Raw genomic sequence first — 113,127 nt, 5'->3', positions numbered from 1 at the left:
CAAGCTCGAGGCCGAAGCGGTGGTCCGCTGCCTGGACACGCTGACGGACACACAGCAGGAATCCGTCCGGCTCGCCTATTACGGCGGGCTCACCTACCGGGAAGTCGCCGAGAAGCTCAACGCGGCCGTTCCCACCATTAAGTCCCGCATCCGCGACGGACTGATCCGACTGAAGACCTGTTTGGGGGTGAGTTGAGATGAATGACATGAATCCTCAGAACAGCGGCCGCACGCCCGGCAGCTTTTCCGCCGACATCGCCAGCGACCTCAGCTCCGGCCGCGCCGTCGACCTCGCCGAGGTTTACGCGCTGCACGCCCTCGACGACGCCGAACGCACCGCCGTCGACCGCTACCTCACGGAGGCCCCGCCGGCGGAACGCGCCGAGTTCGAGGAGCGTGTCCGGCAGGCCCGAGAGACGCTGACGATGAGCTTTAGCGCGGAGGAGGAGCCGCCGGCCGGCCTGTTCGACCGCATTGTCGCGGCCCTGCCGGCGCAGGCCGCCGAGCCGGGTGCCGAGGCACGGCCTGGCCCTGCCGCTCCCCCGGTGGTGGCCCGTCCGGTCCGCGAACACCCGGGGCTTCCGGTCACCGACGAACTCAGCGCCGCCCGCCAGCGCCGTGACGAACGGCGCCGGCCCCAGGGCATGCGCAACTGGCTGATCGGCGTCGCCGCTGCTGCCGCCATCGCGGTAGGCGGAGTCGGGGTGGGCGCGTATGTCGCCAACCAGAACGACCCGCTGAACCAGGTGCTTCAGGCCAGCGACGTGCGCAAGGCGACGATCGACGTGATCGGCGGCGGCACGGCCTCGCTCACGCTCTCGTCCTCGAAGGACGCCGCGGTAGTAAAGATGAACGGCGTTCCCGCTCCACCGACGGGCAAGGTCTACCAGATGTGGCTGATCCCGAAGGACGGCTCGGCTCCGGTCTCCAAGGGCCTGATGGACGCGGAGGCGCTGTCAAAGCCTGCTGTCGTCACGGGCATCGGCTCCGCCGCGGCCCTGGGCATCACGGTGGAGCCGGCGGGCGGCTCTAAGACGCCCACCATGCCGACCGTGGCCTCCGCGCCGCTGGGCGCTTAGTAGCTGACGCTTAGTATCTGACAACGACAAAGCCGCGCAGGACCCGATTGCCCGGGGCCTGCGCGGCTTTTGTTGTGCCGCCCGCTAAATGACCAGCGAGAGCAGCATCACGAAGGCAAAGCCCACCACGGAGATCAGCGTCTCCATCACGGACCAGGTCTTGAACGTCTGTCCGACGCTGAGGCCGAAGAGTTCCTTCACCAGCCAGAAGCCGGCGTCGTTGACGTGGGAGAGGAAGAGCGAGCCGGCGCCGATCGCAAGGGCCAGCAGGGCGGCGTGGGTCGGGGAAAGCGAACTGGCCAGCGGTGCCACGATGCCCGCCGCGGTCACGGTGGCCACGGTCGCGGAGCCGGTGGCGAGGCGCAGCGCCACGGCCACGAGGAAGCCGAGGACCAGCACGGACATGTTGGCGCCCTCGGCCCATTTCTTGACGGCGTCGCCGACGCCGGCGCCGATCAAGGTCTGCTTGAAGCCGCCGCCGGCGCCCACGATCAGCAGGATCGCGGCAATCGGGCCGAGACTCGCGCCGATCTTGGTGGTGATCTTGTTGCCGGTGAAGCCGACGGCGTAGCCGAAGGTGCCGATGGCGAGCAGGACCGCCAGGGTCATCGCAACGAGCGGCTGACCCACGAAATCGAAGAAGACCCGGATCCACGGCGCCGAGGCGGCGTCGGGCCAGATGATGTCCACGACGGCCTTGAGCAGCATGAGGACCACCGGGAAGATGATGGTCATCAGCGTGACCGGGAAGCTGGGCTGGCGCTTGACGCCTTCGAGATCGGCGCCGTGCTCGGTGTCGATGCCGCCCGCGACGGCGGGGGCGCCCACCGGCACCCATTTGGCGGCGAGCCGGGAAAACAACGGCCCGCAGATGATGACGGTGGGGACGGCGACCAGGAGTCCGAGCGCGAGCGTGGTGCCCAGCTCGGCCTTGACGGCGCTGATCGCGATCAGCGGACCCGGGTGCGGCGGCACGAGGCCGTGCAGCACCGACAATCCGGCCAGCGCCGGGATGGCGATGCGCATCAGCGGCATTTTGGAGCGCTGCGTGACCAGGACAATCACCGGCAGCAGCAGCACGAGGCCGATTTCGAAGAACATCGGCAGGCCGATGATCACCGCGACAAGCGTGATGGACCAGACCACCCGGTTACCGCCCGCCTTGGCGAGCAGCGTGTCCACCACGCGGTTGGCTCCCCCGGAGTCCGCCAGGAGCTTGCCCAGCATGGCGCCGAGGGCGATCAGCAGGCCGACCTCCTTCAAGACGCCGCCCACGCCGTCCTCGAAGTTGCTGATGATCTTGGGCAGTTCCACGCCCGAGGCCAGTCCGACAAAGGCCGAGCCCAGCACAAGCGCGAGGAAGGGGTGGAGCTTAAACTTGGCGATCAGCACCACGATCAGTGCGATGCCGAGGCCGGCGACCACCAGGAGCTGGGTGTCGTGGCCGGTCCAGGCCTCGAGGGCAGCGGGAAGCTGCATTGCTGTAAGAGAATTCAAAACGTTTTCCTAGCTGGAATAAGGGGGTGGTGACCGGCGCGCGGTTAGCGCGCGGCGGCGTCGGCGCCGTTGAGGTGGAGCCGGTCGATGATTTCCTGGGCTTCGTCCGCGGGGGTTGCCCCTACGGAGAGGGTGATGAAGTTTTCGTCCTCGGTGGGGGCTTCCAGCGCGTCGAACTGGGATTCCAGCAGCGCCGGTGGCATGAAGTGGCCGTGCCGGGAGGCGAGGCGGTCCGAGATCCGGTCCTTACTGCCTTCAAGGAAGACAAAAACCACGCCTTCCCCGCGCAGGACGTCGCGGTACCGCTTCTTCAGGGCCGAGCAGGTTACGACGCCGGGGGTCCCGGCGGCGGTGTGCTCCCGGATCCAGGCGGCGATAGTGTCCAGCCAGGGCCAGCGGTCTTCGTCCGTCAGCGGCTGGCCGGCGTGCATCTTGGCCACGTTGGACGCCGGATGCAGGTCGTCGCCTTCCGCGAGGTCCCAACCCAGCCGCCCGGCCAGCAGGCCGGCCACGGTGGATTTGCCCGAGCCTGAGACGCCCATGATGACCAGGACGGGGTGCTGCGCAGTCTTCGCCATTAAAGTCTGCCTTCCATCAATAAATATGATTTAAACAATGGCAAGCATATGGCAGCGGTCACGCTCGGGCAACACTAGAAGCCGGCGATGGTTCCCGGGCCGTTGACCGCGACGACGTGGAACGCCTCGGCGCTCCGGCCCGGAGCGAGGCCGCCGCGTTCCCCGGTGGCGAGCATGAGGCCGCGGACGGTGCGTTCCATGGCGTCAACGTCGGGGTGCTGGCTGGCGTGGATGTGGATGGCCGCCAGCTTTTCCTCGACGTTCCCGGTGACATCCACAAAGTGGTTCTCCCGCTCCTCCGGTCCGGCGAAGAGCCACAGCCAGGGCAGCTTGTAGGCCTCCAGCCCGGCCGCGGCCAGTTCCGGGTACGCGAAGGGGTTCTCCAGCGCCGGGTACACAGCCCTGGTCACCGCCTCCCCCACCGCCAGGTGGTCCGGGTGGCTCTTCTGGATCCGGTTCCAGTTCCGTTCCGGATGCATGGCGAGCACGACGTCGGGACGGAGCCGGCGGATCAGGCGCACCACCTCGCGGATGACCTCGTGCGAGGGCTCAAGGTAGCCGTCCAGCTGGTGGAGGTAGTGGATATCCCTCACGCCGACGAGCGCGGCGGCGCGCTGCTGTTCCTCCGTCCGCAGCCGGACGATTTCGTCGCGCTTCGCCGGGTCGAAGCCGCCGGCGTCCCCGTCCGTCATGATGCAGTAGCTGACCTGGACTCCGGCGGCGGTCCACGCGGCGATGGTGCCGGCGGCGCCGAAGTCGATGTCGTCCGGGTGGGCGGTGAAACAAAGCACCCGCTCGATCCGGGTGTGGTTCAGATCGAACGGGCTCTGTGCCGCGGGGGCGTTGGTGCTCAATGGTCAGCCTTTGCGCTTCTTGATTTCTTCGGTGGCCTGCGGCAGCACCTGGAAGAGGTCGCCGACGATGCCGAAGTCGGCGATCTCGAAGACCGGGGATTCGGCGTCCTTGTTCACCGCCACGATCACCTTGGCGGTCTGCATGCCGGCCTTCTGCTGGATGGCGCCGGAAATGCCGGCAGAGATGTAGAGCTGCGGGGAGACGGTCTTGCCGGTCTGGCCGATCTGCGCGTCGTGGCCGATCCAGCCGGCGTCCGTGGCGGCGCGGGACGCGCCGATGGCCGCGCCCAGGGCGTCGGCGAGGTCCTCAAGCGGTCCGAAGTTTCCGTCCACTCCCCGGCCGCCGGCCACGACGATCCGGGCCTCGGAGAGGTCGGGGCGGCCGCTGGCGGCCTTCTCGGTCCGGGCGGTCACCCGGGCCGCGCCGGCTATGGCGTCCGCCGGCAGGTCGACCGTGACAGGCTGCGGGGCGGTGGCCGTGGCGGCCGGCTCCGGGGCGACGCTGTTGGCCTTGACGGTCAGCACGGCCACCGGGGTGGTGGCCCTGGCCGTGGTGGTGTACGAGCCGGCGAGCACCGACTTGTGCGCGGTCCCGTCCGGGTCGACCGCGACGACGTCGGTGATCACACCGGCGCCGAGTTTGATCCCCAGCCGCGCCGCGACCTCCTTGCCCTCGGCCGAGTTCTCGGCCAGCACCACGGTGGCCCCGGAGGTTCCGGCCACGGCCGCGAGGAACGCCGCCTTGGGGCCGACGAGGTAGTCGTTGAGGTCGGCTGCCGCGGGGACGTAGAGTTCCCCCGCTCCGTAGGCTGCCAGCTCGGCGGCGACGTCGTCGTGCAGTTCGCCGTTGAACGCCACCGCGGCCTCACCCAGCGAGCGCGCGATGGTGAGCAGCTCCAGGCTGGACTTCTTCAGCGCCTGGCCCGGGGTATCGATGAATACAAGTACTTTTGCCATGTCTGGATTTCCCCTTAGAGCAGCTTCTGGGCGGCCAGGAACTCGACCAGCCTGAGGCCGGCGTCGCCTTCGTCGGTGATGATGGTGCCGGCCGTCCGCGGCGGGCGCGCTTCGGCGGTCTCGACGGCGGTCCAGGAGCCCGCGAGCCCCACCTGGCCGGGTTCAACGCCGATGTCCGCCAGCGTCAGGGTGGCGATGGTCTTCTTCTTCGCCGCCATGATGCCCTTGAAATTCGGGTAGCGGGGGTCGTTGATCTGGTCCGTGACCGAAACGAGGGCCGGCAGGGTGGCCTCGACGGTGTCCGCGTGCGAGTCACCGTCGCGGCGGGCCGTGAGCTTGCCGCCGTCGAGTTCCAGCGAGGATGCGAAGGTCACCTGCGGCAGGCCGAGGCGCTCGGCGAGCTGGGCCGGGACCAGCGAGGTCTCGCCGTCGGTGGACGCCATGCCGGTCAAGATGAGATCCGCCGGCGCGTCGGCGCCGAGGTGCCGGATCGCCGCGGCCAGCGCCAGCGAGGTGGCTGCCGCGTCCGAGCCGGCGAGCGCATCGTCGCTGAGGTGGACGCCTTCGGTGGCGCCGATCTGCAGCGACTTCTTGACGGCATTGACGGCGCCGGCCGGGCCCATGCTCAGGGCGATGACCTTGTTGCCGGCCGCTTCGCCACCGCGGGCCTCGATCAGCTGCAGCGCGGCTTCCAGGGCGTATTCGTCGAGCTCCGACAGGATGCTTTCGGACCGGTCCGTGGTGTTGTCCCCGCCGCCAAGGTGGCGGTCGAACTGCGCGTCCGGTACGTGCTTGACCAGCACGATGATCTTCAAAGTCTCTTCCACTGTGTTTACAGCAGCCTTCCATGCGGGTGGGCAGCCAGCCGGGTGGGGACGTGGCCAGGGAGCGCCCGGGGTGCCGGGTTGCTCCTAGCTAACCATATAGCGCGGGCCTGGCGGGGCCTCGGTTAACGCCTGTGTCAGGGCGCCCCGGAAAGGGGCAATAGTGGTCGTTAGCGTGCCGGAAAAGGGAGCCGGGAAAAGCAGCGCCGGCCGGCACCCCAAGGTGCCGGCCGGCGTCACGGGCCGGGCGTTGCGGCTCCGGGACCCTCTCGTCGTACTGCTGTTCGCTACTGGTGCTGGCTACTGGTCGGCGGCCGCACCAAGGGTCACATCGAGCTGCTGTTCCTGGCCGCCCCGGAGGACGGTGACCTTGACCGTCGCGCCGGCGGCCTGCTCGCGCACGGCGGCTGTCAGCTGGTTCGGATCGCTGATGGTCCGGTCCTGGAACTTCGTGATGACGTCGCCCACCTTGATGCCGGCCTTGTCGGCGGCCGAGCCCGGTTCGACCGTGGCCACGTCGGCGCCGACCGAGAAGCCGGAGGACGAGGTGCCGGCCGCCTTGGACTTCACGCTCACTCCAAGCTGGCCGTGGGTGGCCTTGCCGGTGCTGATGATCTCCTGGGCCACGCGCTTAGCGTGGTTGATCGGGATGCTGAAGCCGACGCCGATGTTGCCGCTGCTCGTGCTGCCACTGGCGTCCCCGCCGGCGGAGGCGATGGCCACGTTGACGCCGATGATTTCACCCTTGCTGTTCACCAGCGCGCCGCCGGAGTTACCCGGGTTGATGGCCGCGTCGGTCTGGATGACGTTGATCGAGATGCTGCCCTGATCGGCAGTGCTCGGCGCCTGGCCGCCACCGGGAGGGGCGAACTGGAAGCCTTGGTCGCCGCCCTGGGAATTGTCGGCGCCGCCCTTGGGGGCGGCCGAGGAGGCCACGCTGATGGTGCGGTTGAGTGTGGAGACGATGCCGTCCGTGACGGTTCCGGTCAGGCCCAGCGGGGAGCCGATCGCGACGGCGGTGTCACCGACGTTGAGTTTGTCCGAGTCGCCAAGGGTTGCCGGAACCAGCCCGGCCGGCTTGTCGATCTTGATCACGGCGAGGTCCGAGAGCGGGTCGGTGCCGACGATCTTCGCGCTGAAGACTTTGCCGTCGCTCGTGCGGACCTCCACGGCGGCGTTGGCGGTCTTGCCGTCCAGCGTGACGACGTGGGTGTTGGTGAGGACGTGGCCATCGCCGTCGAGGATGATGCCGGACCCCGTGCCTCCGTCGCTTCCGCTCGAGGCCTTGATGGTCACGACGCTGGGCGAGGCCTTCATCGCTGCGGCGGTGATCGCGTTGACGTCGTCCTTGTTGTTCACGATCACGGTGCCGGACTGGCTGGTGCTGCCCGTGGAAGACAGGGGCCGGTTCCCGATCAGGGCGTTGCTGCCGGCCACGACTCCGCCGCCCACCAGACCGGCGGCCAGGATGCTGGCAATGAGGGTGGGAACGCCGAAGGCGGCCTTGCGCTTCGGCGCGTTGGCCGGGTGGTTAAACGCATTGTTGTGGGGAGCCTGTCCGGCAGGCGGCTGGTTGCCGTAGGCGCCATAGGGGCTGGCTCCCTGGCCGTAGGGCGCGGGCTGTTCGTGCGAGGGCGCGCCAAACTGCTGCGTCTCGGGACCCGAGTGCTGGGCATAGGCCGGGGGACGCTCCGGATACACCGGGCGCGGGGAGCCATCCGCCGGTTGGTCAAGCCTCATGGTCGGGTTTTCCCGGGCTGAGTCCTCCGCCGCTGTGCTGTGCGAAGCCCCGGCAGCGGCCTCCCCCGGCTCAAGCGGCTCCCCGTTCGGGGTCGATGGATCCGGTGACGCGCCCTGCATTGGGTTCTCAGTCATGGGACTTCCTTTCATCCTCGTCTGCAGTCAATTATGGCGGTCCAGACTGGAACATAAGCGAACATTTGCTGGGAGGTTCCTGAATGCCGACGTGCGCCGGGGCGGGGCTGGGTCCTCCCGTCCCGCCAGCTTCAGCGCGTTTCGCTGGTGGCATATTCCCGGCGGTGGACGGCCTTTGGGGTGCACCATAGAATCAAATGGAATTGCCACAGCGACCTGCGGCTTTACACCTGCGTGGGGGCGCTGCTGCGTTCTGAGACGACCGGCTCGGCTCGATCCGGTCACAGAAGTGCTGAAGGGTTGCACATGCGGTCAATGATGAAACGATTCCTCGCCGTTCTCGGCGTGGCCGGACTGCTGGCGCTCCCCGCCGCTCCTGCCCTCGCCGAAGATCCGGTGACCATTCCTTCCGGGCAGAACATCGTCGACAGCGGCAACGTGCTCGGCAGCCGCAAGGGCGAGGTCCAGGACGCGATCCAGAAGCTCCTGAAGGACCACAAGTACAACCTTTACGTGGTCACCGTAAAGACCTTCGAGAACCCGGCCGACCCCAAGTCATGGTCACAGGCCGTGGCCACCAAGAAGGGCATGGGCCGGGCCGACGTCATCCTGGCCATGTCCGACGACGGCAAGTACTACTTCTCGCCCAACTCGGCCAGCGCCATCTACTCGAAGACCAGCACCATCAGCCAGAACGCGATCGTCGCGAACCTGGCCGGCGGAAAGCGCGACTTTGCGCAGGCCGCGATTGACACCGCCGCGGCAGTCGGTGACGCCGCCGGCGGCGGCAGCGGCTCGGTCCCCTCTGCGGGCGCCGGGAACGGCGTCCTGGTCGGCGTCGGCGTCGTGGCGGCCGGCGGCGTGGGAACCTATCTTTACCTGCGCAACCGACGGAAAAAGACCGCCGCGGCAGGCGGCACCTCTTATGGCCCGCAGGGCGCCGAACTCGACCCCCTCGCCGGATTGAGCGTCGAGGAGTTGCGCCGCAAGAGCGGTTCGCTGCTGATCGAAGCGGACGACGCCATCAAGTCCAGCGAACAGGAGCTTGGCTTCGCCCAGGCGCAGTACGGTGACGCCGCCGTCGGCAACTTCACGAAAGCACTGCAGGACGCCAAGGCCCACATGAGCGAGTCGTTCAAGCTGCAGCAGCAGCTTGACGACCACATTCCGGACACCGAAGAGCAGCAGCGGACCTGGCTGGGCGAAATCATCCGCCGCTCCGAGGCCGCACTGTCCTCCCTCCAGGAGCAGAAGGCGGACTTCGATTCCCTGCGGGAGCTTGAGAAGAACGCCCCGCAGGCGCTGGCGGCCGTCGGCACCGGCGCAAAGGACGCGGAGGCCAAGATTGCCGCCGCTGAGCAGTCGCTGGGCGAGCTCCGGGCAAAATATGCGGAGAGCGCCCTGACGCAGGTCGCGGACAACATCAGCCAGGCCAAGGAACGTCTGGCATTTGTGCAAAACGCCTCCGCCACGGCCCAGGACAAGCTCAGCGCCGGCGAAGGCAGCCTTGCCGCCGTCGCGGTCCGGGCCGCCGAGGAGAGCCTGCACCAGACTAACGTGCTGCTTGGGGCCATCGCCAAGGTGGCGGCCAATCTGGACGAGGCCCGCAGCGGACTCGAGTCTGCCGTCGTGGACACGTCGCAGGACCTCGCCCAGGCGCGGGCCATGATCCAGTCCGGCGCCCACCCGGAACTGGCCGGACCGGTCGCCGGGGTGGAGGCCGCACTGGCCCAGGTCAAAGCCGAAATCCAGGCCGGCAAGATCGACCCCATCGCCACGCTGGAGCGCGTGGAGAACGCCCACCAGTCCCTCGACACGGCCCTGACCGGCATCCGGGACCAGCAGGAGCAGGCCCGCCGGGCGCAGGCCTCGCTGCAGCAGAGCATCATGTCCGCCCAGGCGCAGATCAGCGCGACCTCCGACTACATCACGGCACGCCGCGGCGGGGTGGGCACCGAGGCGCGCACCCGGCTCGCCGAGGCGCAGCGCAACCTCGACTACGCCCTGTCCATCTCCCGCACCGACCCGGTCACCGCCCTGCAGTACGCGCAGCAGGCTCATTCCCTCGCCGCCCAGGCCGCACAGCTGGCGCAAGCCGATGTGGACCAGTTCGGCGGCTACGCGAACCAGGGCTACGGCCGCGGCGGGATGTTCGGCGGCGGCGGAGGAGGCGGCCTCGGCGGCGCCATCCTCGGTGGCATCCTGATCAACTCCATCCTGCACGGCGGCGGTGGCGGCGGTTGGGGCGGAGGCGGCGGAGGCTGGGGCGGCGGCGACTCCGGCGGCGGTTGGGGCGGCGGCGACTTTGGCGGCGGCGGCGATTTCGGCGGCGGGGACTCAGGGAGTTTTTAGCCGGCCGGTCACAGACTAGGCGCCGGCGGACTCGATCCGGCCGGCGGGTAGAAGCGGTACATTCACTGTTCACCGAATTCAGTGGCCACCACTGGATAGGACGAAAGGTAACACCATGGTTAAGCAGTCCATTTTCGGCCGCATGGCGCAGCTGGCGAAGGCGAACATCAACTCCTTGCTGGACCAGGCCGAGGACCCGCAGAAGATGCTGGACCAGATGGTCCGCGACTACACGAACAACATCGCCGAGGCCGAATCAGCGGTCGCGCAGACCATCGGCAACCTGCGCATGCTCCAGGACGACTACAACGAGGACATCAAGAACGCGCAGGACTGGGGCAACAAGGCACTGGCCGCCTCGCGCAAGGCCGACGAGTACCGTGCCAAGGGCGACATTGTGGATGCCGAGAAGTTCGACAACCTGGCCAAGGTGGCCCTGCAGCGCCAGATGTCGTCGGAGAACGAGGCGAAGTCGGCCGAGCCGAGCATCGCTTCCCAGACCGACGTCGTGGACAAGCTCAAGCACGGCCTGGACCAGATGAAGGGCAAGCTCAACGAGCTCACCAGCAAGCGCAACGAGTTGGTGGCCCGGTCCAAGACGGCGGCCGCGCAGACCCAGGTGCACGATGCCCTCAAGAGCATTGACATCATGGATCCGACCTCCGAGGTGGGCCGCTTCGAGGAAAAGATCCGCCGCGAGGAGGCCAAGGTCCGCGGCCAGCAGGAACTCGCCGCCTCCAGCCTGGACGCCCAGTTCAACTCCCTGGAGGACCTCGGCGAGCAGACCGAGATCGAGGCCCGCCTGGCAGCGCTGAAGTCCGGCGGCGCCGCCCCGGCCCTCGGCGCCGGCAACGGCGCGGCCGCCCGCTCCACCGTTGAGGAAGCCGACTTCGACAAGCTCTAACCCTTGAGGCGGGGCCGGGCACCTGCGGGTGCCCGGCCTTTGCTGTGTCGGGGGGCCGCCAATCCAGTAGCGTGGAGCCATGTCTTCGACCCTTGTCTGGCTCCGCGATGACCTCCGCCTCGACGACAACCCCGCCCTTGCGGAAGCTGCGGCGTCCGGTGACCCGCTGACCGTTGTCTATGTGCTCGACGAAGCTTCGCCGGGCGTGCGGCCCCTCGGCGGCGCCGCGAAGTGGTGGCTGCACCACTCGCTCGAGTCGCTCGCCGCCGACCTTGAGGCGGCAGGGTCGCGCCTGCTCCTCCGCCGCGGCCCGGCGGAGGAGGTCATCCGGGGGCTGGCCGAGGAAACCGGCGCCACCCGGCTGCTCTGGAACCGCCGCTACGGCGGCCCGGAACGCACCATCGATGCCGGCCTCAAGGACTGGGCGGCGGGGCGGGAGATCAACGCCACGAGCTTCCAGGCCAGCCTGATGTTCGAGCCGTGGACGGTGCGGACCGGTTCCGGCGGCCCGTACAAGGTCTTCACCCCCTTCTGGAAGGCCTGCCTCGACGCACCGGAGCCCCGACTGCCGCTGGACGCGCCGCAGCGGCTCCCCGAGCCGGCCAAGACCGAGGCCGGTGAACTGCCGGGGAGCGACGCTCTGGAAAGCTGGCACCTGCTCCCCCACAGCCCGGACTGGAGCGCCGGGCTCGCCGCGGAATGGACGCCGGGCGAGGCGGGCGCGCACAGCAGGCTGGAAGACTTCCTCGACGGGCCCGCGGTCGAGTACGGCACCGGCAGGGACGTCCCCGGCGTCGAAGGCACCAGCAGGCTCTCCCCGCACCTGCGTTTCGGCGAGATCAGCCCGTTCCGGGTCTGGCATGCGCTGCGGGAACGTTACCCGCGCGGCGCACCGGCCGACGTCGGGATCTTCCGCTCCGAACTCGGCTGGCGGGAATTCTGCTGGCAACTGCTCTACGAGAACCCGCAGCTGGCCACCCGCAACTACCGCCCCGAGTTTGACCGCTTCGCCTGGCAGACGCCGTCGGACGCCGAACTGCAGGCGTGGCAGCAGGGCCGCACGGGCTACCCACTGGTGGACGCCGGCATGCGCCAGCTGTGGCAGACCGGCTGGATGCACAACCGTGTCCGGATGGCAGCGGCCTCGTTCCTGGTCAAGAACCTGCTGGCCGACTGGCGGCTCGGGGAGGCGTGGTTCTGGGACACCCTGGTGGACGCCGACGCCGCGAGCAACCCGGCAAACTGGCAGTGGGTGGCCGGTTCCGGAGCCGACGCCTCCCCCTACTTCCGCATCTTCAACCCGGTTACCCAGAGCAAGAAGTTCGACGCTGCCGGGCGCTACCTGCGGGCCTTTATTCCGGAGCTTGCCGGCCTCGACGACAAGGCGGTACATGAACCGTGGAAGGCCGACGGCGGCGCGGCCGGCTACCCGGGCCCGATCGTGGGTCTGCCCGAGTCGCGGGCTCGGGCCCTGGACACCTACCAGCGGCTCAAGGACGCCTAGGAAACAACAAAGGCCCGGATCCTGGGATCCGGGCCTTTGCTATTACTGCCATTGGTTGCGGGGGCAGGATTTGAACCTGCGACCTCTGGGTTATGAGCCCAGCGAGCTACCGAACTGCTCCACCCCGCGTCGCTTGATCAACACTACCGCACTTTGGCCGCCGCCCCGACCACGGGCCCGGACCGCTCGCCTCATGGATCACGAGACGCTGCGCAGAGGAAAGAGTCAGTCTGAGGACTTAAAGCAAGAAGTCCGGAACACTTTCCAGTGTTCCGGACTTCTTCTCAGTTGCGGGGACAGGATTTGAACCTGTGACCTCTGGGTTATGAGCCCAGCGAGCTACCGAACTGCTCCACCCCGCGTCGCATGATCAACTTTACCTGCCGGTGAACGGCAGGCCAAATCGGGGCGGCGTGATGTGCGTCCCATCCGTCACTCGGCCCCTGCCCGGAGGCCCGCACGGGACCCGCAAGCTGCCGGTTCGCCCGTCCAAGCCAAGGCGAAAGGCCGGATCCCCCGCTCGAACGGAACGGGGAATCCGGCCTTCGGCCTTCCTACAAACGCCTGCCGGGCCGCCGGCGCCTACTTACTCGGCGAGGGCGACGGCGAGGGCGTGGACGACGGCGACGCGCTGCCGCTCGGCGACGGAGTGGCCGACGGTGACGGCGACGGCGTCGTCGTGGTGATCTTGGCCTCTGCGTCGATCGCCCGCTGCAGGGCCGCGGAGAGCTTCTTCTGCTGCTCGCCGTAGGCCGCGAAGTCACCCTTGGCCAGGGCCGCCTGGCCGGCCTGGATCGCGCCGTTGGCCTCTTCGAGGGCCGCTTTCAGTTCCGCCTTGGCGTCCGTCGTACCGCCGGCGGCCGGGGGCGTTGCTCCCGGGGCCGGGGTAGCCGGAGTTTGGCCGTTGTTGGCGGCGTCGCCGGCGGTGGCGCCGGAGCGGCCGCCGAACAGCTGGTTCAGTGCCTCGTCAAGGGTCGGCGCGAAGCCGATCTTGTCACCGAATGCGACCAGGACCCGTTGCAGCGTCGGGTAGGAGGTCTCGCCGGTCGACTTCAGGTACACCGGCTGCACGTAGAGCAGGCCCCCGCCCACCGGCAGCGTCAGCAGGTTGCCGTTGAGCACCGCCGATGCGCCCTGTCGCAGCAGGTTCAGGGCCTGCGACACGGTGGGATCGGAGTTGAACTTGTTCTGCGCCTGGCCGGGCCCGGGGACGTTGGCTTCCGGCGGAATCTGCAGCAGCCGCAACTGCCCGTAGCTCGCCGCCTTTACGCCCTTCTGGTTGCCGGCATCCGAGTCCGCGGCCAGGAAGCCGTAAAGCACGTTGCGCGCATTGCCATTGACTACCTGCGGGATGAATGACGACGTCAGCTGGAAGGCAGGCTTGTCCTGGTCGGGCATCTGCAGCGACATGTAGAACGGCGGCTGTTTGACCCCTTCTTCCTTGACGGTCGGGTCGTTCGGGACGCTCCAGGCATCATTGTTGGTGAAGAAGCTGTCCGGGTTCGTTACGTGGTACCGGCCCAGGAGTTCGCGCTGGACCTTGAACAGGTCCTCCGGGTAGCGGACGTGGCTCATCAGGGCGCCGGACATCTCCGAGTACGGCTTCAGGGAGGTCGGGAACACCTTCTGCCAGGCTTTCAGGACCGGATCCTGGTCGTCCCAGGCGTAGAGCGTGACGGAACCGTCGTAGGCGTCCACGGTGGCCTTCACCGAGTTTCGGATGTAGTTGACGGAGTTGCTCGGCAGCGCGGCGGTGCGGCCGGCCGAGGTCTGCGAGTCCCGCGTGGCGTCCGAGAGCTGCTCCTGCTGCGAGTACGGGAAGTACGGGCTCGTGGTGTAGCCGTCCACAATCCACTTCACCCTGCCGTCGACGACGGCGGGATAGGCGTTTCCGTCGACCGTCAGGTAGGGCGCGACCTTCTCCACCCGGTCCTTCGGGCTCCGGTCGTAAAGGATCTGTGACTCGGCGTTGACGCCGTCGGACAGCAGCAGGTCCGAGGACTGGAACTTGATCGAGTAGAGGATCTTGTTGAAGAAGCTGCCCACGTTCGGACCGCCGTTGCCGGTGAAGGTGTACTGCGTTCCGGCGTCGCCTTCCTTGGCCGCCGGGCGGTCCTGCTCGCGGTGCGCGGCACCGGCCGGAGCGCCGACGATCGAGTAGTCCGGCGAATTCTCGCCGAAGTAGATCCGCGGCTGGTAGCTGGTGTCGGTCCCCAGCACGCCCGTGGACGGGATGCCCGACTGCAGGAACTCGGGCTTGCCGTCCGCGGTGAACTTGTTGCCCTTGGCCGCGACCACGCCGTACCCGTGGGTGTAGACCACGTGCTTGTTGAGCCAGGACTGCTGATTGGTGGCCAGGCCGCCCGGGTTCAGCTCGCGCACCGCGATGACGGTGTCCTGGATCTTGCCGTTCACCTCGTAGCGGTCCACGTTCAGGGTGCTCGGGAACTGGTAGTACGGCCGGTACTGCTCCAGTTGGGAGAACGCGTCCGAGATCAGGTTCGGGTCCAGCAGGCGGATGTTGGCGGTGGTCTGGGCGTCCGGGGCCAGGGCGCCGGTGGTGGCCTTGGTGGTGGCCTCGTAGCGTTTCTCCTGGATCTTATCCAGGCCGTAGGCGGCGCGGGTCATGGTGATGTTGCGCTTGATGTACTCATTCTCCAGGGTCTGCTCCGAGGGGCGGACCTGGAACTGCTGGATCACCCAGGGGTAGACGCCGCCGGCCAGGATCGAGGTGATCACGAGCATGGCGGTGCCGATCACCGGCAAGCGCCACTTGCCGATCACTGCGGCGACGATGAAGAGGACGGCCACGAGTGCGGCGGCGACGGCGAGGATGGCCTTGGTGGGGATGACCGCGTTCACGTCGGTGTACAGCGCACCGGCCCAGCGGCCGCCGTTGTTCAGCACGGCGGAGTAGCGGTCAAGCCAGAAGTTGACGCCAAGCAGCAGCAGGAACGCCGCGCCCGCGACCGCGAGGTGGATCTGGGCGGCGCGGCTGGTGAAAACGCCGCGCTCCATCAGGCGGATGCTGCCGTAAAGGTAGTGCGTGAGGATGCCGGCGACTCCGGCCACGACGGCGACGCTGATCAGGAAACCGGTAACGAAGCCCAGGAAAGGCAGGGTCATGAGGTAGAAACTGATGTCCAGGTTGAACTGCGGATCGTTCTGGCCGAAGGGCTCCTGGTTGAGGAAGAGCATCACCTTTTGCCATTGGCTGGCGGCCGCGCTGCCGGCGAAGAGGCCGAACAGCACCGGCAGGCCGATCATGACCACGCGGCGGATCGGTTCAAGCTGGGCCTGGTAGCGGTTGAGGTTGTCGCGGACGTCCGAGTCGGGTGCGTAGACCGGCCGGGCGATATAGGCGATCCGGATCGCGAAGAACACGGCGGCGAACATCACGGCGAAGCCGGCCAGGAAGATGGCGATCCGTGCGATGTTCTCGGTCAGGAAGACTTCAAAAAAGCCCAACTGCTGGTACCAGAGGACGTCCGTCCAGACATTGGCGAAGAAAATGAAGCCCACGACGATCAGGGCGACAACAATCAGTGTCGGCGTCAGTGCGCCTCGCCGTTGCTGTGGCCTTCCGGGTGGGACGGTGCTGGGACGGGACAAACTCGGTACCTCATAGCTGGTCGTCAGTGCTGCTGGTTTTTTAGTTGTCTAAGTGCATCGTGTTGCTGCAGTCTAGCGACTGCCGGCGCCGGCCCGGCAGGGCGGCAGCGGCCGTCATTAGTGCCACGAGTGGCGCCAGAGCTTAGTTCCGGGGTCAGTCTAGTTGCTGGTGCAGACCGGAAGCCCCGATGTGTCGCCGCCGGCAGCGGCGAGCTCGACGGCGCGGCGCGCGTCGGCCAGGTTCTCCACCTTGACGACCTGGAGGCCTGCCGGGATGTGGCCCACGACGTCGTCGCAGTTGGCCGCCGGGGCCAGGAACATCGTGGCGCCGCCGGACCTGGCCCCGACCATCTTCTGGCTGATCCCGCCGATGGCCCCCACGGCGCCGTCGGGCGTAATGGTGCCGGTGCCTGCAACATGCTTGCCGCCGGTCAGGTCACCGGGGGTCACAGTGTCCACGATGCCGAGGGCGAACATCATGCCGGCGCTGGGGCCTCCGACCTTGTCCAGCGAGATCTTGACGTTGAACGGGAACTTGAACTTGTACTGCAGCACGACGCCGAGGAGGTAGCGGCCGGTCTGGGACTTGCTCGGGGTGACCGTCAGCGGCAGTTGGCTGCCATTGCGCTCGACGACGACCGTCACCGGTTTGCCGTTCCCCGCTGCGAGCTGCGCCTGGACAACGCTGAGCGCGGTGATCGGCTTGCCGTCGATCGAGACCAGCACGTCGCCTTCCTGGATCTTGCCCTTCGACGCCGAGTCGTCCGGAATCCCGGCAACCTGCAGCTTCTGCTCGAACGGGATACTGAGTTCCTTGAGCGCCGCGGCGACGGCATTCTCCTGCGAGGTCGTCATGGCGACCGCGCTTTCCTGCTGCGACTGTTCCTTGGTGACGCCCTTGGGGAAGATCAGTTCCTCCGGATAGACCGCCTTTGCGGCGTTCAGCCACGCGCTCAGGGCTTCGAAGACCGTGACCGGCCCGTTGGGGCCGCCGTCGACGTAGACGGTGGTGAGGTCCAGGTTGCCCTTGGCCGGGAAAGTCTCGTGTCCCGCCACGGTGATGACCGGCTTGCCGTTGTCCGTGCCGAGCGTATTGAACGTAGGGCCGGGCGATTCGATCACATAGGGAACGGGCAGGCTCATGGCGGCGAGGCCGAGGGCCATCGCCAACAGGCCGGAGACGAGCATGGTGGAGGAGCGGTTGTCCGCTCCCCCGCCGTTGGCACCGCGGGTCCTCCGTCCCGGGGCACGGCCTCCGCTGCCTGCGGCGCCGCGTCTGGCGGCGAAACGGGACCACAGGCTGGGTTTGCCGCCGGCGCTGCGGGTACCGCTGCCGCCGTCGCGGGGCGCGGGTTCGGCCGGCAGCTGCCCGCCCTGGTTAAACGTCAATGAAGGACCTCTCCATGCCGGCGCCTTGGCCCTTGCGGGGCCCGGATCAGGGCGCTGCGGCTGCGGCCGAAACCGGCTCCGCAGCCTTCAAATATTCCAGCCTCTAACACTACGCGCTCGGGCACCGCAGGGGCTCTTTGCCGACAGCGAACGTGGCCGGGTTTCGGGAGACAGCCGCTCACACGGAGGGGTAGCGTGAAGATGAGCACCAGTCACACCGACGATCGGCGGGATCATGACCTCTAACCCACTCAATCCGTCCAACGGGGACGACGAACCCAAGGATCCGCTGGCAGAAATGCTGCAGAACCTGATGGGCGGCAAAGGCATGGGGGACATCGATCCGGCAGAGCTCGCCAAGGCCGCCGGGCTGCCCGACGACCCCAATCTGCTGGCCCAGATGTTTTCGCAGGTCCAGGCCATGATGAGCGCGTCCTCCGACGGTCCGGTGAACTGGCAGCTGGCGCACGAGAACGCCCGCCGGGTGGCCGCCAGCGGCTCCGACCCGTCAGTGACCGCCGCGCAGTCCCGCGAAGTCGACGAGGCCCTCCGGCTCGCCGAGCTCTGGCTGGACCAGGTCACCGAGCTTCCCGCCACCGGGCTGATCGGCCGCGCCTGGTCCCGCGCCGAATGGGTCGAGGAAACCCTGGGGACGTGGAAGCGGCTGACGGAGCCCGTCGCGAACAGCATCGCCAACGCGCTCTCCTCCGCCATGACCGAGCAGATGCCCGAGGAAATGAAGTCCATGATGGGCGGCGCCTCCTCGATGCTGCAGAACATGGGCGGGGCCATTTTCGGCATGCAGCTGGGCCAGGCGATCGGCGCGCTCTCCGCCGAGGTGGTCAGCTCCACCGACATCGGTGTCCCGCTGGCCGACCTGGAAATGGCGCTGCTGCCGGCCAATGTGGCGAAGTTCGGCGAGGGCCTCGGCCTGCCGGAAAACGACATCCGCCTCTTCCTCGCGGTCCGCGAAGCCGCCCACGCCCGGCTCTTTGTGCAGGTCCCGTGGCTGCGCGGGCACCTGCTCGGCGCGATCGAGGCCTACGCCCGCGGCATCCACATCGACACCTCCAAGATCGAGGAACTCGCCCGCGAGCTGGACCCCAGCAACCCGGAGGGCATCCAGGAAGCACTCTCGCAGGGTGTCTTCATGCCGCAGCGCACGCCCGCCCAGGACCAGGCCCTCGAGAAGCTTGAGACGGCGCTGGCCCTGGTGGAGGGCTGGGTGGATGAACTCACGGCCGCCGCAACGGAGAAACTGCTGCCCTCGGCCGCGGCGCTGCGCGAAACCGTCCGGCGCCGACGCGCGACCGGCGGCCCCGCGGAGCACGCGTTCTCCTCGCTGGTCGGTCTTGAGCTGCGGCCCCGCCGGCTGCGCGAGGCCGCCACGCTGTGGGCCCAGCTGAAGGAAGAACGCGGCGTGGAAGGCCGGGACGCCATCTGGCAGCACCCCGACCTCTTGCCCACGGCCGGAGACCTGGACGATCCGAAGGGCTTCAGCGAACGCCGCAAGCTGGCCGAGGCCAGTGACACCGAGGTTGACGACGCGCTGCAGAAGCTGCTGAGCGGCGGGTTCGACACGGCTGAACCAGGGGCGGAGCAGGGCGAAGACCATACCGGCGAAACCGGGGACGATTCCAGCGGTGAGCCCGGAGCCGGGGACGACACCGGCAGCCCCAAGGCCTGACTGGCTATTTCGGCGTGCGGCACCGGAAAGCCCCGGCCGGAACCTCGGTTCCGGCCGGGGCTTTCCCGTGCCCGGGGTCGTCAGCGGACGGCGGTCCCGGCGTCTTCGACATCGGCGCTGTCGACGTCGTCCCGGTCGGCCGGCAGGCCGCGGGCGGTGGCAAAGGACACGCCCTCCAGGAACGCCTTGGCGCGTTCGGTTTCCGGGTAGGCGGCCAGCAGCCGCCAGAACGCGGCGTTGTGGGCGGCCACCAGGAGGTGCGCCAGCTCGTGCAGCAGGACATAGTCAATGACCCACTGCGGCATCGGCTGCAGCTTGTGGGAGAGCCTGATGGTTCCCTCCGATGGCGTGGCCGAACCCCAGCGTGAGTTCTGGTTGGTCACCCAGCGGACCGACGTCGGGACCGCCCGGCCGCCGAGGTATTTGGCGGAAAGGTCGGCCGCATGGGCCGCCAGCTCCGCGTCGCTGCCCGCCCGGCGCTTGCCGGCGGCCTTGGGGCCGCGGCTGCCCTGCAGGCGGAGCTTCTCCAGCATCCGGTGCACCCATTCGCGCTCCTGGGCGCCGCTGAAATGCGCCGGGATGGCGACCACCGCGGTGCCGTTCTCCCAGAATGCGGCCACCGTGCGGCGCCGCCGGGCCGAGCGGCGCACCTCCACGGGAGCGCCGTCGGCGGTGGTCACCGGGGTGACGCTGGTGTTGGCGGCGCCGGCCATCAGAGGCTGGAGCTTTCGACCAGGACGGCCAGAACGGCTTCGCCGTACTTTTCCAGCTTCGACGCGCCGACCCCCGGCAGCGTGGCGAGCTGTTCGAGGGACTCCGGCCGCGCCTCGGCGATCGCGGTCAGGGTCGCGTCGGTGAAGACCACGAAGGCGGGGACGTCTGCCTCCAGCGCGGTCTCCTTCCGCCACTGCCGCAGCGCGTCGAAAGTCTGTTCCTCGTAGCTCGGCGGGCACTGGCTGCACCGGCCCACCTTGCGTTCGGCACCGGAAGAGAGCATGCTCCCGCAGACCCGGCACGACGCCGGCACCGCCGCCTTGCGCCGCGGCGCGGCCCCCTTGCCGCGGACGGAGGAGCTCGCGACCGAGTCGGGCCGCAGCCCGTCCAGGAACCGCGAAGGTTTCCGGTTGGCGCGGCCGCCCGGTGTCCTGGCCGTGGACCAGGACAGGTGCAGGTGCTCCTTGGCGCGGGTGATGCCGACGTAGAGCAGCCGGCGCTCCTCGTCCACGGCTTCGGGAGTGTCCGCGAAGGAGATCGGCATCAGGCCTTCGCTCAATCCGACCAGGAACACGGCTTCCCACTCCAGCCCCTTCGCGGCGTGCAGCGAGGCCAGGGTCACGCCCTGGACGGTGGGAGCGTGTTGCGCCAGCGAGCGCTCCTGCAGTTCATTCACGAAGTCGGCAAGGCTGAACTGCGCTCCCCTGCTGACCACCAGTTCGTCGGCGAGTGCCACGAGTGCTGCCAGCGACTCCCACCGTTCCCGGAGGGCGCCGCCGCTGTGCGGGGCCGCGTCCGTGTAGCCCAGGGAGGACACGATGTCGCGGACCAACTGACCCAGGGGCTCCGGCGTCGCGGTCTCGGCGACGGCGCGGGTGGCGGCCCGCAGCTGCAGGATCGCGTCGCGGACTTCCTTGCGGGCGAAGAACCGTTCGCCGCCGCGGAGCTGGTAGCCGATGCCGGCCGAGGCGAGTGCCTGTTCGTAGGCCTCCGACTGGCCGTTGGTGCGGAACAACACCGCGATCTGGCTCGCGGGCGTCCCGGCGTCGAGCAGTTCGCGGATCTTCACGGCGACGGTGGCAGCCTCGGCCTCGTCGTCGGAACATTCGGTGAACTGCGGCACGGGGCCGGCCGGCCGCTGGGCCACGAGTTGCAGCGGCGTGGCCCAGGCCGCGTCCGCCACGGGACCGCCGCTGCGCCGGCCGGCGAGCAGGTCGTTGGCCAGCTTCACCACCTGCGGCGTGGAACGGTAGTCCCGGATCAGCTTGACCACCGTGGCGTTGGGGTACTGCGCCTTGAAGCCGAGCAGGTGCTTCGGCGAGGCGCCCGTGAAGGAGTAGATGGTCTGGCTGGCGTCGCCGACGACGCAGAGGTCGTCACGGCCGCCGAGCCACAGCTCGAGGAGCCGCTGCTGCAGCGGCGAAACGTCCTGGTATTCGTCCACCACGAAGTGCCGGTACTGTTCGCGGACGGTGGCGGCGACCTTGGGGTCCTCCTGCAGGATCCCCACGGTGATCAGCAGCACGTCCTCGAAGTCGATCACGTTCCGGTCCGTCTTGACGTCCTCATAGGACTGGAACACGCGGGCGACGGCGGTCAGGTCGAAACCGCCGGGGGTGCCACGGCCCTGGGCCTTTTCCAGGTAGTTGGCCGGGGTGAGCATGGACACCTTGGCCCACTCGATTTCGGAGGCGAGATCGCGGATGGAGGCCCGGTCGGTGCTGAGCCGCAGCCGGCGGGCAGCCTCCGCGATCATCTGGGCCTTGTGGTCCAGCAGGTTGGGCAGCGCGCCGCCGACGGCCTGGGGCCAGAAAAACTGGAGCTGGCGCAGCGCCGCGGCATGGAAGGTGCGGGCCTGCACGCTGCCGACGCCGAGGTCGCGGAGCCGGCTGCGCATTTCGGCGGCGGCCCGCGAGGTGAAGGTGACGGCCAGCAGCCGCTGCGGGCTGTACACGCCGGAGTGCACACCGTAGGCGATGCGGTGCGTAATGGCGCGGGTCTTGCCGGTGCCGGCGCCTGCGAGCACGCACATGGGCCCGTTCAGGGTGCTGGCCACCTCGCGCTGTTCGGCGTCGAGGCCGCCAAGGATCCGCTCCTCGAGGGAACGGCCGTCCGGCACCGGAGCTTCAGCGGCGGGTGAGCCGTCGTGGGACTGTCCGGCCGGAAAGGCGCTGGACTGGAAGATATCTGTGTTCACTTCTGCTGCTCAGTCGTTGGAGTGTGTGCGGTGGATGCCGCGGCGTGTGGAACCCGCCGCACGGGGGTGCCTCCGGACGGTGTCACGAGGACGTCAGGCACTGTCCGGGCGATCCTGGATGACGCCCCCGTACCAGTGTTCAATCAGGGCCCGCGCGATCGAGAGCCGGCTGGAAATGATGATTTCGCCGCTCAGCACCGCTTCCTGCAGCTCGGCGCGGCTGAACCAGCGCGCCCGGGTGACCTCGACGCCGTCGGGCGTGGCCTCCGTGTCCGCCGTCGTCGCGGTGAAGCCGAGCATGAGCGAAGCCGGAAAGGGCCAGGACTGGGAACCGAGGTACTGCGATGCGGTGACCCGCACCCCCACCTCTTCGCCAATTTCCCGGACCACTGCCTGCTCGAGGGACTCACCGGGCTCGACGAACCCGGCCAGGGTCGAGTAGTTCCGGGAGTCGAGCGGGCCGCCGCCGCCCAGCAGCAGCCGGTCGTCCGGACCGACGACCGTGACGATGATGGCCGGATCGGTGCGCGGGTAATGCTCGGAATTGTCCGAGGGGCAGCGCCGGACCCAGCCGCCGGCCTCCGGGACCGTGGCGGCGCCGCACCGCGGGCAGTGCGTATGGGTGGCGTGCCAGTTGGCAATGGCGCTGGCCTCAATGAACAGGGCGGTATCGGTGGGGTCCAGCTGGGCGGCCACCTCGCGGAAGCCGGCCCACTGCGCACCCGCCGGGATGCCCTCGACGTGCGGCTCGAACGGCTCGGCACGGACCTCGAACTGTTCCGGAAGGACGAACAGCACGTACTGCGTTCCCTCGGCCGCACGCGCTCCGGGCAGTGCGGTGCCGAGGTAAATCACCTGTTCCGGGGCGTACGCGGTTCCCTTGAGCCGCCCGGCGAGGCCGGCCGCGTCCAGGAAGACGAGCCCCTCGCCGCTGACCAGCGCCTGGCGCCGGGACAGGACCATCGCCTGCACGCCACCGGAACGCAGCAGCTCCTCCAGCATGCCCGGCTTCAGCCTGGCCGCGGAGCCGCGGTCAATCATCGCGGGCCGGACCGGAAGAACGGTGTCCCGCAGCTGGTTGGCCGGGGGGCTGTCGCCCGCGGCCCGGGCCACCGCAGCTCCCCCCGCCGGTGCGGCCCCGGCAGCGGGCACCGATCCAGGATCAACCTGTCCGGTAATTTGCCCGGTAATTTGCCCATCGATTTCTGCATTACCGGACTCCGGTGACTCCGCAAGACTCATGTACCCACCGTACCGACCCCCGCCGACAATTGACATTTTCGCCGGCCCTCCGGGGCCCGCCTCCCGGCCGATTGCGGGAGCGGTTGCCCAAGCAGCCGCCGTTAGGCGCTATTTCGGGCCGATCTTTCAGACTCGCCGTGATGCAGCGCCGTCTTAGGGCCGGCTCAATCTACCGTGGAAGCGTGAGAAGAAAACCAATCGAACTGGCAGCTGTAGCGACTGCGGCTGTCCCCGGCCTGACCCCGACCGCCGTGAGCTCCGCGCCCGACGATCCGGCAGACTTCGATTCCGCTCTTCTCCTGGACTCCGAAGGCAAACGCTGGCGTGTCCGCTCGCCACGCCATGCCGAGGCCAGTGCGCGGCTCGAAACAGAGTTCCTGGTGCTGCGCGCGTTCACTCCCGGCATCCGCGCCGAGCTCCCCTTCCTGATGCCGACCGTGGCCGGCACCGTCCGGCAAGGCACGCTCAGCACCTTCGTCTACTCCCACCTATCCGGCACCACGCGCTCGGTGGAGGAGCTCAGCACCGGCTCCGCCGCGCTGACCCGGGAACTCGGCGCCGCTCTCGCGGCCATCCACGACCTCCCGCACTCTCTGGTCAGCAACGCCGACCTGCCCAGTTACACGCCGAACGAGTTCCGCCAGCGGCGGCTCAACGAGCTGGATCAGGCCGCCACCACGGGAATGATCCCGCCCCTGCTGCTGCGCCGCTGGGAGCACGCGCTGGAGGACGTGTCGCTCTGGCGTTTCAACCCCAGCGTGGTGCACGGCGACCTGCACGAGGACAACCTCCTGGTCGACGGCGACCGGGTCACCGCCGTGACCGGCTGGACCGACCTGCGGATCGGCGACCCGGCCGACGACATGGCGTGGCTGGTCGCGTCCAACGACCAGGACTTTGTGGACGCCGTCCTTGCGCACTACACGTCCAGCCGCCGGGACGCCCCCGACGCCCATCTGCTGCGCCGCGCCGCGTTGTCCGCCGAGTTCGCCTTGGCGCAATACCTGGTCAAGGGCCTTGCGGCGGCCGACCAGGACATGATCCGCGAGGCCGAGTCGATGCTCGCGGTGCTGGCCGAGGACGTCGCGGAACATGGCGGCCAGCCGATCAGCGTCGAGCCGCTGCCGCAGCCGGCCGTGACCGTGCAGCCGATCAGCCCGGATGCCCCCGGCTCAACGCCCGGACAGGATCCGCAGCACGTCAGCGATATGGCGACCGCTGTCCACGTCACGCCGATCCCCCGCGATGAGCTTCCGGGCGCGGCGCAGGACGACGCCGGGACGCAGGCGGCCACTGACGGCGATCCGGAAGACAGCACTCGCGACGCCGGTGCCACCGCCGCTGACGGCGATCCGGAGGACAGCACGCCCGTCGACAGCCCGGCAGCCGCCGACGGCGATCCGGAGGACGGGAAACCCGTTGCCGACGTTCCGGCCCCGCCAAAGCCGTCCGCTGCGGACGACACCTCCACCACGGCGCTCACCGTGGTACCGGCGAGCGAGCGTCGCTAAGGCCAGCTAGCCTGATTTCCTTCCGAGGGCCGCCGCGACGATTTCCTCCAGCCGTTCCGCGGAGCCGAGATCGTGCGGGCGGACCACCTGGTTGTCTGCCACGTAGTAGAACGCTGCCCGGACGTCCTCAAGCGGGACGCCCTTGAGCCGGGACCACGCCAGGCGGTAGACGGCGAGCTGCACGGACTTGGTCTTGAGCTGGCCGGCCGAGGGCCGGCGTCCGGTCTTCCAGTCGACGAGGTCCCAGCCGCCGTCGGCGTCGCGGAAGACTGCGTCGATGCGCCCGCGGACCACGACGTCGCCGATCCGGGTTTCGACCGGCACCTCGACGTGTGCGGGCGCCCGGTGGGCCCACTCCGACTGGCGGAAGGTCTCCACCATGGCGTCCAGGCCGTAGGCCTCGTCAATGTGGTCGTCCGAGCCGGCGGCCTCGCCGAGGTCCAGCATCCCGGAGGTGCCGAAGTATTCTTCGACCCAGGCGTGGAAGGCCGTTCCCTTGCGGGCCGACATCCCGGGTTCGCGCGGGACGGGCCGCCGCAGCCGGGCCACCACGGAGGCCGCATCCTCGTCCAGGTCCACCAGGGTGGAGGCGGAAATATGGCCCGGCAGGTGCACCTCCTGGACGGCTGACCGCCGGGAACGCCGGTCCAACAGGGTGGCCGCTTCCTGCGCCCACCCGGCCGCCGGCCCGCGCAGTCTGCGCGCCCCGGCCGCCGAAGCTGCGGGCGGAGTTCCCGGCCCGGCGGGAGCCGGCAGCGAGCCGGCGCCGGGCTGTTCCAATTGCTCCAGGACCCGCGCCGCGGCAGCCTCCATGGCGGCCCGGCGGCCCGGTACGAGCCGCAACCGGGCTCCGGTGTGCGGGTGGACTGGTCCTTCCAGGGGATCGTAGGGCCACAGGGCCAGCTCCAGCTCGGAGGTCAGCGGGCTTTCCTCCGGCAGGGCCTCCTCGGCGACGGAATGCGGATGGATCTCGGCCGCGCCGGCCCCACTGAGCCCTTCGAGTTCGGCCAGGAACGGGGACATCTCGGCCAGGCCCGCCCGGGAGCCCACCCAGGCTGCGCTTGAGACCCAAAGCACATGCTTGGCGCGGGTGTAGGCAACATAGGCCAGGCGCCGTTCCTCGGCTTCGCCGTGGGCCTGGACCGCGGACTTGAACTCCTTCTCGGCGTCGAGCCAGCCTTTCTGGTCCGGCTGATCCAGGTCCCACTGCGGCAGGTCGGCGCGGTCCCCGCGGAGCGGCCACGGCAGCGCGGCGGACCCGCTGCTCCAGCGCGAATCCCGGCTGGACGGGAACGCCCCGGCGTTGAGGCCGGGAACGAACACGACGTCCCATTCCAGCCCCTTGGAGGCGTGGACAGTCAGCAGCTGGACGGCCTCGTGGTTGACGTCCGGCGCGGCGGCGTCGAGGCCGTTCTCCTCGGCGGCGGCCGCTTCCAGCCAGGCCAGGAAGGCGAGCACGTCGACCCGCTGCGAGGTGTGCAGGAACCCGGCGGCAGCATCCTGGAAGGCGTCCAGGTTGCGCCGCGCCTGATGGATGCTGATGCCGGGCCGGGCCGCAACTTCGATGTCCAGGAGCATGGCACGTTCCACTTCGCCCAGCAGGGTGCTGAGGTCATCGCCCATGAAGCTGCGCAGTTGACGGAGCTCGGCGGAGAGCCGCTGCAGCCGCTCCAGCGCGTCCGGGCTCAGCCGGCGGCCGTGGGCGGACGTCCAGTCGGGACGGGGCAGCCAGTCCAGCGCCTCGATCAGGCTCGCGGCGTCGGTGAGGTCGCCCTCGATGACGGTTTCGGCGCTGTCGCCGTCGGTATCGGTGTCGGTGTCGCTGTCGGTGTCGCTGCCGGGGCGTCCGCGGCGCCGCGCCAGGAAGCTCGACCAGTCGCGGAACGCCATCAGGTCCGCAGGCCCGATCCGCCAGCGCGCGCCGGCCAGCAGCCGCATCAGCGAGTCGGAGCGGCCCGGATCGGCCAGCACCCGCAGGGTCGCCACGAGGTCGACGATTTCGGGGGTGTCCAGCAGCCCGCCGAGGCCCACGATTTCGTAGGGGATGCCGCGCAGCTCGAATTCGCGGCGGATGCACTCCATCTGGGCCCGGCGGCGGCACAGTACGGCCATCGCCGGCGGCTCGGGCTCCTCCGCCTTGCCGGCGTCGAAGTCGGTCCGCCGGAATTTCAGCACGTCGGCGGCGATGGCCGCCGCTTCGTCCTCGTCCGTGCCGAAGCGGCCCATCAACACGCGGCCCTGGACCGCGGCGGGGCTGGGCTGCAGCGGCGGGACCTCCACGGTGTCGGCGCTGTCCCGGGCACCGGCCGCGCTGGCATGGGCCGCAGCCTTGCTGAGCGGGGCCGAAATGACGTTGGCGGCCTCGAGAATGTTCCGGCCGTTGCGCCACGCGGTGGTGAGGTACGACGTCGGCGCGACGGCGAACCGTGGCGGGCCGCCGCCGGCGTCGCCGGAATCATGCGCACTTCCGCCGTCGTCAACCCGGACGGGGAATTCGCGGACGAAGTGGAAGAGCTGGCCCGCGGACGCGCCGCGGAAGCCGTAGATGGACTGGTTCGGGTCTCCCACCGCGGTGACGGCGTGCCCGTCACCGAACAGGCGGGAGAAGAGGACAAGCTGGGCGTGGGAGGTGTCCTGGAATTCGTCCAGCAGCACCACCTTGTAGCGCTGGCGTTCCGTTTGCGCGGCCACCGGGATCTCGTTGGCCACCCGGGCCGCGAGGGCCACAAGGTCACCGAAGTCCAGTGCGCCGCGGGCCCGTTTGGCCTCCGCATAGCGGCCCACCATGTCCGCAACGCTGGCGCGGGTCCGGAGCAAAGCGCTGAGGTCCCCCGCGGCCTGGCTGGGATTCTTCTTGGCCGTGGCGACATACGGCAGCGCCTCGAACTCGGCCACCCGGTCCAGCAGCCAGCCCCGGACTTGCGCGGGGTCCTGCAGGTGCTCCGCGCATTCCCCGGCAAGCTGGATGACCGCCTTGACCAGGGTGGACTTGGCGGAACGGAAATGCTGGTAGTCGCCGTCGAAGGCTTCCACCACCTCGCTCGCGAGCTGGAAGGACTGGGCACCGCCGAGGAGCACAACGTCCCGTTCGACGCCGAGCCGGAGCCCGTAATCCGAGACGATGCCGCTCGCGTAAGAGTGGTAGGTGGAGACCTTGGGTTCCAGCGCGTCGGTGCTCAGCAGCCCGGCCGGAAACACCTTGTGCTCCGGATCGGCCGCGGCGATCCGCGCCAAGGCGGCCAGCTTGGCCCGGATCCGGGTGGCGAGCTCGCCGGCAGCCTTGCGGGTGAACGTCACGCCGAGTACTTCCTCCGGCCTGACCCAGCCGTTTGCGACGAGCCACACCACACGGTCCGCCATGGTGGCGGTCTTGCCGGAGCCGGCCCCGGCGATGACAAGCCGGGGCGCCAGCGGCGAGGAGATGATCCGTGACTGTTCGGCGGTGGGGCTGTTCTTCTCCCCCAGCATCGCGGACAGCTCTTCCGGGCTGAACCGCGGTTCAGGCAGGGGCTTCGGCCGTGTGTCCGCCGGCGCGGCGGTCTCCGGCCCGGCCGCCGTCGTCGCCTCGATACTCATTCGGTGACCTGCTTTCCGCGTGCGCACAGCGGGCAGACTTCGGGAAGCCTGCAGCCGTGGCCGCCGTGCCCGCCCTTGGCGGGGTCGTGGCGGGCTTCAAACGTGCTGCCGGACATGACGCGGGCGGCCTCGCCGACCATCTCCAGAGCCCAGTTCGCTTCCGGATCCAGCGCCGGCTGGCTCTGCACCCCGGGGCTTTTGGTGCTGGTGCCGAGCTGGGCCAGCACCGCGCCGCCGGGTCGCGGCGGCGGACCGTCGTCCGGGCCGGTAAACCCGCCGGCCAGGACCGCCGCCTGGTAGGCGCCCAACTGGGGATGGCGTTCCAGCTCGGCCTTGCCGGGCTGGCGCTTGCCGGTCTTGAGGTCCACGATGACCAGCCGCCCTTCGGCGTCGATCTCCAGCCTGTCGACCTGGCCGCGGAGCACGGCGGGCCGCGCGGGCCAGGACTCTTCACCGCCGGCAACGGCTGCGGGCTCCAGATCGGGAAGCTTCACCTCGAAGTCCTGCTCTACGCCGAGCAGGCTCCGGCCCTCGCTCCGCATGACCAGCACGTACTGGGCGAGCTTGCGGACCATGGTTTCGGCCCGCTGGAAGTCGAGCTTGCCCTCCCAGTTGTCCTTCATCCCGAGCGCGGGCCAGCGTTTCACCAGCTCGGCCACGTACTCGCCGCCCGAGGCGTCCGGGAGGTCCTGGGCAATGGCATGGACCAGGGTTCCGAGGCTGCGGGCGAAATCCGTTGCGGCCTCTCCGCCGGCTGCCTGGACGAACCAGTCGAGGGGCGACTTCTGCACGGTCTCGACCTTGGAGGGCGAAACGAAGACGGTACTGCCGGGCGGCACCACGGGGTCCGTCGACGACAGCGGAGCCAGCCCCCACCAGCTGTCCGGGTGGGCGCCGGGCACCGCCGGCTGCGCGGCTGCGAGGGCGCCCAGCACGGCGGTGGCTTCGGCCGCCTCGGCGGGGGCGCCGTCGAGCTGGGCGTACTGGCGCAGTTCCGCGACGAGCGCGCGCAGGGTCAGCGGCCGCTCCACGGGCGTGAAGCCGCGCCGGTCCTGGTCCGGGTGCAGGGGCGAAACGTAGTCCAGGAAGGATGAGGGCTGTTCGTCCTCGGAGGAAACCGCCGTGCAGATCAGCACTTCGCGGGCCCGTGAAACGGCGGTGGAGAAGCTCCGCAGCTCGTCATAGCGGATCTCGCGGAGACGGCTCAGCGGATCGAGCTGCAGGGCGTACTCGACACCGTGTTCGACGGCGTCGGCGAAAAGTGTGCTGCCGAGCAGTTCACCGCGGAGCCGGGTGTTGGGCCACACGCCTTCCTGGAGGCCGGGCACAATGACGACCGGCCATTCACGTCCCGCGGCGCTGGCCGGGGTCATGAGTTCCACCGCGTCCTCGAGCTGTGCCCGGGCCGCCAGCGTGTCCATAGGCAGTTCCTGGCTGAGCAGGTACTCAAGGAACTGCTCCGGACCTGAGCCCGGGAGCTGGTCCACGTACCGCTCGGCGGTGTGGAACAGGGCCATCATGGCGTCCAGGTCGCGGTCCGCGCGGGCGCCCGCCGCCCCGCCGGCCAAGGCTGCCTCGGTCCAGCGGCCGGCCAGTCCGGTGGAATGCCAGAGCGCCCAGAGCACGGTCTCGGCGTTGCCGCCCGGTGCCTCGGCGGCGTCCCGGCCGGCGCGGATCATCCGGGCAACGCGGCGGGCGGAATGCCCCTCGATGCCGAGCGTGGCAAGGGCGCCGGGGTCCAGGAGTGCTTCCACGAGCAGCGCGTCGCTGGTGCGGCCGCCGCCGCCCAGGAGTTCCTCACGCCGCAGTGACTGGCGGAGCCGGCGCAGCTCGATCGACGTTGCCCCGCCGATCCTTGAGGTGAGCAGCGAGACGGCGGCTTCCGGGGTAAGGACGTCAGGGTCCAGCGCCACCGCGTAGGCGTCCAGCAGCGGCCGCACGGCCACCTCGTCCCGGACCGCGGACTCGGCCACCGGGATCCGGACCGGGATGCCTTGGCCGGCCAGGTGGCGCTGCAGCTGGCTGAGCTGGCCGCCGTTGCGCACGATCACCGCGATGTCTCCCAGCTCCCGGCCGTCATTCAGCTGGGCTTCCAGGATCCGCTGCGCCACATAGCGCAGTTCGTGGACCGGGGACGGCAGCAGGTGCGCCTCAACGACGCCGTCGCCCTGTCCGCTGGGCTTCGGGTGTTCCAGCCGGCGCGCCACAGTCCCGCCGGAGCGCAGCGAGATCCGTTCGGCGACGCCCTGCCAGGCCTGCGCGACGGCCGGGGTATGGCGGTGTGCGGTCCAGAGCGGCCGCTCCAGGACGGTGCCGCCGGCCGGGGCGAGCAGCCGGGGCAGCTCGGCCACCAGGTCCGGCCGCGCCCCGCGGAATCCCTGCACCACGGTGTCCGGGGAAGAGGTGACGAGCGTGTCCTTGCCTGCGGCGATGTCCGCGAGCAGTTCGAACACGGCCGGGTTCGCCTCCTGGATATCGTCCACGAGGATCAGCTGGAGCCGGTCCCGCTCCGCGGCCAGGAATTCCGGGGCGTCCTGGAAAATCTGGCGTGCCGCCGTGATGATCCCGGCCGGGTCAAAGGATTCGGGCATTCGCAGGTCAAGGACGTCGCGGTACTCGGCATAGAGGGCGGCCGCGGCGGTCCAGTCCGGCCGGCCGCAGCGCTGCGCGAGGGCCGCCAGGTCCTGCGCGGTGCGCCCGGATTCGATGATCCGGTCAAAGAGCTGGCGCACTTCCTGCCGGAAGCCGCGGGTCTGCAGGGCGGCGGCCAGGTCCTCTGGCCAGGGCAGTTCCAGCCCGGGCTCGGCATGGCCTTCGAGGAGTTCCTTGATGATCAGGTCCTGTTCGGGCCCGGAGAGGAGCTTCGGCGCACGCGGCAGCGGCAGGATGCCCTCCGCCTTGGCACGCCGGATCAGGTCGAAGGCGTACGACGCCCAGGTGCGGGCCGGCGTCGTGCTCAGGCTGCGGTCCAGGCGCGCGGTGAACCGGTCGCGCAGCGCATCGGCGGCCAGCCGGCCGGGGGCCAAGATCAGCATCCGTTCCGGGTCCAGGCCGTCGCGCTGGGCCCTGCGGACGGCGGCCTCGACCAGGACCGTGGACTTGCCGGTGCCCGGCGCGCCGGGCACCAGGACGGGTCCGGAGCCGTGCGCGACGTCGACGGCGTCCCGCTGGTCCGGGGACAGTACCGGGACGGCGCTGTGCTGCGTCCGGGGCGGCAGCAGCCGGAGGCCCGTCTGGCCGGGCACGGCTTTTTTGGGGTCGGTCTTGGTGGGGGCGGCTTTGTTGGGGGCGGCTTTGTTGGGGGCGGTCCGGCTGGGGCTACTCACACAGACATTTCATCATTGGGGACAGACAATTTATGCAGCTCCCGTTCGAGGCGCTCGGCGATGGCGTCGATCTGCTCGAAGTCCGGCTCGGACGGCGCCCACCGGGCCGCCATCAGGTCGACCCGCCAGCGGCCCTCGCCGGTGCGCTCGTATTCCTGGTAGCTGCCCAGCAGCGGTGTCCCTTCGGCGAGGTAGAAGGCCAGGGCTTCCCGCTCGTGGCCGGGCGGGGCGTCTCCGTTGGCTTTGAGGATCCGCCACCAGGGAACGGCGCTGCCGTGGTGGCTCATTACGGAGCCGACCTGGCGGGGGCCGCCCGCGCCCAGGAGTTCGGCGACGTCCCCGTAGGCGACGGCGGTGCCCGCCGGAACCATCGCTGCGAGCTCCAGTACCGCCTCCACATACTCCGTCCGCATGGACCAAGGTTACCGGTGCCGGCTGCCGCCGGTCCCGGCACGGCACCGCAAGGCACTGCACGGCGGTGCAAAAAACTGTCAGCGGCAACAGGTAGCGTTGAAGCATGAGCACCTGGCACACCCTCCCCCGCGCAGCCTTCGACCTGGAAACCACCGGGCGGAATTCCCGCGCTGCGAGGATCGTGACGGCATCGGTGACCGTGGTGGACGCCGACGGCTCGGTCATCAAGGAGCACGAGTGGCTGGCCGATCCCGGGGTGGAGATCCCCACCGAGGCGAGCGACATCCACGGCGTCACCACCGAGCAGGCCCGCCGTGACGGCCGGCCTGCGGCCGAGGTGACCCGGGAGCTGGCGGCCGTGCTGCAGGAGCTGTTCGACACCGGCGTACCGGTCATTGCCTTCAACGCCAGCTATGACTTCACCGTGCTCGCCGCCGAGTCGGCCCGCTACGGCGTGCCCCAGCTGAGCCGCTTTCCCGTGCTGGACCCGTTCATCATGAACAAGCAGGTGGACCGGTACCGCAAGGGCAAGCGCACCCTGACCGCGCTGTGCGAGGAGTACGGCGTCAGCCTCGACAATGCGCACACCTCCGCGGCCGATGCGCTGGCCACGCTGCGGATGCTGGATGCCATGGCCGGGAAGTTTCCCAAGCTCCGGATGCCGGCCAGCCACCTGCACCAGCTCCAGGTCGAGTGGGCGTCGGCCCAGGCCGCGGATTTCCAGAGCTACCTGCGCAAGACCAAGCCCGCGGCCGTGATTGAGGGCGACTGGCCGGTTCTGCCGCCGGAAGATGCCAGCCGGGGCGACTTCTAGCCCTGAGCGCGGGCCACCGGCACGGGACCGGCACGGGACCGGCAAGCTACTGGGACTGAGATCACAGCGGCGGTTGCCCCTGCCGGCGGCTCCTGGCGCCCTCAGGGATTTGGCCGCGGGACGGCTGCCGGTTTCCTCCCGCGCCCATCGACCTTCAGGACGAAATTATCTGCACCCGATGGCACTTTGTGACGAACTAAATGCGCAAGTGGATGGCCTTTGGCGCCGCTGACATAATTTAGTTCAGAACAGGGCGTGTGTTATGTCGCGCCCAGACCCCAACCGCCAAGGGATAAATGATCACAGTTACCGACCTTCGCAAGGTCTACCGGCAGGGCAAAAAGGAAGTGGTAGCGCTCGACGGCGTCACGCTCTCCGTGCCGAAGGGCTCGATCCACGGCATCATCGGACACTCCGGCGCCGGCAAGTCGACGCTGGTGCGCTGCCTGACCCTGCTGGACCGCCCCACCGCCGGGTCCGTCAGCATCGACGGCACCGAGCTGAGCTCCGTGCGGGATTCGGAGATCCGTGCTGCGCGGCGGCGCATCGGCATGGTTTTCCAGCACGCGAACCTGATGGACTCCCGGACCGCGGCCGGCAACGTGGCGCACCCGCTGGAACTCGTCAAGACCCCCAAGGACAAGATCCGGACCCGGGTTGCCGAGCTCCTCAAGCTCGTGGGGCTCGAAGGCTTCGAGAACGCCTACCCGTCCCAGCTCTCCGGCGGCCAGCGCCAGCGCGTAGGGATCGCGCGGGCCCTCGCTTCGGACCCCGAGGTGCTGCTCTGCGACGAGCCCACCTCGGCCCTGGACCCTGCCACCACTGAGGAAATCCTGGACCTGATCCAGGACCTGACCCGGCGGCTGCAGCTGACCGTGCTGATCATCACGCACGAGATGAACGTCGTGAAGCGGGTCTGCGACTCGGTGTCCCTGCTCTCCCGGGGCCGCATCATCGAACACGGCGCCCTGCAGGACGTGGCCGGCGAGCTGGACAGCAAGCTGGCCCGGGCCCTGCTTCCGCTGCCGCCGTCGGAGCCCCTGCACGGCGCGCTGCAGCGCGGGCCGGTCCTGGAGATCCTCTTCTCCGGCGAGAGCGCCAAAGAACCCGTCCTGACCGGCGTCGCCCGGCACTTCGACATGGACCTTAACGTCCTCGCCGGCAGCGTCGAGACCCTCGGCGGCCAGCAGTTCGGGCACCTCCGGGTGCAGCTCGCCGAAAACGCCGATTTCGACGCCGTCCTCCACTACCTGCACGAGCGGGGCATCAGCGCCAAGCGCGTCGCCGCCGATGCTGCTCCGGCGGAAGAAGGAGCCAACTAATGAACGACATCTTCAGCAACCCCGTACTCGCCAGGGCCCTCCCCGAGGCAATCGTGGAGACCCTGCAGATGGTCGGCATCTCGGCCTTCTTCACCGTGCTGATCGGCCTGCCGCTGGGCGTCTTCCTGCACGTCACGGCCCCCGGCGGACTGCGCCCGATGCCCGTCACCAACCGGATCCTCAGCGACGTGATCGTCAACATCACCCGGTCTATCCCGTTCGCCATCCTGATGGTGGCGCTCATCCCGCTGGCCCGCGCCCTGACCGGGACGAGCCTTGGCCCGATTGCAGCGTCGGTGTCGCTGTCCATCGGTACCATCCCCTTCTTCGCCCGGCTCGTCGAATCCTGCCTGCGCGATGTGCACCACGGCAAGATCGACGCCGCCCAGGTGATGGGGTCCACCAACATGCAGGTCATCAGCAAGGTGATGCTGCGCGAATCCCTGCCAGCCCTCGTCGCGGCCGCCACCACCACGGTGGTGACCCTCGTGGGCTACTCCGCGATGGCCGGCCTCGTCGGCGGCGGCGGCCTCGGCAAGCTGGCCTACAACTACGGCTTCCAGCGCTTCGACGTCACGGTCATGATCGTCACCATCGTCCTGATCGTCGTCCTCGTCCAGGTCATCCAACTCGTGGGCGAGCGGATTTCCCGCGGCCTCGACCACCGCTGACCCGACAAACAACCACCCCAGCCTTGCAGCGGGTAGCCGCCCTCTGCATCTGCGCGGACCACGGCACCGCCGTCGTGTTTTCCGCCTATTTCGAAAGGAACGCATCCGATGCGTAAGTCACTCACCCTCTTGGCCACCGGCATTGTCACTGCCCTGGCGCTGACGGCTTGCGGTGGTTCTTCCACCCCCAGCGCCCAGGTCACGACCCTGGATCCGGCTAAGCCCGCCACCCTCAAGGTCGGCGCCAGCCCGGTCCCGCACGCCAAGATCCTCGAATTCATCAACCAGGAGCTCGCCCCCAAGGCCGGCCTCAAACTGGAGATCAAGGAGATCGAGGACTACCAGACGCCGAACACCGCGCTGAGCGACGGCTCCCTGGACGCCAACTTCTACCAGCACCTGCCCTGGTTCGAGGACCAGGTCAAGACCAAGGGCTACAAGTTCGGCCACGGCGCCGGCGTGCACATCGAGCCCTACGCCGCGTTCTCGGAAAAGGTCAAGGACATCAAGGACATCCAGGACGGAGCCAAGGTCGCCATCACGAACGACCCGTCCAACCAGGTCCGGGCCCTCAAGGTCCTCCAGGTCGCCGGTCTGGTCAAGGACATCAAGGACGACACCTCGGTACTGACGCTCAGCGACGAACAGAATCCCAAGAAGCTGAAGTTCTCCGAGAACCAGCCGGAACTGCTGATCAACGACCTCAAGGACCCCTCGGTGGATCTGGCCCTGATCAACGGCAACTTCATCCTCAAGGCCGGGCTGAGCACCAAGAACGCCCTCGCGGTGGAATCCGTGGACAACAACCCCTACGCCAACTTCCTGGCCTGGCGTGAGGACTCCAAGGACGACGTGCGCATCAAGAAGCTTGATGAGCTGCTGCACTCCCCCGAGGTCAAGGCCTTCATCGAGAAGGAATGGCCCAACGGCGACGTGACCCCGGCCTTCTAGGCCCGGACCAGCGTTAACAACTTTCGGCACCCGCTGCGGCGGGTGCCGAAAGTGTTTAAAAGGGCGACGACGGCGACGGCCGCCGCCGGCTCGCTGGGCCTGCGCCCTGCTCCTAGGCTCGCGCCGCCGCGGCGGCCCGGGCGGCAGCCGGCAGGGCCTCGAAGATCCGGTTCATCGCGGCGTCGTCGTGCGCGGCGGAGAGGAACCAGGCCTCGAACACCGACGGCGGCAGGTACACCCCGGAGTCCAGCATCGAGTGGAAGAACGGCGCGTAGCGGAAGACCTCCTGGCCCTGCGCGTCGTCGTAGTTATGGACGCCGCGGGCCGAGGTGCCGAAGGCCACCGAGAACAGGTTCCCGGCGCGCTGGATGGAGTGGTCCACCCCTGCCGCGTCGAGCGCCGAAGACAGGGCGCCGGAGAGTTCCAGCGAGCGGGCGTCGACGAACGAGTAGACCTCGGGTGTCGCGTGGGTGAGGGTGGCGACGCCGGCAGCCATCGCCACCGGGTTCCCCGAGAGGGTCCCGGCCTGGTAGACCGGGCCCACCGGGGCGAGGTAGTCCATGACCTCGGCGCGGCCGCCGAGGGCCGCCGTCGGCATGCCCCCGCCGATGACCTTGCCGAAGGTCAGCAGGTCCGGGGCCCAGGGCTCGGCGGCGTCGGCCGCCCCGCCGGTGAGTCCCCAGTAGCCGGAGTAGCCGGTGCGGAACCCGGTGAGGACCTCGTCGAGGATCAGCAGGGCGCCGTGTTCGCGGGTGATCCGGGCCAGGCCGGCGTTGAAGCCCTCGCCCGGGGTGACCACGCCCATGTTGGCCGGCGCGGCCTCGGTGATGACGGCCGCGATGCTGTCGCCGTGTTTGGCGAAGGCGGCTTCGACCGCGGCGAGGTCGTTGTAGGGCAGCACGAGGGTTTCGGCGGCCGTGGCGGCGGTGACGCCTGCCGAGCCGGGCAGCGCGAGTGTGGCGAGCCCGGAACCGGCGGCGGCGAGGAGGCCGTCGAGGTGGCCGTGGTAGCAGCCGGCGAACTTGATCACGAGGTTCCGGCCGGTGTAGCCGCGGGCCAGCCGGATCGCGGTCATGGTCGCCTCGGTGCCGGTGGAGACCATCCGGACGCGCTCGGCCGCCGGGACGCGTTCCTGGACGATTGCGGCAAGGTTGGCCTCGTCCGGGGTCGAGGCGCCGAAGGACAGCCCGCGGTCGACGGCGGCGTGCACGGCCGCGAGGACAGCCGGGTGGGCGTGGCCCAGCAGCGCCGGCCCCCAGGAGCAGACGAGGTCCACGTACTCGGCGCCGTCGGCGTCGGTGAGGTAGGGGCCCGTGGCGGAGACCATAAAGCGGGGTGTGCCGCCCACCGAGCCGAAGGCCCGGACCGGCGAGTTCACGCCGCCCGGCATCAGGCGGCGGGCGCGGTCGAAGAGTTCCTCGTTGCGAGGGTGGCTGGAAGTCATGGTTCCTATTCTCTCAGTGGTTCTCACAGGTCGCTCTCACAGGGCCCGGTCACTGGCAGGCACCCCGCCGGCCAGCTGGGCGGCCACACGCGGCGCCACTTCGGTGCCGAACAGCTCGATGGAGCGCATCATGGCGGTATGCGGGAGCGTGCCGTTGCTGTATTTGAGGTCGAAGCGGTCCACGCCCAGGTTCCGCTTGAGCAGGGCGATCTTCGCGGCCACCGTGTCCGGCGAGCCGACGTAGAGCGCACCCTCGGGGCTGCACAGGTGGTCGAATTCGTCGCGGCTGCCCGGACCCCAGCCGCGTTCGGCGCCGAGCTGGTTGCGCTGGCCCAGCCAGTGCGGGAAGAACTCCTCCCGCGCGTCCTCATCCGTGGCCGCCACGTGGCCGGGCGAATGCGTGGCCACCTGCTGCATCGGGTGGCCGTATTTGGCCATGGCCTCGCGGTAGAGCCCGGCCAGCGGACCGAAGGACCGTGGCTGGCCGCCGATGATGGCGAAGATGATCGGGTAGCCGTATTCGGCGCAGCGCAGCACCGATTCCGGGGTGCCGCCGACGCCGATCCAGGCCGGCAGCAGGTGGTGTTCGAGCGGCGGGTAGACGCTGAGCCCGTTGATGGCCCGGCGCGTCCGGCCCTCCCATTTGATCGGTTTCTGGGCCCGGACCTTGTCGAAGAGCTCAAGCTTCTCCTCGAACAGGACCTCGTAGTCGGCCAGGTCCAGTCCGAACAGCGGGAAGGACTCCACGAAGGAACCGCGGCCCAGCATGACCTCGGCCCGGCCGTTGGAGATGGCGTCCACGGTGGCGAAACGCTGGAATACCCGGATCGGGTCATCGGAGCTGAGAACGGTGACGGCGGAGCCGAGCCGGATCTTCTTGGTCCGGGCCGCGGCGGCGGCGAGGAAGACCTCGGGCGCGGAGACGGCGAAGTCGCGGCGGTGGTGCTCCCCCACCCCGAAGGCGTGCAGGCCCACCTGGTCCGCGAGTTCGGCCTGTTCCAGCAGTTGCCGCAGCACCTGGGCGTGCGGGACCGGGTGCCCGTCCGGGAACACCCCGACGTCGCCGAAGGTGTTCAAGCCGAGCAGGATCTTGTCCGGGCCGACCGGCGCGGTCGGGTTGGCTCCCGATGCCGGGTCCGGCGCTTCCGCGGGGCTCATCGGGTCTCCTTCAGCCAGCCGGCGAGTTCGCTGGCCCAGTAGGTCAGGACCATGTTGGCCCCGGCCCGTTTGATGCCGAGCACGGATTCGGTGATCGCGGCGCGGCGGTCGATCCAGCCGTTCGCGGCGGCGGCCTCGATCATCGAGTATTCACCGGAGATCTGGTAGGCGGCCACGGGCACCGGGCTCATCGCGGCGACGTCGGCCAGGATGTCGAGGTAGCTCATGGCTGGTTTCACCATCACCATGTCGGCGCCCTCCTCGAGGTCCAGTTCCACTTCGAGGATCGCTTCGCGGCGGTTGGCGGCGTCCATCTGGTAAGTGCGCCGGTCCCCGGTGAGCTGCGAGTCGACGGCTTCGCGGAACGGGCCGTAGAAGGCGGAGGCGTACTTGGCGGCGTAGGCCACGACGGCGGTGTTGGCGTGTCCGGCCTCCTCCAAGGCCTGCCGGATCACGGCGATCTGGCCGTCCATCATGCCTGAGGGGCCGAGCACGTGCGCGCCGGCCTCGGCCTGCGCCACGGCCATCTGCCCGTAGATCTCCAGGGTCGCGTCGTTGTCGACGTAGCCTTGCGCGTCCAGGACGCCGCAGTGGCCGTGGTCGGTGAATTCGTCGAGGCAGACGTCGCTCATGACGACCAGTTCGTCGCCGACCTCGGCCTTCACATCCCGGATGGCCTTGTTCAGCACGCCCTCGGGGTCCAGCGAGGCGGTGCCGCGGGCGTCCCGTTCGGCCGGAATGCCGAAGAGCATGATGCCGCCCACGCCCAGCTGCACGGCCTCGGCGGCGGCGCGCTTGAGCGAGTCGGTCGTGTGCTGCTGCACGCCGGGCATCGAGGCGATCGGGTTCGGCTCGGAGAGGCCCTCGCGGATGAAGGCCGGGAGGATGAGTTCGGCAGCCGAGAGGCGGTGTTCGGCCGTCAGCCGCCGCATCGCGGGGGTGGTGCGGAGCCGGCGGGGGCGGTGGGTCGGGAAGCTCATGTCTGGTCCTTCACAGTCTGCTCGGGGTCGGGATGGGGAGTGGGGGTTGCCGGATCCAGGGCCCGGATAACGGCGGCGACGAGTCCGGAGGCGGTGGGCTCCTCGGCAACGGCGGCGACCGGGAGTCCGAGGGCCAGGGCCTCGGCCGCCGTCGAGCGTCCGATCGCGACGAGCTGGCAGCCGCCCAGCGGCGACAGCCCGGTGTGGACGCGGCGGGCGGCGCTCGGTGAGGCCGCGACGACGGCGTGCAGCGTTCCGGCGTCGATCGCGGCTTTCGCGTCGGCCACGGTCAGGACCGCGGCGTCGTGCCCCTGGGGGTCGGGGGCGGCGGCCAGGCTGCGTCGCGGGTCCGCGGGGAAATCGACGGTCTGGTAGGCGGTGACGGCCTGGACCGAGGCGCCGCGGGCCTCCAGCCCCCGGCGGAGCCGCGGGTCGGCGATGTCGGCCTGCGGCAGCAGGACGCTGCCGTGGCCGCGGGGCCAGATGTCGAGCAATCCCGCGCCGGACTGCTGGCCGGCGGGCGCGAGGTCCACTGCGATGTCCAGGCCTTCAAGCATGCGGCGGGTGGCCGGGCCGACGGCGGCCACCTGCAGGCTGCCCGGAAGCCACGCGCTGAGGGCCGCACCGCGTTCGGCCGCCTTGGCTTCCAGGACCTGGACCGTGGTCACGCTGCTGACCACCAGCCATGAGTAGGCGCCGGCGCCGAGCGCGTCGAAGGCCACGTCCAGCGAGTGCTGGTCGGCGGCGCGCTCGAAGTCGATGAGCGGCAGCAGCAGCGGCTCGGCGCCGGTCTCGCGGAGCGCGGAGACCAAGGCACCGGCACGGTCCGGGTTGCGGGTGACCAGGACCCGGGCGCCCTCGAGCACCCGGGGCCCGGCGCCCCCGTCCGGCCGGCGGCTGGCGCTGCGGCGTCCCATCAGGTGAGAATCCGTCCGGCTCAGGAAGCGGCCAGGTCGGCGATGTCGGCAGCACCGGCCGCCAGCAGCGCCTCGGCCAGTTCGATTCCCAGCAGGGTGGCGCCGACCTCGGTCAGCCCGTCGGTGGCCTTCTTGTCCCGGACCGTCGCGGTGCCGTCCACGGCACAGACAACGGCCTCGAGGTGCAGCATGCTGCCCTTGCGGTAGGCGTAGGCGCCCACCGGCGCGGCGCAGCCGGCCTCCAGCCGGGCCAGCAGCGCGCGTTCGGCGGTGACGGCCAGCCGGGTGTCCGGGTCGTCCAGGGCTGCGAGGGCCTGGGCGAGCACGCCCTGGGAGCCCTCGGTGGACCCGGCCTTGCGCGGCGCGTCGGAGCTGCGGCATTCGATCGCGAGCGAACCCTGGCCGGCGGCCGGGAGCATCACCTCGGTGTCGAGGTATTCGCTGACCGCGTCCAGCCGGCCGATCCGGTGCAGGCCGGCAGCGGCGAGCACGACGGCGTCGAGGTCGCCGGACTTGCCTTCGACGACGGCGCCTGTTTTGTTGCCCGGCAGGCCCGGCACGCGGCCCAGGCGGGTGTCCACGTTGCCGCGGATGTCCCGGATGTCGAGGTCCGGCCGTGCGGCGCGCAACTGTGCGGCCCGGCGCGGGGAGCCGGTACCGACGGTGGCGCCGGCCGGCAGCTGGGCCAGCGTGAGCCCGTCCCGGGCGCAGAGCACGTCCCGGACGTCCACGCGCTTGGGCGTCGCCGCGAGGGTCAGGCCCAGGGCAGCGCCGGTGGGCAGGTCCTTGAGCGAATGGACCGCGACGTCGCACGCGTCCCGCAGCAGGGCGTCGCGCAGCGCCGCCACGAACACGCCGGTGCCACCCATCTGGGACAGCGGGCCGGTCAGGACGTCGCCGTCGGTGCGGATGTGGACGAGTTCCACCGGAAACCCTCCGACGGCGGCCAGCTGGTCCGCAGTCTGCTGGGTCTGGGTGAGGGCAAGTTTGCTGGCCCGGGTGCCGATCCGTACGGTCACGGCGTGGCCTGGCCTGCTGCCGGGACCGCCTCATCCGCAGCCGCGGATGCTCCTGCCGGGTAGGGATCATGCCCTGTCCCGACGGTGGTGTCCGCGCCCGCGATGGTGGGCTTTTCGCCGCGGAAGTTGGCGCAGCAGCCGGGGCGGCAGACGTCGTACCAGGGGCCGAGCTTGGTCAGGTGCGGCCGGTCGGCGATGTTGTTTGCCGCCGTCCGCTCGCTGATCAGGTCCACGATCCCGGCAACGAATTTGCGGTGCGTCCCGGGCGTCGGAACGCGGGTGGCCGCGAGGCCCAGCTTGCCGCAGGTTTCCAAGGCCTCGGTGTCGAGGTCCCAGACGACTTCCATGTGGTCGCTGACGAAGCCCAGCGGCACGATCACGACGCCCTTGACGCCCTGGCCGGCGAGCTCCTCGATGGCGTCGTTGATGTCGGGTTCGAGCCACGGCACGTGCGGGGCCCCGGACCGGGACTGGTACACGAGGGACCAGGGGGCGGTCAGGCCGGTTTCGGCTTCGACCCGGCGGATGACCTCGGTGCCGGTGGCCAGGTGCTGGGCCACATAGGCGGAGTCCTGTTCGAAGTGGCGCGGCTCGCCCTCGGAGCGGCCGGCGGCTTCGGCGTCGCGGGTCGGAATCGAATGGGTCGCGAAGAGGATGTGCACCGGCGCGTCAGGGGTGCCGGCCGCGGCCAGCTTGGCGCGGACGTCGGCGAGGCCGGCGGCGGTGCCCTCGACGAAAGGCTCCACGAAGCCCGGGTGGTCGAAGTACTGGCGCACCTTGTCCACCTCGAGCTTGCCGTCCAGCCCGGTCTCGGTGAGCGCCATGCCGATGTCTTCACGGTACTGCCGGCAGCTGGAGTAGCAGGAGTAGGCGCTGGTGGTGATCATCAGGACCTTGCGGTGCCCGGCGTCGTAGATCTCCTGCAGGGTCTGCGGGATGTAGGGATCCCAGTTGCGGTTGCCCCAGAAGACCGGCAGGCCGATGCCCCGGGTGGCGAGCTCCTTCTCCATGGCGGCCTTGAGCTCGCGGTTCTGCTGGTTGATCGGGCTGATGCCGCCGTTGGCGCGGTAGTGGTGCGAGACCTCTTCGAGCCGTTCGTCCGGGATGCCGCGGCCGCGGGTGACGTTGCGCAGGAACGGGATGACGTCTTCCTGGCCTTCGGGACCGCCGAAGGAGGCCAGCAGCACGGCGTCGTAGTCCTTGGGGGCCATCCGGCCGGCCTCGGTGACGGGGTTCACGGCGGTGGCCGTGGGATCCTGCGGATCGAGCGGGCTCATGCGAGGACCTCGGCAATCTCGACGGCGCTGACGCGGCGGCCGGTGTAGAACGGGACTTCTTCGCGAACATGGTGGCGGGCCTCGGTGGAGCGCAGGTGGCGCATCAGGTCCACGAGGTCCACCAGCTCCGGGGCTTCGAGGCCCAGGATCCACTCCCAGTCGCCCAGGGCGAAGGAGGAAACGGTGTTGGAGATGACCTGCGGGAAGTCCCGGCCCAGCAGGCCGTGGTCCCGCAGCATCGCGCCGCGCTCGGCGTCCGGGAGCAGGTACCACTCGTAGGAGCGCACGAAGGGGTAGACGCAGAGCCATTCGGCCGGTTCCACGCCGCGGGAGAAGGCCGGCGTGTGGTTCTTGGCGAACTCGGCCTCGCGGTGGACGCCCATCGCGGACCAGGCGATCTCAGTCCCCGTGAAGAGCTTGCTACGCCGGATGTCGCGCACGGCGCGCTGCAGCGCTTCGGCCCGGGGGCCGTGCAGCCAGATCATGATGTCGGCGTCGGCCCGCATCGCGGACACGTCGTAGCTGCCGCGGTGGACGACGCCGTCCTCGGCCAGCCGTTCGATGAGTGCGTCGAAGTCCTCGGCCGCGTCGCCGCTGCGCAGGACATCGGCGGAGCGCTTGAAAACCGTCCAGAGCGTGAAGAACTGCTCGGTCGATTCCTCGGCTGCTGTTCCGGTTTTAGTGACAGATTCGGCAGAAGTGTGGCTCATGGATACCAGTCTGCCCCCTCCCCCGAGCTAAGTCGAAATAGAGCACTTCTACAACGCGTAGAAGTGCTCAATTTCACAGCCGGGTGGTTCGGACGTCCCTTAGATCTTGCGCATCCGTAGGGCCACGACGCCTGCTCCCAGCGACACCGCGAGCAGGCAGATCCCCCAGCCGACCAGGGCGGAGGGGGACGGTTCAACGGAGGAGGCAGCCTGCATCTTGTCGCCGGACCGGGGCGCGGCGGTGGGAGCCTGCTTGGCAGCGGACATCGTGGTGGCGGACCTGGGCGGGCCGCTCGGCGTTGCCGCCGGCGTACCAGCCGCAACACCGGGAGCGGCACCCGCGGGAGTGTCGTTCGCGGGCGTCTGGACCGGGGCCGGGGCCTGCTGGGTTCCGGAGGGCTGGCCGGCTGCCGGCTGCGGGGCTGCGGGCACCGGTGGCGGAACCGAGGTTCCCGGCGCCGTGGCCCGCTCGGAGGCCTGCCGGGAAGCCCGCTGCTCCGGCGTCTCGGTCGGATCCGGTGCGGTCGACGTCGGCGGGGCCGTGCTTTCGGTGGGGTCCGGGCTGCCGGAGTCTGAGGTCGGCGAGGGCGACGGCGTCGGGGATTCCACCAGGCCGCCGATCAGGTCGTCGATGCCGACGGAAATCGAGGCTGACGGGCCGTCCGGGCTGGGCGTCGGGGTGGCAGCCTGGGTGGCAGGAACCCCTGCGGTGAGAGCCAGTACCGCTCCGAGTGCTGCCACTGCCGTGCCGCGTCGGAGTCCCCCATGGTGACCGGCCGGCGTTTCTGGAACTTCGGACCTGTGCATAACCATGGTCATCGACCCTAGCCGGAGAACGCCGGCGTGGAAAATTTGCCCAAACGCCTACTTTCCGGCTACCGGGCACCGTGCCGGGGCCGCCCATCCGGCGCCGGGGCAGGCTTCAGGGAAGCAGGGCGGCCACCTGTTTGGGGGTGTCGGCGACGATGGCGGCGAGGCCGTTTCCGGACAGCCAGCCCCCGACGACGGCGAGGCCACCTTCCGCCGCGCAAAGTTGCCGAACCTGCTCGACCCGCCGCTTGTGGCCGAGTGCGGCGAAGGGCAGCGCGCCGGACCATCGCACCACGTCCCAGCCGACGACGTCGGTCCGGGCCAGCGGGACGGCGAGCAGCGCGGCGGCGTCCTGCAGCGCGGCGTCGAACAACTCCTCGTCGCTCCGGGGCTCCGGGGCCGCCGCGGCGTCCGGCACGTTCGCGCCGCGTCCGTAGGAGAGCCGGAGGACGTGCCGGCCGGGCGCCGTCCGTTCGGCCAGCCAGGCCCACTTGGCGGTCGCGTGGGTGAGGGCCTTCGCGCGGATGCCGGGGCTTTGCGGGGCCACGAGCACTCCGGTGCCGCGCGGTGCGGCGTCGAGGGCGGGACTGTCCAGCACCAGCGTCACGAGCCGCACGTCGGGTCCCGCGTCCGGACGGAGGGCCGCCAATGCCGGCAGCGTGCCGGCGAGCAGCGAGACCGCCGCCGGGCCCTCAACCGCCACGATTAGCCGCCCGGCGTCGAAGGTGGCCTGGCCCGCGGTGGCCCGCCAGCCGCCCGGGATGCGCTGCACCGCGCCTACCCGGGTGCCGCTGAGCAGGGCCACGTCCAGCCCGCGCAGCTCGGTGAGGAGGGCAGCGACGAGGGTGTGCATCCCGCCGCGGAGGCCGGCCACGGCGGAGCCCGCCTTCTGCAGCCCAGGCTGCTGGGCACCGGGCGCGGGAGCGCTGGACCCCGGCGCGCCCGGCCGGGGTCCAGCCCCCCGGCGCTGCGCGGCCACGGCGGCGGCGAGGGAGCCGTGCGTGCGGATTCCGGCGCGCAATCCGGGCGCCACCATGTCCACGTCAAGCAGGGCCGGGTCGGCCGAGTGCACGCCGCCGACCACCGGCGCCACCAGCCGCTCCAGCACGCGTCGGCCCATCCGGGCGCGGACCAGGGCCGCCACGCTTGTGGCCTCGGCAGCGGTCCCCATGGAAGCCGGCAGCAGTGCGTCGAGCGAGGCGCGCAGGGATCCGAGCAGGCCAAGGGAACGCCGGACTTCGGGGTCCCAGGGGTTGGCGGGAATGCCCAGCACCCCGGTCTTCGGCAATTCCCGCGGCCCCTCCGGCAGTTGGACCCAGGCGCCGCCGGGGTTGGGCGGAACGATCTGCGCGCCGAGGCCGAGCTCTTCGGCCAGGCCGGCCACCGCGGCGGACCGGGTGGCGAAGGATTCGGCGCCGCTGTCCAGGGTCAGGCCGGCCACCACATGGCTGCCCACGCAGCCGCCCCAGTCGCCCGATGCTTCCAGCACCGTGGTCCGGACGCCAGCCCGCGCCAGCTCCCGGGCGGCGAGCAGGCCGGAGATGCCGCCGCCCACCACCACGGCCGTCGGCGCGGGAGCAGCAGAGGTGTTGGAGCCGGGGTTGGTGTCAGTGGCGGCGTCGGTGGCCATCGGGGTTACTCCGGGGCGATCGAGTGGATCAGTTCGACCACGCGGGTCAGCACCGCCGCGTCCGTCTCCGGAGGCACGCCGTGGCCCAGGTTCAGGACGTGGCCCGGGGCCGAGGCGCCGGCTTTGATGACGTCGCGGACATGGGCCTCGAGGATTTCCCATGGTGCGGAGAGCAGTGCCGGGTCGATGTTTCCCTGCAGCGGCACGGTCCCGCCGAGCCGGCGGTTGGCCTCGTCCAGCGGCAGCCGGTAGTCGACGCCGACGACGTCCACGCCGACGTCGCGCATTGCCACCAGCAGCTCCGAGGTGCCGGTGCCGAAGTGGATCAGGGGTGCTCCGAGGTGCCGGACGTGATCCAGGGCGCGGGCGGACGCCGGAGCCACGAACCGCGTGTAGTCGGCCAGGCCCAGGGAGCCGGCCCAGGAGTCGAAGAGCTGCCCGGCGGAGGCACCGGCCTCCAGCTGCGCGCGCAGGAACATCCCGGAGGCGTCGGCCGCCCAGTTGGCCAGCGCCGTCCAGGTCTCCGGATCCGCGTGCATCATGGTGCGCGGGCCGAGGTGGTCGCGGGACGGCTTGCCCTCCACCATGTACGCGGCCAGGGTGAAGGGGGCGCCGGCGAAACCGATCAGCGGGGTGCTGCCGAGTTCGGCCACGGTGAGCCGCACGGCCTCGCGGATCGGCTCCAGGGCCTCCCAGCTCAGCTGGGGCAGCGCGGCAACGTCCGCGGCGGTGCGCACGGGCTTGTCCAGCACCGGGCCGACGCCGGGGACGATGTCGACGCCGACGCCGGCCAGCTTGAGCGGGATGACGATATCGGAGAAGAAGATCGCCGCGTCGACGTCGTGCCGGCGCACGGGCTGGAGGGTGATCTCGGAGGCGAGCTCGGGGCGCAGGCAGGAATCCAGCATGGCCACGCCTTCCCGTACCTTGAGGTACTCGGGCAGGGACCGGCCGGCCTGGCGCATGAACCAGACGGGGCGCCGGGAGGGCTTGCCGCCGCGGTAGGCGGTGATCAGCGGCGAGTCGGCGGTACGGCCGTCCATCAGGGGGTGGCCGGCGTCGAGACTGTTGTGTGCCGTGCCGGAGTCTGCCGTGTCGGAGTGTGCCGTGCCGGAGTTTGCCGTGCCGTCGATTGCAGTGCCGTTCGTGGCCGCAGCGCTAAGAGTCATGCCTTTGATTGTGCCGAAAATCGGCTCCAAAAGATAACGACAACCTGTCACGGCAGCCGCTGCGGGCGCCGCCGTGGCGGGAATCACAACCCCGGGTGGGCAGTCCCACGCCCGGTAGTTGTTCTACACGGACGCGAAAAAGCTATGATTGTCGTGCTGTGGTTCTTTTCTCATTGGTGGCTACACACGCCGACATCGATCTGGAGACCGTTGCTCAACTGAGCACCGGCGCTTCCGGGCTTGCCACATCCGCCCTCGCCGGATCGCCGGCCGTGGCGGGTGCCGTTGTCCTTGCCACCTGCAACCGCTTCGAAATCTACGGCGAAGCGCCGCACCCGGACGACGTCGAGGCGGCCCGCGCCGCGCTGGTCTCCGAGATTAGCGGTGCCAGCGGACTCAACGAACAGCTCGTCTCCCGGTCCTTTAATACCCGCACCGGCCCGGACGTCAGCCGCCACCTGTTCGCGGTCAGTTCCGGACTGGATTCCGCCGTCGTCGGGGAACGGGAGATCGCAGGCCAGGTCCGGCGCGCCCTGATCACCGCGCAGCACGAAGGCACCGCGAGCTCCGGTCTCGTGCGGCTGTTCCAGGCCGCTTCCAAGACCGCCAAGGACGTCGGTGCGCAGACGGCCCTCGGCTCGCGCGGACTGTCGATCGTCTCCGTCGCTCTGGACCTCGCGACCGACCTCTCCGAGAACCCCGACTGGTCCACCAAGAAGGCCGTCGTCTTCGGCACCGGCGCCTACGCGGGCGCAACCATGTCCCTGCTCCGCGAACGCGGCTGCACCGACATCTCCGTCTTCTCCTCCTCCGGCCGCGCCGCCGGCTTCGTCGCCACCCGCGGCGGCACCGCCCTGGACAGCGCTTCCCTGCCGGACGCAGTCGCGGCCGCCGACGTGATGATCGGCTGCAGCGGCTCCGACAACCGCGTCGAGGCCCCCGAACTGGCCCGGATCCGCTCGGCGTCGCCGCAGCCGCTGATCGCGATCGATCTGGCCCTCACCCACGATTTCGACCCCGCCGTCGCCGAACTCGACGGCGTCGAGCTGCTCACGCTTGAGTCCGTCCGGCTGGCCGCCCCGCAGGAGCAGGCGGAGTCCCTGAACCAGGCCAGCGGCATCGTCGACGGCGCCGCCACCGCCTTTGAGCAGGAGCGCGAGGCGCGCTCGGTTGATTCGGCCATCGTCGCCCTGCGCCGCCACACGATGGACGTGCTCGACGCCGAAATGGAAAAGGTGCGCGCCCGCCACGGCTGCACCGCCGCGGCCGAGGAAGTCGAGTTTGCCCTGCGCCGGATGGTCAAGCAGCTGTTGCACGTGCCCACCGTCCGTGCCCGGGAACTCGCTGCGAACGGCCAGCAGGACGACTATGTGGCCGGCCTCGAGGCCGTCTACGGCATCACGGTTGAACAGCCTGCGGCACGGCGCCCCGCTTCCGGCACCGAGGCCGAGTGCCCGGTCGACCACAGCGCGTTTCCCGCCGCCGACGGCCAGCGGGAAACGGCCTAATAACGTTCAGCGCCTTGCCCGGCGGTATTTCCGTCCGGCCGCCAGTCCGGTCAGTCCGGCCGGCCAGTCAGGCGCTTAGTCCGTTTGCGCGGCGAAGGCGTTGACGCCCGTCAGCTCGGCGGACAGCTGCCACAGCCTCTCGGCGTCCGCCCGGTCCACGGCGTGGGCGTCGACTCCCCTGACCCGTGCTTCCGGGGTTCCCGGCACCGTCGGCTCGGCAATGTCGCAGTCCTCGCAGTAGACGCCGCCCTTGCCGGCAAGCAGCGGCGAGGTGGCCGCCCAGACCGAGGTCGCGGCCCCCTGGGCAGGCGTCTTGAACCGTTCGTTGAGGTTGCCCTCCGCGTCCATCCAGCCCGAGGCGATCATCTCTTCCCGGGGCAGGTGCCGCTGCAACTCGGTCATGATGCCTCCCGGGTGCACGGCGAAGGCCCTGACGCCGGCATGTTTCCCGAGCGCGTCCAGCTGCACCGCGAACAGCGCATTCGCGGTCTTCGCCTGACCGTAGGCCTTCCACTTGTCGTAGCCTGAGTCGAAATTGATGTCATCGAACCGGATGGGCGACAGCTTGTGGCCGGTGGAGGACAGTGCCACCACCCGCGCCCCCTCTCCCGCGGAGAGCGCGGGCCAAAGCAGGTTGGTGAGCGCGAAGTGGCCCAGGTGGTTCGTGGCGAACTGGGATTCCCACCCCGGGCCGACGCGCTGCTCCGGGCTGGCCATGATGGCGGCGTTGTTGATCAGGATGTCCAGGCTGCCGCCGTCGCCGAGGAAATCGGAGGCAAGGAAACCGGCCGCGAACTCCCTCACGCTGGACAGTTCGGCCAGGTCCAGCCCGGCCACGCGGACGCCGTCGAGGCCGGCCTCGGCCAGGACCTTGCGGGCATGGTCGGGGCGCCGCGCCGGAACCATCACCCGGGCCCCGGCGGACGATAGCGCCCGCACCGTCTCCAGGCCGAGCCCGGAATAGCCGCCGGTGACGACGGCGGTCTTCCCGCTCAGGTCCACGCCCGCAATGACCTCCGCCGCCGTCGAACGCGGGCCGAAACCCGAGCCGATCTTGTGCTGCGGGGTCAGGCTGGTGTCTTCGCTCATGGCAGTGCCTCTCGGGTAGGGGCCCGGCGGTCCGGGGACAAGGTGCTCAGGACAAGGTGTTCAAAAACGTCAGTAGACCGGTTTGCCCGGTTCCACCTCGCGCACCCAGGCGAGGATCCCGCCCTCCAGGTGGCTGACCCGTTCGTAGCCGGCTGCCCGGGCGGCGGCGAGCACGGCCGCGGAGCGTGTCCCGCCCTTGCAGTGGAACACAATGTCCGTGTCCTGCGGCAGCTCGGCCCACGCGTCGCCGGCCAGGATCCTGCCTTGCGGGATCAGCGTGGCGCCGTCGATGCGGACGATGTCGAATTCGCCGCTCTCGCGCACGTCCACGAGCTGGAAATCCTTCAGCCCGGCCTTGCGCGACGCGAGCATGGTGGCGAGCTGGGTGGCGGTGACGGTGTGTTCGGTTCCGGCGTCCGCGGCGGGGGCGATCCCGCAGAAGGCCTCGTAGTCGGTGAGCTCGGTGACGCGCGGGGCTTCGGGGTCCCGGGAGACTTTGATTTCGCGCCAGCTGCCGCCGAGGGCGTCGAACAGCGCGACCCGGCCCAGCAGGGAACGCCCGACGCCGGTGATGAGCTTGACCGCCTCGGTCACCATGAGCGAGCCGACCGCGGCGCACAGCATGCCGAACACGCCGCCTTCCCCGCAGGAGGGCACCGAGCCGGCGGGCGGCGCTTCGGGGTACAGGTCCCGGTACGTCGGGCCGTGCTGCTCCCAGAAGACGCTGACCTGTCCGTCGAAGCGGAAGATCGAGCCCCACACGTAGGGCTTTCCGAGGATGGCGGCGGCATCGTTGACCAGGTAGCGGGTGGCGAAGTTGTCGGCGCCGTCGACGATCAGGTCGTAATCGGCGAAGAGCTCCAGAGCGTTGGAGGCATCCAGCCGGACGTTGTGCAGCCGGACATCGACCAGGGGGTTCAGCGCTGCGATCGCGTCGCGGGCGGACTCGGTCTTGGGCCGGCCGACGTCGGCCACGCCGTGGATCACTTGGCGTTGGAGGTTGCTGAGGTCCACGTCGTCGTCGTCGATAATGCCCAGGGTTCCCACCCCGGCGGCGGCCAGGTAGAGCAGCGCGGGCGAGCCGAGGCCGCCGGCGCCGATCACCAGGACCCTGGCGTTCTTTAGCCGGCGCTGTCCGAGCGTACCGATCTCGGGAATGATCAGGTGGCGGGAGTAGCGCTCCACCTCGTCCGGCGTCAGCGCGTCCGCAGGTTCGACCAGCGGTCCGGGCGCCGGCGGCGGGGTTGCGGGGGTTCCGTTTGGGGTCAACTGGGAAGCCATACTTCAATGTATGCCCGAAGATGCCGCCAGGTCATATTACCCCCGCGTAAAGTGGAGCTAACAGCGAAGGAAAGAAGGCCGATAGTGGTTCATCAGGCACCGGTTGAGCGGGGACATACCGGAAAGTCGTCGGCGGCCCAGGCGCGGAGCGGGACGCAGCGCTCGGCGCGGCTGCCGCGCGATGAACGGCGGGCCCAGCTGCTCGCCGCCGCGCAGGAGGTCTTCGTGGCCAACGGCTACCATGGCGCCGCCATGGACGAAATCGCCGAGACCGCGCACGTGAGCAAGCCCGTGCTGTACCAGCACTTCCCGTCCAAGCGCGAGCTGTATCTGGCCCTGCTGGACAGCCACCTGTCGGCGCTCACGGAACTGCTGCTCGGTGCGCTGAACTCCACGACGGACAACGACGAGCGCGTCCAGGCCGTCATGCGGGCCTATTTCCATTTCATCGCCAACGATGACCAGGCCCACCGGCTGGTCTTCGAATCCGATCTGGTCAACGACCACGATGTGAGCGCGCGGCTGGAAACGTTCAACAAGACCTTCGCGGACGCGATCGCGAAAGTTATCGCCGAGGACACCAAACTGCCGCTGCTGGAAGCCCAGCTCCTGGGCCGCGGACTGTCCGGAATGGCGCAGGTCAGTGCCCGGTACTGGCTGGAAACCGACGGTAACCTGGACATCGATGTGGCCAGTGACCTGATTTACCGTTTAGCTTGGCGCGGAATCTCCCGCTTTCCCAAAGAGTCCTAGACTACAAATAGAGAACACCTCGTGGAGGAAACTCGCAGAGAACGCCTCGCAGAGAAACCCTCGCAGAGAAAATTTGAACACTTTGATTGGCTGGGAGGCCTTGCTGTGGAAGTAAAGATCGGCATTCAGAACATCGGCCGCGAAATTGCCCTCGAATCCAACCAGGACGCGGACGCGGTGGCGAAGCTTGTGGAAGAGGCCATTTCCAAGGGCACCGAACTCCGCCTGACCGATGAGAAGGGCCGCCAGATCATCATCCCGGCGAACGTCCTGGGCTACGTGGAAATCGGCGCCGAAGAGGTCCGCCGGGTCGGCTTCGGCGCCCTCTAGGCAACGCCCCGGATCCTCCTACCGTTCAACCCGCCCCTCAACCCGCAGTTCCCAAAGGAGTCTGAATGCTGTCCCTGATTGTGGTGGCCATGGTCGCCGTGGCCGCGGGTTTTTTGGTCTGGGCGAACGACAAGCGGCACGCCAAGTACGGCATCACTGTCCCGGCCGGTATCGCCCTGGGCGTGGCGATGCTGAGCTGGATCATCTTCATGGCGGCCGGCTTCGGGTACCAGCCGGGCCTGACCTGGATTCCGTGGGTCCTGCCCGTACTGCTGGGCTCGGCGGCGGCGGTCGGCGCGGTGCTGTACCTCGGCAAGTCCCGGACCCGGCTGGACACGGCCCGGATGACCGCCATCCTGCGCATCTAGCGGACAGCTGAAGTCGCAAAGCGCTGTGGCCACTCCCCCTCGGGTGAGTGGCCGCAGTGCCTTAACCGGCTGAAGCCCTCAGCGCCGGGAAGCTTCCTTCACTTCCGGGTCCGTGGTTTCCTGAAGGACCCAGCGGTTGCCGTCCGGGTCGCTAAAGTATGCGAAGGCTATCCCGCCGATGTCCTGGACTTCACTGATCTCGGCTCCGCGTCCCAGAAGTTCGGCGCGGGTGCCGGCCATGTCCGGGACCACCAACTGCAGTCCTTCCAGGCTTCCGGGGGCCATGGCGGTCATTCCGGTGCCGATGACGATTGAGGCGGCGGAGCCGGGCGGCGTGAGCTGGACGACCCGCATGCCTGGAATGTATTCGACGTCGTGGTCCAGTACGAAACCCAGCTTCTCCGTGTAGAACAACTTGGCCGCGTCCACGTCGGTGACCGGCACTTGTACGACTTCCAGACGCATCTCCATGCGCATCACAGTACTCCCGATACTTCCGGGCGGGTCTCCGCCAGGCGTTTGCTGAGGTAGCGGCGCTCAGCCTCAGACGGTGCGAGCTCCCGGGCACGCCGGTATTCCTGGCTGGCCTCCGGCATTCTGCCAAGGCGCCGCAGGAGGTCCGCCTTCGCGGCAGGCAGGAGGTAGTACCCCTCCAATGACCGGGCATCCTCCAGCCGGTCGATGAGCGCCAGCCCGGCGTCCGGCCCTTGGGACATCGCGACGGCGACGGCACGGTTGAGTTCGACGACCGGTGACGGTGCCAGCCGCGCAAGACGGTCGTACAGCATTGCCACGCGGCCGAAGTCGGTGCTGCCAAAATCGCGGGCGGTCATATGGCACGCGGCGATGGCTGCCTGGATCCGGTAGCTGCCGGGCCGGACGCCGAGTGAAATGCCGGCGCGGTCGGCGGCCGCCAGGAGCGCCACCGCTTCCGCAGTCGCTGCCCGGTCCCATCGTTCGCGGTCCTGGTCCTCCAGCGTCACCAGGTCCCCGGCCGCGTCCGTACGTGCGTGCCGGCGGCCGTGCTGGAGGAGCATCAGCGCCAGCAGGCCCAGCGCTTCGGGTTCCTGCGGTGACCCTTTGAGCAGGCCAATCAGCAGCCGGTCGAGACGGATCGCTTCCCGGGCAAGGGGCTCGCGGATCAGTGTGTTGGCGCCGGTGGCCGCATACCCTTCATTGAACATGAGGTAGAGGACTGCCAGGATCCCGGCCGTGCGTTCCGCTATTAATTCTGGCGGCGGCACCCGGTAGGGGATCCCGGCGTCGCGGATTTTGGCGCGGGCACGGACCAGCCGTTTGGACATGGTTGACTCCGAGACGAGGAACGCGCGAGCGATCTCGCTGGTCGTCAGGCCAGCCACGGTGCGCAAGGTCAGGGCGACCCGCGCCTCAAGCGGAAGGGCGGGATGGCAACAGGTGTAGATCAGGCGCAGCCGGTCGTCGCCGTCCACGGGATCCCCGGGAGCATCCTCCGCCAGCTCTTCGAGCCTGGCCAGGACCGAGAGCTCCCGCACCGCCTTCTTCTCGCTCGCTGCGCTCCGCAAGCAGTCAATAGCCCTGTTCTTGGCAACGGTCGTCAGCCAGGCCGCCGGATTTCCGGGGATGCCGCGCTGGGGCCAGTCGACGAGGGCACGTGCGAACGCGTCCTGGACACAGTCCTCGGCCAGGCTCCAGTCGCCGGTGATGCGGATGAGGGTGGCCGTGATCCGTGCTGCCGCCTCGGCGGAAGCACCCCCGAGGGCCGCCCGCACCTCCGCCGCGTCCGCTGCCATCTGATCCCCCTTTTCGCCCTCCCGCGCTGAGGCGCCGATTGCTGTAACGAGTGCTATCAACCGAGCGGCCACACGGGCCTGATCTCGATCTTGCCGAATTTTGCCATCGGATGCTTGGACGCCACCTCGATCGCCTCGTCAAGATCGGTGCAGGCGATGATGTCATAGCCCGCGATCCATTCCTTTGTCTCGGCAAACGGGCCGTCCGCGACGACCACCTCCCCCGCCCGCACCGTCACGGTGGTCGCGTCCTCGACAGGTCGCAGCCTGTCGCCGTGGCGGGCGATGCCTCGCGCTTCTATCTCGGCCGCCCATTCCTCGATGTTGTCCTCGGCGGGCACATATTCCGGCGCAGTCGGATCGGTGCAGATGAACAGCATGTAGTCCACGGTGACTCCTTCTAGTAGGTCGATACGTCAATACGACGAAGGAGCTGCCGGCAAAAGGACACCCGGTGGAAAAATTCCTGGTCGGCCGGCCAGCCACCTCCAACCGGAGTCTATGGCCCGTGAACGCCCGCGGGCGGTCAATCGTCGATTCATGGTCACCACGGATAAAGGGCTTCAGTACGTCGGGCCCCCTGGTTCGGCGAGCGGGTGTTCGCGCTGGAGCTGGGCCACCTTCGGATCGTTCTCGTCTGCGCCGTAGTCCGAGGAGCGGGTGATGTCCTTGCCGTCGGGGACTTTCATTGCCCGGAAAACCAGGGACAGCACAGCTGCGACGACGAGGTTAATCACGAACGCCACAACGGCGATGTAGACCTGGATATCGGTGCCGGGGATGGCCGAGATGGACCCGCCAAAGTGGGCTTTCGTGACGGGATTGACGACGTTATACGCCGCGATGGTGCCATAGGCGATGCCGGCCGCCCAACCGAGGAACAGCGCCCACCGGTGGAACCAACGGGTATAGAGTCCAGCCACGATGGCAGGGAAGGTCTGCAGGATCCAGATGCCGCCAAGTAGTTGCATGTTGATGGCCGCGGACTGGTCCATGGCGATCACGAAGACCAGCGCGCCGAACTTCACCACCAGCGAGGCGATCTTGGAAACGCTGGCTTCCTGCCGGGGCGTGGCGTCCGGCTTGATCAGGTCCCGGTAAATGTTTCGGGTGAACAGGTTGGCCGCGGCGATGGACATGATGGCGGCCGGGACCAGCGCCCCGATGGCGATGGCGGCGAGCGCAATGCCGGCAAACCAGGCCGGGAACTGATCCAGAAACAACTGCGGCACCACCAGTTGCGGATTGACGGCGCCGTTCAGGTCGGTGGGCTTGGTGCCGGCGAAAATGGCCGCGTAGCCCAGGAGTGCCAGGAAGCCCAGCATCAAGGAGTACAGCGGCAGCACCGCAGCGTTCCGGCGGATGGTGTTCCGGCTTTTGGTCGCCAGGACGCCCGTGATCGAGTGCGGATACATGAACAGGGCCAGCGCGGAACCAAGCGCCAGGGTCCAATACGCCGAGTAGCTGGACGCCCCCGGGATGAATGCGCCCGCCGGTTTGCCCGTCGCCGGATTGACTGCCCCCAGCTTCGCCTCGGCGGAGTCGAAAATGGTACCCCACCCGCCGAACTTGATGGGCAGGTAGATCACCGCCACGATCACGGCCAGATAGATCAGCAGGTCCTTCACGACGGCGATCAGGGCAGGAGCGCGCAGGCCCGAGGTATAGGTATACGCGGCCAGAACCACGAACGCGACGATGAGCGGCAGGTCGGTCAGCAGCGCGTTCTCAGCACTGCCCAGGCCGAGCACAGTGAGTACGGCCTTGATGCCCACGAGTTGCAGGGCAATGTAGGGCATGGTGGCGACGATGCCGGTGGCGGCGACCGCAACGGTAAGCGCCCTGCTGCCATACCGGCCGCCAACAAAGTCCGCCGGCGTGACGAAACCGTGGCGGTGCGAGACGGACCACAGCCTGCTCATCAGCAAAAACACAATCGGATAGAGCACGATTGTGTACGGCACCGCGAAGAAGCCGCTCACGGCTCCGGTGGCCCACATCGCCGCCGGGACCGCCACGAAGGTGTAAGCCGTGTAGAGGTCCCCGCCGAGCAGGAACCAGGTCACCCAGGTACCAAAGCCCCGGCCGCCCAGTCCCCATTCGTCGAGGCTATGCAGCCCTGTCGTTTCTTCCCGCCTCCACCGCGCGGCAAAGAAGCCGAGGACCGCCACCAGGACGAAGAGGATGATCACAATGGTGAGGGCTATGCCGTTGACCGGCCGGTCCGGTGCCGCCAGCGGCACGACCGCCCCGTTCACCGCTCCTCCCCCGCAGCGGCCGCCCCGCGGACGGATTCACGGCGACGGCGGTCCTCCCTGGTGACCAGCCAGTAGGAGATCCCCACCAAGGCCGCGGTGACCGGGATCCATGCCATCTGATACCAGTAGAAATACGGGATACCCGCCAGCCGCGGTTCGTCGAAGGCGTACGCGGGCACAACCAACGGAACCACAATGGCGACGAGCAACAGGATTCCGGACACTACATAGGGACCCGGCTTGGCCGGCCCCCGCGTTGGCACATCAGGACTGGACATGGACGCCTCCTCACCGAGACGGGCCCCCGGAGCGGGAAGGCTTCCCGGGACGTGCCGGCGGCCTGCGGACCGTGCAGTGCAGCGGTCGTTACCCAACAGGATAGACACTGGATTTAATCTTCAACAGTGCCTTTAATCACGGTTTGGCGAGGCGAACGGGCCTGGACGGGAGCGGCGCCGGGGCCCCTACAGGAACTCGGCGCGTCCTTCCATCGCGGACGACGCGAGGGCATGCTCGCGGCGCGGGATCCGGCCGGCCCGCCGCGCCAGCCGGCCGGCGATGACGGCGTGCCGGAACGCCTCACCCATCAGCGCCGGGTCCTGGGCACGGGTCACGGCGGTGGCGAGCAGCACGGCGTCGCAACCCAGTTCCATCGCGAGCGCGGCGTCGGAGGCGGTGCCAATTCCTGCGTCGAGCACCACCGGCACCGAGGCACGGGAGACGATGAGTTCAATGTTGTGCGGATTCAGGATGCCCAGGCCGGTGCCGATCGGGGCGCCCAGCGGCATCACTGCCGTGGCGCCGAGGTTCTCCAGCCGGAGGGCCAGGACCGGGTCGTCATTCGTGTAAGCGAAGACCTTGAAGCCGCGCGCCACCAGCTGTTCGGTTGCCTCCACCAGTTCCAAGGCGTCGGGCAGCAGGGTGTGCTCATCCGCGATCACCTCGAGCTTCACCCAGTCCGTCTCCAGCGCTTCGCGGGCCAGTTCGGCCGTGAGGACGGCGTCCCGGGCGGTGAAGCATCCGGCGGTGTTGGGCAGCACCCGGATGTTGTGGTCCGCCAGCAACTGGAACAACGAGCCGCTCTCGGCCGGAGAGTAGCGACGCATGGCCACCGTCGTGAGTTCCGTTCCGGAGGCCACCAGCGCGGCTCCGAGGCCGTCCAGGCTCGGCGCACCGCCGGTGCCCATGATCAGGCGGGAGCCCAGTTCCACTCCGTCAACCGTCAGCAGATCCCGGCGTGCCTGCTGCGTTTCCTGCATTGCTGTTGCTTCCATGCCCTCTATCCTCCCTGTACTGCCGTAACGAGTTCGACGTCGTCGCCCTCGGCGAGCGCGGTCGCGTGCCACTGGCTGCGCGGCACCACCTCGGCGTTGCGGGCGACGGCGACGCCCAGTTTCCGGCCGTCCGTGGCCCGGCCGTCGGCGGCCAGCGTCCGGCCGGTCACCCCGCTGACCAAGGCGCTGATAGTGGCGCCGTCGGCGAGGGCGTGCTGCGCTCCGTTGAGCCTGATATTCATGCTGTCGTCCTGTCTTTCGCTGGAGCGTCCGCGGGTGAAGCGTCCCGCTCGGATGAGCCGGGGGCTGGAGAAACCGGGCGGCGGCTGGAGAAGCGGTCCGGGCGGAAGCCCTCCCAGCGCCGGTCCGGCTCTCCGTCCAGCAACGCCCGGCAAATGGCGGCGGCCGCCGGGGTGAGCAGGACCCCGTGCCGGAAGAACCCGGTGGCAACGATGAGTCCCTCGACGTCCTGTCCGGATCCGGCGCTGGCCACGCGCCCCAGGAGCGGGGCGTTGTCCGGGGTCCCGGGCCGTGCCCGCGCCGTGGCCTCGAGCAGTTCCAGCTCGGCAACGGCCGGGACCAGCTGCTGGGCATCGCGCAGAAGCTGGTACACGCCGCCGGCAGAGACGGCGCCAGCCTCGGAGGGCGCATCCTCCCGCTGGGTTGCGCCGATCACGACCGTGCCGTCCTCCCGCGGGACGATGTAGACCGGAACCCCGCGGACCAGGCCCCGCACGGTCGAGCGCAGCAGTGGCCGGAGCCGTGCCGGGACCCGGAGCCGCAGGATGTCCCCGTAAACCGGACGCAGCGGCAGGGACAATCCCCCGGGCAGGCCCTGCAGTTCCGCCGCGGCCAGACCGTTGGCTACGACCGTCTCGCCGGCGCGGAGCTCTCCGCCGCCCTCGAAACGGATGCCGGCGACGCGGCCGCCGCGCCAGAGCAGCCCGGCCGCGCGGCGGGGCACGGCCGTGAACCGGCTGTCGGCAGCCAGCAGTGAACCGATCCTGGCCAGCAACCGGCGCGGATCCACCTGGTGGTCGGCCGGGATGTCGAAGGCGCAGGAGATACCGGGGCTGAGCAACGGTTCGCGGCTGCGTGCTTCACGGACGGTCAGCGGCTCCACGGCCAGGCCGCAGGCCTGCTGCGCGGCCCGCAGGTCGGCGAGCGCCCGGCGGTCGGCCGCGTCCGCGCCGACGGCGAGGGTCGGCGTCGTGAGATATCCAGTGCCGCCGCCGTCAGTGCTGCCGCCGGCCAGGCCGGCGGCGAACTCCGGCCACAGCCCTGAGGCTTCCAGCATCAGGGCCAGGAGCTCCTCCTCCTGGTAGTGGAGTTCACTCACGGGCGCCAGCATGCCGGCGGCAGCCCAGCTGGCGCCGGTGCCGGGGGCGTCGTCGACCAGCGCGACGGTACGGCCCGAACGGCGGGCCTCCCAGGCGATGCCGTGGCCGATCACTCCCCCGCCGATCACGATGACGTCGTAATAATCCGAGGATGGGCCCGGTGGTGTGGCGGGTGGTGCGACGGATACGTCCATGGGTTCCTTCCCTACGCCGGTACTAGCCGGATCAGGTCAAGCGGTCGGCTCTGACGCCCTCTCAGCCCGTCGGACGTCTGGCGGCCCGCGCGGGCTCCCGCGGTATGCGCCCAGTTTAGAGGAACTAGGCTTGGGGCATGAGCCAGGATGTCCACACCACCGCCCGCCTGTACCTGTGCACCGATGCCCGGAAGGAGCGCGGTGACTTCGAGGACTTCGTTGACGCCGCCTTTTCCGGCGGCGTCGACATCATCCAGTTGCGGGACAAGTCGCTGGAGGCGGCCGAGGAGCTTGAGCTGCTGGAGGTCCTGCACTCCGTGGCGCGGCGGCACGGCCGGCTCTGGGCGGTAAACGACCGTGCCGACCTGGCCTCACTGGCAGGGGCGCCGGTGTTCCACATTGGGCAAAAGGACATCCCGTTCGCCGCGGCACGGGATTTCCTGGGCAAGGGCACCGTGATCGGCATGTCCACGCACACGCCGGAACAGGTGGATGCGGCCATCGCGGCGTCCCCGGGCCGGGGCGGGCTGGACTACTTCTGCGTGGGCCCGGTCTGGGCCACCCCCACCAAGCCGGGCCGCGCCGCCGTCGGGCTGGACCTGGTGCGCTACGCCGCCGCGGCGATCGGCCGGGCCGAGGCCGCCGACGTCGGGAAAGTCGCCGGGGTGGTGCCGTGGTTCGCGATCGGCGGCATCGACCTGGGCAACGTGGCCCAGGTGGTCGACGCCGGAGCCAGAAGGATTGTGGTGGTCCGGGCGATTACCGAGGCCGCTGATCCTGCCGGGGCCGCGCGTGCCCTGCTCGCCGCGCTCGACGCCGGGGCGGACGCCGACGCCGACGTCCACAGCGGCGCCGCGGACAACTAGCCGGCTAGTCCCAGCTCTGACATCCGACGGGAATGGGCGGCGGCAAGCTCGGCGGTCAGGGCGCGGGCGAGTTCACCGGCCCGGTCCTCGTCCGTGCCGGTCAGGCCGCCGAGGAAGGCGTGCTCCACGCTGACCCGCTGGGCCTGGGTAAGCGCTTCGCCGAGCAACCGCCGAGCCCACAGGGCCAGCCGGGACGCCAGCCGCGGATCGTCGGCGAGCGCGGCCTTGAGCCGGTCCCGCAGCACCACCGTCGCGTCCCCGGCCGCCTGGACCAGTTCGATCAGCCCGGCCGTCCCGGCGTCGACATAGCCCGAAATGGACCGGTAAAAGTCCGCGGAGACCGTGTCGATCACGTAGGCCTTCATGAGCGACTCGTGCCAGTCGGCGGGGCGGGTGCGCTCATGGAAGTGGTCCACCGAAGGCTGGAACGGCAGCATGGCCTCCTCCGCGTCAATGCCCATCTCCGCCAGCTTCGCGCAGACCAGTTCAAAATGCTGGAACTCGATGACGGCGAGGCCGCCCAGCACCGCCCGGTCGTGCAGGGTGGGCGAATACCGGGCGTCGGAGGAGAGCCGTTCGAAGGCCGAGAGCTCCCCGTAGGCCATCACGCCCAGCAGGTCCCGGAGGAAACGGTTGTAGCGGGCGGGCTCGGCCGGGGAGGTGCTCATGCTTCAAGACTAGTAGCGGAAATCGGGCTAACCTGATTCCGTGTCTCATCATCGCCTGACTCCGAGCGTCCGCCAGCAGAAGAACCAGCTTGCCCAGGCGCTCAACGCACTGCGCACCGTCCTGGAGCTGCCCGGGCCGTTTCCGGAAGCCGTGCTCCGGGACGCCGAGGCGGCCGTCGCCTCCCACGAGCTGCCGGAACTGGATTTGACTCACGTGGAGTTCGTGACCATCGACCCGGCGTCCTCGACGGACCTGGACCAGGCCTTGTTCATTGACCGCGCCGGCGACGGGTACAGGGTTTTCTACGCGATCGCCGACGTCCCGTCCTTCGTCGCCCCCGGCGGCGCGCTCGACGCCGAGACCCGGCGCCGCGGCCAGACGTTCTACACTCCGGACGGCCGCATCCCCCTGCACCCCGAGGTCATCAGCGAAGCGGCCGGCAGCCTGCTGGCGGGCCAGCTCTGCGCGGCCTTCGTCTGGGAGTTCGAGCTCGACGCCGCTGCCGAGGTCTCCTCCGTGCTGGTCCGCCGGGCACAGGTCCGCAGCCGGGCCAAGCTCAGCTACCAAGGTGTGCAGGCCGAACTCGACGGCGGTACCGCGGACCCCGTTCTGCAGTTGCTCAAGGAAGTCGGCAGCAAGCGGGTGGAACTGGAGCGCCTGCGCGGCGGGGCCAGCCTGAACATGCCGGAGCAGGAGATCGAGCAGCTGCCCGACGGCGGCTACCGGATCGTCGCGGCGCCGCCGCTGCCGGTGGAGGACTGGAACGCCCAGATTTCGCTGATGACCGGCATGGCCGCAGCGGAGCTCATGCTGCAGGGCAAGGTCGGCATCCTGCGGACCATGCCCGCCCCGGATGAGAGCTCGCTGCGGCACTTCCGGCGCCAGACCGGCGCACTCGGCAAGCCCTGGGACGGCCGGATCAGCTACGGCGAATACCTTCGCACCCTGGACCCCACCGACCCGCGCCAGCTTGCCATCGTGCACTCGGCCGGGATGCTCTTCCGCGGCGCCGGCTACACCCACTTCGACGGCGCCGTCCCGGAGGACGCCATCCAGTCCGCTATCGGCGCGGCGTATGCCCACTCCACCGCCCCGCTGCGGCGCCTGATCGACCGCTTCGTCCTGGTCATCTGCGAGGCCCTGTCCAACGGCGCCGAGGTTCCGGGCTGGGCCCGCGAAGCCCTCCCGTCGCTGCCGGCCATCATGGCGGCTTCGGACCAACTGGCCGCCAAGCTGGAGCGGCTGTCGCTGGACACCGTGGAGGCGGCCCTGCTGAGCAACCACATCGGGCAGGAGTTCGACGCCGTCGTGATCTCGGGCTCAAAGCCCGCGAAGAACGGCGGCACGAACGGAAACGGTAAGGGCAGCAACGGGAACGGGAAGAGCAACGGGAACGGCAATGGCCCGTCCGGGATCGTGCAGATCGCCGAGCCCGCGGTGACCGCACGGTGCCCCGGCGAGCTGGAGCCCGGCACCCAGGTCCGGGTGCGGGTCGTATCCTCGGACATCGCCACTCGGGAGGTCCGGCTCGAACTCGTGGGCTGATGTTACGCCCGGCTTGCGCCCCGCAGCCGTGCCACTGGCGCGCCGCACCGCGGGCCCCGGTCGAGGTTCCGAACGGCGAACAGCTAGACTGGAAGGGTAGTAATGGATGCCCGGTCGTTGATTTCCATGTTTTTCGAATTCAACAAGCCCGCCCCTACGCGATCTTGAGACACACCCGCTGGTCCCAGTGCCAGCATTTAGATAGCCCGCGATCGGCTTCCACTGGACTTGCTTGCGCTCCTGAGCGTGCTCCGGAACGGCCCTCGGCCGGCCCCGTTGAGCAAGCAGCGCAGCCCAAATGAATAAGGAAACTCCCCTGTGAGTGAATTGCACACGCACCAGCTTCTTACCGACGAGTCCGGCACGGAATCGATCGAGCCGGAAGAGACCATCATTTCGGACGAAACCCCGCACGAAATCGCGGAAAAGTCCTTCGCCGACTACAACGTCCGCGCCGACATTGTTGAATCCCTTGCCGACGCCGGAATCACCCACCCGTTCCCGATCCAGGCCATGACGCTGCCGGTCGCACTGAGCGGCCACGACATCATCGGCCAGGCCAAAACCGGCACGGGCAAGACCCTCGGCTTCGGCATCCCGGCCCTGCAGCGCGTCATCGGACGCGACGACGCGGGCTTCGCCGACCTCGCGGCCCCCGGCGCACCGCAGGCCCTCGTGATCGTGCCGACCCGTGAGCTCGCGGTGCAGGTCGCCGGCGACCTGCAGAACGCTGCCCGCAAACGCAACGCCCGCATCACCACGATCTACGGCGGCCGTGCATACGAGCCGCAGGTCGAGTCGCTGCAGCAGGGCGTCGAGATCGTCGTCGGCACCCCCGGGCGCCTGATCGACCTCTACAAGCAGAAGCACCTCGTCCTCAAGAACGTCAAGATGGTCATCCTCGACGAGGCCGACGAGATGCTGGACCTCGGCTTCCTGCCGGACGTCGAGACCCTCATCGCAGGTACCCCGGCCGTCCGCCAGACGCTGCTGTTCTCCGCCACGATGCCCGGCCCGGTCGTCGCGATGGCGCGCCGCTACATGACCAAGCCCACCCACATCCGCGCCGCGGATCCCGAGGATGAGGGCCTCACCAAGCGCGACATCCGCCAGCTGATCTACCGTGCCCACAGCATGGACAAGATCGAGGTGGTGGCCCGCATCCTGCAGGCCCGCGGACGCGGCCGGACCATCATCTTCACCAAGACCAAGCGCACAGCCGCCAAGGTCGCCGAGGAGCTCGTGGACCGCGGCTTCGCTGCGGCCGCCATCCACGGCGACCTCGGCCAGGGCGCCCGTGAGCAGGCGCTGCGCGCCTTCCGCAACAACAAGGTGGACGTTCTCGTCGCCACTGACGTCGCCGCGCGCGGCATTGACGTCGACGACGTCACGCACGTGATCAACTACCAGTGCGTCGAAGACGAGAAGATCTACCTGCACCGCGTCGGCCGCACCGGCCGCGCCGGCAACAAGGGCACCGCCGTGACCTTCGTCGACTGGGACGACATGCCGCGCTGGGGCCTGATCAACAAGGCCCTCGGCCTGAGCGTGCCCGAACCGGTGGAGACCTACTCCTCCTCGCCGCACCTGTTCGAGGAGCTGGACATCCCGGAGGGCACCAAGGGCCGCCTCCCCCGCGACAAGCGGGTGCTCGCCGGCGTCGACGCCGAAGTCCTCGAGGACCTCGGCGAGACCGGCAAGAAGAACGCCCGTCCCGGCACACGCGACGGTGCACGCGACGGCGGCCGCTCAGGCTCCCGCGACGGTGCACGCGACGGCGGCCGCTCAGGCTCCCGCGAGGGCGGACGCGACAATGGCCGCTCCGGCTCCCGCGAAGGGGGCCGTGACGCCGGACGCTCCGGTGAGCGCCGTCGTCGTTCGCCCGAAAAGGAGACCGCCACGGGACCCGCCGAGGCAAGCGCCCCGGCAACGGCGAGCGCTCCGACCGAGGTCGACCGGGCTACCCGCGCGCGCCGCCGGACCCGCACTCGCCGCCGCAACGGCGAAGTGGTGGCCGGCGAGGCACAGGGCGGCGCCCCGGCACGCAGCGCCGAGGCCTAATCCCCTACATGACTGACACCGTCTGGGCGCCGGACGGCAGCAACCTGGTGGTTCACGCGGATAACGCGGAATACCTCCCGACGCTGCCGGACGGCGCCTTCACACTCATTTACGTGGATCCGCCCTTCAACACGGGCCGGGTCCAGCGGCGCCAGGAAACCAAAATGGTGCTCAACACCGGCGGCGAGGGCGACCGCGTCGGATTCAAGGGCCGCTCCTACGACACCATCAAGGGCGCGCTGCACAGCTACGACGACGCCTTCAGCGACTACTGGTCCTTCTTGGAGCCCCGGCTGGTCGAAGCCTGGCGGCTGCTCGCCGACGACGGCACCCTGTACCTGCACCTCGACTACCGCGAGGTGCACTACGCCAAGGTCATGCTGGATGCGATCTTCGGCCGCGAGTGCTTCCTCAACGAGATCATCTGGGCGTACGACTACGGCGCCCGGGCCAAGTTCCGCTGGCCGACCAAACACGACAACATCCTCGTGTACGTAAAGAACCCGGCGAAATACCACTTCGACAGCGCCGAGGTGGACCGGGAGCCGTACATGGCACCCGGACTCGTCACGCCGGCCAAGCGCGAACTCGGCAAGCTTCCCACCGACGTCTGGTGGCACACGATTGTCTCGCCCACCGGCAAGGAAAAGACCGGCTACCCGACGCAGAAGCCCGAGGGCCTGATCCGGCGGGTGGTCGCGGCCTCCAGCCGCCCCGGCGACTGGTGCCTGGACTTCTTCGCCGGTTCCGGCACGCTCGGCGCTGTGGCGGCCAAGCTGGACCGTCGGTTTGTGTGTGTGGACCAGAACCAGGCGGCCGTGGACGTCATGGCCAAGCGGCTCAGCGCGCACGCGTCGTTCACCGCGCTGCCGGGCTCAGACCCCAACTAGCTCGCATTAGTTGTCGTTTTGACGCCTCAAAACGACAACAAGTGCGAGTCAGTTGGGCGACGTCGTCAGGTCCAGCTCTTGATGAAGGCGTGCACGGCGTCGGCGATCATCTGCACCGCAATCGCGGAGAGCAGCAGGCCGGCGATCCGGGTGATGAGTTCGACGCCGTTCTCGCCCAGGGCGCGCTGCACGAGACCGGCGAACCGCATCGCCAGGTACAGGGACGCGAGTGTCACGGCGATCCCCAGCCCGACGGCGAGGTACTGCGCCATGCTGCCGGAGCGCTGGACGAACACCATGACGGCCACGATTGCACCCGGGCCCGCCATCAGCGGCGTCCCCAGCGGCACAAACGCGACGTTCTTGTACTTGGCGGCGTTCTCCTCGCCGCTGGTGGAGCCCGTGAGCAGCTGCAGCGCGATCAGCACCAGCAGCAGGCCGCCGGCCCCCTGCAGCGCGGCGAGCGAGATGTGCATGTAGTTCAGGATGGACTGCCCGAAAATCGCGAAGGTCACGATCACGCCCGTGGCCACGAGCAGCGCCTGCAGCGCCGACAGGTTGCGGTCCCTGGCGTCCATCTGGGCCGTCAGGGACATGAAGATCGGCACCGTCCCGGGCGGATCCATGATCACGAACAGCGTGACGATCACGGAGGCCAGGAGCTGGAGGTCAATCCACTCCATCAGCGCACCACGGACGATCCAGTGCCCAGTTCCTCGATCCGCGCGAAGACCTCGGGAGCGGTCAGGTTCTCGCCCAGCAGGTTGGGTTTGCCGGTCCCGTGGTAGTCAGAGGACCCGGTCACGAGCAGTCCGTGCTGTGCTGCGAGGCGGCGCAGGAAGGCGCGGCCCTCCTCAGGGTTGTCCCGGTGGTCGATTTCCAGCCCGGCCAGGCCGGCGTCGATCATCTCCCCGTAGGTGCGGTCCCTCACGATCCGCCCGCGGGAGGACGCCACAGGATGCGCGAACACGGGCACCCCGCCGGCGTCGCGGACCAGTTCGACGGCGTACACCGGGTCCGGCGCGTAGTGCTGCACCCAGTACCGGGAATGCGAGGTCAGGATCGATTCGAAGGCTTCGCTGCGGTCCTCGACCACGCCCGCGGCAACGAGGGCGTCGGCGATGTGCGGCCGGCCCAGGGTGGCGCCGGGGGCGACGTGGTGGATGACGTCGTCCCAGGTCAGCGGGTAGTCCTCGGCCAGCAGGCTGACCATCCGTTCGGCCCGCGTGAAGCGCGCGTCCTTGGCCTTGGTGATTTCCTCCAGCAGCCCGGGGTGCGCCGGGTCGTGCAGGTAGCTGAGCAGGTGGACGCTGATGCCCTCCCGAGTCCGGCAGGAGATCTCCATGCCGGGGACCAGCGCCACGCCGTTTTCCCGGGCGGCGGCGGAAGCCTCGGCCCAGCCGTCGGTGGAGTCGTGGTCGGTCAGCGCGACGACGTCGAGCCCGGCCCCCGCAGCGGACGCGATCACCTCCGCGGGCGCTTGGGTGCCGTCGGAAACATTCGAGTGGGCATGCAGGTCAATCCTCACCTCCCTAGCCTAGTAGATCCGCCGGGGCGGCTTGTTGGCCTAAGCCGCGCAGCTGGTGAGACGATGGGACGGTGAACGATGCAGATAACACCCAAGTCTCCGCTTCCCAGCCCCTCGAAGAGCGCGTCAACAACCGCTCGCAGCGGCCCAGCTCCGATGCCTTCAAGGCGTTCATGGCCAGCAACTGGGCCCCGTCCCGGGAACAGCTGCCGGAACTCGACGCCGTGGCCGGCCACGCCGCCGCCCGCCGCCGGGCCATCTCAGAGTTGTTCAAAGGTGAACGCCTGGTCATCCCCGCCGGCCCGCTGAAGGTCCGCTCCAACGACTGCGACTACCGCTTCCGCCCCCACTCGGGCTTCGCCCACCTCACCGGCCTGGGCCTGGATCACGAGCCCGACGCCGTGCTGATCCTGGAGCCGGCCGACGAAGGCAAGGGCGACGACGGCGGACACCACCGCGCGACGCTGTACTTCCGCCCGCTGGCCGGCCGCGACACCGAGCAGTTCTACGCCGACTCCCGCTCAGGCGAGTTCTGGATCGGCGCCCGGCCGACCCTCGCCGAGTTCAAGGCCCAGCTGGGCCTGGAGACCGCCGACCTGGCCGAACTCGAGCTCGCCATCACCAAGAACGTCGGTGCCCCGGAAATCGGCGGCATCTCCATCCGGCTGGTGCGCAAGGTGGACGAGAACATTGATGCGCTCGTGGACACCGCCCGCTACAACACCGCCAAGGATCCGGAGAACCTGGACCTGGGCGTGCTGGACGCGCTCGACGAGAAGCTCAGCGAGGCCCTCTCCGAGCTGCGCCTGATCAAGGACGAATGGGAAGTCGAACAGATGAAGACCGCCGTGGCCGCCACGGTTGAAGGCTTCACCGAAGTGGTCAAGGCCCTGCCGCGGGCGCTCACCCACCGCCGCGGCGAACGCGTGGTCGAGGGCGCCTTCTTCGCCCGGGCCCGCGAGGAAGGCAACGAGCTCGGCTACGACACCATTGCCGCTTCGGGCAACAACGCCACCGTGCTGCACTGGACCCGCAACACCGGCAAGGTCAACGCCGGCGAGCTGCTGCTGCTGGACGCCGGCGTCGAGGCCGACTCCCTGTACACCGCGGACATCACCCGCACCCTGCCGGCCAACGGCACCTTCTCCGAGATCCAGCGCAAGGTCTACGAAGCCGTGCTCGACGCCGCCGACGCCGGCTTTGCCGCCGCGCAGCCCGGCACCAAGTTCCGCGACATCCACACCGCGGCCACCACCGTTCTGGCCGAACGCCTCGCCGAGTGGGGCCTCCTGCCGGTGTCCGTCGAGGAAGCCATCAGCCCCGAGGGCCAGCAGCACCGCCGCTGGATGCCGCACGGCACCAGCCACCACCTGGGCCTGGACGTGCACGACTGCGCCCAGGCCAAGCGTGAACTGTACCTGGACGGGATCCTGGCCCCCGGCATGGTCTTCACGATCGAACCGGGACTGTACTTCAAGGAGGAGGACCTCGGCATTCCGGCGGAATACCGAGGAATCGGCGTCCGGATCGAGGACGACATCCTGATGACGGCGGACGGCCCGGTCAACCTGAGCGCGGCGCTGCCGCGGAAGGCCGACGACGTCGAGTCCTGGATGGCGGGCATCTACCAGGACGTTGAGGCGCAGCTGCCCTAGCAGCCGGGCAACAAGAAAGGGAGGGCCGCCGGTGATCCGGCGGCCCTCCCTTTCTTGTCCAGTGCCGTGCTTTGACTGCCTGGCGGCCTTAGCGCTGCTCGCCGTCCCGGCGGGGTCCGTCCGCGCTGGGTTCTCCCTGCCGGGGTTCGTTGGTGACCCGGACGCCGTACTGCGGCCGGCCGTCGGGCAGGTCCGGGTAGCTGACCCCGGAGGGGCGCACCGGCTCCTCCTCCGCGGCGGGCTCACCGGCGGCCGCCGGCTGGCCGGCGTCGGCGGTCCGCTGGCCATACGGGTCGCTCCAGCCCGCGGGACGCTGGGGCATCGGCCCCTGCCCCTGGTGGCCGGGCTGCTGCTGCTGCGGGCCCGGCTGTTGCGGACCGGACTGCCGCGGACCGGGCTGGAACGGCTGGTGCTGGTGGTCGTGCTGCTGGTAGCCCGCGGCGGAGGCGTCATGCTGCGTCATCGGCAGCTGGTGGAGCAGGCGGCGCGCCTCATGGGCGGCCTCGAAGGCCACCACGACGTCGTAGTTCGTTGCGACCACCTGGCTGGTGGAGGTGAAGTCACGCTTGCCGCGCTGCATGGCGTACGTGACGATGCCGAACAGCATAAAGAAGGCCGCACCCATCAACACCGAGGTGACGATCGAGAAGTAGCCGCCCGACTCCGAGAAGAAGGAGAGCATGACTCCCACGAAGAGGCCGAACCACATGCCGCTCAGCGCGCCGGAGAGCGCCACGCGGGGGTAGGTGAGCCGGCCGGTGACGCGCTCCACCATCTTCAGGTCATTGCCGACGATCGAGACCAGCTGCACGGGGAACTGCTGGTCCGCCAGATAGTCCACCGCCTTCTGGGCGTCCAGGTAGGAGTTGTAGGAACCGACGGTGTCCCCCTTGGGAACAGCGCGGGACTCGTCCGCCCCGCCGGGAGCGCCGGCCTTTGGACCACCAAAAATGTTAGACATACGCCCATTCTCACCCATCCAGCTGGGCAGCGGCTGCAAATTCAGCTAAAAGAGAGCGGACTCGGTAGCCTGTAGGTGTGAGCACAACTCTTTCGCGGGTATTTGTCGCGCGCCTCCTCGGACTGGACGTCTTCGACCCACTGGGCGACCGTCTGGGCCGGTTGCGCGACGTCGTCGTGCTCTCCCGCGGCAACCGGGGCGCCCCGCACGTGGTGGGCATCGTCGTCGAGGTCCCCGGCAAGAAGCGCGTCTTCGTGCCGATGACCCGGATCACCTCGATCGACCAGACCCAGGTCATCTGCACCGGGCTAGTGAACCTGCGCCGGTTCGAACAGCGCGGCGCGGAAACCCTCGTGGTCGCCGAGATGTTCGACCGCCGCGTGACCCTGGCCGACGGCAGCGGGGACGCCACCATCGAGGACATCGCGATGGACCGGCACCGCTCCGGCGACTGGTTTGTCAGCAAGCTCTTCGTCCGCCGCGGCCACTCCCTCTCGCCGCTGAGCAGGCTGCGCCGCAACGAAACCATGATCATCGACTGGGCAGACGCCCAGCAGGGCGCCCGCACCGAGCCCCAGGCCGCCACCCAGTTCGTCGCCACCCACGAGGACCTCAAGCCCGCCGACTTTGCCGAGGCCCTCCAGGAGATGAGCGACAAGCGCCGCTTCGAGGTCGCCAGCGAGCTCCAGGACGAACGCCTCGCCGACGTCCTGCAGGAAATGCCCGAGGGCGACCAGGTGGAAATCCTCTCCGCCCTCGACGTCGAACGCGCCGCCGACGTGCTGGAGGAGATGGACCCCGACGACGCCGCAGACCTCCTCGCCGAGCTCCCCAGCGCGCAGGCCGAGGAACTGCTGCAGCTGATGGAACCCGAAGGCGCCGAGGACGTGCGCCGCCTGCTCGAATACGACGAGGACACCGCCGGCGGCCTGATGACGCCCGTTCCGGTCATCCTGCCCCCGGAAGCGACCGTCGCCGAGGCCCTCGCCCACGTCCGGCGCGAGGAGCTCTCCCCCGCGCTGGCCTCGTCGATCTTCATCGCGCGCCCGCCGCTGGAGACGCCGACGGGGCGTTTCCTCGGCGTCGTGCACATCCAGCAGCTGCTGCGCTACCCGCCGCCGGAACCGCTGGGCAACCTGGTGGACAAGAACCTCGAGCCGGTCTCTGACCAGGCCCACATCAGCGAGGTGGCGCGCACCCTGGCTACCTACAACCTCAACTCACTCCCCGTGGTCAACGAAGACGGCCGACTCGTCGGGGCGGTGACTGTTGATGACGTGCTTGATCATCTGTTGCCCGACGACTGGCGCGCCCACGATGACGACGCCCCGATAAGGAAACTTGGAGGCCGCATTGGCTGATATCAGCACACCACGGAACCCCAACGTCCGCCCGGGAGCCCGGACCACCGGCGGCCTTGATACCCCGCTGAGCGGCCGCGCCCGGATCCTGCCCAAGTTCTCCCCCAACCCGGATGCCTTCGGCCACGCCACCGAGGGCTTCGCCCGGTTCATGGGCACGCCGACGTTCCTGGTCTACATGACCGTGTTCTGCGTCTTCTGGCTGGTCTGGAACACTTTTGCGCCGAAGGAGTGGCAGTTCGACTCCCAGGCGCTCGGGTACACGCTGCTGACCCTGATGCTCTCCCTGCAGGCCTCCTACGCCGCACCGCTGCTGCTGCTGGCCCAAAACCGCCAGGACGACCGTGACCGCGTCTCGCTGGAGCAGGACCGCCAGCGTGCCGAACGCAACCTCTCCGACACCGAATACCTGACCCGGGAACTTGCCTCGCTGCGCATCGCCCTGCGCGAGGTCGCCACCCGCGACTACGTCCGGGCCGAGCTGCGCAGCCTCCTTGAGGACATGCTCGAAGCGCAGGAGGAACTGCGCACCCACGACCCCTCGGCCGGCGTACACGAGACCCCGCGGGACAAAGTCAAGGAAAAGCTCAAGGAACGCCGCGACAAACAGCGCAGCCCGCGTACCCAGCAGATCCCCCGCGTCAGGAGCGAGGCAACGCCGGACAAGCAGTCCGGTTCCGGTCCGGACGCTACCGGCGCGCCGGCGCACCGCACCTTCCCCGAAAGCTGAGCCAAGCCCGCAATGAGCACCCCGCAGGGATCAACCCCGGCATTCCCCCTGGACCAGGCCGTGCACGCCGCACTGGCCACCGTGATCGACCCGGAACTGCGCCGCCCCATCACCGAACTCGGCATGGTCGATTCCGTGGACATTTCCGGCTCCGGCCACGTACGGATAGCCGTGCTGCTCACCATTGCGGGCTGCCCGCTTCGCGGCACCATCACCGCGGACTGCGAGGCGGCCCTGGCCGCCGTGCCGGGCGTCACCGCCGTCGACGTCGAACTCAAGGTCATGTCCCAGGAACAGCGCGACGCGCTCAAGGAGCGGTTGCGCGGCCCGGGCGGTGCGCGCGGCATCCCGTTCAACGCGCCGGGCTCCCTGACCAAGGTCTACGCCGTGGCGAGCGGCAAGGGCGGGGTGGGGAAATCCTCGGTGACCGTGAACCTGGCCTGCGCCCTCGCGGCCCAGGGGCTGCGGGTGGGGATCGTCGACGCGGATGTGTACGGCTTCTCGGTCCCGGCGCTGATGGGCATCAGCCAGGCACCCACCCGGGTGGACGACATGATCCTGCCGCCGGTGGCCTACGGCGTCAAGGTCATCTCCATCGGCATGTTCGTCACGGGCAACCAGCCGGTGGCCTGGCGCGGGCCGATGCTGCACCGCGCCCTCGAGCAGTTCCTCACCGACGTCTACTTCGGCGACCTGGACGCCCTATTCCTGGACTTGCCGCCGGGCACGGGCGACATCGCCATCTCGGTGGCCCAGCTGCTGCCCAGGGCGCAGATCCTGGTCGTGACCACTCCCCAGGCCGCGGCGGCCGACGTGGCCGAGCGGGCCGGGGCGATCGCGGTCCAGACCGGCCAGTCAGTGGCCGGCATCGTGGAGAACATGTCCTATCTGGAAATGCCCGACGGCGGCAGGATGGAACTCTTCGGCAGCGGCGGAGGCGCCGTGCTCGCCGAGCGTCTCTCCGCCACCGTTGGCACCGACGTGCCGCTGCTGGGCCAGATTCCGCTCGACATCCTGCTTCGCGAAGGCGGAGACACCGGCGTTCCGCTCGTGCTTGGCCGGCCCGAAACTCCGGCAGCGCTGGCCCTGGCGGGCATAGCCGGCAGTCTGGCTGCCAGCCCGCGCGGGCTGAAAGGGATGTCGCTGGGCCTCCAGCCCCGCTGACACGGGCCGCACCGGGCCCGCCGGACGTCCTGTTTAGGTTGCCTCGGAGTCGAACGGTGCAGCCTCGCCCTCCGGCAGCCGCTCAACGACCCGGGCCGGCCGGCGCTCTTCGGCGGTGGCGACGGCGGCAGGCGCACCGGCGCTCACGGGCTTGGTGTCGTCCTCCAGGAGGGCTTCCTTGATGATCCGGCGGGGGTCGTACTGCCGGGGGTCGTACTTCTTCCAGTCCACATCGTCGATGTCGATGCCGACTTCTTCCTTGATCTGCTCGCGGGCGCCGGAGGCCATCCGCCGGATTTCCTTGACGATGTTGGCCAGCTTCTGCGTGTATTCGGGCAGCCTGCTGGGTCCGATCACCAAAAGGCCGATGATCAGCAGAAGTATGAACTCCGGTCCGTTGATTCCAAGCACCCTAGGAAGATTACCCTCTCAGTCCTGTGCGCGACGATTCCAGAAAACGCTGCCCGGGCCTGGCTGACGGGCCCCCTTACGGTGCGGCGCCATGGTGTGCGTCATCGTGCCAGCAGCTCCACAATCCGTTCCAGGCCCCGCTCAAGGCGGGCCGGGACTCCCTCCGCGCCGTGCGCCGTCGGGGCCTTAACGGGATGGGCATGCACCAGGGCGCCCACGCCGTCGTCCGCCTGCTCCGCCGGGAGCTCGGAGATATACGTGAAGGTGGCCGTGGACGTCCGGTAGATGGCGCGGAAGGGCGCCTCTTTGTTGATCCAAAGCGAGCCGGCCGGGGCGGCGGGGCCAACCGCCGCGGCGGCGTCCAGCCGGGCGGCAACGAAGCCGTCCTCGGTGGCCGGATGCCCGGTCAGCACGTTCACCGGCGGCCCGGCGGCGGGCTGTGCTGGGCCAGGCTGTGCTGGGCCAGCCGCCCCGGGGGTCGGCCGCACAGTGCCGGCCGTGCCATGCTGGTCGGCGGAGACGTCCGCGTGTTGTTCCAGGACCGTCGCAAAGTGCCGGCCGTCGGTGAGGCGAAGCTCCAGGAGTTTCGAGCCGTCGGCGACCCCGCCGCGGGCCCAGACGAGGTGGTAGCCCAGCTCCCGCAGTTCCGGGCAGGTCCAGCCACGGGCACGCAGTGCGGAGAGCTGTTCGGCGCTCAGCGAGCCGGCCGGCGTGACGTCCGGCTCGCCGCTGAGCTTCCACGCGGCCGCCGAGATGCTCTCGGAAGACAGGGCCGGGCCGGACGGACCCGACCCGGGAAAGGCCGAGGTGAACGCCTCGTCGGCGGGCAGCGCCGTATCGCTGCCCATGAGGTAGGCGGCGCCGCCCATCAGGACGGCGGTGGCAGCCACGCCGCCGGCGATCTGGACAGCGAGCCGCAGCGGCCGCCCCTGCTGTGGCGGCGTCCGCCGCGGCGCAACCGAGGTCGGACCGGGCGCGGGAGCCGCCTCCGCATCCTGCTGCCCGGCGGCCAGGACGCCGGTGCGGGCCAGCAGGCGGGCGGTCAGGTCTTCGCTTGCGGCGGGCACAGCGGCACCGCGCAGCCGTTCGAGGTATTGGCGTTCGCGCTGCAGCCGGGCACGGCACGCGGTGCACCGCTCAAGGTGTTTCCGGCGCCGCTCCTGGGCCCTGCCGGTGAGCGGCTGCGCGCCCGTCCGGACCCGGCCCGGTTTCCGGCCGAAATACGTGCACGTGAGGCCCGCGAGGAAGTGTTTCAGTTGACCCATTGCCTGGTTCAGAGGAGGCCGGCGATGCGGGGCATCTTGAGCCGGGGCTTCAGTGACTGCTTTGCGGCCGGCTGCGGCCTGGGGTCGCGGTGGGCGAGCTTCTCGCGGAGCATCGTCCGGCCGCGGTGGATCCGGGACCGGACGGTGCCGAGTTTGACGTCCAGGGCCACGGCAACCTCGTCATAGGACAGGCCCTCTAGGTCGCAAAGCACCACGGCGGCGCGGAAATCCGGCGGGAGCTCCTCGAGGGCGGCCTGCACGTCCAGATCGAGGTTGTTGAATTCAAAGCTCTGCTCCGGACCGGGCTCGCGGCCGGGAATGCGCGACTCGGCGTCCTCGGCCAGCGCATCGAAGCGGATCCGGCTCTTACGCCGGGCCTGGTCGAGGAAGAGATTGGTGGTGATGCGGTGCAGCCAGCCGTCGAGCGTACCGGGCTTGAAGTTGTCCAGCGAGCGGAAGACCCGGACGAAGACTTCCTGGGTGAGGTCCTCGGCGTCGTACTTGTTGCCCGTGAGCCGATACGCCAGGCGGTAGACCTTGGCGGAGTGGTTGGTCACCACCTCTTCCCACGTCGGCCTGACCCACTCGGCCTCGGCCGTGGGCTGGGACTCGTCAGTTACCGGGACAGCTGCCACAACCGACATTGTCCACTCCCCTCGCGGATGGTGCTTACGCCTGGATGGCACTTGCTGCTGCAAGCCCCTACACCCCTAGATTCGGCGCCGATCACCACGCGGATGAGCGGATATCCATCATTTCAAAATAAGCTGGGAATTTCCTGACGTGGCCGGTTCTTCCGCCCACGGCGGAACGCAGAAGACCGTGCGGGACACAGTACGCTGTATGAAACACTCCCCTCCTGCCCGGAAAGCGATACCCATGAGCGCCGATAAGTCCACGAGCTGGTCCTACGCAGAAGATCTGCCTGCCGAGGATGAGGTCTTGTTGCACGCGCGCGAACGGTCTTTCGAACTGGGCGTCACCCCGATCGGGCCCGGCGTCGGCGCCGTCCTGACCGTACTCGCAGCCGCCTCCAAGGCTCAGACCGCGGTGGAAATCGGCACCGGGGCCGGCGTTTCCGGCGTCTGCATCCTGCGGGGCCTGGGGCCGCAGGCGGTGCTGACGACGATCGACGTCGACGTCGAACACCTCCGAGCCGCGCGGGAGTCCTTCCAGGAGGCCGGGAGCCCCGCCAACCGCACGCGCACCATTTCCGGCCGTGCCGGCGACGTGCTGCCGCGCCTGACCGACGGCGCCTATGACCTGGTGTTCATCGACGCGGACAAGCCCAACTACCCCAGCTACGTGGAGCAGGCCGTCCGGCTGCTCAAGTCCGGCGGCCTGCTGATCGTCAACGACGCCTTGGACAAGGACCGCGTCTCCAACCCCGCGGCCCGCGAGGCAACCACCGTCGTCCTGCGCCAGGTCGGCAAATCCATCCGCGACGACGACCGCCTCGCCTCAGCCATGCTGCCCACCGGCGACGGTTTGCTGGTGGCGGTCAAAAAATAGCCCGGGCTGCCGGAAAGGGGCCCGCTGCCAACCGGCTGCGGGCCCCTTTTCCTGTGACGAAAAGGCTATTCGGTAACGCCGACCAGGCATTCCTTAAGATTTGTCGCTTCGGCAGCGTTGAGTTCGACCACAAGCCGTCCCCCGCCTTCGAGCGGAACCCGCATGATCAGGCTGCGGCCCTCTTTGGTCACTTCCATAGGGCCGTCGCCGGTGCGTGGTTTCATAGCCGCCATGAGGAATATCCCCTCCAGTAGTCCCGTGACTTACCAGCCCGGCCGGGCTGTGTCCGCTTGGTCAAACAAGACGCCTGGCGGCCGTGATGGCAGCCGCCGTGGCTCAACACTCAGTTTTCCTTTGCTTACGGCCCATTATCCCGTAATTACGCGCTTGTAGCTAATCGATGGACTTTTTATGCCCCTTGGGAATGTCGCGCTTACGGCAGGAAAACGTGTTCGGCGTCACGGCGGATAGTCGCCGCCGCCGGGCAATTGGGCCCACGCCCAAAGCCACACGATCCAGACGATTTGCAGCAGAATAAACATGACAACAACCGTCGCGCGGTAGGCGCGGGAGCGGGATACGAGTGCCGCGCCGAGGGCCAGCGGGAAGAGCGGCAGCAGCATCCGGAAGGTGCTGGTCTGCGGGTGCAGGAACACCAGCAGATAACCCACGTAACAAACGCACCACAGCCGCAGCTCCGTGCCCAGCGCCGCCACGGGACGGGACATCATGAGCAGGACAAAGGCGGCCACGAAGACGAACGGCGCCAGCAGCCCCAGGACGGGTCCGAAGAGCTGGACGCCGGTGTCGAACCAGGGTTTGAAGGGCACCAGGTCATGCCCGCGCCACACCGTTTCGGTCTTGGTGTAGGCCTGGACGTCGCCCGTGACGGCCCAGGCAAACGCGGGCCACAACAGCGCCCCCAGGCCGCTGACGGCGGCAAGGCCGGCCAGCGACCACAGCTCCCCGGGGCTATGGGTCCCCGCGGCGGGCGGCCCGGCGGCGGAGGTCCCGGCGGCGGGGGTCCCGGCGGCGGGCATCCCCAGGTCGGGGCTGTGCACCGCACCGGTCCGGGGCCGGCCGCGGACCGTCGCGACGAGGCTCGGGTACACGCGGCACAGGAACAGCAGCCCGACCATCGCGGCGAACGGCACGCCGGTTGGCCGCGACAGGCACATCAGCAGCACCACCGGCATGGCCCAGAGGTAGCGCCGGCGCAGGACGAGCAGCAGCGCCGCGGCCAGCAGCAGGAGATTCAGGGACTCCGCGTAGGGAACCTGCAGCACCGGGGAGACGGGGAAGGTGGAGAAGAACACCGTGCCCCAGAGCGCCGTGCGGTGGGTGGCCTTGTGCCGGAATAGCCGGTAGACCACGAGGGCCGCCGCCAGTCCGGAGAGCATGGCGATGACGGTAAGCGCGGCGGCGGGCGCGATTCCGGCCAGCCCGGCGAGGGTCCGGCCCAGCAGCGGGAAGATCGGGTAGAAGGCCCATGTGTTTTCCTGCACCGCGCCGGCGTCGTCGGTCGGCAGTTGGGCGGGATAGCCGTTCCGCAGGGCCTCGCCGTACCAGCGGGCATCCCAGATGTTGATGAAGTTCCAATAGTCGGGCTTCGCCGGAAACCACGGGTTCACGCCCTGGTGCAGGGCGGCCGCCATGAAGATGCAGGCGCTGACCAGCCGCGCGGCAAGGTAGATGCCGCCGACCTGAAGCCACCACGGCCAGCGGGCGGCGCGCGTGCCGGCGGCCGCAATCCGGCTCCACACGGCGGAGTTCAGGCCCTCCTGAGCCACCGGGGTCACGGGGCCGGGTCCGGGTCCGGGTGCCGTTCCGGCGCCCCTTCCGGCAGCGGGTGTTCCAGCGGGGGTAGTTCCGGCGTCGTTGCCTCACGCTCCGTGCGGAGCCGGGCGATTTCGCGGTCCTTCCGGGCGATCTGGTCCCGCAGCTCGTCGAGGACCTGGTCCACCTGGTCCATCCGGTAGCCGCGCAGCCCGACGCCGAACCTGATCCGGTCGACGTCGGCCGGGTCCGCGTCGGCGGGCAGCAGCACGGCCGGCAGCGAGGCCACCGGCTCGTCGAAGCCGTCGTTGAAGGGCTGTTCGCCGGCGCCGCGGCGGAAGATCCGCGGCACCAGGTCGGTGCCGACGAGGATGGCGACGGCGGCCAGCACGATCGCCACGAAAACCAGGAAGAAACTCACAGCTCCATCGTGCCAGACCCGGCCGTGCGGGCTGCTCAGGACCGCGGGCCGTTAGCCGCGCCGTAGCTGCCGTTTCCAGTGCCGTTGGTCCCAGTGCTGTTGTTCCCAGTGCTGGGGTTGGTTCCGTTCGGGTTGCGGTGGCGGGCGGCGCCTTCGACGATGAGTTCGACGGCGAGCGCCGGGTCGTCGACGACCTGCACCAGGTCGAGGTCTTCCTCCGCCATCATGCCCTCGGCGACCAGGGTGGTCTGGATCCAGTCCAGCATCGGGCTCCAGAAGGCGGTCCCGATCAGCACGATCGGGAAGGAAGTCACCTTCCGGGTCTGGACCAGGACCATGGCCTCGAATAGCTCATCCAGGGTGCCGAGGCCGCCGGGAAGGACAATGAAACCCTGGGCGTACTTCACGAACATGGTCTTGCGCGCAAAGAAATAGCGGAAGTTGATGCCCAGGTCCACCCACTGGTTCATGCCCTGCTCGAAGGGCAGTTCGATCCCCAGGCCTACCGACACCCCGTTGCCCTGGACCGCGCCCTTGTTGGCCGCTTCCATGGACCCGGGACCGCCGCCGGTGATCACGGCCAGGCCGGCTTCGGCCAGTTTGCGGCCCACGTCGACGGCCAGCTCATAGTTGAGGCTGCCCGGCAGCGTCCGGGCGGAGCCGAACACGCTGACCGCCGGGCCAAGGTCCGCGAGGGCGCCGAAACCTTCCACGAATTCGCTCTGGATCCGCAGCACACGCCACGGGTCGGTGTGCACAAACTGTCCGGGGCCCTTGGTGTCCAGCAGCGTCTGGTCCGACATCGTGACCCTGGCAGCCTTGCGGCGCAGCTCCAACGGGCCCTTGTGCCGGATGCCGTTCGCCTGCGGGGCGTCCCGCCGCCCGGCCCCGGCGTTCGGTGCGGGGTTCTGCTCTGGCGTGGGCTGCTGCTCGGTACTCATGCCCATAGGCTAGCGCGGATCGGAAGGCCCGGCGCCGCGGCGCGGCGGGGCGCCGGGAGGGTGTGGTACGACCCTGACCTGCGGATATCTCTTGGGTCACGATGTTGACCAACTCCGAGTGATTGGGGTCATAATCCGCCAATGTTCGCTAGATTCTTCTTATGACTACTCAAGTGCCCGGCGATGCCCTCGTCTCCCTAAATGCCGTCAACAAGCATTACGGCCAGTTGCACGTCCTCAAGGACATCAATCTGAACGTCCGCAAGGGAGAGGTCGTTGTTGTCATCGGCCCCTCGGGCTCCGGCAAGTCAACGCTCTGCCGCGCCATCAACCGCCTCGAGACCATCGACGACGGCGTCATCACGATCGACGGCAAGGAACTTCCCGCGGAGGGCAAGGAACTCGCAAAGCTGCGCGCCGACGTCGGGATGGTCTTCCAGTCCTTCAACCTGTTCGCGCACAAAACGATCCTGGAAAACGTCACGCTAGGCCCGATCAAGGTCAAGGGGGTGTCCAAGGCCGAGGCCGACAAGGACGCCATGGCTCTGCTGGAGCGCGTCGGCGTCGGACACCAGGCACCGAAGCTGCCGGCCCAGCTCTCCGGCGGCCAGCAGCAGCGCGTGGCCATCGCCCGCGCCCTGGCCATGAAGCCGAAGGTGATGCTCTTCGACGAGCCCACCTCCGCGCTGGACCCGGAAATGATCAACGAAGTCCTCGACGTCATGATCCAGCTGGCCAAGGAAGGCATGACGATGATCGTGGTGACCCACGAGATGGGCTTCGCCCGCAAGGCAGCCGACCGCGTGGTCTTCATGGCCGACGGCCAGATCGTCGAGGACGCGACGCCCGAGGAGTTCTTCACCAATCCCAAGAGCGATCGGGCCAAAGACTTCCTGTCCAAGCTCCTGACCCACTGAGCCGGCAAGGCTCCGCACACCACCACTGAAATTCCGCAGATTCCGCACCCAGGCTGCCGCGAGGCGGCCGTCCAATGAAAGGAATGTCATGATGGCATTTTTGACCCGAAGGAAATCCCTTCTGGTGGCCGCATCCGCAGCTCTGGCGTTGAGCCTGAGCGCCTGCGGCGGCAGCTCCTCCACGACGAACCCGCCCGTAGCCGAGAAGCCGAGCTTCGCCGCCGACAGCACCATGGCAAAGCTTTCTTCTGCCGGTAAGATCACCATCGGCACCAAGTTCGACCAGCCGCTGTTCGGCCAGAAGGGCCTCGACGGCAAGCCTGTCGGTTTCGACGTTGAGATCGGCAAGCTGATCGCCGCGAAGCTGGGCATCCCCGCCGACAAGATCGAGTGGGTCGAGACTGTTTCCGCCAACCGCGAGCAGTTCATCAAGCAGGGCAAGGTCGACATCATCGTCGCCACCTACACGATCAACGACAAGCGCAAGACCGAAGTCGACTTCGCCGGCCCGTACTACGAGGCTGGCCAGGCCCTCATGGTGAACAAGGACAACAACTCCATCACCAAGCCCGAGGACGTCAAGGGCAAGAAGGTCTGCTCCGTGACCGGTTCCACCCCTGCCTCCACCATCGTGGAGAAGTACGGAGCAATCCTGGTCCCGGCCGCTACCTACTCGGCCTGCCTTGAGCCGCTGCGCAACAAGCAGGTTGAAGCCGTCACCACCGACAACGTCATCCTCGCCGGATTCGTCAACAAGGAGCCGGACGCCTTCAAGCTGGCCTCGGACGAGACCTTCACCAAGGAGCCTTACGGCATTGGCCTGAAGAAGGACGACAAGGTCTTCCGCAACTGGATCAACGACCAGCTGGAAGCCTTCGACAAGGATGGCTCCTACAAGAAGGCCTGGGAAGCCACCGCGGGCTCCGTCATCAAGACGGCCCCGAAGCTCCCCGCCATCAACCGCTACTAAAGCCGGATGTGGCGGCCGCCGGAAACCGCGGCACTCGCGCCCCGGCGGCCGCCACAGCCCCGCTAACGATTGAATCCCCTCAACGCAGCTGAAGGAACCTATGGACGTCATCATTGAGAGCCTGCCCCAATACTGGGACGGCTTTCTCAGAACCCTCTTCCTGGCAGTGGTCTCGGGAATCATCGCCCTTGTCTTCGGTACCCTGCTCGCAGCGGCCCGGGTCTCCCCCATCGCCGCGCTGCGCGGCTTCAGCATGGCCTACGTGGAGATCGTCCGGAACACCCCGCTGACCATCGCCTTCTTCTTCGCCGCCGTGGTGCTGCCCCGCCTGGGTGTCACGTTCCAGCAGTTCGAAGTCGCCGCCATCATCGCCCTGAGCGCCTACACCTCGGCCTTCATCGCCGAGGCCGTCCGCTCCGGCGTCAACAGCGTTCCCGTGGGCCAGGCCGAGGCCGCCCGCAGCATCGGCATGAAGTTCAGCCAGGTGCTCTCCCTGATCATCCTGCCGCAGGCCCTGCGCACGGTCATCCCGCCCTTGATCAATATCCTGATCGCCCTGGTGAAGAACTCCTCCGTGGCCGGCGCGTTCTATGTGCTGGAGCTCTTCGGCTACGGCAAGCAGCTCGCCAACGACCACGGCGATGCCGTCATGTGGGTCCTGGTGGGCGTCGCGTTCTTCTACCTGCTGATAACCGTCCCGCTTGGCTACCTCGCCAACGTGGTTGAACGAAAGGTGGCGATCGCACGATGACCTCAGTTCTCTACGACGTCCCGGGTCCCAAGGCCCGCCGCGTTTCCCTGATCGGTTCGGTCATCGGCGTCATTGTGATCGGCGCGCTCCTGGTCCTGGCCGTAATGACCCTGGCCCAGCAGGGCATCTTCGAAGGCCAGCGGTGGGCCATCTTCGGCCAGGCCGACGTTTGGACGCTGATCGCCAACGGCATCGGTGCCACGCTGAGCGCCGCCGCGGTCTCTGCCGTGATCGCCTTCCCCCTGGGCCTGCTGCTGTGCCTGATGCGGATCTCCGACGTCGCCTGGATCCGTGTCCCCACCCGCATCGTCCTGGAGTTCCTCCGCGGCATGCCGGTGGTCCTGATGATGCTGTTCGTGTTGCTCGTCTTTGCCACCAGCTCCTTCATCGCCGTCGTGGCCGGCCTGGTCCTCTACAACTCGGCCATCTTCGCCGAAATCATCCGGGCCGGCATCCAGTCGCTGCCCAAGGGCCAGCGGGAAGCCGGCCTCGCCATCGGCCTGACCAGCTTCCAGTCCCGGCTGACCATCGAGCTGCCCCAGGCCATCCGCCGCATGCTCCCCTCGCTCGTGGCGCAGCTGGTTGTCCTGCTCAAGGACACCTCGCTCGGATACATCGTGGCCTACGGCGAGCTCCTCCGCGCGGTGCAGGTCATGGCGGACTTCCTGGGTCCGCAGTTCCTCTTCCCGGTGTTCTTCGTGCGCTGGGGGGCGGCCCCCCGGGGGGGGCCCGCACCTCCTGCCTTTTTCCCGGACGGGCCAGCGGCGAATTGGTCCCGGCCGGCTATACTCCCAGCCAGCTCCGCAGCGCCCGCAGGCACTCGCGGATCGCGTCGGCGTCGACGTGCTCGTCGTCCTTGTGCGCCAGCAGCGCATCGCCCGGCCCGAAGTTCACGGCGGGGACGCCGAGCTCGCTGAAACGCGCGACGTCGGTCCAGCCGTACTTCGGCTTCGGCTCCGCGCCGACGGCGGCGACGAAGGACGCGGCGGCGGGATGGTTCAGGCCGGGCCGGGCCCCGTTCGCTCCGTCGGTGCGGACCAGGTCGAAGCCGGCGAGGAGTTCGCGGACGTGCTCCTCGGCCTGCTGCATGGATTTGTCCGGGGCGAAGCGGTAGTTGATCTCAACGACGCAGCGATCCGGAATGACGTTCCCGGCCGTCCCGCCGTTGACCCGCACGGCGTTGAGGCTCTCCCGGTAGTCCAGTCCGTCCACGGTGACGGTCTGCGGCTGGTAGGCGGCCAGCCTGGCCAGGATCGGGGCCGCAGCGTGGATGGCGTTGCTGCCCATCCAGGCCCGCGCCGAGTGGGCCGCCTCACCGAGGGTGGTCGCCTCGAAACGGATGGTGCCGTTGCAGCCGCCCTCGACGGTCCCGTCGGTCGGTTCCAGCAGGATCGCAAAGTCGCCCTCGAGCAGGCCGCCGTGGTTCCGGACCAGCCGGCCGAGGCCGCTCTTGACCCCCTCGACTTCCTCGTGGTCATAGAAGACGAAGGTGACGTCCTTATCCGGTGCCGCGCCGCCCTCGAACAGGCCCGCTGCCAGCGCGAGCTGCACCGCGACGCCGCTCTTCATGTCGGTGGCGCCGCGCCCGTACAGGACGCCCTCCCCCGGCGCCCCTGAGGGCCAGTAGGAGGGGACGGTGCCCAGCGCGCCCTCGGTGGTCGGCAGCGGGACCGTGTCCAGGTGTCCGGCGAGAATGACGCGCTCCGCCCTGCCCAGGTTGGTGCGGGCGATCATCGCGTCGCCGTCGCGGGTCAGCTCCAGCTGCGGGATGGCGCGGAGGGCATGCTCCACGGCGTCAGCCAGCCGGCGTTCCTCTCCGGAGACGCTGAAAATGTCGATGATGTCCGCGGTCAGCAGGGCAACGTCCTGGCGCAGGTCCAGGCGGGCGGGGGCAGTATGATCAGTCACCGTTCCACTGTATCTGCCCCCCCGTCACCGGTTTCGGGGAGCGAGGGGGCCGTCTATAGACTTGACGCATGACTGAAACCGCTTCTGCTGCTGTGCCCGACAACTCCCGCTCCGCCTACGGTTACGGGCTCGCAACCATCGCCACCCGCAACGGCACGGCCACGGTGCTGGACGTCTGGTTCCCGGCGCCGGCGCTCGGAACCGCTGCAGAGAACCTGCGCGACGTCGCGAACGCGGACCAGTCACTGCTCGACATCGCCGCACACGGCGCCGACGCGGACCGTGGCACCGAACAAAAGGTCGTTTTCGCGCAGATCCACCTTGACGAGGCGCCTGCCGACACCGCCGACGCGTACCTGCGCCTGCACCTGCTCTCCCACCGTCTGGTGCGACCGAACAGCATCAACCTGGACGGCGTTTTCGGCAAGCTGCCCAACGTCGTGTGGACCAACTTCGGCCCGGCCGCCGTCGAGGACTTCGAACTGACCCGCGCACGGCTGCGCAAACGCGGCGCGGTGACCGTCTACGGCGTGGACAAGTTCCCCCGGATGGTCGACTACGTCATCCCCTCCGGTGTGCGGATCGCCGATGCCGACCGGGTCCGCCTCGGCGCGCACCTGGCCGAGGGCACCACCGTCATGCACGAGGGTTTCGTAAACTTCAACGCCGGTACGCTCGGAACATCCATGGTCGAGGGCCGCATCTCCGCCGGCGTGGTGGCCGGCGACGGCTCCGACGTCGGCGGCGGGGCCTCCATCATGGGCACCCTCTCCGGCGGCGGCAAGGAGAAGATCTCCCTTGGGGAACGGGTCCTGCTCGGCGCCAACTCCGGCGTGGGCATCAGCATCGGCGACGACTCCGTCGTCGAGGCCGGCCTCTACGTCACGGCCGGAACCCGGGTGCGGGTGATCGGGCCGAAGGACGCCGACGGCGAGGACACCAGCCGGATCGTCAAGGCCGTCGAACTCTCCGGCGTCCCGAATCTGCTCTTCCGCCGCAACTCCTCCAGCGGCGAGGTGGAAGTACTGCCGCGCAAGGGCCAGACTGTCGAGCTCAATGAGGCCCTGCACGCCAACTAGGCGGCTGCCGCCAACCAGCCGGCTGAAGAACAAAACGGCTGAAGAACAAACCGGCCCGTCAGGGCTTGAGGGAGTAGTTACGTGGCACGCAGAGGTGGCTGGCGCCGTCGGATCGTGCTGTTGCTGACCCTGGCGATGGTGGCGGGGGCCATCTACACGGCGGTGGGATTCCTGCAGCGCTCCGAAACGCTGATCACGGAGCGCTGCACGGCGGTGGGCGCAGGCGGCGAAGATCTTGCCACCGACCAGGCCGCCAATGCCGCCCTGATCAGCGCCATTGCGGTCCGGCGCGGGCTGCCGGCACGCGCAGCCAGCATCGCCCTGGCCACCTCCATGCAGGAATCGAAGCTGCGCAACATCGGCCACGGCGACCAGGCCGGCCCGGATTCCCGAGGGCTGTTCCAGCAACGGCCGTCGCAGGGCTGGGGCACCGAGCAGCAGGTGATGGACCCGTACCACGCCACAAACGCCTTCTACGATGCGCTGGTGAAGATCCCGGGCTACGAATCGCTTCCCATCACGGAGGCCGCGCAGCGGGTCCAGCGTTCAGCGTACCCGGGCGCCTATGCCCAGCATGAGCCGATGGCCCGGGCCTTCGCCTCGGCGCTGACCGGGTACACCCCGCAGGGCGTCGATTGCTCGCTGCGCAAGCCGGATGCCGCCGGGGCCGCCGGGCAGGTCCGCCAGCGCCTGCTGGCGGCTTTCGGGAGCATCCCGGCGACGGCGGCCGGCCGGACGCTGACCATCCAGGTCCAGGGCAGCGAGGCGTGGGCAGTGGCGCAGTGGGCGGTGGCCAACGCCAAGGCCTTGTCCGTCACGGAGGTGCGGGTTGACGGGCAGGGCTGGACCAGGGTGTCCCACAAGGGCTGGCAAACCGCAGAAGGGCCTGAGGGGCAGGTCACCATTACGGTTGCCGATAAACCCGCGTCGTAGCTGCCGGGCCCCGCTCAGACCAGCAGTTCGACAACCGGCTGGACGTAGCTGCGGAAGAGCTCCGGTTCGGACAGCAAGGCCGAGCTCATGATGATCTTGTCCGGCTCCAGGTACCAGGCCCGGGGCTCGGCGAGCGGAAGCTCGATGATGGTCAGTTCGAAGTCGCGCGCGGCCCGGCCGACTTCCAGCAGCCGGTCATCGACCATGTCGGCGAGCACCTGGTTGGCCCCGCTGGCGTCCCGCTCGGCTTCGAGGGCAAGATACTCCCCGCGGCGTTCCCGGGCCCAGCTGAGGGCGGCGCCGAAGTGCGCCTGCAGCACGCGCCGGAGGGCCGGCGAGTTACCGAAGGCCCGGAAGCCAGGCGGACCAAGCTCGGGCTCCATCTCCGGGTGGGCCTTCAGGATCTGCGCCCACCAGGCTTCCCACTCGGTCTTGAGGGCCGGCATGCCGCCGACCTCGTCAATCAGGTGCGTATGGTCGGAGGAACGGATTTTCGGTGCCACGTGGGAGAGTGCGGGGTGGCCCGCGGTGTCCAGGCCGGCCGCGTCGCGGACGTAAAGCGCTATGAGCATGGGACCTGAGGTGTCCATGGTGATTCGCCAGCCGGGACCGCCTGTGTGGTGCATCCGATTGCCTCCCTTGGCATGACGTACTTATCCAGTCTATTCCTGAAGGTAGCGCACGTTAATGGCTGGCAGCGCGGCGGTCCAGGCTCGCCAGATGGGCTTCCAGTACATCGTGGCACATTTGCGCCGTCATCCATTCCGGCTGCAGCAAAGCGTGCATGGTAAGTCCGTCCAGGGTCGCCAGCAGCCGCTCGGCCTCGGTGACGAGCCGCTGCTGCCCCGGCACCTCCGTGCCGTCTGTGCCGTCGACGGCGGCCGTGCCGTCGGCCGTGGCCAGGTCCATCATCAACCGGCCCACGACGGCTGCCACCGTGCGGTGGCTGCGGTCGGCTTCCGCGGCGAGGAATGGCTTGGTCCGGGCCGCGTTCTTGAAGGCCATCCAGACGCAGGCATCCACGGCCCGCTCCTCATCCAGCGGCAGCAGTTCCCCCAGCAGGGTTAACACGCCTCGCCGGTGCTCGGCCGAGCCAGGGGCGGTTTCCGCCAGCCGGTCCTCGGCGGCGTCGAGCCGGCCGGCGATGCGGTCCACCACGACGCCGAAGGAGTGCGCCAGGAGTTCGTCGCTGCTGGCAAAGTAGTGCCGCACCGAGCCCACCGCCAGATCGGCTTCGTCCGCTACTTCGCGGAGGGAGGCCCGTTCCAGCCCGTCCGCCGCGACAATCCTGAAGACGGCTTCGACAACTTCCTGGCGCCGCAATGCAGCGTCGACAAATTTGGGCATTGCTCCTTTTTAGCACCGCCGGCCGCGCACCTCATGCTTGAGGTGCGCGGCCGGCGTCGTTAGCGGCTTCGAGCCTAGACCGAAGGGTAATTCCGTTCCGGCTCTCCCGTGTAGAGCTGGCGCGGGCGGCCGATCTTGGTGTTCGGGTCGCTGATCATTTCACGCCACTGGGCAATCCAGCCCGGCAGGCGGCCGATCGCGAACAGCACGGTGAACATCTTCTCCGGGAAGCCCATGGCCTTGTAGATCAGGCCAGTGTAGAAGTCCACGTTCGGGTAGAGCTTGCGCTCGATGAAGTAGTCATCCTGCAGCGCCTTCTCCTCGAGGCGGAGCGCGATCTCAAGCAGCTCGTCGTTGCCGCCGAGCTTGCTGAGGATCTCGTGGGCGGTGGCCTTGACGATCTTGGCGCGCGGGTCGTAGTTCTTGTAGACCCGGTGCCCGAAGCCCATCAGGCGGACGCCGTCTTCCTTGTTCTTGACCTTCTCCATGTAGTCCTCGGGCTTGATGCCGTCGGCCTGGATCTGGCGGAGCATCTTGAGCACGGCCTCGTTGGCGCCGCCATGGGCGGGGCCGAAGAGCGCGTTGATGCCGGCGGAGACGGAGGCGAAGAGGTTGGCGTTGGAGGAGCCGACCAGCCGGACCGTGGAGGTGGAGCAGTTCTGCTCGTGGTCCGCGTGCAGGATCAGCAGCAGGTCCAGTGCCTTGGCGACCACCGGGTCCACCTCGTACTGCTCGGCCGGGAGGCCGAAGCTCAGGCGCAGGAAGTTCTCCACGAGGTTGTGGGAGTTGTCCGGGTACAGCATGGGCTGGCCGACGGACTTCTTCAGGGCGTAGGCGGCGATAACCGGCATCTTGGCCAGCAGCCGGTAGGTGGAAACCTCAACCTGCTCGGCGTTGAACGGGTCCAGCGAGTCCTGGTAGAAGGTGGACAGGGCGGACACGGCGGAGGACAGCACCGGCATCGGGTGGGCGTCGCGCGGGAAGCCGCTGAAGAAGCCCTTGAGCTCCTCGTGCAGCAGGGTGTGGTGGCGGATCCGCTGGTCGAACGCTTCCAGCTCGGCCGGCGTCGGCAGGTTGCCGTAGATCAGCAGGTAGGAAACTTCCAGGAAGCTGGAGTGCTGGGCGAGCTGCTCGATCGGGTAGCCCCGGTAGCGCAGGATGCCGGCGTCACCGTCAATGTAGGTGATGGCCGAGGTGGTGGCCGCGGTGTTCATGAAACCGGGGTCGAAGGCAACGGCGCCGGTCTGCTTCAGCAGCTTGGAAACGTCGTAGCCTTCGTTTCCTTCAACAACCTTGATGCGCGGGAGCTCGAGCTCGCCGCCCGCGTGACGCAGGGTTGCGCTGGTGGTCTCAGTCATGGATTCTCCTCATGAGGCGTCTGGGCCCCTGTTGAAAGCTTGATCCAACATCTGGTGAAGCCGCCCACGGAACCTGTATCTGGACACGGATTCCAACGGCTGCGCTGCCTTCTTGTGGAAAGCCACCATTGATAGTCAGTTAAAAACTACCGTCAGTTCGCGGGTGGCACTAATCCGAGGCGATTCCAAGGCGACCAAATCCCGCATCTTGTGGCCCTCCTCACAGCATTGTTACGGTCCCGTAGCCAGCCGCTCGACGGCGGCGTCGATCCGCTCGTCACTGGCAGTGAGCGCCACCCGGATGAAGCCGTTGCCGGCGTCCCCGTAGAAGACACCGGGACCGACGACGATTCCACGGTCGGCGAGCCTGCCCACGGTGTCCCAGGTCGCCTCGCCCGCCGTGGCCCAGAGGTACAGTCCGGCGCGGGATTCACGGATGTCCAGCCCGAAACGCTCCAGTGCCGGGACGATCCGTTCGCGCCGGCCGCGGTACAGGTCCTTTTGCGCCGCCACGTGGGCGTCGTCGCCGAGGGCCACCCGCATGGCCTCCTGGACCGGGTACGGCACGATCATGCCCGCGTGTTTGCGGCTGTTCACCAGGTTGGCCATGATCGCGCCGTCGCCGGCCACGAAAGCGGCGCGGTAGCCGGCGAGGTTGGACTGTTTGCTCAGCGAGTAGACCGCCAGGAGGCCCTCATGGGAGTCCCCGGCCACCCGGGGGTCAAGGATGCTGGGGACCGGCTCGCCGCCGCGCTGGACGTCCCATTCGCCCCAGCCAAGTTCGGCGTAGCACTCGTCGGAGGCGACCACGGCACCAAGTTCCCGCGCCTGGCCGACGATCCGCTGCAGCGACGCGACGTCACGCACGCTGCCGGTTGGATTGGCCGGGGAGTTAATCCAGACGAGCCGGACGCGCGAGCGGGTGTCGGCGTCGAGTTCGTCGAGGTCGTCCGCGGCCACGTGCTCGGCGCCGGCGAAGGTGGCCCCGATGTCGTAGGTGGGGTACGCGACGGTCGGGCGGACCACGACGTCGCCGGCCCTGAGCCCGAGCAGGAACGGCAGCCAGGCCACGAGCTCCTTGGACCCGACGGTGGGCATCACGTTCTGCGGGTCCAGTCCGGGGACGCCGCGGCGCCGGTCGAACCAGGCAGCGATCGCTTCCCGGAGCGCCTGGGTGCCGTGCACCGTCGGGTAGCCGGGCGCATTGGCCGCCGCCCGGAGCGCCTCCTGCACCAGGGCCGGCGTGTCATCCACCGGGGTGCCGATCGAGAGGTTGGCTACGCCCCCCCGGTGCGCCGCGGCCCGCGCGAGATACGGGGCCATGGCTTCCCACGGGTAGTCGGGCAGGCTGAGGCCGAAGCTGCGCACCGCAGAAGTCACCGGAGCGCCGTCCTAGTTGTCTTGGTTCTGCGGGGGCAGGGCGGCGATCATCGGGTGGTCCGTGTGGGTGTTGCCGATCTTGGCGGCGCCACCCGGCGAACCGAGCACGTCGAAGAACTCAACGTTGGCCTTGTAGTAGTCGGCCCACTCCTCGGGGGTGTCGTCCTCGTAGTAGATGGCTTCGACGGGGCAGACCGGCTCGCAGGCACCGCAGTCCACGCACTCGTCCGGGTGGATGTACAGGGAGCGCTCACCCTCGTAGATGCAATCGACGGGGCACTCTTCAATACATGCCTTATCTTTGACATCTACACACGGCTGCGCGATTACGTACGTCACGTCCCTGGCCTCTCCACGTTGGTTCCGGCGTCCCGCCGGATCTTGCTCCCGGCCTGAGCGCCGGGCTACTGACTTCCGAGCCTATTATCTCCCAGTCTGATCCCGCGAACCTAGCCGGGCGTCACAGAGCCCGCGCGTCCTACTATGAACGGGTGAGTTCACCGATCCCCCAGCCGCAGCAGTTCCTCTCCGATGCGCCCCTGGGCACCCGCGTGGTGGTGCGGTACCGGATCGAGGGAGGCCTCACGGACGCGATCGGCGACCTCGTGGGGAAGGCCGACGGCGGCTGCACCGTCCGCACCCGGCGCGCCGACGTCGTCATCCCGCTCCGGCTCGTCGTGGCGGCCAAGGAAGTCCCGCCCGCCCCGCCCCGCCGGCCCCGGGGACACGCCCAACCGTAGCCCCGGCCGCCGGACATGCCCACCCCCCCTGCCCGCCCCGCCGGACATGCCCACCCCCTGCACTGAGCAATGGACATAACACGTATATGTCCATCCCTGACGGGAAGCGGGGAGCATGCCCGTTGCGAGCCCACCCGGCCCCCGCGGAACATGCCCACCCCTAGCTTCGAGCAATGGACATACTGCCCATGTGTCCAGCCTTGGCCGGGAGCGGGGAGCACGCTCATTCTCCGCGGTCGCCGACGGACATGTCCTCGCCTAGAGCCGAGCAATGGACATATTGTCCATATGTCCATTGCCGGCCGCGAGCACGGAGCATGTCCGTCCCGCGCCCGACCGAGCGCGGAACATGTCCATCGACGATGCTGCAACGCGGACAAGTCCAGTGCCGGCAGGGGTGCACACATCCTGCGAGCTGCTTTGCTCGGCCCGGACGACCGGCGTCAAGCGGCCGCTGAGAGCCGGTTCAACGCCTCACGGACCATGGCTATAAATTCCTGAGGACGATATTTGAGCAGAGGGTAGGTCACGACCAGGGTGGGTACGCCCAACCGGACAGTGACATTCCACCGCCGTCGGTCTTCTTCGAAACTTGCGCGGTCCATGTGAAACCCGGCACCGTCGGTCTCAATCCCGAGCCGGCCGTCCACCATGAGGTCCAGGTGGCCCATTCCGGGGATGTTCACCTGCGACTCAACATGAAAGCCCGCCCGTCGCAGGAGGAACCGCGCCATGCACTCGATGACCGACTGCGACTGCGGAACGATAGCCGCAGCAATTCTGCGCTCCCGGGCGTCGCTTCGGCCGGCCAGCCGCTGTCGGAGCGCTGACAGCGGAAGGCCCTTGAGGACGACGGCGGATTCGGCGAGTGCCAGGCCCTCCAGTTCCGGCAGGCAGCGCAGGCTTTGGACCACGGTGTCCAGCAGTGTCGGCGGTGCCGCAGACCGGTGGCAGACAAAGCCCGGGTAACTGCGGCTGTGGGGCAGCGCTACATGCGGCTGCTTGGGCGCTTCGAGCACCCAAAGTCCACTAAAGTGCGCGGCACTGACACAGGCGGGCTCGGCGGGCAGGGAACGGATGGCGACCAGTTGCGGATCCGCGCCCGGTATTGCGTATACCCCGCGGGCGACTCGGGCGACACTTCCGTTGGCGAGAGCGGCGTTGAGCTGGAAGCTGGATATTCCGGCCGCCGCGAGATGCTTGGCGCGGGCCACGCCGTCGTGCTTGGACATGACTTCACTGACTTTGACCATGGGCCCATGATCTCTATGCCGGCCGCCCCGGAGCAGCCCCTTCTTCCGGTATGTGCACAAGTGCATGTCCATGGGTAGGCGCCGCCGTTGGGCATGTACACCGGCGGGATCGGGACATGTCCGTTTGGCAGGTCCCGGGACTGGGCATGTCCATTGCTCAGAACGGGACATGTCCGCTGCCGGGCCCGAGCGGTGGACATAGTGCGAATATGTCCACCCCAGCGGCCGAAGGATGGGCATGTCCCAAGGGGGCAGGTGCGGAGGATGGGCATGTCCACCCCGGGGAGCGGAGGATGGGCATGTCCCCCGTGGGTCCGGCTCCGCTACCCCGCGTGCCGTGCGTAGCGGCGGCACCAGACGAGCATGGCCACTGTGACCGCGCCCGCGCCGAAGATCCAGAGATTCCCGGCGAGGTCCCCGATGATCAGACGCTTGCCTACCTCGAGGGTGGACCACCAGCCTGTCAGCGCGTAGCATCCCGCGCCGCAGACCGCCGTCGGGACGAGGGAACGGAAGGCGGTCCCGAGCAGCAGCTCCACGGACGCCAGCAGGACCAGCGCGGCGACAGCGCCCCAGGGAAGGTCGACGCCGGCCACTGCCAGATGCTGCCGGTGCAGCGCGGTGCCAGCCAGGGCAACAAAAAGAGCTGCCGGAAGGGCGGCGGCAATACCGCCTGCCCTTCCGGCAGCTCTCTTAGTCACGTCTCAGCCGAAGCCGGTAGACCGGGATTAGACCTTGGCGCGGGCGCGGTTGGACTTGGCCCGCTCGTTGGTGTCGAGGATGACCTTGCGGATGCGGATCGACTCCGGGGTGACCTCGACGCACTCGTCTTCGCGGGCGAATTCGAGGGACTCTTCGAGGGTCAGGTCGCGCGGCGGCGTCAGGTTCTCGAAGGTGTCCGAGGAAGCGGCACGCATGTTGGTGAGCTTCTTTTCCTTGGTGATGTTGACGTCCATGTCATCGGCGCGGGAGTTCTCGCCGACGATCATGCCCTCATAGACCTCGGAGGTGGGCTTGACGAAGAAGGAGCCACGCTCCTGCAGGTTGATCATGGCGAACGGGGTCACAACACCGGCGCGGTCGGCGATCATCGAACCGTTGGTGCGGTACTCGATCGGGCCGGCCCACGGCTCGTAGCCTTCGGAGATGGAGGCGGCGATGCCGGCGCCACGGGTGTCCGTGAGGAACTTGGTGCGGAAGCCGATCAGGCCACGGGCCGGAACGATGAATTCCATGCGGCACCAGCCGGTGCCGTGGTTGGCCATGTTGGTCATGCGGCCCTTGCGGGCTGCCATGAGCTGGGTGACGGCGCCGAGGTACTCTTCCGGCACGTCGATGGTCATGTGCTCCATCGGCTCGTGGATCTTGCCGTCGATGGTCTTGGTGACAACCTGCGGCTTGCCCACAGTCAGCTCGAAGCCTTCGCGGCGCATCTGCTCGACCAGGATGGCCAGCGCGAGCTCGCCACGGCCCTGGACTTCCCAGGCATCCGGACGCTCGGTGGGGAGCACCTTGATCGAGACGTTACCGATCAGTTCCTTATCGAGGCGATCCTTGACCTGACGTGCGGTGACCTTCGCGCCCTTGACCTTGCCGGCCAGCGGCGAGGTGTTGATACCGATGGTCATGGAGATGGCGGGGTCATCCACCGTGATCAGCGGCAGCGGCTGCGGGTTCTCGGCGTCGGTCAGGGTCTCACCGATGGTGATTTCCTCGATGCCGGCGACGGCGACAATCTCGCCCGGGCCCGCGGACTCGGCCGGGACGCGGTCCAGTGCCTTGGTGGCGAGCAACTCGGTGATCTTGACGTTCTTCAGCTCACCGTTGGCGCGAGCCCAGGCCACGGTCTGGCCCTTGCGCAGGGTGCCGTTATAGATACGCAGCAGGGCGAGGCGGCCAAGGAACGGGGAGGCGTCAAGGTTGGTGACGTGCGCCTGCAGCACACCGTTCGGGTTGTAGGTCGGCGCCGGGATGTGGTCGATGATGGTCTGGAACAGCGGCTCCAGGTCCTCGTTCTCCGGAGCGGTGCCGTCAGCGGGCTGCTCGAGCGAAGCGCGGCCGACCTTGGCGGCGGCGTAGACGACCGGAACGTTGAGGATCTTGTCCAGGTCCAGGTCCGGAACTTCGTCGGCGAGGTCGGAGGCCAGGCCAAGGAGCAGGTCCATGGACTCGTGGACGACTTCCTCGATCCGGGCGTCGGGGCGGTCGGTCTTGTTGACCAACAGGATCACCGGGAGGTGCGCGGCGAGGGCCTTGCGCAGCACGAAGCGGGTCTGGGGCAGTGGGCCCTCAGAGGCGTCGACGAGGAGGACGACGCCGTCGACCATCGACAGGCCGCGCTCGACCTCACCGCCGAAGTCGGCGTGGCCGGGGGTGTCGATCACGTTGATCGTGATGGTCTCACCGTGCGAGGACGGACCGTTGTAGGCCACCGTGGTGTTCTTGGCCAGGATGGTGATGCCCTTTTCGCGTTCCAGGTCACCGGAGTCCATGACACGGTCTTCGAGGTGGTTGTGCTCGGCAAAGGAGTTGGTCTGCTTGAGCATGGCGTCGACCAGAGTGGTCTTGCCGTGGTCAACGTGGGCCACGATCGCGACGTTGCGCAGGTCACTGCGCGATGCAGTGGCTACCGCAGTGTTGGTGGTGGTTTCAGACATGCGTTATTGCTCGATTCAGTGGTGAAGTCAGCTGTTGTATCGCGACATTTCCAACCGGAACGCACGACAGGTACGGCCCTTTGACACAGGGCGCCTTCATCCATTCTAGACGCTAGGGCATTTATTGGCCTAAAATCCCAAAGCGCCCCTCCCCCCGGCCTGTTACCGAATCGTGAGTCCCCCACGCTGTCAGGTGACCAAAGTCACTGGTGTTCGGGCCGGGCATGCCGCATTATTGCTGGAGTAACTACAAACGCGGGGGAAGTCCGACATGCCAAGCGTCCAGAGGATGGCCCGTATCATCCCGCCATTTCTCGCCGCAGCCCTCTTCCTTGGCGGCTGTGCCCCGGCGCCCGACGCAGCCGAGTTGCCCAAAACCTCAGACCGCGTGAAGGAGCTTCCGGTGGCCGCGGCGGCGGGCCCGGGACAGCCCGCGGCAGCAGGTTCCGTCCGCAAGAAGACCGCAGCGGTGAATCCGGACAGCCTGCCTCCGGGCTCGGTCTACCGGAACCCTGCCAACGGCAGGGACGAAGTCATCGTCGAGGACATTTCGAGCACCGCCGTCTTGATCGGCGATTCCCAGTCCGAGCCTTCGGAGAGCTGGCCCCGGCTTGCCCTCGGGAACCTCGGCTACGACGTCGTGTTCGGCGGCGGAAGCGGCACCGGGTTCGTGGCCGGCAACGGCACCCGCGGAAACTACATCGACGGCCTCGAGAACGGGGACTGGCGCCTGCCCTACGGCGCGCCACCGCTGGTCGTCATCGAAGGCGGCGGAAACGACGCCGCCAGGGGCGCCTCAAATGTCGACATTGCTGAGCACGCCGAGCGCCTGATCCAGGCCATCGAGGACCGCTACCCCGCCGCCGAGGTGGTGCTGGTCGGGACCCTGGCGCGGGGCGCCCAGGCCGGCGGCGGGCGCCGGACACAGGTGGACACCCTGCTGGGCGCGGTTGCCAAGGAGTACGGTCTCTCCTTCGTCAGCGTCGGCGACTGGCTGACCCGTTACGGTCTCGCCCGGTACCTGGCTGACGACCGCCACCTGAATGCAGAAGGGCACAGGCTCGCGGGGGCCCTGCTAACCAAGCGGCTTGAGGCCCTCGACCTGTAAGGACTGACACGGGCCCACGCCGGCTAGGACCGTCAGCCACCAACCAGAAAACAACCAAGAAACAACCAGCCAACGCAAGAGCCGGCGCCCACCCTGGGGTGGACGCCGGCTCTTGTGTTTTAAGGCTTGCTCTTGCCGCAGCCTATGGCTAGGCCGTTGCCACCTCGGGGGGCAGCATGAGCTTGGCGCCGGGAATCGCGTTGAGCAGGGCCTTGGTGTAGTCCTGCTGCGGCGAGTCGAACACGTCGTCGGTGGAACCGGTTTCGACCAGCTTGCCCTTCTCCATCACGCACACGTGGTCGGCGATCTGCCGGACCACCGCAAGGTCATGGGTGATGAACAGGTAGGTCAGGCCCAGCCGGGACTGCAGGTCTGCAAGCAGGTTCAACACCTGCGCCTGCACCAGCACGTCGAGCGCCGAAACGGCCTCGTCGCAGATGATCACCTCGGGGTCGAGGGCCAGGGCGCGTGCGATTGCCACGCGCTGGCGCTGGCCGCCGGAGAGCTCGTTCGGGTACCGCTGCATGGTGGACTGCGGCAGCGCCACCTGGTCCAGCAGTTCCCGGACCTTCTTCTCGCGGCTGGCCTTGTCCCCGATCTTGTGGGTCCGCAGCGGTTCCTCGATGGTCCGGAAGATGTTGTACATCGGATCGAGGGAACCGTAGGGGTCCTGGAAGATCGGCTGCACGCGGCGGCGGAAGGCGAAGATCTCCTTGCTGTTCAGCGTGGAGGTGTCGACGCCGTCGAACACGATCTTGCCCGAGGTGGGCTGCAGCAGGTTCAGCACCATCTGCGCCACCGTGGACTTGCCGGAACCCGACTCCCCCACGATCGCCGTCGTGGTTCCGCGCTTGACGCTGAAGGAGACGTCGTCCACCGCGGTGAAGTCGGTGGCCCGGCCGAAGCCGGAGCGCAGCTTGAAAACCTTGCTCAGGTTCTCAATCTGGAGCACCTCGTCGGGCATGCTCGACGCGACGACGACGTCCTCGGCCGGCGCCAGCAGATCCTCCGATTCGACGCCCAGTTCCTTGGCGGCCTGGATGCGCCGTGACGCCAGCGACGGCGCCGAGGCGACCAGCCGCTGGGTATACGGGTGCTGCGGGTTCTGCAGCAGCTCCAGCGAGGGACCGGATTCAACGACCTGCCCGCGGTACATCACCACGACCTTGTCGGCACGTTCGGCAGCCAGGCCCAGATCGTGCGTGATCAGCAGGACGGCCGTTCCGAGTTCGGTGGTCATCTTGTCCAGGTGGTCCAGGATCTGGCGCTGCACGGTCACATCCAGGGCCGACGTCGGCTCATCGGCGATGAGCAGGCGCGGCTGGCAGGACAGGCCGATGGCGATCAGGGCACGCTGGCGCATGCCGCCGGAGAATTCGTGCGGATACTGGTTGGCGCGGCGCGCAGCATCCGGCAGGCCGGCCTCGGAAAGCACCTTCGCGACGTCGTCCGGGCCGCTGGGCAGCCCGTTCGCCTTCAGTGTTTCCCGGACCTGGTAACCGATTTTCCAGACCGGGTTGAGGTTGGACATCGGATCCTGCGGCACCATGCCGATGCTGTTGCCGCGCAGCTCGATCATGCGCTTCTCCGAGGCGAGGGCGATGTCCTCGCCGTCGAAGATGACTTGTCCGGCAGCCACCCGGCCGTTGCCCGGAAGCAGGCCGATGGCGGCCAGCGCCGTCGTCGACTTGCCGGAACCGGATTCGCCGACGATCGCGACGGTTTCGCCGGGCATCACGGTGAGGTGGGCGTTGCGGACGGCGTTGACCTCGCCGTTGCTGGTGGTGAAGCTGATTGCCAGGTCCTTGATTTCAAGGAGCGGGCGCCCGGCCGCCGCGCCGGCTTCGTGGATTTCGACAGAGGCGTTCATGGCGTCCCCTTTCATCGCTTGCGCGCTTTGGGATCGAGCGCATCACGCAGGGCGTCGCCCAGCATGATGAAGCTCAGGACGGTGATGGACAGCGCGATAGCCGGCCAGAGCAGCGGCATCGGGTTGGACCGCAGGGACGCCTGCGCTGCCTGGATGTCATTGCCCCAGGACATGACGCTCGGCGGGAGGCCGATGCCGAGGAACGACAGGGTGGATTCCGCGACGATGAAGGTGCCCAGCGAAATGGTGGCCACGACGATGATCGGCGCGAGCGAGTTCGGCATGACATGGCGCATCAGCGCGCCGAACTTGGAGACACCCAGGGAACGGGCGGCAGTCACGAAGTCAGCGTTGCGGACCTCGATGACGGCGCCGCGGGTGATGCGCGCGATCTGCGGCCAGCCGAAGGTGACCAGGATCAGCACGAGCGTCCAGGCCGTGCGGTTGGCACGGAACACCGGCAGCTGCATCATCACAATGGCGCCGAGGATCAGCGGCAGGGCGAAGAAGATGTCGTTGATGCGGGCCAGGATGGAGTCCACCCAGCCCCCGTAGTAGCCGGCGAGGGCCCCCATGATGCCGCCGATGAGGAGGACGCCGAGGGTGGTGAAGAGGCCCACGGTCACCGAAGAGCGCGTGCCGAAAATGACGCGCGCATACACGTCGCAGCCTTGCTGGGTGAAGCCCAGCGGGTGCCCGGCCGCCGGTCCGGCGTCGGAATTGGCCAGCTGGCATGCCTCGGAGGCCGGATCAATACCGGAAAAGAGCGAGGGGAAGAGTGACACGGCGACGACGACGAGGATCAGGAACGCGGAGATCAGGAAGAGCGGCTGCCTGCGCAGGTTCTTCCAGGCCTCGCCCCAAAGGCTCAGCGGGGCCTGGTCTTCCTTGACCTTGTCGGTTGCCTGCAGCGGTGTTTCGGCAAAGTCGGCGACGAAGTGTTCGACGTGCCGCTTCGCCGGCGCCGCAGGGCGCAGGTCTGGGGTCATGTTCTCAGGCGTCATAGCGGATCCTTGGGTCAAGCCAGGCGTACAGCAGGTCTACAAGCAGGTTGGACACGACGTAGATCAACACGAGCACCGTGACGATCGAGACGACCGTGGGGCCCTCACCCTGCGTAACGGCGCGGTAGAGCCGGTTGCCGACACCGGGGACGTTGAAGATGCCTTCGGTGACGATGGCTCCGCCCATCAGGGCGCCCAGGTCGGCGCCGAGGAAGGTGATCACCGGGATCAGCGAGTTGCGCAGAATGTGCACGCGGACCACACGGAAGCGGGACAGGCCCTTAGCCGTGGCGGTGCGCACATAGTCGGCATTCATGTTTTCGATGACGGATGTCCGGGTGAGGCGCAGGACGTAGGCGAATGAGCCCAGGCCGAGGACGATCGCCGGCAGGATCAGGTCCTGCACCGTGGCGGCCGAGCTGACGGTGGGCTTGGCCCAGCCGAGCTGGACGCCGATGGTGAACTGCAGCAGGAAGCCGAGCACGAAGATCGGGATGCCGATCACGATCAGGGAGGCGATCAGGACCGTTGCGTCGAAGAACTTGCCCTTCCGGAGGCCGGCGATCAGACCGAAGATGATGCCGAAGACGGCTTCGAAGATCAGCGCCATGACGGCCAGCCGGGCCGTGACCGGGAAGACCTCGCCCAGCACGGCGGCGATCGGGCGGCCGGAGAAGTCCTGGCCAAGGTCGAAGGTGAAGATCCCCTTGAGATACAGCAGGTATTGGATCCAGAACGGCTGGTCCAGGTGGTACTGCTCGCGGAGCTGGGCCGCGACGGCCTGGTTGACCGGCTTGTCGCCGAAGAGTGCCACGATAGGGTCGCCAGGCAGGCTGAAGACCAGGAAGTAGACAAGCAGCGTGGCGCCCAGGAAGACCGGGATCAGCTGCAGGAAACGCTTAAGGATGTAGGTCGCCATCAGCGAAGGACACCCCCGTCAGCAGGCATCCTGTCCAAGGATGCGGCGGAGTTGTTCATCAAAGAACCTTTTCACTATGGGTGCAGCCGTCGCCGGTGCGGTCACGGCGGGCCGGCTGCGAAGACACCGGCCGAAGGCTGGTGCTTAGAAATTGGGGTGGAAGCAAAACAACGGCGGAGGCCCCAATCCAGGCAGCCCCCGCCGTTGTTCAGTTGTTACTTGCCAGTGATGTTGTAGTACAGCGGGACGCCGTCCCAGCCGTAGTCAACGTTGGTGACCTTGTCGCTCCAGCCGCCCTGGGCAACCTGGTACCACAGGGGGATGGCCGGAAGGTCGGTCAGGAGGGTTTCCTGGGCCTTGTTCATGGCCTTGTTGCCTTCGCTGACCGAGGAAGCGGCGAGACCTTCAGAGATGGCCTTGTCGAACTCCTTGTTGGCGTAGCGGGCGTCGTTCGAGCCTGCACCGGTCTTGTAGATCGGTCCGAGGAAGTTGTACAGCGACGGGTAGTCGGCCTGCCAGCCGGCGCGGATCGCACCGGTCAGCGTGCCTGCGGTGGCGTCGTTGCGGGCTTCCTTGAAGGTCGCGTACGGCTTGCCCTCAACCTTGATACCCACGGTGTTCTTGAGCTGGTTCACAACAGCCTCGACCCATGCCTTGTGGCCGCCCTTGTCGGCGTTGTAGGCGATGGTGAAGGTCTTGTTGGCGTCCCACTTCTGGATGGCGTCAGCCTTGGCCCAAGCGGCCTTGGCCTTGTCGGCGTCGAACTTCAGGTTCTCGGAACCCGGGATCGAGTCGCTGTAACCGTCCAGGACGGGGGCGGTGAAGTCCTTGGCGGGCTGGCGTGCGCCGCTGAAGATGACCTTGGTGATTTCATCGCGGTTGATGGCCATGGAGATGGCCTGGCGGCGAAGCTTGCCGGCTTCCCCGCTCCACTCCGGCAGGTATTCCGGAATCGCGATGGTCTGGTTGCCGGCGTACGGCTTGTTGATGGTGCGGTCGCCCAGGTCGGTCTTGAAGTTCTTCAAGGCGCTCGTGGGGATGGTCTGCAGGATGTCCAGGTTGTTGGACAGCAGGTCCTGGTACGCGGCGTCGTCGTTCTGGAAGATCTTGAACGTCACGCCGGCGTTCTTGGCCTTGCGGGGGCCGTTGTAGTCCGGGTTCGGGACGAGCTGGATCTGCACGTTGTGCTGCCAGCCGCCGTCGGCCAGCTTGTACGGGCCGTTGCCGACCGGCTTCTCGCCGAAGCCCTTCGGGTCCTTCAGCGCACCGGAGGGAACCGGAACGAAGGCGGTGTAGCCGAGGCGCAGCGGCCAGTCGGATTCCGGCTGCTTGAGTTCGACGGTGAAGGTCTGGTCGTCGACGACCTTCAGGCCGGACATGGTCTCGACCTTGGAGCCTTCGGCGCTGGCCTCGTCGTAACCCTTGATGCTTTCGAAGAAGGCGCCGCTGAGCTGGGCGTTCTTAGCGGCCGCACCGAAGTTCCAGGAGTCGACGAACGACTTGGCGGTGATGGCCTCGCCGTTCGTGAACTTCTGGTCCTTCTTGATCTTGATGGTGAAGTGCTGGCCGTCCTTGCCTTCGATGGACTCGGCCAGTTCGTTCACGGGCTTGCCGCTGGGGTCATAGCTGACCAGGCCGGCGAAGATCATGTCGATGACCTTGCCGCCGCCAACTTCGTTGGTGTCGGCCGGCATCAGCGGGCGCTGCGGCTCCGAGCCGTCGGCGATGATGACCTTGCTGGCGTTGCCGCCGGTGCTGCCGCCGGCGGTGTTAGAACCGCCGCCGCCGCAACCGGTCAGGGCCAAAGCGGCGATAGCCACCATGCCCAGTGCTTTGGAAGTGCGCGAAAAACGCATTCCGCCTCCTAAGAGTTGTGGGAGTTCGTGCGGGAGAGACTTGTGCTTCCCGGCAGGCCCGGGCACAGAGATATCCTGTGACGTGGCCTACATATGGAAGTAGCCTAACCGCAAAAAGTCCGAATGGTGGAACTCCGTTGCCAAACCGTGACTCGACAACGTCGTGACGGCTAGCGTCAATCGCAACGTATTTCAAGTCACACATTACTGGCTGGTACCATTCGCTCCCGGCGGCTCCTGGTTATGGCCCGTTAACCGAAAATCTCCCGCGGAACCCCTTAGCTGGCGCCCGAGAGCAGCTGGGCGCGCAGCTCCCGCCGCTCCCGCTGCTTCTCCGGATCCGGCAGCGGCACAGCGGCCAGGAGCCGCTGGGTGTAGGCCTCCTGAGGGTTCCGGAGGATCTGGTCGCGGGTGCCCTGTTCGACGATCCGTCCGCGCTGCATCACGCAGATCCTGTCGGCCAGGACGTCGACGACGGCCAGGTCGTGAGTGACGAACAGGCAGGCGAAGCCAAGTTCCTTCTGCAGGTTCTGGAAGAGTTCGAGCACCTTGGCCTGGACGGACACGTCAAGGGCCGAGGTAGGTTCGTCGGCCACCATCAGCTTCGGCTTCAGCGACAGGGCCCGGGCGATGCCCACGCGCTGCTTCTGGCCGCCGGAGAGCTCGTGCGGGTACCGGTTGCGGTAGTCGCGCGGCAGTTCCACCTGGTCCAGCAGCGCCTCGATCCGGGACTGCAGCGCGGCGCCCTTGGCGACGCCGGCGAGGAACATCGGTTCGCCGATGCTTTCGCCGATGGGCAGCCGCGGGTTCAGCGAGGATGACGGGTCTTGGAAGACCATGCCGACGTGCCGGCGCATTTCGTGCAGCTGGCGGCCGTTCTTCTTGGCGGCGGAGATGTCCTGCCCCACGACCTTCATGGTGCCCGCCGCCACGGGGAGCAGGCCGACGGCGGCACGCCCGATCGTTGTCTTGCCGGATCCGGACTCCCCCACCAGGCCGACCACCTGGCCGGGGTAGATCGCGAGGTTGGCGCCCTCGACGGCGCGGAAGGCCGGCACGCGCCCCTGCTTGGGGTACTCGATGGCGACGTCGGTGAGTTCCAGCACCGGTTCGCCCTGCGGCTTCACCGTCTCGGCGGCGGACAGCGCGGCGGCGTTTTCGCGCTCGCGGCGGAGCAGCTCCGAACGCGGGACCGCCTCAAGGTCGGCGTGCGTCGCCGCCGCGAGGGCCGCGGTCACGTCAACCTCGTCGTCGCTCGCCGCACCGCCCTGCCCGAGGTGCGGGACGGCGGCCAGGAGGGCCTTGGTGTACTCATGCTGCGGGTTGTGGAAGATCTGCTCCGCGGTGCCGGTCTCGACGATCAGCCCCCGGCGCATGACGGCGATCCGGTCCGCGAGGTCCGCCACGACGCCCATGTCGTGGGTGATCAGCACAATCGCACTGTCCAGCTTGTTGCGCAGGTTGCGCATGAGGTCCAGGATTTCCGCCTGGACGGTGACGTCCAGCGCGGTGGTGGGCTCGTCCGCGATCAGCAGCTTCGGGTCGCAGGAGAGCGACTGGGCGATCATGGCGCGCTGCCGCTGACCGCCGGAGAGCTGGTGCGGGTAGGACTTGAAGGCCTTTTCCGGGTCCGGCAGCTCCACGAGGTCGAGCATCCGCAGGGCACGCTCCTTTGCCTGGTCGGGCGAGACCTCATTGTGCAGCCGGATGGTCTCCACGATCTGCGCGCCCACGGTGTACACCGGGTTCAGGGCCGTCATGGGCTCCTGGAAGATGACTGCGACATCCTTGCCGCGGACCGCGCGGATGTTGGCCTCGTTCCCGCCGAGCAATTCCTTGCCGCCAAGTTTCACGCTGCCGCTGACCCGGCTGTTGCTCGGTAGCAGTCCCAGCAGTGCCATCGAGCTGGCGCTCTTGCCGGAGCCGGACTCCCCCACGATCGCCAGGACCTCACCGGCCCGAACCTCGTAGTTCAAGCCGATCGCCGCGGGAACCCACTTCTTGTCCACGCCGAAGTCGACGCTGAGGTCCCGGACCTCCAGGACGGTGTCACCTTTTCCGGGCGCGGGAGCCGGGGCGGGATCCAGGGTGATGAAGTCAGTCATGATGGGTTTTTCCTTCCACCCGAGCCGCCGTCGCACCGGTGATTAGTGCTGGAACTCGGAATACTGAATTATGGGGGGCATGAGCACTGTGCCCGCTGCCGGAAACGTTGAAATCTTCAAGGCCAGGACCAACAAGTGGTTCGCCTGGCTGGCCTGGACCGTGGCGGTCGTCGGCCTGGTGGTCACGGTCGCCTCGGCCGGCCCCGCGGCACTCCCCACCACCGCGCCGCTGCTGCTGATCGCGCTGCTGGGCTGGCAGTTCTTCTGGATGCCCGCCGTCGTGGTGCACGACGGCGGCGTCACCCTGGAGAACCCGTTCCGCTCGGTCCTGGTGCCGTGGGCGGCCCTGGTGCACGTGGACACCCGCTACGCCCTGACGCTGGTGACGGCACAGAAGGGCTACGCCGCCTGGGCGGCGCCGGCCCCGGGCATCTGGGGCGGACGCAATGCCCGCCCCGAGGACCTGCAGGGCCTGCCGGACACCAGCTACGGCCCGGGGAAGTCGGTGCGGCCGGGCGACCTCAAATCCACCGACTCCGGCCAGGCCGCCCGCCTGGTGCGCACGCGCTGGCGGGACCTGGTGGAAAGCGGCGCCCTCGCCGCAGGCGACGCCGCAGGCGACGCCGACACGGCTGTGACCGTCACGCCGCGCTGGGCGGCCATCGGCGGCGTCGTGCTGCTGCTGGCGGCCAGCTACTGGGCGGTTGCCGCCCGGTAGCTGGCCGCTGCCGGCGGCGTGGCTGCAGCGCATCTAGTGGTCCTTGGGTCCATCAAATGCGGTGACCGGGGCGGCCTCCGGAACCCGGCTGCCCGTTTCCCGCGCCCTCTTAGCGTTGAACTTCTTCTGCCGCGGGTCGAACGCGTCGCGCAGCCCGTCGCCGATGAAGTTGATGCTCAGGCAGATCAGCACGATGAACAGGCCGGGGAACCAGAACAGCCAGGGACGGGTGGCGAACGCCTGCTGGTTCTGCGAGATGAGCAGGCCCAGCGAGGTATCCGGAGCCTTGACGCCGACGCCGAGGAAGCTCAGCGCCGTCTCGGTGAGGATCGCGGCGGACATGGTCAGCGTGACGTTCACGATCAGCACGCCGACGGCGTTGGGCAGGATGTGCTTGAAAATGATCCGCGCGTTGCTGGCGCCGGAGATCCTGGCCGCGTCGACAAATTCCCGCTCGCGCAGGGTCAGGAATTCACCGCGCATCAGGCGGGCCAGGCTCACCCAGCTGATCAGGCCGAGGAAGATGCCCAGGGCCAGGACGCCGTTGGTGCTGGCGAAGGCGGCGAACCAGCTTCCCGAGTCCCGCCGTCCGGCCATCTGCGCCATCACGGCGGCGAGCAGCAGCGCCGGAACGATGATGATCACGTCGGTCAGCCGCATCAGGATTGCTTCGGCCCAGCCGCGGAAGTAGCCCGAGACCGCTCCGACGACGACGCCGATCAGCCCCGCGATGATGCCGATGACGAACATGACCGTGATGGACTGCTGCGCCCCGCGCATGGTCATGGCGAACAGGTCGCGGCCGATCCGGTCCTGGCCGAACGGGTGCTCGCCCCAGGCCAGCGGCCAGAGCGAGGAGGTCGGCGCGCCGTCGTTGACCAGCGGCGAAACCTGCTCGTGGTTGTACTTCCACCAGCCGGGGATGCCCCAGTACCCGACCGAGGTGAAGGCGACGATGAAGATGAGCGCAAAAACCACCAGGCCGATGATGGCACCGGAGTGGCCGAGGAAGCGCTTGCGGACAATCTGGCCCTGGCTCAGGCCCTTCGCTTCGAGGACGGGCTCGATGCCGGCCGCCGGCGTGGGCTGCAATGCGGCTTCTTCGGCCATGATTTCGTCTTGCTGGCTTGGCTGGCTCATGCTTTTACCCTTACGCGCGGATCAAGTGCGGAGTAGGCGAGGTCCGCGATGAGGTTGAACACCATGGCAGTGATGGCTACACACAGGAAGACACCCATGACCGGGTTGGGGTCAACGTGCGAGATGCCGTCCAGGAAGAGGAAGCCCATGCCGCGGACGGAGAAGACCGATTCGGTGATGACGGCGCCGCCGATCAGGCCGCCAATGTCGAAGGCCACGATGGTGGCGATCGGGATCAGCGCGTTGCGGAAGGCGTGGCGCATCACCACGGTCCGTTCCGACAGGCCCTTGGCCCGGGCGGTCCGGATGTAGTCCATGTTCATGATCTCCAGCATCGAGGCCCGGGTGAACCGGGTGTAGCTGGCGAGGGAGATCAGGATCAGCGCCATCGTCGGCAGGATCAGGTGGGTGAAGGAGTCCAGGCCCAGGACCCAGAAGTCGCCTTCGATGTTGGGGGTGGTCGCCCCGATGGTCGCGATGGGGCGGCCACGCACTCGGCTGTTGTTGAAGTACGTGGGCCACGCCTGCATGAAACGGTCCAGCAGGATCATGAATCCCACCAGGAACGAGGTGATGGCGGCCGCGCGCATCGACTGCCCCCGGTCGTAGCCGCCGACCAGGTAACCGATGCCCAAGCCGACCAGGACGGCGGCGATGGCCAGCAGCACGATCATGACGAAGGTGGCCTGGTCCAGCAGGGGCTGGACCAGGAAGTACAGGACCACGCCGACGCCGACGGCGATCAGTGCGGATTGCAGGGCCTTGCGGTTTTTCAGGCCGGCGGTGAGCAGGGTGACGGCGAAGGCGATGCCGACGCCGGCAATGGCGATCAGCACCGGGCCCAGGCCCGGGGCCTTGAACCATTCGGTGGCGGAGAAGTAGATGAGGATGGCCGTGACGAAGAGGAAAACGACGCCGCCGGAAAGCACCCTGCGCTTCAGCTCGCCGCCTATCGCCACCGCGATCAGCGCACCGAAGGCGATGCCGATGGCGATGGCGGTCGGTATCGGGATCTCCGGGTTCCTCAGGAAGTTGTTGAAGCCGATGGCGCCGAATTCCTTGAGCAGGACGGCGACCCAGAAGATTGGGAGGGAGAAGAACAGGAAGGCCATGAAGGTCACGCCGTAATCCAGCGCGCTGTACTGGCGCAGGGCGGTGATGATGCCCAGGGTGATGCCGACCAGGATGGCCAGCACCGTGGCACCGGTGACCAGGGTCAGGGTCTGGATGAGGGCATGGCCCAAGGCGTCGGTGACGGGCTGGCCCACGATGTTCTTGCCCAGGTCACAGGAGTTGGCGAAGGGCACGAGGCACTGGGCGGCGCCGCCGAGCCACTTGAAGTAGCGCAGCGGCGGCGGGACGTCCAGCTGCAGGAGTTCGGTGCGGGCGTCCATCAGTTGCTGCTTGTTGGCCGCGCTGATGGCGCGGTATTCCTCGAGGGGGTCGCCTGACGCCGCTGTCAGGAGATACACCAGGAAGGATGCGCCGAGAAGAATGAGGGCGGCAGTCATGAGCCGCCGGACTATGTAGGTCACCATGGGGAATAGAACCTCGGTATTCGGGCCCAGGGATCGCCCGGACCGGTCTCAGAGTTAGGCCGGATGCCCCGGACGATGCGGCCGCGCCAGTTCATCGCCGGGGTCGCTAGAAAGGCGTCGGGACCGTAAAGCCGTGGTCCCGACGCCTTTAGCTAGCAAGTGTCACTTGAGGCTGCGGGCTACTTCTGCGCCCACTCCCAGAAGTTCCACCAGACACCGGTCTGGTTCGGCATGTACTTCACGCCGGTGACGCGGTCGCTGTATGCGTCCACGCCGACGGACTGGAACAGCGGCAGGCCGTAGCTGGAAGCCCAGATCTTCTTGTCGATCTGCTGGACCAGGTCATCCTGCTTGGCCTTGTCGGTGGTGACGATCAGTTCGTCCATCAGCTTGTCGGCGTCGGGATCGGTGAACTTGTTGAAGTTCGAGCCGTTTCCGGACTTGAAGATCTGCGGGACGCCGGAGACGCCGACACCCGAGTTGCTCCAGCCAAAGATGGTGGCATCGTAGCTGCCGTTGCCGAGGGCCGCGCCCCAGTCCGACTTGCCGAGGCCGCCGTCGACGACCTTGAAGCCTGCCTTGGCGGCGGACTCGCGGATCAGGGAGAAGGAGTCCACCCGGTTGGGGTTGTCCTTGTTGTACATGATGCGGACCGTGGGGGTGGCGCCGTTCAGCAGCTTCTTCGCACCTTCGATGTCAACATCCTGGTAGGCGGAGGAGCCGTTGTCCTTGACGGAGTCGGCGTACTTGGCCTGGTCCGGGACGAAGAGCTGGGAATCCAGCGGAGCGGACTTGTCATCGAGCTTCTTGACGATCTTGTCGACGATGTCCTTGCGCGGAACCGTCTTCATGAAGGCTTCGCGGACATTCTTGTCGGCGAACGGGCCGCTGTAGTTCAGGTCGAGGTGGTCGTAGGCCAGCTGGTGGCCCACCTCCACCGTGACGCCCTGGCTTTCGAGGGCCTTGAGCTGCTCCACCGTGTCGGCGGAAGCCTGCGGGGCGATGATGTCGGCCTCGCCGTTCTTCAGCGCCTGGACCTGGGCCGGGGCTTCGCCGATGTAGCGGACGGTGATTTCATCCAGCTTGGGCTCCGGGCCCCAGTTGTAGTCCTTGTTCCTGACCATGGTCAGGGACTGGTCCTGGTTGACGGCCTTGACGACGAAGGGGCCGTTGGAGAGGTAGAGGCTCGGGTCGGCCGGCAGCGTCTTGGTGTCGAAGCCGGTGTTCCACATGTCGGCCATGGCCTTGAGCTGCTTGTTCGCGGGCTTGGGGTTCTTAGCGTCGCCGCGCGGCATGCCCTTGACCAGGTCAACGAAGGCCTTGGCGTCCGCCAGGCCGGCCTTCTTCGCAAGGACGTGGGCCGGAATGTCGATGCCGGGGCCGCCGAGGGCGATTTCCCAGTCAGCGAAGGGCTTGGAGTACTTGAGGGTCATCGAGCGGTTGTCGTCGCCGAGTTCCGGGAAATCGGTCAGCGCCAGGCCGGTCGGATCTCCCGCGTAGTCGAAGTACGAGGTGCCCTTCTTGCCATCCGCGTCAGCGTCGTTGTAGTAGCCGGAGAATGCTGCCCACTGAAGCACCAGGTCGGCTGCCGTGACGGGAGTGCCGTCAGACCACTTGACGCCGTCGTTGATGGTGTACTTCACGGTGAGCGGGTTGTCTGAGACCTTTTCCATCTTGCCGAACTTTTCGTTGCGTACAACGTTCAGCTTGTTGTCGACGTAGAAGAACCCGGAGTGGGTGGCGTAGCTGATCTTGGAGTTGATATCAGTGTTGCCTTCAGCGGTGTTGGGGTTGAACGTATTGAACGCGTTCACCTCTACGACCGTTGCCGATCCGCCTGTCTTGGCTGCTGCCGCGGCCGACGACGGGGTTGTCCCGCCGCTGTTGCCTGCGCAAGCGCTGAGTGCGAGTGCTGCTGCTGCCGCGACCCCCACTGCTTTGGAAATACGACCGAATCGCATTCCGCCTCCTTGTTTCTGTGGTGTGGATGAGACCGGCGCCGTAGGCACCAGACAGACGTCCACACTCCCCCAGCGGCAGTGTGGCGCGTCTCACATGGGATGAAGCGTAAACCCATGACAGGGCAGAAGGGCATGAAAGTTGACCGCGGGTATAGTTCGTTATCGAGCTGCAACAATTGGCGGCACCGTTAACTGAATTTTGTCGAAATTCATTGACGGATGCGGCACCCCAAGATAAAAGCCGATTGCTGCAAAAAGCCCGGATTCATGCAAATCGGGGCTTTACGAGTTAATCTTCCATTACTGGCCCCGACGGGGCCCAACCTGCGAAGCTGCACTCCGCCACGTCTTCGTTGGCAGCGCGACCGCCCGATCGCCATGTACTTTCCGCTGCTCCGACGCTAATGGTTCTGGCCGATTGCCAAGGTGCCGGAATTGAAGGCCAGTTGAAGTCCGCCGCCGACCGGGTCGAGCCTGCAGTTCTGGTCCTTTACCCGCGGCCAGCCGGCGAGCTCGGGCGCGCTGCGGCTCCACCGGTAGTGGGTGTCGTCGTGCCGCACGTAGATGTCGACTGCCTCGCCGTCGAACTGATCCTGGGTGATGAGCACCGACTGGCCGTCAGCGGCTTCAAGCCTCACATAGTCAGCAGACATCCCAGCCGTGAGGAAGGCGAAGAACAACAAGAGCGCAAGGTAGGGCACCGCAGCGGCCGCAGCCAGACCTGCGGTCCACGCGGCTGCCAGCCGTAGCTTGCGGCGGCGGATCCTTCTGATGAGCGGCGGCACCAAAAGGCTCGCCGCGGCGACCGCCGCCATTAGCGCAATAGCCCGGAGCCCTGCGCCAATACATTCGGCCGGCACAGCGAAGAAGAGAAGTAGATGCGAACCGGCGGCAACCCTGGCGGCCTCAGACACTGCACTTCCGCCCCACCCGACCAGCGCTGCCGCCACCAGGACCGCAGCGCCCCAGCCCTCGCGTCGGCTCAGGGGTCCACATCCCACCTCTACACTCTGTCGGCTTCGAGGACGAAGAAGATGAAGGACAGGAACGCTGTCTTCTCGCCAGTGAGGATGCGCGGGGGGAGGAGTTCGTGCGGTGTATCTGGAGACGGGGCTGGTTCGCTTACGGCGGCTACACGGTATCCGGCCGAGATGAAGGCGTTGATCATCGCGTGAAGGGGCCGGTGCCAGAAGGTCAGGACCGCAGGCTCGCCGTCGAACTCGTAGTCCTCCGAGTACTCCCGGACGGCGAAGTAGTCCTCGGTTGGCTGGGTGACCACGCTGACCGTGGGGTGGTTGACCGACAGGATCAGGCGGCCGCCCGGCTTGAGCACGCGCCGTAGTTCGGCAAGCGGTGCCGACCAGTCCTCGAGGTAGTGCAGGACCAGGGACGCGACGACGTCGTCGAAGGAGTCATCGGCGAAAGGGAGCGGCCTGCTGAGGTCGGCCAGGTGGAGGTCTGCGCTCTCTCCCAGTCGCTGTCGTGCCAATTCGAGCATGGCAGGACTGGAATCGAAGCCGGTCACGACCGCGCCCTTGGCGCCCAGTGCCGCGGACAGGGGCCCGGAGCCGCACCCGGCGTCGAGAATCCGGCGGCCGGCCACCTCGCCGGCGAGGCCTAGCATCGCGGGCCGCTCGTAGTAGGCGTTGAGGAGGCTGGACTCGTTCTCCGCCGAGTAGCTCTCAGCGAAACTGTCGTAGTGGTCGGCTCGCACGGATCCCCGCTCTCAGGTTGACGCTGATGGTCAGGTCGGTCGGCCCGATCCTACAACTTTTCAGGGGTCCTGTGCGGGGCACCGCAGGACTTCACAAATGCTGATCACCCATCACCCAAACTTCTTCCATCGTCCTTCGGAAACCACCTCGACGGAGCCGTCGACGACCTTGATGGCTGTCTGTTCATCGATGGCGTAGGCAGGAACATCTATGTCGGCGGCCCACCGCTCTGCGTGGGCCAGGGTGTTGCCCGGGAAAGCGTCCAGGTGAGGAAAGATCGAAAAATCCACCACCCCCAGAGTCTGGTCATCCGGAGCGGACGGCCACTCGACGAAGTAATCCCCGATCCGGGGCGTCATCACCATGCTTCCGGCACTCACCCCCACCCACACCGTGTCGGGAAGTGAGGGCAGCAGCTCGGCCAGCCCGGACTCCCGCATCCAATGGGACAGGTACGTCGCGTCGCCGCCGTCGACCAGGAGCACGTCGGCCGCCCGAAGCCAAGGGACCCACCGATCCGCGCCGATGGTGGGCAGCGCGGTCAGCTCGAGAACACCGAGCGACGCCCAGCCCAGGCCGGACAAGTGACGGTGGTTTGGGTGGGCGGCCAGTAGGCCCCGCACAGATGCCGGTCCGCACATGGGGTGACCCCACTGCGCCGTCGGGACGACCAGGGCGTGGCATTGGGCGACCGGTTTGTTGAGAAGCTGCACGAGCGCCGAGTGGATGCTCGGGTTCGTCACGCCGCCTGACGTCAGCAAGAGATTCACACGTGCCCCCAAAGTTCGCGCGCGGATGGTGGATGTGCCTGAACGCGGGAAACGGGCTGGAACCCACCGGCCGATTCGGTAAGCATGCCCGTCTGGCGCTCGGCCCTTCAATAGGTACACACCCAGCAAATCTTTGTCCATGGTCCGGCATGGATGCAGACACCACTCAGGTGGTGGACGCGCGACCCGGTCCGGTTCACACCGCCGTCGAGCGGGTGGCTAGGCTGGGTGGATGGCGACAGTTATCCTCGTGCGGCACGGCCGCACCACAGCCAATGCCACTGGACTGCTGGCCGGCCGGGCAGCCGGCGTCAGCCTGGACCAGACCGGGCGGGAGCAAGCGGCTCTGACCGGAGACCGGCTCGCGACCGTACCCTTGGTCGGGGTGGTGTCGAGCCCCCTTGAGCGTTGCCGGCAGACCGCCCAGCTCATCCTCGATCGCCAGGCGGGCGCGCCGTACGCGCCGGTCGATCTCGATCTCACCGAGTGCGATTACGGCCAGTGGCAGGGCCGCACGCTCAGTGATCTCGCGGCCGAGGATTTGTGGCCGGTTGTGCAGTCGCAACCGTCCGCCGTCGTCTTTCCCGGCGGTGAATCCATGGCCGCGATGCAGGCTCGGTCGGTGGCAGCGGTTCGACGCCACGACGCAGCTTTTGAAGCCGAGTACGGGCCAGGGGCCGTGTGGGTGGCGGTGAGTCACGGTGACATCATCAAGTCAATCCTCGCCGACGCGCTCGGCATGCACCTTGACCTGTTCCAGCGTATTAACGTGGGCCCCGCGTCCGTATCGATCGTCCGCTACGGCGCCAGTCGGCCGAGCGTCTACGCGACCAACACCGACGCGGGTGATCTGTCGTGGCTGTCGAACGGCATCCATTCCGGCGATGCGCCGGTGGGCGGCGGTGCAGGGCAACCGGCGCCATGACACTCATGTGCCTAAAATACTGACATGCCTTCACGTGTTCACGAGTTTGCCTGGCCCGATCGGGTCATCGTCGGCACCATCGGCGTTCCAGGGGCGCGCACGTTCTACCTGCAGGTGCGCGCAGGGAAGCAGCTCGTGAGTGTTGCCATGGAAAAGCAGCAGGCAGCTCTGCTCGCGGAGAAGGTCGACGAAATTCTCGACCAGCTCATCACCGTCGACGGCAACCCGTTCAGCGTTCCCACGGGTACTCCCCTTGAACTTGTCGACAATGACCAGCTCGAGGCCGTTCAGGAGCAGTTTCGCACCGGCGCCATGACCTTAGGGTGGGATCCAACCACGGCTCAGGTCGTCATAGAGGCCTATCCCGTCACCGATGCCGACGCCGATGCCGATGAGAACGACGAATCGCTTGACGAGGACGGCGCTAACGAGCCCGAAATGCTGCTGGTGCGAATGCCGGTCGGCACCGCCCGCGCATTCGCCAAGCGCACCCGCGAGATCGTGGGCGCCGGGCGTCCGACGTGCCCGCTCTGCGGTTACCCCATGGACGCCGACGGGCACATCTGCACCCTTCCCGAGGTCTGATGCCAGCGCCCGACCTAGTGAACACCGAGCTGACCCTCACCGGCCGCATCACGACGGCATCAAACGCTACGTTTCTGGGCAGCATCGGCGACGTGATGGTCGTCTATAAGCCGATAGCCGGCGAAAGCCCGCTGTGGGACTTTCCCCACGGCACCCTGGCTCACCGGGAGGTGGCCGCCTACCTGGTCTCGCAGGCCTTCGGCGGGGACGTCGTGCCGCGCACTTGGCTGCGCGATGGTCCGATGGGCGAAGGAATGGTGCAGCTCTGGCAGGAGCAAGACCACGCCCAAAGCGCCGTCGACCTGGTCGCGACGGACCGCGTGCCGGAGACTGGCTGGAAACACGTCCTTGAGGGACGGGATGAGAACGGACGGATGATCGCCCTCATTCACGAAGACTCGCCCGCGCTCAGACGCATGGCGGTGTTCGACATCATCGTCAACAACGCAGACCGCAAAGGCGACCACATTCTTGCCATGACGGACGGACACCGGCACGGCGTGGACCATGGGCTCACCTTCCACCCGGACCACAAACTGCGCACGGTGCTGTGGGGATGGCTGGGAGACGCTCTGACCTCCGAGGAACGCGACGGCATCGATCGCGTCACCGAGGGATTGAACGGCGGGCTGGGCCGAAACCTGGCGGACTTGCTCAGTGCCGAAGAAATCGCAGCGCTCGCCGCGCGCTGCGCCCGGTTGCGCTTGGCAGGGCGGTTTCCGGCTCCGCGCGG

Annotated in this window: 100 protein-coding genes, 2 tRNA genes, 1 pseudogene and 1 riboswitch (2 of these 104 cut by a window edge); of the genes and pseudogenes, 36 read left to right on the top strand and 67 right to left on the bottom strand. The window is 68.3% G+C overall.

Features of this window, described 5'->3' with window-relative positions:
* Window positions 1-196 carry the final stretch of an ECF RNA polymerase sigma factor SigK gene (sigK, locus tag AC1DB8_RS03985; protein ID WP_441417235.1) on the top strand. The gene continues 410 nt to the left of window position 1, outside the view, so the window shows 196 of its 606 coding nt (coding positions 411-606); its start codon lies off the left edge, out of view; its stop codon occupies window positions 194-196.
* Between the two features lie 10 nt (window positions 197-206).
* Window positions 207-1,079, top strand: coding sequence for an anti-sigma factor (locus tag AC1DB8_RS03980; protein ID WP_441417234.1), 873 nt, complete (start codon window positions 207-209; stop codon window positions 1,077-1,079).
* An 84-nt stretch (window positions 1,080-1,163) separates the two neighbouring features.
* Here AC1DB8_RS03980 and AC1DB8_RS03975 read toward each other — a convergent pair whose 3' ends face one another.
* The 6 genes from AC1DB8_RS03975 to AC1DB8_RS03950 all read right to left on the bottom strand — a co-directional run bounded on the left by AC1DB8_RS03975 (window position 1,164) and on the right by AC1DB8_RS03950 (window position 7,664).
* Window positions 1,164-2,558 (bottom strand): GntT/GntP/DsdX family permease, encoded by a 1,395-nt coding sequence (locus AC1DB8_RS03975; RefSeq protein WP_441417848.1) that lies wholly within the window; start codon window positions 2,556-2,558, stop codon window positions 1,164-1,166.
* 62 nt (window positions 2,559-2,620) lie between these two features.
* Window positions 2,621-3,154 carry a gluconokinase gene (locus AC1DB8_RS03970; protein WP_441417233.1) on the bottom strand — a complete coding sequence of 178 codons (534 nt, stop codon included), beginning with the start codon at window positions 3,152-3,154 and terminating at the stop codon, window positions 2,621-2,623.
* A gap of 74 nt (window positions 3,155-3,228) precedes the next feature.
* Window positions 3,229-4,008, bottom strand: coding sequence for a PIG-L deacetylase family protein (locus tag AC1DB8_RS03965; protein WP_476892225.1), 780 nt, complete (start codon window positions 4,006-4,008; stop codon window positions 3,229-3,231).
* Between the two features lie 3 nt (window positions 4,009-4,011).
* Complete coding sequence (locus AC1DB8_RS03960; protein WP_476892224.1) at window positions 4,012-4,965, bottom strand: electron transfer flavoprotein subunit alpha/FixB family protein; 954 nt, start codon at window positions 4,963-4,965, stop codon at window positions 4,012-4,014.
* Between the two features lie 14 nt (window positions 4,966-4,979).
* Entirely contained in the window at window positions 4,980-5,780 is an 801-nt protein-coding gene (locus tag AC1DB8_RS03955) for an electron transfer flavoprotein subunit beta/FixA family protein (protein ID WP_476892300.1), read from the bottom strand.
* 309 nt (window positions 5,781-6,089) lie between these two features.
* On the bottom strand, window positions 6,090-7,664 hold the full coding sequence (locus AC1DB8_RS03950; RefSeq protein ID WP_476892223.1) for a S1C family serine protease: 1,575 nt from the start codon (window positions 7,662-7,664) through the stop codon (window positions 6,090-6,092).
* Between the two features lie 306 nt (window positions 7,665-7,970).
* On the opposite strand from AC1DB8_RS03950, the gene AC1DB8_RS03945 reads away from it, so the two are divergent.
* The 3 genes from AC1DB8_RS03945 (at window position 7,971) to AC1DB8_RS03935 (ending at window position 12,424) form a co-directional block, all read left to right on the top strand.
* Window positions 7,971-10,016, top strand: a complete 2,046-nt coding sequence (locus AC1DB8_RS03945) for a TPM domain-containing protein (RefSeq protein WP_476892222.1) — start codon at window positions 7,971-7,973, stop codon at window positions 10,014-10,016.
* Between the two features lie 115 nt (window positions 10,017-10,131).
* Window positions 10,132-10,920 carry a PspA/IM30 family protein gene (locus AC1DB8_RS03940; protein WP_476892221.1) on the top strand — a complete coding sequence of 263 codons (789 nt, stop codon included), beginning with the start codon at window positions 10,132-10,134 and terminating at the stop codon, window positions 10,918-10,920.
* A 79-nt stretch (window positions 10,921-10,999) separates the two neighbouring features.
* Complete coding sequence (locus AC1DB8_RS03935; RefSeq protein ID WP_476892220.1) at window positions 11,000-12,424, top strand: cryptochrome/photolyase family protein; 1,425 nt, start codon at window positions 11,000-11,002, stop codon at window positions 12,422-12,424.
* 52 nt (window positions 12,425-12,476) lie between these two features.
* On the opposite strand, the gene AC1DB8_RS03930 is transcribed toward AC1DB8_RS03935, so the two are convergent.
* The 4 genes from AC1DB8_RS03930 to AC1DB8_RS03915 all read right to left on the bottom strand — a co-directional run bounded on the left by AC1DB8_RS03930 (window position 12,477) and on the right by AC1DB8_RS03915 (window position 17,425).
* A tRNA-Met gene (locus AC1DB8_RS03930) sits at window positions 12,477-12,553 on the bottom strand.
* Between the two features lie 159 nt (window positions 12,554-12,712).
* Window positions 12,713-12,786 (bottom strand) — tRNA-Met (locus tag AC1DB8_RS03925).
* 220 nt (window positions 12,787-13,006) lie between these two features.
* Window positions 13,007-16,036, bottom strand: a complete 3,030-nt coding sequence (locus tag AC1DB8_RS03920; protein WP_476892219.1) for a UPF0182 family membrane protein — start codon at window positions 16,034-16,036, stop codon at window positions 13,007-13,009.
* Window positions 16,037-16,195: 159 nt separating this feature from the next.
* On the bottom strand, window positions 16,196-17,425 hold the full coding sequence (locus AC1DB8_RS03915) for a YlbL family protein (protein ID WP_476892218.1): 1,230 nt from the start codon (window positions 17,423-17,425) through the stop codon (window positions 16,196-16,198).
* 235 nt (window positions 17,426-17,660) lie between these two features.
* Between AC1DB8_RS03915 and AC1DB8_RS03910 the strand changes: the two genes are divergently transcribed.
* Complete coding sequence (locus AC1DB8_RS03910) at window positions 17,661-19,112, top strand: zinc-dependent metalloprotease (protein ID WP_441417223.1); 1,452 nt, start codon at window positions 17,661-17,663, stop codon at window positions 19,110-19,112.
* Between the two features lie 80 nt (window positions 19,113-19,192).
* Here AC1DB8_RS03910 and AC1DB8_RS03905 read toward each other — a convergent pair whose 3' ends face one another.
* From AC1DB8_RS03905 to nudC, 3 genes are all read right to left on the bottom strand, one after another.
* Entirely contained in the window at window positions 19,193-19,825 is a 633-nt protein-coding gene (locus AC1DB8_RS03905; RefSeq protein WP_476892217.1) for a M48 metallopeptidase family protein, read from the bottom strand.
* Window positions 19,825-21,945 carry an ATP-dependent DNA helicase UvrD2 gene (locus AC1DB8_RS03900; RefSeq protein WP_476892299.1) on the bottom strand — a complete coding sequence of 707 codons (2,121 nt, stop codon included), beginning with the start codon at window positions 21,943-21,945 and terminating at the stop codon, window positions 19,825-19,827. The genes AC1DB8_RS03905 and AC1DB8_RS03900 overlap by 1 nt, the downstream gene beginning before the upstream one ends.
* A 171-nt stretch (window positions 21,946-22,116) precedes the next feature.
* The gene (gene nudC / locus AC1DB8_RS03895) at window positions 22,117-23,064 is read right to left on the bottom strand and encodes an NAD(+) diphosphatase (RefSeq protein ID WP_476892298.1); all 948 of its coding nucleotides are present in this window, start codon (window positions 23,062-23,064) and stop codon (window positions 22,117-22,119) included.
* A gap of 383 nt (window positions 23,065-23,447) precedes the next feature.
* Between nudC and AC1DB8_RS03890 the strand changes: the two genes are divergently transcribed.
* Complete coding sequence (locus tag AC1DB8_RS03890) at window positions 23,448-24,776, top strand: macrolide 2'-phosphotransferase (protein WP_476892216.1); 1,329 nt, start codon at window positions 23,448-23,450, stop codon at window positions 24,774-24,776.
* Between the two features lie 6 nt (window positions 24,777-24,782).
* Here the strand turns inward: AC1DB8_RS03890 and AC1DB8_RS03885 are convergent, their stop codons facing one another.
* The 3 genes from AC1DB8_RS03885 to AC1DB8_RS03875 all read right to left on the bottom strand — a co-directional run bounded on the left by AC1DB8_RS03885 (window position 24,783) and on the right by AC1DB8_RS03875 (window position 32,091).
* Window positions 24,783-28,244: an ATP-dependent helicase gene (locus tag AC1DB8_RS03885; protein WP_476892297.1), complete on the bottom strand. Its 3,462-nt coding sequence runs from the start codon at window positions 28,242-28,244 to the stop codon at window positions 24,783-24,785.
* A gap of 104 nt (window positions 28,245-28,348) precedes the next feature.
* The gene (locus AC1DB8_RS03880) at window positions 28,349-31,597 is read right to left on the bottom strand and encodes an ATP-dependent helicase (protein ID WP_476892296.1); all 3,249 of its coding nucleotides are present in this window, start codon (window positions 31,595-31,597) and stop codon (window positions 28,349-28,351) included.
* Between the two features lie 77 nt (window positions 31,598-31,674).
* Window positions 31,675-32,091, bottom strand: coding sequence for an MGMT family protein (locus AC1DB8_RS03875; RefSeq protein ID WP_476892215.1), 417 nt, complete (start codon window positions 32,089-32,091; stop codon window positions 31,675-31,677).
* 104 nt (window positions 32,092-32,195) lie between these two features.
* Between AC1DB8_RS03875 and AC1DB8_RS03870 the strand changes: the two genes are divergently transcribed.
* The 4 genes from AC1DB8_RS03870 to AC1DB8_RS03855 all read left to right on the top strand — a co-directional run bounded on the left by AC1DB8_RS03870 (window position 32,196) and on the right by AC1DB8_RS03855 (window position 35,850).
* The gene (locus tag AC1DB8_RS03870; RefSeq protein ID WP_441417219.1) at window positions 32,196-32,906 is read left to right on the top strand and encodes a 3'-5' exonuclease; all 711 of its coding nucleotides are present in this window, start codon (window positions 32,196-32,198) and stop codon (window positions 32,904-32,906) included.
* Between the two features lie 296 nt (window positions 32,907-33,202).
* Window positions 33,203-34,228 (top strand): methionine ABC transporter ATP-binding protein, encoded by a 1,026-nt coding sequence (locus tag AC1DB8_RS03865; protein WP_441417218.1) that lies wholly within the window; start codon window positions 33,203-33,205, stop codon window positions 34,226-34,228.
* Window positions 34,228-34,899 (top strand): methionine ABC transporter permease, encoded by a 672-nt coding sequence (locus AC1DB8_RS03860; protein ID WP_441417217.1) that lies wholly within the window; start codon window positions 34,228-34,230, stop codon window positions 34,897-34,899. The genes AC1DB8_RS03865 and AC1DB8_RS03860 overlap by 1 nt, the downstream gene beginning before the upstream one ends.
* A gap of 108 nt (window positions 34,900-35,007) precedes the next feature.
* Window positions 35,008-35,850, top strand: coding sequence for a MetQ/NlpA family ABC transporter substrate-binding protein (locus AC1DB8_RS03855; protein ID WP_441417216.1), 843 nt, complete (start codon window positions 35,008-35,010; stop codon window positions 35,848-35,850).
* A gap of 112 nt (window positions 35,851-35,962) precedes the next feature.
* Here AC1DB8_RS03855 and hemL read toward each other — a convergent pair whose 3' ends face one another.
* The 10 genes from hemL to hemE form a co-directional block, all read right to left on the bottom strand.
* A complete protein-coding gene (hemL, locus tag AC1DB8_RS03850; protein WP_441417215.1) occupies window positions 35,963-37,294 on the bottom strand; it encodes a glutamate-1-semialdehyde 2,1-aminomutase in 1,332 nt (443 codons plus the stop codon).
* A gap of 36 nt (window positions 37,295-37,330) precedes the next feature.
* Window positions 37,331-38,452 (bottom strand): LLM class flavin-dependent oxidoreductase, encoded by a 1,122-nt coding sequence (locus AC1DB8_RS03845; protein WP_476892214.1) that lies wholly within the window; start codon window positions 38,450-38,452, stop codon window positions 37,331-37,333.
* Window positions 38,449-39,432, bottom strand: coding sequence for a porphobilinogen synthase (gene hemB, locus AC1DB8_RS03840; RefSeq protein ID WP_476892213.1), 984 nt, complete (start codon window positions 39,430-39,432; stop codon window positions 38,449-38,451). The genes AC1DB8_RS03845 and hemB overlap by 4 nt, the downstream gene beginning before the upstream one ends.
* Window positions 39,429-40,349: a uroporphyrinogen-III synthase gene (locus AC1DB8_RS03835; protein ID WP_476892212.1), complete on the bottom strand. Its 921-nt coding sequence runs from the start codon at window positions 40,347-40,349 to the stop codon at window positions 39,429-39,431. Before AC1DB8_RS03835 ends, hemB begins: the two co-directional genes overlap by 4 nt.
* Window positions 40,350-40,369: 20 nt before the next feature.
* Window positions 40,370-41,368 carry a hydroxymethylbilane synthase gene (hemC, locus tag AC1DB8_RS03830; protein WP_476892211.1) on the bottom strand — a complete coding sequence of 333 codons (999 nt, stop codon included), beginning with the start codon at window positions 41,366-41,368 and terminating at the stop codon, window positions 40,370-40,372.
* The gene (locus AC1DB8_RS03825) at window positions 41,365-42,645 is read right to left on the bottom strand and encodes a ferrochelatase (protein WP_476892210.1); all 1,281 of its coding nucleotides are present in this window, start codon (window positions 42,643-42,645) and stop codon (window positions 41,365-41,367) included. The genes hemC and AC1DB8_RS03825 overlap by 4 nt, the downstream gene beginning before the upstream one ends.
* Window positions 42,642-43,355 carry a hydrogen peroxide-dependent heme synthase gene (hemQ, locus tag AC1DB8_RS03820; RefSeq protein WP_441417209.1) on the bottom strand — a complete coding sequence of 238 codons (714 nt, stop codon included), beginning with the start codon at window positions 43,353-43,355 and terminating at the stop codon, window positions 42,642-42,644. The genes AC1DB8_RS03825 and hemQ overlap by 4 nt, the downstream gene beginning before the upstream one ends.
* Window positions 43,356-43,454: 99 nt before the next feature.
* Window positions 43,455-44,096 (bottom strand): hypothetical protein, encoded by a 642-nt coding sequence (locus AC1DB8_RS03815; protein ID WP_476892209.1) that lies wholly within the window; start codon window positions 44,094-44,096, stop codon window positions 43,455-43,457.
* A 181-nt stretch (window positions 44,097-44,277) separates the two neighbouring features.
* Window positions 44,278-45,795, bottom strand: a complete 1,518-nt coding sequence (gene hemG, locus AC1DB8_RS03810) for a protoporphyrinogen oxidase (RefSeq protein ID WP_476892208.1) — start codon at window positions 45,793-45,795, stop codon at window positions 44,278-44,280.
* A gap of 5 nt (window positions 45,796-45,800) precedes the next feature.
* Window positions 45,801-46,964, bottom strand: a complete 1,164-nt coding sequence (gene hemE / locus AC1DB8_RS03805) for a uroporphyrinogen decarboxylase (RefSeq protein WP_476892207.1) — start codon at window positions 46,962-46,964, stop codon at window positions 45,801-45,803.
* Between the two features lie 158 nt (window positions 46,965-47,122).
* Between hemE and AC1DB8_RS03800 the strand changes: the two genes are divergently transcribed.
* Window positions 47,123-48,472 carry a glutamyl-tRNA reductase gene (locus tag AC1DB8_RS03800; protein ID WP_476892206.1) on the top strand — a complete coding sequence of 450 codons (1,350 nt, stop codon included), beginning with the start codon at window positions 47,123-47,125 and terminating at the stop codon, window positions 48,470-48,472.
* 75 nt (window positions 48,473-48,547) lie between these two features.
* Here AC1DB8_RS03800 and AC1DB8_RS03795 read toward each other — a convergent pair whose 3' ends face one another.
* The gene (locus AC1DB8_RS03795; protein WP_476892205.1) at window positions 48,548-49,561 is read right to left on the bottom strand and encodes an SDR family NAD(P)-dependent oxidoreductase; all 1,014 of its coding nucleotides are present in this window, start codon (window positions 49,559-49,561) and stop codon (window positions 48,548-48,550) included.
* A 69-nt stretch (window positions 49,562-49,630) separates the two neighbouring features.
* Window positions 49,631-50,842, bottom strand: a complete 1,212-nt coding sequence (gene moeB, locus AC1DB8_RS03790; RefSeq protein ID WP_476892204.1) for a molybdopterin-synthase adenylyltransferase MoeB — start codon at window positions 50,840-50,842, stop codon at window positions 49,631-49,633.
* A 6-nt stretch (window positions 50,843-50,848) separates the two neighbouring features.
* On the opposite strand from moeB, the gene AC1DB8_RS03785 reads away from it, so the two are divergent.
* From AC1DB8_RS03785 to AC1DB8_RS03775, 3 genes are all read left to right on the top strand, one after another.
* Window positions 50,849-51,595: a TetR/AcrR family transcriptional regulator gene (locus tag AC1DB8_RS03785; protein WP_441417202.1), complete on the top strand. Its 747-nt coding sequence runs from the start codon at window positions 50,849-50,851 to the stop codon at window positions 51,593-51,595.
* 105 nt (window positions 51,596-51,700) lie between these two features.
* The gene (locus AC1DB8_RS03780; RefSeq protein ID WP_441417201.1) at window positions 51,701-51,925 is read left to right on the top strand and encodes a DUF3107 domain-containing protein; all 225 of its coding nucleotides are present in this window, start codon (window positions 51,701-51,703) and stop codon (window positions 51,923-51,925) included.
* A 65-nt stretch (window positions 51,926-51,990) separates the two neighbouring features.
* Window positions 51,991-52,293: a hypothetical protein gene (locus AC1DB8_RS03775; RefSeq protein WP_441417200.1), complete on the top strand. Its 303-nt coding sequence runs from the start codon at window positions 51,991-51,993 to the stop codon at window positions 52,291-52,293.
* A gap of 78 nt (window positions 52,294-52,371) precedes the next feature.
* Here AC1DB8_RS03775 and AC1DB8_RS03770 read toward each other — a convergent pair whose 3' ends face one another.
* From AC1DB8_RS03770 to thiO, 8 genes are all read right to left on the bottom strand, one after another.
* Window positions 52,372-52,764: a VOC family protein gene (locus AC1DB8_RS03770; RefSeq protein WP_441417199.1), complete on the bottom strand. Its 393-nt coding sequence runs from the start codon at window positions 52,762-52,764 to the stop codon at window positions 52,372-52,374.
* Window positions 52,765-52,769: 5 nt separating this feature from the next.
* Window positions 52,770-54,065, bottom strand: a complete 1,296-nt coding sequence (locus AC1DB8_RS03765; protein ID WP_476892203.1) for an RNA polymerase sigma factor — start codon at window positions 54,063-54,065, stop codon at window positions 52,770-52,772.
* Window positions 54,066-54,121: 56 nt separating this feature from the next.
* Window positions 54,122-54,445 (bottom strand): YciI family protein, encoded by a 324-nt coding sequence (locus AC1DB8_RS03760; protein ID WP_476892295.1) that lies wholly within the window; start codon window positions 54,443-54,445, stop codon window positions 54,122-54,124.
* A gap of 183 nt (window positions 54,446-54,628) precedes the next feature.
* Window positions 54,629-56,323, bottom strand: coding sequence for a monocarboxylate uptake permease MctP (gene mctP / locus AC1DB8_RS03755; RefSeq protein ID WP_476892202.1), 1,695 nt, complete (start codon window positions 56,321-56,323; stop codon window positions 54,629-54,631).
* Window positions 56,320-56,601, bottom strand: coding sequence for a DUF3311 domain-containing protein (locus AC1DB8_RS03750; RefSeq protein WP_441417196.1), 282 nt, complete (start codon window positions 56,599-56,601; stop codon window positions 56,320-56,322). The genes mctP and AC1DB8_RS03750 overlap by 4 nt, the downstream gene beginning before the upstream one ends.
* A gap of 186 nt (window positions 56,602-56,787) precedes the next feature.
* On the bottom strand, window positions 56,788-57,597 hold the full coding sequence (locus AC1DB8_RS03745) for a thiazole synthase (RefSeq protein WP_441417195.1): 810 nt from the start codon (window positions 57,595-57,597) through the stop codon (window positions 56,788-56,790).
* A 5-nt stretch (window positions 57,598-57,602) separates the two neighbouring features.
* A complete protein-coding gene (gene thiS, locus AC1DB8_RS03740) occupies window positions 57,603-57,839 on the bottom strand; it encodes a sulfur carrier protein ThiS (RefSeq protein ID WP_441417194.1) in 237 nt (78 codons plus the stop codon).
* Window positions 57,836-59,131, bottom strand: coding sequence for a glycine oxidase ThiO (thiO, locus tag AC1DB8_RS03735; RefSeq protein ID WP_476892201.1), 1,296 nt, complete (start codon window positions 59,129-59,131; stop codon window positions 57,836-57,838). The genes thiS and thiO overlap by 4 nt, the downstream gene beginning before the upstream one ends.
* Window positions 59,122-59,242: riboswitch (TPP riboswitch) on the bottom strand. Its footprint overlaps the gene before it by 10 nt.
* Window positions 59,243-59,268: 26 nt before the next feature.
* Between thiO and thiE the strand changes: the two genes are divergently transcribed.
* Entirely contained in the window at window positions 59,269-59,997 is a 729-nt protein-coding gene (gene thiE / locus AC1DB8_RS03730; protein ID WP_441417192.1) for a thiamine phosphate synthase, read from the top strand.
* Here the strand turns inward: thiE and AC1DB8_RS03725 are convergent.
* On the bottom strand, window positions 59,994-60,665 hold the full coding sequence (locus AC1DB8_RS03725; protein ID WP_476892200.1) for a ferritin-like fold-containing protein: 672 nt from the start codon (window positions 60,663-60,665) through the stop codon (window positions 59,994-59,996). The two genes, thiE and AC1DB8_RS03725, sit on opposite strands and share 4 nt — an antisense overlap.
* Window positions 60,666-60,705: 40 nt before the next feature.
* On the opposite strand from AC1DB8_RS03725, the gene AC1DB8_RS03720 reads away from it, so the two are divergent.
* The 3 genes from AC1DB8_RS03720 to AC1DB8_RS03710 all read left to right on the top strand — a co-directional run bounded on the left by AC1DB8_RS03720 (window position 60,706) and on the right by AC1DB8_RS03710 (window position 65,162).
* Window positions 60,706-62,211, top strand: a complete 1,506-nt coding sequence (locus tag AC1DB8_RS03720; RefSeq protein WP_441417190.1) for an RNB domain-containing ribonuclease — start codon at window positions 60,706-60,708, stop codon at window positions 62,209-62,211.
* A gap of 318 nt (window positions 62,212-62,529) precedes the next feature.
* Window positions 62,530-64,272 carry a DEAD/DEAH box helicase gene (locus AC1DB8_RS03715; protein WP_476892199.1) on the top strand — a complete coding sequence of 581 codons (1,743 nt, stop codon included), beginning with the start codon at window positions 62,530-62,532 and terminating at the stop codon, window positions 64,270-64,272.
* An 8-nt stretch (window positions 64,273-64,280) separates the two neighbouring features.
* Window positions 64,281-65,162 carry a DNA-methyltransferase gene (locus tag AC1DB8_RS03710; RefSeq protein ID WP_441417188.1) on the top strand — a complete coding sequence of 294 codons (882 nt, stop codon included), beginning with the start codon at window positions 64,281-64,283 and terminating at the stop codon, window positions 65,160-65,162.
* Window positions 65,163-65,227: 65 nt separating this feature from the next.
* On the opposite strand, the gene AC1DB8_RS03705 is transcribed toward AC1DB8_RS03710, so the two are convergent.
* On the bottom strand, window positions 65,228-65,836 hold the full coding sequence (locus tag AC1DB8_RS03705) for a MarC family protein (RefSeq protein ID WP_441417841.1): 609 nt from the start codon (window positions 65,834-65,836) through the stop codon (window positions 65,228-65,230).
* Window positions 65,837-65,844: 8 nt separating this feature from the next.
* A complete protein-coding gene (locus AC1DB8_RS03700) occupies window positions 65,845-66,690 on the bottom strand; it encodes a PHP domain-containing protein (protein ID WP_476892198.1) in 846 nt (281 codons plus the stop codon).
* Between the two features lie 71 nt (window positions 66,691-66,761).
* Here AC1DB8_RS03700 and AC1DB8_RS03695 point away from each other — a divergent pair, with 71 nt between their 5' ends.
* Complete coding sequence (locus AC1DB8_RS03695) at window positions 66,762-68,345, top strand: aminopeptidase P family protein (RefSeq protein ID WP_441417186.1); 1,584 nt, start codon at window positions 66,762-66,764, stop codon at window positions 68,343-68,345.
* Between the two features lie 88 nt (window positions 68,346-68,433).
* On the opposite strand, the gene AC1DB8_RS03690 is transcribed toward AC1DB8_RS03695, so the two are convergent.
* Window positions 68,434-69,306 carry a YflT domain-containing protein gene (locus AC1DB8_RS03690; protein WP_476892197.1) on the bottom strand — a complete coding sequence of 291 codons (873 nt, stop codon included), beginning with the start codon at window positions 69,304-69,306 and terminating at the stop codon, window positions 68,434-68,436.
* A gap of 77 nt (window positions 69,307-69,383) precedes the next feature.
* On the opposite strand from AC1DB8_RS03690, the gene AC1DB8_RS03685 reads away from it, so the two are divergent.
* The 3 genes from AC1DB8_RS03685 to AC1DB8_RS03675 are packed head-to-tail and all read left to right on the top strand — an operon-like array spanning window position 69,384 to window position 72,561.
* The gene (locus AC1DB8_RS03685) at window positions 69,384-70,667 is read left to right on the top strand and encodes a magnesium transporter MgtE N-terminal domain-containing protein (protein ID WP_441417184.1); all 1,284 of its coding nucleotides are present in this window, start codon (window positions 69,384-69,386) and stop codon (window positions 70,665-70,667) included.
* A complete protein-coding gene (locus tag AC1DB8_RS03680; protein ID WP_441417183.1) occupies window positions 70,648-71,397 on the top strand; it encodes a DUF1003 domain-containing protein in 750 nt (249 codons plus the stop codon). Before AC1DB8_RS03685 ends, AC1DB8_RS03680 begins: the two co-directional genes overlap by 20 nt.
* A 12-nt stretch (window positions 71,398-71,409) precedes the next feature.
* Window positions 71,410-72,561 (top strand): Mrp/NBP35 family ATP-binding protein, encoded by a 1,152-nt coding sequence (locus AC1DB8_RS03675; protein ID WP_476892196.1) that lies wholly within the window; start codon window positions 71,410-71,412, stop codon window positions 72,559-72,561.
* A gap of 33 nt (window positions 72,562-72,594) precedes the next feature.
* Here the strand turns inward: AC1DB8_RS03675 and AC1DB8_RS03670 are convergent, their stop codons facing one another.
* From AC1DB8_RS03670 to sigE, 3 genes are all read right to left on the bottom strand, one after another.
* Window positions 72,595-72,972, bottom strand: coding sequence for a twin-arginine translocase TatA/TatE family subunit (locus tag AC1DB8_RS03670; RefSeq protein WP_476892195.1), 378 nt, complete (start codon window positions 72,970-72,972; stop codon window positions 72,595-72,597).
* Window positions 72,973-73,073: 101 nt separating this feature from the next.
* The gene (locus tag AC1DB8_RS03665) at window positions 73,074-74,237 is read right to left on the bottom strand and encodes an anti-sigma factor family protein (RefSeq protein ID WP_476892194.1); all 1,164 of its coding nucleotides are present in this window, start codon (window positions 74,235-74,237) and stop codon (window positions 73,074-73,076) included.
* Between the two features lie 8 nt (window positions 74,238-74,245).
* Window positions 74,246-74,881: an RNA polymerase sigma factor SigE gene (sigE, locus tag AC1DB8_RS03660; protein ID WP_175321762.1), complete on the bottom strand. Its 636-nt coding sequence runs from the start codon at window positions 74,879-74,881 to the stop codon at window positions 74,246-74,248.
* Between the two features lie 235 nt (window positions 74,882-75,116).
* Here sigE and AC1DB8_RS03655 point away from each other — a divergent pair, with 235 nt between their 5' ends.
* Window positions 75,117-75,749: an O-methyltransferase gene (locus AC1DB8_RS03655; protein WP_441417179.1), complete on the top strand. Its 633-nt coding sequence runs from the start codon at window positions 75,117-75,119 to the stop codon at window positions 75,747-75,749.
* Window positions 75,750-75,814: 65 nt separating this feature from the next.
* Here AC1DB8_RS03655 and AC1DB8_RS03650 read toward each other — a convergent pair whose 3' ends face one another.
* From AC1DB8_RS03650 to AC1DB8_RS03635, 4 genes are all read right to left on the bottom strand, one after another.
* Window positions 75,815-75,982, bottom strand: coding sequence for a DUF3117 domain-containing protein (locus AC1DB8_RS03650; protein ID WP_079550332.1), 168 nt, complete (start codon window positions 75,980-75,982; stop codon window positions 75,815-75,817).
* A 225-nt stretch (window positions 75,983-76,207) separates the two neighbouring features.
* Entirely contained in the window at window positions 76,208-77,539 is a 1,332-nt protein-coding gene (locus AC1DB8_RS03645; RefSeq protein ID WP_476892294.1) for a hypothetical protein, read from the bottom strand.
* 5 nt (window positions 77,540-77,544) lie between these two features.
* Window positions 77,545-77,946, bottom strand: a complete 402-nt coding sequence (locus AC1DB8_RS03640) for a DivIVA domain-containing protein (protein WP_476892193.1) — start codon at window positions 77,944-77,946, stop codon at window positions 77,545-77,547.
* Window positions 77,947-77,981: 35 nt separating this feature from the next.
* The gene (locus AC1DB8_RS03635; protein ID WP_476892293.1) at window positions 77,982-78,749 is read right to left on the bottom strand and encodes an LOG family protein; all 768 of its coding nucleotides are present in this window, start codon (window positions 78,747-78,749) and stop codon (window positions 77,982-77,984) included.
* A 299-nt stretch (window positions 78,750-79,048) separates the two neighbouring features.
* On the opposite strand from AC1DB8_RS03635, the gene AC1DB8_RS03630 reads away from it, so the two are divergent.
* From AC1DB8_RS03630 to AC1DB8_RS03615, 4 genes and pseudogenes are all read left to right on the top strand, one after another.
* Window positions 79,049-79,804 carry an amino acid ABC transporter ATP-binding protein gene (locus AC1DB8_RS03630; RefSeq protein WP_441417176.1) on the top strand — a complete coding sequence of 252 codons (756 nt, stop codon included), beginning with the start codon at window positions 79,049-79,051 and terminating at the stop codon, window positions 79,802-79,804.
* An 88-nt stretch (window positions 79,805-79,892) separates the two neighbouring features.
* Window positions 79,893-80,774 carry a glutamate ABC transporter substrate-binding protein gene (locus AC1DB8_RS03625; protein ID WP_441417175.1) on the top strand — a complete coding sequence of 294 codons (882 nt, stop codon included), beginning with the start codon at window positions 79,893-79,895 and terminating at the stop codon, window positions 80,772-80,774.
* A 100-nt stretch (window positions 80,775-80,874) separates the two neighbouring features.
* Window positions 80,875-81,525, top strand: coding sequence for an amino acid ABC transporter permease (locus AC1DB8_RS03620; RefSeq protein WP_441417174.1), 651 nt, complete (start codon window positions 80,875-80,877; stop codon window positions 81,523-81,525).
* Window positions 81,522-82,226 (top strand): annotated as a pseudogene (locus AC1DB8_RS03615) (amino acid ABC transporter permease); the annotation flags it as partial. The gene AC1DB8_RS03620 and the pseudogene AC1DB8_RS03615, both read left to right, overlap by 4 nt.
* Window positions 82,227-82,308: 82 nt before the next feature.
* On the opposite strand, the gene dapE reads toward AC1DB8_RS03615, so the two are convergent.
* Window positions 82,309-83,433, bottom strand: a complete 1,125-nt coding sequence (gene dapE, locus AC1DB8_RS03610) for a succinyl-diaminopimelate desuccinylase (RefSeq protein ID WP_476892192.1) — start codon at window positions 83,431-83,433, stop codon at window positions 82,309-82,311.
* Window positions 83,434-83,501: 68 nt separating this feature from the next.
* Here dapE and dapD point away from each other — a divergent pair, with 68 nt between their 5' ends.
* Both dapD and AC1DB8_RS03600 read left to right on the top strand, forming a co-directional pair.
* Window positions 83,502-84,512: a 2,3,4,5-tetrahydropyridine-2,6-dicarboxylate N-succinyltransferase gene (gene dapD, locus AC1DB8_RS03605; protein WP_476892191.1), complete on the top strand. Its 1,011-nt coding sequence runs from the start codon at window positions 83,502-83,504 to the stop codon at window positions 84,510-84,512.
* An 81-nt stretch (window positions 84,513-84,593) separates the two neighbouring features.
* Window positions 84,594-85,445, top strand: a complete 852-nt coding sequence (locus AC1DB8_RS03600) for a hypothetical protein (RefSeq protein WP_476892190.1) — start codon at window positions 84,594-84,596, stop codon at window positions 85,443-85,445.
* Between the two features lie 14 nt (window positions 85,446-85,459).
* On the opposite strand, the gene AC1DB8_RS03595 is transcribed toward AC1DB8_RS03600, so the two are convergent.
* The 5 genes from AC1DB8_RS03595 to fdxA all read right to left on the bottom strand — a co-directional run bounded on the left by AC1DB8_RS03595 (window position 85,460) and on the right by fdxA (window position 89,869).
* Entirely contained in the window at window positions 85,460-86,071 is a 612-nt protein-coding gene (locus tag AC1DB8_RS03595) for a hypothetical protein (RefSeq protein WP_441417169.1), read from the bottom strand.
* A gap of 58 nt (window positions 86,072-86,129) precedes the next feature.
* Window positions 86,130-86,792: a TetR/AcrR family transcriptional regulator gene (locus tag AC1DB8_RS03590; protein WP_476892189.1), complete on the bottom strand. Its 663-nt coding sequence runs from the start codon at window positions 86,790-86,792 to the stop codon at window positions 86,130-86,132.
* Window positions 86,793-86,866: 74 nt separating this feature from the next.
* Window positions 86,867-88,150 (bottom strand): citrate synthase, encoded by a 1,284-nt coding sequence (locus AC1DB8_RS03585; protein WP_307034993.1) that lies wholly within the window; start codon window positions 88,148-88,150, stop codon window positions 86,867-86,869.
* 231 nt (window positions 88,151-88,381) lie between these two features.
* On the bottom strand, window positions 88,382-89,530 hold the full coding sequence (gene dapC / locus AC1DB8_RS03580) for a succinyldiaminopimelate transaminase (RefSeq protein ID WP_441417167.1): 1,149 nt from the start codon (window positions 89,528-89,530) through the stop codon (window positions 88,382-88,384).
* A gap of 12 nt (window positions 89,531-89,542) precedes the next feature.
* On the bottom strand, window positions 89,543-89,869 hold the full coding sequence (gene fdxA, locus AC1DB8_RS03575) for a ferredoxin (protein WP_056737938.1): 327 nt from the start codon (window positions 89,867-89,869) through the stop codon (window positions 89,543-89,545).
* Between the two features lie 152 nt (window positions 89,870-90,021).
* Here fdxA and AC1DB8_RS03570 point away from each other — a divergent pair, with 152 nt between their 5' ends.
* A complete protein-coding gene (locus AC1DB8_RS03570) occupies window positions 90,022-90,270 on the top strand; it encodes a putative acetyltransferase (protein ID WP_476892188.1) in 249 nt (82 codons plus the stop codon).
* A gap of 443 nt (window positions 90,271-90,713) precedes the next feature.
* On the opposite strand, the gene AC1DB8_RS03565 is transcribed toward AC1DB8_RS03570, so the two are convergent.
* From AC1DB8_RS03565 to typA, 3 genes are all read right to left on the bottom strand, one after another.
* Window positions 90,714-91,523, bottom strand: coding sequence for a type IV toxin-antitoxin system AbiEi family antitoxin domain-containing protein (locus AC1DB8_RS03565; RefSeq protein ID WP_441417165.1), 810 nt, complete (start codon window positions 91,521-91,523; stop codon window positions 90,714-90,716).
* Window positions 91,524-91,846: 323 nt separating this feature from the next.
* On the bottom strand, window positions 91,847-92,224 hold the full coding sequence (locus AC1DB8_RS03560; protein WP_441417164.1) for a hypothetical protein: 378 nt from the start codon (window positions 92,222-92,224) through the stop codon (window positions 91,847-91,849).
* 27 nt (window positions 92,225-92,251) lie between these two features.
* Window positions 92,252-94,180, bottom strand: a complete 1,929-nt coding sequence (typA, locus tag AC1DB8_RS03555) for a translational GTPase TypA (protein ID WP_441417163.1) — start codon at window positions 94,178-94,180, stop codon at window positions 92,252-92,254.
* 289 nt (window positions 94,181-94,469) lie between these two features.
* Between typA and AC1DB8_RS03550 the strand changes: the two genes are divergently transcribed.
* Window positions 94,470-95,288 (top strand): SGNH/GDSL hydrolase family protein, encoded by an 819-nt coding sequence (locus tag AC1DB8_RS03550; RefSeq protein ID WP_441417162.1) that lies wholly within the window; start codon window positions 94,470-94,472, stop codon window positions 95,286-95,288.
* 148 nt (window positions 95,289-95,436) lie between these two features.
* On the opposite strand, the gene AC1DB8_RS03545 is transcribed toward AC1DB8_RS03550, so the two are convergent.
* From AC1DB8_RS03545 to AC1DB8_RS03525, 5 genes are all read right to left on the bottom strand, one after another.
* On the bottom strand, window positions 95,437-97,158 hold the full coding sequence (locus tag AC1DB8_RS03545) for an ABC transporter ATP-binding protein (protein ID WP_476892187.1): 1,722 nt from the start codon (window positions 97,156-97,158) through the stop codon (window positions 95,437-95,439).
* An 11-nt stretch (window positions 97,159-97,169) separates the two neighbouring features.
* The gene (locus AC1DB8_RS03540) at window positions 97,170-98,162 is read right to left on the bottom strand and encodes an ABC transporter permease (protein ID WP_441417160.1); all 993 of its coding nucleotides are present in this window, start codon (window positions 98,160-98,162) and stop codon (window positions 97,170-97,172) included.
* The gene (locus AC1DB8_RS03535; RefSeq protein ID WP_441417159.1) at window positions 98,152-99,081 is read right to left on the bottom strand and encodes an ABC transporter permease; all 930 of its coding nucleotides are present in this window, start codon (window positions 99,079-99,081) and stop codon (window positions 98,152-98,154) included. The genes AC1DB8_RS03540 and AC1DB8_RS03535 overlap by 11 nt, the downstream gene beginning before the upstream one ends.
* A 215-nt stretch (window positions 99,082-99,296) precedes the next feature.
* Window positions 99,297-100,937, bottom strand: coding sequence for a peptide ABC transporter substrate-binding protein (locus AC1DB8_RS03530; RefSeq protein ID WP_476892186.1), 1,641 nt, complete (start codon window positions 100,935-100,937; stop codon window positions 99,297-99,299).
* 278 nt (window positions 100,938-101,215) lie between these two features.
* The gene (locus AC1DB8_RS03525; RefSeq protein WP_441417157.1) at window positions 101,216-103,042 is read right to left on the bottom strand and encodes an ABC transporter ATP-binding protein; all 1,827 of its coding nucleotides are present in this window, start codon (window positions 103,040-103,042) and stop codon (window positions 101,216-101,218) included.
* A gap of 79 nt (window positions 103,043-103,121) precedes the next feature.
* Between AC1DB8_RS03525 and AC1DB8_RS03520 the strand changes: the two genes are divergently transcribed.
* Window positions 103,122-103,760, top strand: a complete 639-nt coding sequence (locus AC1DB8_RS03520) for a PH domain-containing protein (RefSeq protein WP_476892185.1) — start codon at window positions 103,122-103,124, stop codon at window positions 103,758-103,760.
* A 33-nt stretch (window positions 103,761-103,793) separates the two neighbouring features.
* Here AC1DB8_RS03520 and AC1DB8_RS03515 read toward each other — a convergent pair whose 3' ends face one another.
* The 6 genes from AC1DB8_RS03515 to AC1DB8_RS03490 all read right to left on the bottom strand — a co-directional run bounded on the left by AC1DB8_RS03515 (window position 103,794) and on the right by AC1DB8_RS03490 (window position 110,884).
* Window positions 103,794-104,900 carry an ABC transporter permease gene (locus tag AC1DB8_RS03515; protein WP_476892184.1) on the bottom strand — a complete coding sequence of 369 codons (1,107 nt, stop codon included), beginning with the start codon at window positions 104,898-104,900 and terminating at the stop codon, window positions 103,794-103,796.
* Window positions 104,897-106,438: an ABC transporter permease subunit gene (locus AC1DB8_RS03510; RefSeq protein WP_476892183.1), complete on the bottom strand. Its 1,542-nt coding sequence runs from the start codon at window positions 106,436-106,438 to the stop codon at window positions 104,897-104,899. The genes AC1DB8_RS03515 and AC1DB8_RS03510 overlap by 4 nt, the downstream gene beginning before the upstream one ends.
* A 179-nt stretch (window positions 106,439-106,617) precedes the next feature.
* Window positions 106,618-108,399, bottom strand: a complete 1,782-nt coding sequence (locus AC1DB8_RS03505; protein WP_441417153.1) for an ABC transporter family substrate-binding protein — start codon at window positions 108,397-108,399, stop codon at window positions 106,618-106,620.
* Between the two features lie 401 nt (window positions 108,400-108,800).
* Window positions 108,801-109,214 (bottom strand): hypothetical protein, encoded by a 414-nt coding sequence (locus AC1DB8_RS03500; RefSeq protein ID WP_476892182.1) that lies wholly within the window; start codon window positions 109,212-109,214, stop codon window positions 108,801-108,803.
* 188 nt (window positions 109,215-109,402) lie between these two features.
* Window positions 109,403-110,113 (bottom strand): class I SAM-dependent methyltransferase, encoded by a 711-nt coding sequence (locus AC1DB8_RS03495; protein WP_476892181.1) that lies wholly within the window; start codon window positions 110,111-110,113, stop codon window positions 109,403-109,405.
* Window positions 110,114-110,224: 111 nt separating this feature from the next.
* Window positions 110,225-110,884, bottom strand: coding sequence for a Type 1 glutamine amidotransferase-like domain-containing protein (locus tag AC1DB8_RS03490; protein ID WP_476892180.1), 660 nt, complete (start codon window positions 110,882-110,884; stop codon window positions 110,225-110,227).
* A gap of 232 nt (window positions 110,885-111,116) precedes the next feature.
* Here AC1DB8_RS03490 and AC1DB8_RS03485 point away from each other — a divergent pair, with 232 nt between their 5' ends.
* The 3 genes in view from AC1DB8_RS03485 to AC1DB8_RS03475 are tightly spaced (at most 24 nt apart) and all read left to right on the top strand, a layout consistent with a single transcriptional unit that may run on beyond the window.
* Entirely contained in the window at window positions 111,117-111,809 is a 693-nt protein-coding gene (locus AC1DB8_RS03485) for a histidine phosphatase family protein (protein WP_476892179.1), read from the top strand.
* A 24-nt stretch (window positions 111,810-111,833) separates the two neighbouring features.
* Entirely contained in the window at window positions 111,834-112,394 is a 561-nt protein-coding gene (locus AC1DB8_RS03480) for a DUF3090 domain-containing protein (protein ID WP_476892178.1), read from the top strand.
* On the top strand, window positions 112,394-113,127 hold the 5' portion of the coding sequence (locus tag AC1DB8_RS03475) for an SCO1664 family protein (RefSeq protein ID WP_476892177.1). Its footprint extends 34 nt past the window's final position; only the first 734 of its 768 coding nucleotides appear in the window; it begins with the start codon at window positions 112,394-112,396; the stop codon falls past the right edge of the window. Before AC1DB8_RS03480 ends, AC1DB8_RS03475 begins: the two co-directional genes overlap by 1 nt.

It is taken from the genome of Arthrobacter sp. 10N410 (assembly GCF_056394945.1).
Note: the sequence above shows the minus strand (reverse complement) of the source record. Positions and strands in the feature narration are given on the sequence as shown.

Coding starts and splice junctions, on each gene's coding strand:
- AC1DB8_RS03725 (WP_476892200.1), bottom strand. CDS start 60,665: ATGAGCACCTCCCCGGCCGAGCCCGCCCGCTACAACCGTTTCCTCCGG.
- hemQ (WP_441417209.1), bottom strand. CDS start 43,355: ATGAGCCACACTTCTGCCGAATCTGTCACTAAAACCGGAACAGCAGCC.
- AC1DB8_RS03505 (WP_441417153.1), bottom strand. CDS start 108,399: ATGCGATTCGGTCGTATTTCCAAAGCAGTGGGGGTCGCGGCAGCAGCA.
- AC1DB8_RS03655 (WP_441417179.1), top strand. CDS start 75,117: ATGAGCGCCGATAAGTCCACGAGCTGGTCCTACGCAGAAGATCTGCCT.
- AC1DB8_RS03480 (WP_476892178.1), top strand. CDS start 111,834: ATGCCTTCACGTGTTCACGAGTTTGCCTGGCCCGATCGGGTCATCGTC.
- AC1DB8_RS03775 (WP_441417200.1), top strand. CDS start 51,991: ATGCTGTCCCTGATTGTGGTGGCCATGGTCGCCGTGGCCGCGGGTTTT.
- AC1DB8_RS03540 (WP_441417160.1), bottom strand. CDS start 98,162: ATGACGCCTGAGAACATGACCCCAGACCTGCGCCCTGCGGCGCCGGCG.
- AC1DB8_RS03510 (WP_476892183.1), bottom strand. CDS start 106,438: ATGGTGACCTACATAGTCCGGCGGCTCATGACTGCCGCCCTCATTCTT.
- AC1DB8_RS03585 (WP_307034993.1), bottom strand. CDS start 88,150: ATGACTGAGACCACCAGCGCAACCCTGCGTCACGCGGGCGGCGAGCTC.
- AC1DB8_RS03625 (WP_441417175.1), top strand. CDS start 79,893: ATGATGGCATTTTTGACCCGAAGGAAATCCCTTCTGGTGGCCGCATCC.
- AC1DB8_RS03485 (WP_476892179.1), top strand. CDS start 111,117: ATGGCGACAGTTATCCTCGTGCGGCACGGCCGCACCACAGCCAATGCC.
- AC1DB8_RS03745 (WP_441417195.1), bottom strand. CDS start 57,597: ATGGAAGCAACAGCAATGCAGGAAACGCAGCAGGCACGCCGGGATCTG.
- AC1DB8_RS03665 (WP_476892194.1), bottom strand. CDS start 74,237: ATGGGTCAACTGAAACACTTCCTCGCGGGCCTCACGTGCACGTATTTC.
- AC1DB8_RS03550 (WP_441417162.1), top strand. CDS start 94,470: ATGGCCCGTATCATCCCGCCATTTCTCGCCGCAGCCCTCTTCCTTGGC.
- AC1DB8_RS03750 (WP_441417196.1), bottom strand. CDS start 56,601: ATGTCCAGTCCTGATGTGCCAACGCGGGGGCCGGCCAAGCCGGGTCCC.
- AC1DB8_RS03785 (WP_441417202.1), top strand. CDS start 50,849: ATGTATGCCCGAAGATGCCGCCAGGTCATATTACCCCCGCGTAAAGTG.
- thiE (WP_441417192.1), top strand. CDS start 59,269: ATGAGCCAGGATGTCCACACCACCGCCCGCCTGTACCTGTGCACCGAT.
- hemG (WP_476892208.1), bottom strand. CDS start 45,795: ATGGCCACCGACGCCGCCACTGACACCAACCCCGGCTCCAACACCTCT.
- AC1DB8_RS03855 (WP_441417216.1), top strand. CDS start 35,008: ATGCGTAAGTCACTCACCCTCTTGGCCACCGGCATTGTCACTGCCCTG.
- hemL (WP_441417215.1), bottom strand. CDS start 37,294: ATGACTTCCAGCCACCCTCGCAACGAGGAACTCTTCGACCGCGCCCGC.
- AC1DB8_RS03875 (WP_476892215.1), bottom strand. CDS start 32,091: ATGCGGACGGAGTATGTGGAGGCGGTACTGGAGCTCGCAGCGATGGTT.
- AC1DB8_RS03960 (WP_476892224.1), bottom strand. CDS start 4,965: ATGGCAAAAGTACTTGTATTCATCGATACCCCGGGCCAGGCGCTGAAG.
- AC1DB8_RS03860 (WP_441417217.1), top strand. CDS start 34,228: ATGAACGACATCTTCAGCAACCCCGTACTCGCCAGGGCCCTCCCCGAG.
- AC1DB8_RS03545 (WP_476892187.1), bottom strand. CDS start 97,158: ATGAACGCCTCTGTCGAAATCCACGAAGCCGGCGCGGCGGCCGGGCGC.
- AC1DB8_RS03765 (WP_476892203.1), bottom strand. CDS start 54,065: ATGGCAGCGGACGCGGCGGAGGTGCGGGCGGCCCTCGGGGGTGCTTCC.
- typA (WP_441417163.1), bottom strand. CDS start 94,180: ATGTCTGAAACCACCACCAACACTGCGGTAGCCACTGCATCGCGCAGT.
- AC1DB8_RS03515 (WP_476892184.1), bottom strand. CDS start 104,900: ATGAGCCAGCCAAGCCAGCAAGACGAAATCATGGCCGAAGAAGCCGCA.
- AC1DB8_RS03530 (WP_476892186.1), bottom strand. CDS start 100,937: ATGCGTTTTTCGCGCACTTCCAAAGCACTGGGCATGGTGGCTATCGCC.
- AC1DB8_RS03845 (WP_476892214.1), bottom strand. CDS start 38,452: ATGAGCCCCGCGGAAGCGCCGGACCCGGCATCGGGAGCCAACCCGACC.
- AC1DB8_RS03770 (WP_441417199.1), bottom strand. CDS start 52,764: ATGGAGATGCGTCTGGAAGTCGTACAAGTGCCGGTCACCGACGTGGAC.
- AC1DB8_RS03535 (WP_441417159.1), bottom strand. CDS start 99,081: ATGGCGACCTACATCCTTAAGCGTTTCCTGCAGCTGATCCCGGTCTTC.
- AC1DB8_RS03905 (WP_476892217.1), bottom strand. CDS start 19,825: ATGGCCGGCGCCGCCAACACCAGCGTCACCCCGGTGACCACCGCCGAC.
- AC1DB8_RS03935 (WP_476892220.1), top strand. CDS start 11,000: ATGTCTTCGACCCTTGTCTGGCTCCGCGATGACCTCCGCCTCGACGAC.
- dapD (WP_476892191.1), top strand. CDS start 83,502: ATGACTGAAACCGCTTCTGCTGCTGTGCCCGACAACTCCCGCTCCGCC.
- AC1DB8_RS03795 (WP_476892205.1), bottom strand. CDS start 49,561: ATGAGCGAAGACACCAGCCTGACCCCGCAGCACAAGATCGGCTCGGGT.
- moeB (WP_476892204.1), bottom strand. CDS start 50,842: ATGGCTTCCCAGTTGACCCCAAACGGAACCCCCGCAACCCCGCCGCCG.
- AC1DB8_RS03520 (WP_476892185.1), top strand. CDS start 103,122: ATGAGCACTGTGCCCGCTGCCGGAAACGTTGAAATCTTCAAGGCCAGG.
- AC1DB8_RS03675 (WP_476892196.1), top strand. CDS start 71,410: ATGAGCACCCCGCAGGGATCAACCCCGGCATTCCCCCTGGACCAGGCC.
- AC1DB8_RS03620 (WP_441417174.1), top strand. CDS start 80,875: ATGGACGTCATCATTGAGAGCCTGCCCCAATACTGGGACGGCTTTCTC.
- AC1DB8_RS03650 (WP_079550332.1), bottom strand. CDS start 75,982: ATGGCGGCTATGAAACCACGCACCGGCGACGGCCCTATGGAAGTGACC.
- nudC (WP_476892298.1), bottom strand. CDS start 23,064: ATGATTGACCGCGGCTCCGCGGCCAGGCTGAAGCCGGGCATGCTGGAG.
- sigE (WP_175321762.1), bottom strand. CDS start 74,881: ATGTCGGTTGTGGCAGCTGTCCCGGTAACTGACGAGTCCCAGCCCACG.
- AC1DB8_RS03690 (WP_476892197.1), bottom strand. CDS start 69,306: ATGTCTAACATTTTTGGTGGTCCAAAGGCCGGCGCTCCCGGCGGGGCG.
- AC1DB8_RS03865 (WP_441417218.1), top strand. CDS start 33,203: ATGATCACAGTTACCGACCTTCGCAAGGTCTACCGGCAGGGCAAAAAG.
- AC1DB8_RS03635 (WP_476892293.1), bottom strand. CDS start 78,749: ATGTCGGACCAGACGCTGCTGGACACCAAGGGCCCCGGACAGTTTGTG.
- AC1DB8_RS03975 (WP_441417848.1), bottom strand. CDS start 2,558: ATGCAGCTTCCCGCTGCCCTCGAGGCCTGGACCGGCCACGACACCCAG.
- AC1DB8_RS03630 (WP_441417176.1), top strand. CDS start 79,049: ATGACTACTCAAGTGCCCGGCGATGCCCTCGTCTCCCTAAATGCCGTC.
- AC1DB8_RS03970 (WP_441417233.1), bottom strand. CDS start 3,154: ATGGCGAAGACTGCGCAGCACCCCGTCCTGGTCATCATGGGCGTCTCA.
- AC1DB8_RS03885 (WP_476892297.1), bottom strand. CDS start 28,244: ATGCTGGGGGAGAAGAACAGCCCCACCGCCGAACAGTCACGGATCATC.
- AC1DB8_RS03710 (WP_441417188.1), top strand. CDS start 64,281: ATGACTGACACCGTCTGGGCGCCGGACGGCAGCAACCTGGTGGTTCAC.
- thiO (WP_476892201.1), bottom strand. CDS start 59,131: ATGGACGTATCCGTCGCACCACCCGCCACACCACCGGGCCCATCCTCG.
- AC1DB8_RS03950 (WP_476892223.1), bottom strand. CDS start 7,664: ATGACTGAGAACCCAATGCAGGGCGCGTCACCGGATCCATCGACCCCG.
- AC1DB8_RS03945 (WP_476892222.1), top strand. CDS start 7,971: ATGCGGTCAATGATGAAACGATTCCTCGCCGTTCTCGGCGTGGCCGGA.
- AC1DB8_RS03760 (WP_476892295.1), bottom strand. CDS start 54,445: ATGCTGTTCATCTGCACCGATCCGACTGCGCCGGAATATGTGCCCGCC.
- AC1DB8_RS03595 (WP_441417169.1), bottom strand. CDS start 86,071: ATGCACCACACAGGCGGTCCCGGCTGGCGAATCACCATGGACACCTCA.
- AC1DB8_RS03825 (WP_476892210.1), bottom strand. CDS start 42,645: ATGAGCCCGCTCGATCCGCAGGATCCCACGGCCACCGCCGTGAACCCC.
- hemB (WP_476892213.1), bottom strand. CDS start 39,432: ATGAGCTTCCCGACCCACCGCCCCCGCCGGCTCCGCACCACCCCCGCG.
- AC1DB8_RS03910 (WP_441417223.1), top strand. CDS start 17,661: ATGACCTCTAACCCACTCAATCCGTCCAACGGGGACGACGAACCCAAG.
- hemE (WP_476892207.1), bottom strand. CDS start 46,964: ATGACTCTTAGCGCTGCGGCCACGAACGGCACTGCAATCGACGGCACG.
- AC1DB8_RS03980 (WP_441417234.1), top strand. CDS start 207: ATGAATCCTCAGAACAGCGGCCGCACGCCCGGCAGCTTTTCCGCCGAC.
- AC1DB8_RS03835 (WP_476892212.1), bottom strand. CDS start 40,349: ATGGGACGCCGCAGCGCCAGCCGCCGGCCGGACGGGGGCGCCGGGCCC.
- AC1DB8_RS03870 (WP_441417219.1), top strand. CDS start 32,196: ATGAGCACCTGGCACACCCTCCCCCGCGCAGCCTTCGACCTGGAAACC.
- AC1DB8_RS03565 (WP_441417165.1), bottom strand. CDS start 91,523: ATGGTCAAAGTCAGTGAAGTCATGTCCAAGCACGACGGCGTGGCCCGC.
- AC1DB8_RS03525 (WP_441417157.1), bottom strand. CDS start 103,042: ATGACTGACTTCATCACCCTGGATCCCGCCCCGGCTCCCGCGCCCGGA.
- AC1DB8_RS03500 (WP_476892182.1), bottom strand. CDS start 109,214: ATGGCGGCGGTCGCCGCGGCGAGCCTTTTGGTGCCGCCGCTCATCAGA.
- AC1DB8_RS03590 (WP_476892189.1), bottom strand. CDS start 86,792: ATGCCCAAATTTGTCGACGCTGCATTGCGGCGCCAGGAAGTTGTCGAA.
- AC1DB8_RS03940 (WP_476892221.1), top strand. CDS start 10,132: ATGGTTAAGCAGTCCATTTTCGGCCGCATGGCGCAGCTGGCGAAGGCG.
- thiS (WP_441417194.1), bottom strand. CDS start 57,839: ATGAATATCAGGCTCAACGGAGCGCAGCACGCCCTCGCCGACGGCGCC.